This is a genomic window from Streptomyces sp. NPDC001848 (genome assembly GCF_042891915.1).
GTDB lineage: Bacteria > Actinomycetota > Actinomycetes > Streptomycetales > Streptomycetaceae > Streptomyces.
On the sequence record NZ_JBIATP010000012.1, the window covers coordinates 55282 to 170624 of the forward strand.

The window sequence follows — 115343 nt, forward strand, 5'->3', positions numbered from 1 at the left end:
GAGCGTCTGCAGTCGGCCGAGGACCGGGCGCGCTTCGACGACACGACGAAGTGCATCCTGTGCGCCGCCTGCACGACCTCCTGCCCGGTGTTCTGGAACGACGGCCAGTACTTCGGCCCCGCGGCCATCGTCAACGCGCACCGCTTCATCTTCGACTCGCGTGACGAGGCCGGCGAGCAGCGGCTGGAGATCCTGAACGACAAGGACGGCGTGTGGCGCTGCCGCACGACGTTCAACTGCACGGACGCGTGCCCGCGCGGCATCGAGGTCACGAAGGCGATCCAGGAGGTGAAGCGGGCACTGATCACCCGCCGCCTCTGACGTCCGTCCTTCGCCGCACGTCACCGAGGGCCCCGTTTCCGCTGGATACGGGGCCCTCGGGCATATGCCACACCATCGGGTGAACGTGGCTGCGAAGGACGCATGAGCGTCGCCAGGCCTACGATGATGCTCTCGACACCAGCCCACGGGAGGCACCTGATGTCCGCAGCATCCGTCGAGCAGCCCTTCGACCACGAAGAGCCGGTCAGCCTCACGACCATCGCCGACGAGATCATGGAGCGCCATCCGGGCTACCGCGTCGAGATCATCGGAGGCCATCTCCTCGTGACCCCGTCCCCGGATGCTCCCCACGCTCGAGCCCTGACCAAACTCATGCGCCCGTTCATCGCAGCCGGCCTGGACGACGGCGAAACCGAGGTCCTCCAGAACGTCGGTCTGTGGCTGCCCACCGACACCGAGGACTACGCCATCCCCGACCTCGTGGTGGTCGACGCGGACATCGACGACCACTTCGTCGAGAACAACTGCTACGACCCGGTCTGCTTCCGCCTCGTCCTCGAGGTCACGTCCAGCAACTGGAAGAACGACCTCAAGACCAAGGTCGCCGCCTACGCCGAGGCCAAGGTGCCCGTCTACGTCGTCGTGGACCGCAAGCACCAGCGCCTCCACGTCCTCACGGACCCGGCCGGGAACGGGTACGAGAACCACCGTCCGTACGCCCCCGGCGAGACCGTCACCCTCCCCGACTCCATCGGCGCCAAAGTCACGCTGGACGTGGCCGAGATCCTCAAGGCCGGTCAGCAGAAGGCCCAGTAGGGCCCCCGCCCCCTCAGCCCCGCAGTACGCGCCCCTGCTTGTCCGTGCGGTCGTTGCTCGTCAGGAGCAGGATGCGGTCGATCAGCGCCCAGATGCCGAGGCCGCCGCAGGTGAACAGCGTAAAGAAAGCGGAAGGGTGGGAGAGCGTGTGAATGATTGTTCCTGTTCCGGGATCAAATCCGGACAGACAGCGGTCACAGCAAGCCGATGTCGCTCAACTCCCGCCCGCTAGAAGACGTTACGAACCACCGTCCACGCCACCGCCAGCCCCAGGACCAGCACCTGCGCCCGCGTGCTCAGTTGTGGCTGCCAACGACGGCCTCGCAGCCCTTCGACCGCCCAACGGCCCAGCAGGGCGAGGGCGTACGGCGAGGCGAGCAGCAGCGCCCTGTTGTCCAGCCACGCCTCGGTGAAGTGACCGTGCATCAGGTCGTACACCATGCGGGTGCCGCCGCAGGCGGGGCAGAGCAGGCCCGTCAGGAGCCGGAACGGGCACTGGGGCAGGAGGTGCCCGGGCTCGTGCGGATCGGTGACGTACAGATAGCCGGCCCCTGCCGCCCCGGCGGCGAGTACCGCCAGGGGGGCCGCCGCCGGGTGGCGCAGCGCGGAGAGCAGGGACATCGAGGCCTCAGCCGCGCAGGACGCGGCCCTGGGAGTCGGTCTCGTTGCTGCCCGTCAGCAGGATGATGCCGTCGATCAGCGCCCAGATCCCGAAGCCGCCGCAGGTGAAGAGCTGGGCGAGGCCCAGCCCGACGTTGCCGATGTAGAAGCGCCCGACGCCGAAGGTACCGAGGACGAACTGCAGCACGCCTGCGACGATCTTCGACTTGTCGGAGTACGGGCGGCCGTAGGGGTCGTAGCCGTACGGGGCGTTGGGGTCGCCGGTGTACATCCCGGGCGGCACGGCGCCAGGCGCATACCCGTACTGCGGATACCCGGGCGGCGGGCCCGGGGGCTGGTTCGGGTACCCGTAACCGTAGGGACCGGGCTGCTGCGGCTGTTGGCTCAAGGACTGCTCCTGGGACCGGTTGCGGGGAAGCCAGGGAACCCCGCGAAGATGCGACGAGACGAAAATGAGCCCGGCCATCATGCCCGAGGCGGCCCCGACCACAGAAGCCGGGGCGCCTCGCACCTCACATGGGCGTCGGTCAGATCCAGTTCAGCCGCCAGAGGCGGAAGACGCCCGTGCCGTCCGAGAGGTACTGGCCTCCGCCGACGTCCGCGCTGCCGACGACGTACTCCTTGCGCTGCCACAGCGGGATCAGCGGGACGTCCTGCGCCACGATCTGCTGGATGTGCTGGAAGTCGTCGGCGGTCCGGCTACGGTCGGAGTAGCGTCGGCTGTCCAGGATCAGGCTGTCGACCTGCTTGTTGCTGTAGCCGTTCTTCATGCTGTTGCCGGTACCGATGAGCGGGGCCGTGAAGGTGTCCGGGTCGGGGAAGTCGGCGACCCAGCCGATGGCGTACGCGTCGAGCTTGCCGCTCGCGTACCGCTTCTGGAAGTCGGTCCACTCGTAGCCCTTGACGTCGACCTTGAACAACCCGGTCGCCTCCAGTTGTCGCTTGAGGTCGGCGGCCTCCTCGGCGGCGGCGCCACGGCCCTGCCCATAGCCGTAGGTGAAGTGGACGGGCACGCCCACTCCGGCGGCGGCGAGCAGGGCGCGGGCCCTCTTGGCGTTGGGCTTGGGGTAGTCGTCGAAGAACGAGGTGGTGTGGCCCGTGATGCCCGCCGGGATCAGCGAGTACAGCGGGTCCGTCGTCCCCTCGTACACCTTGTCGACCAGCTCGTCGCGGTCGATGACCGTGGCGATCGCCTGGCGGACACGGCGGTCGTGCAGCGGTGAGCCGACGGAGGTGTTGAGGACCAGGTTGCGGATCTCCGCGCTGTCGACCTCGCTGACGCGCTGGTTCGGGTCGCTCGGTGAGAGGCCGGCCAGCACGGGCGGGGGCAGCTGTCGGGTGGCGACGTCGACGTCCCTGGCCTTCCATGCCTTCTCCAGCGCGCCCGGGTCGGCGTAGTACCGCAGTTCTATCGGGCGGCCGGTGTCCTTGACGTCGCCCTTGTAGTGCTTGTTGGGGGCGAGGTGGGCCTTGTCGTCCTTCGTGTACGACGTCAGGGTGTACGGGCCGGTCCCGTCGACGCCCTCGCCGTCGGGACGCAGCTTGTTCTGCGGGTACTTGGTGCGGTCGACGATGGAACCGGCACCGGTGGCCACCTTGAACGGGAAGGTCGCGTCAGGGGTCGACAGATGGAAGGTGACGGTCAGCCCGCCGGCGTCGACCGAGCCGAGGGTGTCGAGCAGGGTCGCCGGGCCGACGTCGGAGTTGATGCGCTTGACCCGGTCGAAGGAGTACTTGACGTCCTCGGCGGTCAGGGCGCGCCCGCTGGGGAACGTGATGCCCCTGCGCAGCGTGCAGCGGTACGTCTTCAGGTCCGTCCCCACGAAGTCACAGCTCTGGGCGGCGTCCGGCACCGGTTCCACCCCGTTGGGCTCGAAGGTCAGCAGCGACTGGAAAACGCTGCTGAACAAAGCCCAGGACCCGGCGTCATAGGCCCCCGCCGGATCGAGCGACGTGACGGCGTCCGTCGTTCCGACCGTGATGGTCCTGTTGGTGTTCTCCTTGGCCGGCAGCAACTGCCACCCGCCCACTCCCACGCCCGCCACCACCAGCACAGCCGCGAGAATCCGCATGCGAACCGATCGCATCGGCGCCCCTCCCCAGGCCCTCGGCGCATACCACTCCCCTGTGGCGAGGCTCACCCAATCACAGTGTTTCACCTGGGGGAAGAGTGGTTTGTTGAAATGAGAAGGAACTTACCCAGGAGTTGTTTCCGAAAAGTCTCAGCCATGGTCCGCGCGACATATCGCCCCCCGGTCGGCGGCACCTGTTAAGCCGATGAGCTGATACTTCATCGGACTCCGTGAAGGCGTTACCTCTCTTCGGCCGGTCGACCAGGCAAGCTCCTCTCAGGTACGGGAAAACTCCCGAACCGATGGAAACAAGGAGCAACTACGTGAGTTGTGAGCACAGGATCAGAAGGGTCGGCGTGATCGCCTCCCTCGCGCTGGTCATGGCCGCCGGAGCCGCCGCTCCCGCCATGGCGGCGGGGCAGACCGCTACCCATGGGCAGCGGGCGCGCCTGTCGGGGGGTTGCGACGGCGGCCACAGGGACGTGATGGACGGCCTGTCCTCAGGAGGCGGCGAGAAGGACTGCAAGATCAAGGTCCACGAAGTGTCGCGCACCGTCCAGGTGCCTCCGCAGGGCAACACCACGGTACTGACGAACGTCGACGTCACGTGCCCGGCCGGCGAACAGGCGATTTCCGGCGGCTCCGACGCGTCACAGGCATTCGATATCGGCACGCTCGTCTTCAGGCAGGTGACCACCACGACTCCGGGTGACACGTGGCGGGTCGGCTACCACAACTTCAGCACCACGACAACCGAAACGGCCACCGCCTTCGCGTACTGCGCGTCGTGATGGCCCGGCGGGACACAGTCTGAGTGTCCCCTGCGTGAGGTGCCGGCTCCGGGCGGGAGCCGGCACCTCCGTTTCATGCCTGCTTCGACGCCAGTTCCACCACCGTGATGTCGCTCGGGGCGCCCACCCGGGTCGGCGGCCCCCAGGCCCCCGCTCCCCTCGACACATACAACTGCGTGTCGCCGTAGCGGTCCAGGCCTGCGACCGTCGGGTTGGCGGCGGCCGCGATGAAGTTGCCCGGCCAGAGCTGGCCGCCGTGGGTGTGGCCGGAGAGCTGGAGGTCCACGTGGTGCCTGACCGCCTCGTGGATCTGCAGCGGCTGGTGCGCCAGGAGGACCACCGCGCGTGAGGTGTCACGGTCTGCGAGCGCCTTGGTGAAGTCGGGGCCCTCCCCCTCGCTCTCGCCCGCCAGGTCGTCGACCCCGGCCAGGTCGAACGCGGGCAGTTCCGTGCGTGCGTTCCGAAGCGGGTGCAGACCCAGTCGGCGTACCTCCTCCACCCACTCGTCCGCGCCCGAGAAGTACTCGTGGTTGCCCGTGACGAAGTAGCTGCCGTGACGGGCCTTCAGCTGGGACAGCGGGGCCGCCGCCGGGCCGAGGTCCTGGACGCTGCCGTCGACCAGGTCACCGACGACCGCGATCAGGTCGGGCTGTGTGGAGTTGATCGTGTCCACGACCTTCTGCGCGAAGCCCCTGCCCAGCACCGGGCCCAGATGGATGTCGCTCACCACGGCGATACGGAAACCGTGGGCCGCGCGGGGCAGTTTGGCCAGCGGTACGGTCACCCGCTTCACGGCGGGGCCGCGCAGGACGCCGTAGGTGCCGTAGCCCACCGTGCCGACGGCGGCCGTGGCCACCGCACCACCGACGACCCGGGAGACGAACAGGCGCCGGGACGGGGCGGACTGATGCTGTGGCGGCTCCTGCGGCGGCGCGGGCTCCGGGTCCACGGGCGCCGGTCCCGCCGGCACCGGTTCCGCGTCCGGTACGGGTGCCGGCGCCGTCTGCTCCGCTCGCGCCCCGCGCTCCGCCAGGCGCCGCACCAGCGGTCGTACCAACTCCCCTGCCAACAGCGCCAGCAGCAGGTACAGCGTCAGCGCCATCCACAGGAAGCCGGGCCAGCCGAGGACGCGCTGGAGCCAGAACGGGGCGCCGGCGCGCTCGGCGACCAGGGCCGCGACCATCAGCACCGGTCCGGCGACGAGCACCGCCGTGCCGGTGCGGCGGGCGAGGCCAGGGCCGCGGGTCGTGTCGCGGACCAACCGGCGCCACGCGTACCAGTGCAGGGCCACGAGCGCGGCGAGGACGGCGAGGACGACCAGCGCGAAGACGACGACCACCGTTTCTCCCCGTGCCCGCTATGACGTTCGCCGCAGCGCGCGCAGTCCGCGCAACCCAATGACCCCGATGGCAGTCCCAAGGACAAAGGAGACGACGGCGAGCGTCAGGTGCACCCAGAAGTACGCCGTCGGATTCCCCGCGTCGTCGAACGCGAGTCCGCTGCCGTCCTTCCAGAGGTTCTTGACGAAAGTGATCCAGATGACCCAGCTCCACACCCCGAAGGCGAGCAGGAACCAGGAGATGGGGCGGCTGAGCTTCATACCGCCAGTATCGCGGGTCGCGGGCGGCGGCCTGCCCGGGGGTGCGCGGCAACGGCCGGGATGGGGCGGGACTTCCCGGTCCACGGCCGGTACCTTCGCGGTCGTGTCCGCCTTGAAGAAGATCGTCGGGCGCCGCCTGCCGGTCGCCTCCGCCGCCGTGTTGTCCCTTTCGCTCGCCGTGCCCGCGACCGCGTTCGCGGAGCCGAAGACCCCTGCCACGTCGCCCTCGGCCACCCCTCCGGCCGCGATGTCGACCGTCGGCGGCGAGCGGCTCGGCAGGCCCGGCACCCAGGTGAACCTCGGCAGCGGTGCCCCGGTGCTGCCCAAGGACGTCACCGCGCGCTCCTGGATCGTCGCCGACGCCGAGTCCGGTGACGTCCTCGCCGCCCACAACGCGCACTGGCGGCTGCCCCCGGCGAGCACCCTGAAGATGCTGTTCGCGGACACCGTGCTGCCGAAGTTCCCGGCGAGCCAGACGCACAAGGTGCTCCCCTCCGATCTGGCCGGCATGGGCGCCGGATCCAGCCTGGTCGGGATAAAGGAGGGCGAGACCTACACCGTCCACGACCTGTGGCTCGGCGTGTTCCTGCGCTCCGGCAACGACGCCGTGCACGCGCTGTCGGCGATGAACGGCGGTGTCCCGCAGACCGTGCAGGACATGCAGGCGCACGCCGAGGAACTGCAGGCGCTCGACACGCACGTGGTCAGCCCGGACGGCTACGATGCCCCGGGGCAGGTGTCGTCGGCGTACGACCTCACCTTGATCGCCCGCTCCGGACTGCAGAAGAAGGACTTCCGGGAGTACTGCTCGACGGTGCGGGCCACGTTCCCGGGTGAGACCACTCAGAAGGGCGGCAAGAAGTCCCGCGGGTCGTTCGAGATCCAGAACACCAACCGGCTGCTGGCCGGTGACTACGACATGACTCCGTACCGGGGCATCGCCGGCGTGAAGAACGGCAACACCACCAATGCGGGCGCGACCTTCACGGGGGTCGCGGAGCGCAACGGCAAGGTGCTGCTCGTCACGGTCATGAACCCGGAGAAGCACGAGCACAACGAGGTCTACAAGGAGGCCGCCCGGCTGCTCGACTGGGGCTTCGGCGCGGCCGGCAAGGTGACGCCGGTCGGTGAGCTGGTCGCGCCGAAGAGCGCGGCCACGGGCACGGGCCCCAGCGGAACGCCGTCTCCCGCCGCGGCCGGACGGCCCGGCAAGCCGGTGGCCGCCTCGGTACGGCAGGGCGGCACCGGCGGGATCGGCGTGGCGCTCGCCCTCACGGCCGGCCTTCTGGTGCTGCTGGGTGCGGGGGCGTTCCTGGTGAACCGCCGCTGGCCGCTGCCCGACCTGGTACGTCGTCGGACGCGTCCCTGACCTGTTCCGCATCCGCCTCCTTGCTCGGCGTCGCCGTCCAGGCGGCGCAGAACAGCACGAGCTTGGAGGTGAAGTTGATCCACAGCAGGAGCGCGACCGGCACCCCGAAGGCGCCGTACATGCTCTTTCCGGCGACGCCCTGGATGTAGCCGCTGAGCAGCAGCTTGAGCAGTTCGAAGCCGACCGCGCCGATCAGGGCGGCGACGAGCAGCCGGCGCCGCCCCGGCTCCACGCCGGGCAACAGCGTGAGGACGTAGAGCAGGACCAGGAAGTCGGCGAGGACGGAGACGGCGAAGGCGGCGATCCGCAGCAGGAGACTGCCCCAGCCGTTCCGGTCGAGGCCGAGCTCGCCGGCCATCCAGTCGACGAGGGCGGTGGCGACGGTGGACGTGCCGAGGGTGACGACGACCGCGCCGCCGAGGCCGACCAGCACCAGGCCGTCCTTGAGCGTGCGCACCACGGGGTTCGCGGTGTCGTCCGGCAGCTCCCACACCGCGCGCAGGCAGTCCCGCATCTGGCCCACCCAGCCGATGCCGGTGAACAGCAGCACGGCCCCGGCGATCACGCCGACGGTACCGGCGTTCTGCACCAGGCCGTGGATGTCGAGCTGGCCGGAGATGCCCGGGAACTGCGCGGCGACCTTCTTCTGCAGGGTGTTCTGCTGCGCCTGGCTGAGCGTCCCGGCGCCGATCGCGGCGGCGACGGTGAGCAGCGGGAAGAGCGCCACGAAGCTGACGAACGTCATCGCGGCGGCGAGCCGGGTCCACTTCACGCGGTCCAGGCGTTCGTACGAGCGCCAGGCGTGCGTGGTCATCAGGCGCGTGACCAGTGGCCCGATGCCGGGGAGTCTCTTCAGCCAGTCCATGATCCGACCCTCCCCTCGTAACCCGCTCCCTACCCCGGTACCCCGGTAATCCGGTTACCCCGGTAGTGCGGTCTGTTTCCGGTTTCCCCGCATTGCCCGCTTCAGTGAGGGGCCGCGCGGAGAAAGAAGCACAGAGAAGAAGCAGAGAGAGGAGAAGCACAGAGGAGAGACATCGAGGTTATGCCCGTTTCCTCACGGACCGGCGCCCTAGAGGGTCGGCAGGGCGTTCTCAGCCGGGGCGGCCGCCTGCGGCGGTACCACCGCGCTGCCGAAGGGGAACTCCCGCAGCTTGCGCCAGACGCCGTCCGGGCCCTGCTCGTACAGCGCGAAGCCCGTGCAGGGCCACTCGGCCCCGTAGTCCGCCAGTTCCTCGTACGCCCGGTCCATCGCCGCGTCGTCGATGCCGTGCGCCACCGTGACATGCGGGTGGTACGGGAACTGCAGTTCGCGCGCGACCGGCCCGGAGGGGTCCCGGACCTGCCGCTGCAGCCTGGCGCACTCCTCGGCGCCCTCGACGACCTTCACGTACACCACCGGCGACAGGGGCCGGAACGTGCCCGTGCCGGCCAGCCGCATCGGGAAGGGGCGCCCGGCCGCCGCGACGGCGACGAGGTGCGCCTCGATCGCGGGCAGCTCCGCGGAGTCCACCTCCGTCGGCGGCAACAGGGTGACGTGCGTGGGAATGCAACGCGCCGCGGCGTCGCCGAAGCCCGCGCGCAGCTCCTGGAGCTCGCTGCCGTGAGGCTCCGGGACCGCGATCGACACACCGATCGTTACGGTCCCCACGTCGTCTCCCTGTCGTCGTGTCGGTCGTCGTGTCGGATTCGTGCACAGCCGTCCGGCTATCGACTGTACGGCCACGACCGCCCTGTGGGCAGGCGCAACCGCAGTGATGTACAGCGCTCTTGGCCGTGGCGCGCCCCTGCGCCGGTACGCGCCGGTGCCGGCCGTCAGTGCTTGGCGGGCAGGAAGCCCACCTTGTCGTAGGCCTGCGCCAGCGTCTCCGCGGCGACCGCTCGGGCCTTCTCCGCACCCTTGGCCAGGATCGAGTCGAGGGACTCGGGGTCGTCCAGGTACTGCTGGGTGCGCTCCCGGAAGGGCGTCACGAACTCGACCATGACCTCGGCGAGGTCCGTCTTGAGCGCGCCGTAGCCCTTGCCCTCGTACTTCTGCTCGAGGTCCGCGATCGAGGTCCCGGTGAGGGTGGAGTAGATCGTCAGCAGATTGCTGACGCCCGGCTTGTGCTCCGCGTCGTAGCGGATCACGGTGTCCGTGTCCGTGACCGCGCTCTTGACCTTCTTCGCGGTGGTCTTCGGCTCGTCCAGCAGGTTGATCAGGCCCTTCGGCGTGGACGCCGACTTGCTCATCTTGATCGACGGGTCCTGCAGGTCGTAGATTTTCGCCGTCTCCTTGAGGATGTACGGCTTCGGGATCGTGAAGGTCTCGCCGAAGCGGCCGTTGAAGCGCGTGGCGAGGTCGCGGGTCAGCTCGACGTGCTGGCGCTGGTCCTCGCCGACCGGGACCTCGTTCGCCTGGTAGAGCAGGATGTCGGCGACCTGGAGGATCGGGTACGTGAACAGGCCGACGCTCGCGCGGTCGGCGCCCTGCTTGGCGGACTTGTCCTTGAACTGGGTCATGCGGCTCGCCTCGCCGAAGCCGGTGAGGCAGTTCATGATCCAGGCGAGCTGGGCGTGCTCGGGGACATGGCTCTGGACGAAGAGCGTGCACCGCTCCGGGTCGAGCCCGGCCGCGAGCAGCTGGGCGGCGGCCAGGCGGGTGTTGGCGCGCAGGTCCTTCGGGTCCTGCGGGACGGTGATCGCGTGCAGGTCGACGACCATGTAGAACGCGTCGTGGGTCTCCTGCAGGGCCACCCACTGGCGCACGGCGCCGAGGTAGTTGCCGAGGTGGAACGAGCCCGCGGTGGGCTGGATACCGGAGAGCACGCGAGGACTGTCAGAGGCCATGTCCACCATTCTCTCAGGTTCGGGGGGCCGGGCCGGAACCGGCCGGGAACAGGTGTGATCCGATCTTTCTGCGACGGTGTAACAAAGGACGTGACAACTCAGGGGGGTCGCATGCGCGGGCTCGGCGGGCTGGTGGCGGCGCTGGTGACAACGGTCGTGGCCGCGATGACGGTGCTGGGCGCGGCGGTGCCGGCACGGGCCATGAGCAGGGACATACCCGATCTGGCGCTGGTCGTGGCGGGCGATTCGGGCCGTACCACGACGTTACGGTCGGGCGAGCGGCGGTTCGCGCTGCTGTGGCAGTTGCTGGCGCCGACGGAGACGCGGACCGATCGGGTCCCGCAGGCGTGGCAGCGGGGGCGGTATCCGCGGGCACGGGCCACGGTGGTGTGGGCGCTGACCGGCATCGGGGGCTGGCCGTACACGCGGCGGGCACCCGGGGGCGACGTGGCCATCGAGCGGCAGGACCAGGTGTTCCTGGCCGAGGACGGGGTGGCCTGGGTGCGGTCGGATCCGGCGCCGGACGTGACCGACGACGACGTCCGGTGGCGGCGGGTGCCGAAGGACGTCTTCGAGCAGCTGGAGCGGGACGGGCTCTTCGGGGCTGCGCCCGCCGCGCCCGGTGGCGGTCTCCCGGACGACCTGCGCTGGGCGGCCGTCGGGCTCGGGGCGGGGCTGGCGCTCGGTGCCGGTGGCACGTTGGCCGTACGGCGGCGCGCGGCGGCTCGGGGGGTGGCCGAGCCGCCGCGGCAGGAGCTCATCGATCTCGGCGAGCTCGGGTGACCGGCGGCGGTCAGCCCAGGTCGATCTCCGGGTACAGCGGGAAGCCCGCCACCAGGTCCGTCGCCCGCTGGGCGATCTCCTGAGCGACCTTCTCGTCCAGGACGTGGGCCGCCTTGGACGGGGCGCCGGACTTGGTGGTGCCCGGCTCGGTGGTGGTGAGGACCCGGTCGATCAGGCCCGCGACCTCGTCCATCTCCGCGGTGCCGAGGCCACGGGTGGTGAGCGCGGGGGTGCCGATGCGGATGCCGGAGGTGTACCAGGCGCCGTTCGGGTCGGCCGGGATGGCGTTGCGGTTGGTGACGATGCCCGACTCCAGCAGTGCGGCCTCGGCCTGGCGGCCGGTGAGGCCGTAGGAGGTGGCCACGTCGATCAGGTTCAGGTGGTTGTCGGTGCCGCCGGTCACCAGCGTGGCACCGCGACGCATCAGGCCCTCGGCCAGCGCCCGGGAGTTGTCCACGATCCGCTGGGCGTAGTCCTGGAAGGCGGGCTGCCGGGCCTCGGCGAGCGCCACCGCCTTCGCGGCCATCACATGCGGCAGTGGTCCGCCGAGGACCATCGGGCAGCCGCGGTCGACCTGGTCCTTGAGGGAGTCGTCGCACAGGACCATGCCGCCGCGCGGGCCGCGCAGCGACTTGTGGGTGGTGGTGGTCACGATCTGGGCGTGCGGGATTGGGTCGAAGTCGCCGGTGAGGACCTTGCCCGCGACCAGACCCGCGAAGTGCGCCATGTCGACCATGAGCGTGGCGCCGACCTCGTCGGCGATCTCCCGCATGATCCGGAAGTTGACCAGGCGCGGGTAGGCGGAGTAGCCGGCGACGATGATCAGCGGCTTGAACTCGCGGGCCTGGGCGCGCAGGGCGTCGTAGTCGATGAGGCCGGTGGCCGGGTCGGTGCCGTAGGAGCGCTGGTCGAACATCTTGCCGGAGATGTTCGGGCGGAAGCCGTGGGTGAGGTGGCCGCCCGCGTCCAGGGACATGCCGAGCATGCGCTGGTTGCCGAAGGCGCGGCGCAGCTCGGCCCAGTCCTCCTCGGAGAGCTCGTTGACCTGGCGGACGCCCGCCTTCTCCAGGGCCGGGGTCTCGACGCGCTGGGCGAGGACGGCCCAGAAGGCGACCAGGTTGGCGTCGATGCCGGAGTGCGGCTGGACGTAGGCGTGGCGGGCGCCGAAGAGCTCGCGCGCGTGCTCGGCGGCCAGCGACTCGACGGTGTCCACGTTGCGGCAGCCGGCGTAGAAGCGGCGGCCGACCGTGCCCTCGGCGTACTTGTCGCTGAACCAGTTGCCCATCGCCAGCAGGGTGGCCGGGGAGGCGTAGTTCTCGGAGGCGATCAGCTTGAGCATCTCGCGCTGGTCGGCGACCTCCTGGCCGATGGCGTCGGCGACCCGGGGCTCGACCGCGCGGATCACGTCGAGGGCGGCGCGGAAGGCGGTGGACTCGGTGGAGAGAGGCGCAGGGTTCTCGGACATCAGGACCTCCGGACGGGCGGCGTTCGGCGTTCACGGTACGGCCCAGGCGCACGGCACTCTTTCCCGCTGGGGCCGCTCCCCGATGGTCGGTCCCATCCCAGCGCGCCAGTCACGGCCCGCCGTCAGCCTACCGGGCGTCTCGGCGCGGTCTGTTCCCGTGTCCATCATGCGAGCGACGATGGGCAGGGGGCACACGTCCGCCCGCGGCCGGAAGGGGGAGCCCTCGTGAGCACCACCGACGCCCTCGTCGCGGCGGCCGAGGCGCACGGAGCGCCCACCTACCACCCGCTCCCGGTCGTGGTGGCCACAGCGGACGGGGCCTGGATGACCGACGTCGAGGGACGCCGGTACCTGGACCTGCTGGCCGGCTACTCGGCGCTCAACTTCGGGCACCGCAACCGGCGGCTGATCGACGCGGCCAGGGCGCAGCTGGAACGGGTGACGCTGACGTCGCGGGCCTTCCACCACGACCGGTTCGCCGCGTTCTGCACACAGTTGGCCGAGCTGTGCGGCATGGAGATGGTGCTGCCGATGAACACCGGCGCCGAGGCGGTGGAGAGCGCGGTGAAGACGGCCCGCAAGTGGGGGTACCGGGTCAAGGGCGTGCCCGCGGAGATGGCGAAGATCGTGGTCGCGGGGGGCAACTTCCACGGCCGTACGACGACGATCATCAGCTTCTCGACGGATCCGCAGGCGCGGGCGGACTTCGGACCGTACACACCCGGGTTCGAGATCGTGCCGTACGGCGACCTGAGCGCGATGCGTGCGGCGCTGACCGAGAACACGGTGGCGGTGCTGCTGGAGCCGATCCAGGGCGAGGCGGGGGTGGTGGTACCGCCGGCCGGTTACCTGCCGGGGGTGCGGGCGCTGACCCGTGAGCGGAACGTGCTCTTCCTCGCCGACGAGATCCAGTCGGGGCTCGGCCGCACCGGGCGCACCTTCGCCTGCGAGCACGAGGGTGTCGTACCGGACGCGTATCTCCTCGGCAAGGCGCTCGGCGGCGGCATCCTGCCGGTGTCGGCGGTGGTGTCGAGCGCCGAGGTGCTCGGGGTGTTCCGGCCGGGCGAGCACGGGTCGACGTTCGGTGGGAACCCGCTGGCGTGTGCGGTGGCGCTGGAGGTGATCGCGATCCTCAGGTCCGGGGAGTACCAGGCGCGGTCCGCGGAACTGGGCGGGCATCTGCACCGGCAGCTGGGCGCGCTGGCCGGCACGGGGCGGGTGACGGGAGTGCGGGGGCGGGGGCTGTGGGCGGGCGTGGACATCCACCCGCGGTACGGGACCGGGCGGGAGATCTCGGAGAAGCTCATGGACCGGGGTGTGCTGGTGAAGGACACCCACGGGTCCACCATCCGTATCGCTCCGCCGCTCGTGATCGGCGAGGAGGACCTGGACTGGGGGCTGGCCCAGCTGCGAGCGGTGCTCGGCGTCTGAGCCCCTGGCGGGATGTCCGATGCCCTGCTCATGCCCGGCTCACAGGTGCCCCGCCTGACTCCGTGCCGTGAGGCGGCGGCCTCGGCATCCGTAGTAGGCGCTCTCGTCCCAGTGGGGGCGCAGGGAGTCGTCCGGGATGGGGGTCCCCCCGGTCGAGCGGAGCCGAGACTGGGGGAGGGTGAGGGGTGGATCAGGCCCTGCGCCTCCACGGTCTGCTGCCGGCCGGGGCGGGGGCCGGTCGTCCGGCGTTGCACGGCGGCTCAGCCGCCGGACTTGCCGTGACCGCTGCCGAACCGCCGAGGACGATGGTGCCCGAGCGCAGGTGTCGGCGAGTGTCCGCCATGTTCGTTGATCCCCCGTCGGGTGAGAATTCGTTGAGCTGTCGGTGAGACTGTGCGTCGATCAGACAAGAGGGCGCCGCTGCCGCGGCCGCGCCTGCCCCTGGCCTTCGGATGTCCCCTACAGTCGCTTCGTGCTCTTTGGAATGGTGTGCGCGCTGGGTGCGGCGGTCTGTTTCGGTACGGCGACGGTGTTGCAGGCGGTCGCGGCGCGTGAGGCGGGCACGGGCGGGGGCGGGGACGCGGCGCTGCTGTTGCGCGCGCTGCGGCAGTGGCGGTATCTGGCGGGGCTGGGGCTGGACGGGCTGGGATTCCTGTTCCAGATCGCGGCCCTGCGGTCGATCCCGATCTACGCGGTGGGGGCGGCGCTCGCGTCCAGCCTCGCGGTGACGGCGGTGGTCGCGGCACGGCTGCTGCGGGTGCGGCTGACCGGGAGCGAGTGGGGCGCGGTGGCGGTGGTGTGCGCCGGGCTCGCCATGCTGGGGCTGGCGTCCGGGGCGGAGGGTGACCGGGGCGGGTCCGCGGCGCTGAGGTACGCGATGCTGGCGGCGGCGGTGTGCGTGCTGCTGCTCGGGCTGGCCGGGGGGCGGCTGCCGGGGCGGGGGCGTTCGCTGGTGCTGGGGCTGGGCGCCGGGTTCGGGTTCGGGGTGGTCGAGGTGGCGGTGCGGTTGATCGACTCGCTGACGCCGTGGGCGTTGCTCACCAATCCGGCGACGTATGCGCTCGTGGTGGGCGGCGGGGCGGCGTTCCTGCTGCTGACGACGGCGCTGGAGCGGGGGTCGGTGACGGTGGCGACGGCGGGCATGGTCGTCGGTGAGACGGTGGGCCCGGCGGCGGTGGGCGTGGTGTGGCTGGGCGACCGTACGCGGGAGGGGCTGAGCTGGCTGGCGGTCCTGGGGTTCGCGGTGGCGGTGGCGGGGGCGCTGGCACTGGCGCGGTTCGGGGAGGCGCCGGTTCGCGAGGCGTGACGACGCCACCGACGGTCACGGCAGTACCCGGCACAGCGCCTCCAGCGCCCCCGACCACCCGTGGTCCGGCGGTGTTCCGTAGCCGACGACCAGGGCGTCCAGTGGCGGTGTGGCGGCGGACGGGTGACGGAAGGCCGACAGGCCCTGCACCGACAGGCCCTGCCAGGCGGCCGCCCTGACCACCGACGCCTCCGTGCCCGGGGGCAGTTCCAGCACCGCGTGCAGGCCGGCCGCGATACCGCGGACCCGTACCGCGGGCGCCCGGGACGCCAGTGCGGTGACCAGGGCGTCGCGGCGGCGGCGGTAGCGCAGCCGGGCGGCGCGGACGTGCCGGTCGTAGGCGCCCGAGGTGAGGAACTCCGCGAGGGTCAGCTGCTCCAGCACACCGGTGGCCCAGCCGCCGGCCCGCTGCGCGGCCAGCACCTCCGGGAGCAGGGACGCGGGCAGGACCATCCAGCCCAGGCGCAGTCCGGGGGCGAGGGACTTGCTGGCCGTGCCCAGGTAGACCACGTGGTCCGGGTCGAGGTCCTGCAGCGCGCCCACGGGCTGGCGGTCGTAGCGGAACTCGCCGTCGTAGTCGTCCTCCAGGACGAGGCCACCGGTGCGGCGGGCCCAGTCGACCACCGCGGCCCGGCGCTGCGGGCGCAGGGCGCCGCCGAGGGGGAACTGGTGCGCGGGGTTCAGCAGCACCGCCGGTACGCCGGTCAGGTCCTCCGTCCGCGTGCCCAGGCCGTCGAACGGCAGCGGTACCGTGCGCAGCCCGGCCCGCCGAAGGATGTTCCAGTGCACGAACAGGCCGTACGACTCCACGGCCACCGAGCCCGCCCCGCGGTCCCGCAGCACCTCGCCGAGGAGCTTCAGGCCGTGTGCGAAGCCGGAGCAGACCACGATCCGCTCCGGGTCCGCCCGCACGCCCCGGACCCGGGAGAGATAGCCGGCGAGCGCGGTGCGCAGCTCCACCCGGCCCTGGGGGTCGCCGTAGCCGAGGGCGTCGTTCGGCGCGGCGGCGAGGGCGCGGCGGGCGGCCTTGAGCCATGCGGTGCGCGGGAACGAGGCGAGGTCGGGGGTGCCCGGCGTCAGGTCGTGGGCGAGGCGGGCGCGCTCCGGCGGGGGGTGCGGGACGGGCCGTTCGGGCGGCCCGGTCACCGCCGCACGCTCCGCCACCCGGGTGCCCGAGCCCTGGCGTGCGGTGAGCCAGCCCTCGGCGACGAGGTCGGCGTAGGCGTCGGCGACGGTGTTGCGGGCGATGCCCAGGTCGGCGGCGAGCGTGCGGGAGGACGGCAGCCGGGTGCCGGGCGCCAGGCGGCCGGTGCGGACCGCTTCGCGCAGGGCGTCGGTCAGGCCCCGGCGCAGGCCCGGGCCGGTCGGTTCCAGATGCAGGTCGATGCCCAGAGTGGCCCACGTTTTCGCCATGGAAATGGACCATACCCCTGGGCTGCTTCGTGCGTAGGGTCGACGGTGTGACGACGAGCGAGAACACCACGACGACGGTCCGGTACGCCCCTGAGCACAGCCCGCGCATGGACTGGGCCAAGCACGCCCCCGAGGTCTTCAAGGCGATGGTCCGGCTCGACGGGGCGGCCGGGCAGGGTCTGGACGCCAAGCTGCGTGAGTTGGTGAAGATCCGCGCCTCGCAGCTCAACCACTGCGCGTTCTGCCTCGACATGCACACCAAGGACGCGCTCGCGGCGGGCGAGAGCGTGGAACGGATCGTCCAGCTCAGCGCGTGGCAGGAGGCGCGGCACTTCTACACCGAGCAGGAGCTGGCGGCCCTGGAGCTGACCGAGGCGGTCACGGTCCTGACCGACGGCTTCGTACCGGACGAGGTCTACGAGAAGGCCGCCGAGCACTTCGAGGAGGCAGAGCTGGCGCAGCTGATCGCCGCGATCGCGGTGATCAACGCGTGGAACCGTTTCGGCGTGACGACGCGGGCCGTGCCGGGGCACTACCAGCCGGGCCAGTACAAGTGACGGCTCGCACGACGTATCTGGACGGCCGGGTCCGCGCCTCGCTGCAGGCGCTGGGCGCCGCCGCGAAGAAGGGTCTCGGCGACCCCGCCCTCGCCGAACTGGTCCAGATCCGCGCCTCGCAGCTCAACCACTGCGCGTTCTGCCTGGACATGCATCTGGCGATCGCCCGGAAGCACGGAGTCGACGAGTCGCGGCTGGACCTGCTGAACGCCTGGGAGGAGGCCGAGGAGGTCTTCGACGAGCGGGAGCGGGCCGCGCTGGCGCTGACGGAGGCGGTCACGGTCCTGACGGACGGCTTCGTGCCGGACGAGGTGTGGGAGCGGGCCGCCCGGCACTTCGACGAGGCCCGGCTCGCCCACCTGCTCGCCCTCATCACCGTCATCAACAGCTGGAACCGGCTGATGGTGTCCCGGCGCATTCCGGCGGGGAGCACGGAGTGGTGAGCAAAGTCGACACCTTCCGCGCCCTGCACCACGGACGCCTCGCCGGCGATCCCCTCGTCCTGCCCGGGCCCTGGGACGCGGCGAGCGCGCGGGCCCTCGTGGACGCCGGGTTCCCCGCGCTCGCCACGCCCAGCGCCGGGATCGCCGCCTCCCTGGGGTACGCGGACGGGGCGACGCCCGCCGACGAGATGTTCGCGGCGGTCGCGCGGATCACCCGGGCCGTGGACGTGCCGGTGTCGGCCGACGTGGAGGACGGGTACGGCCTGGCGCCGAAGGAGCTGGTGGAGCGGCTCCTTGAGGCGGGTGCCGTCGGGTGCAACCTGGAGGACTCCCGCGGGGGTGTCCTCAAGGACCCGCGGCAGCACGCCGACTGGCTCGCCGAGGTGCGGGCCGCGGCCGGCGACCGGCTGTTCCTCAACGCGCGCGTCGACACGTTCTCGTGCGGCGACGGGGACCCGGAACGGGCCGTCGAACGGGCCGCGTCGTACGTCGCCGCGGGCGCCGACTGCGTCTACCCGATCGGCGCCCCGGCGGACGTACTGCCCCTGCTGCGGGCCGGGACCCAAGGACCGCTGAACGCCTACGCGAAGCTCGACGGCGACGGTCCCTCGCCCGCCGAGCTGGGGGAACTCGGGGCCACCCGGGTCACCTTCGGGCCCTGGCTGCAGCGGCGGGCGACAGCGGCGCTGGGCGAGATCGCCGCGCGGCTGTAGCCGGGATCTGCGAGACCGGCGGGATCAGGACAGCCACGCCTTCCACGTGGACGCGTGGCTGTCCACCCACTTCTTCGCCGCCTCGTCCGGGGTCAGCTTCTGGTCGGCGATCATCAGGGCGACCTCGTTCTGGTCCTCCGTCGTCCAGCTGAACTTCTTCAGGAACCGCGCCGCCCTGCCGCCGTTCTTCGCGAACTTTGCGTTGAGGTACTTCTGCAGCGGCGTGTGCGGGTACGCGCAGGCGACCTTCGCCGGGTCCGCGTCGCAGCCCTCCTTGTACGGCGGCAGCTTCACCTCCGTCATAGGGACCTTCTTGAACAGCCACTGGGGTTCGTACCAGTACGTCAGGAAGGGCTTCTTCTCCTTCGCGAACTGCCTCATCTGCGTGATCTGCGCCGCCTCCGAACCCGCGAAGACCACCTGGTAGTTCAGCTTCAGGTTCTTCACCAGCGCCTTGTCGTTGGTGACGTAGGACGGGGAGCCGTCCATCAGCTGGCCCTTGCCGCCGCTCTCCGCCGTGTGGAACAGGGAGGCGTACTTGTTGAGGTTCCTCCAGTCGGTGATGTCCGGGTGCTGCTCGGCCAGGTACGTCGGCACGAACCAGCCGATGTGGCCGGTCACCCCGAGGCCGCCGGCGCGTGTGATCGTCTTCTTGTCCTCGACGTACCGCTTCTCCTGGTCCGGGTGGCCCCAGTCCTCCAGGATGGCGTCGACCCGGCCCTGGCTGAGCGCGTCCCAGGCGGGCACCTCGTCGACCTGGACGGTGTCGACCCGGTAGCCGAGCTTGTGCTCCAGGACGTACTGCGCCACGGCCACGTTGGCCTGGGCGCCCACCCAGGACTGCACGGACAGGGTCACGGACTTCGAGCCCCCCGCGTTCGCGAAGGGCGAGGCCTGCTTGGTCATGTCGGCGGCGCCGCAGCCGGTGAGCAGCGAGCACAGGGCCGCTCCGGCGGCGATCAGCGCCGTCCTGCGGGTCGGTGTCATCTCACGCTCCCTTCGTCGCGCGTCGCTCGGTCGGCTGGGTCACCCGGTCGAGCATCAGACCGAGGCAGACGATCGCGACCCCGGCCACCAGGCCGGTCGCCAGGTCGCCCTGGGCGAGGCCGAAGACGACGTTGTAGCCGAGCGCGCCGCCGCCGACCAGGCCGCCGATGATGACGACGGCGAGGACCAGGACGACGCCCTGGTTGACGGCGAGCAGCAGGGCCGGGCGGGCGAGCGGCAGCTGCACCTGGCGCAGCTGCTGCCCGCTGGTCGCGCCGAGCGAGCGGGCCGACTCCAGCGCCGCCGGGTCGACCTGGCGCAGGCCCTGCGCGGTGATCCGGACGACCGCCGGAAGGGCGTACACGATGGCGGCGGCGACGGCGGGGGCACGGCCGACGCCGAACAGCGCGACGACCGGGATCAGGTACACGAACTGCGGCATCGTCTGGAAGACGTCCAGGACCGGGCGCAGCAGCCGCTCGAAGCGGTCGCTGCGGGCCGCCGCGACACCGGTCGCGAAGCCGACGACAAGGGTGACGGCGACGGCCGCCAGCACCTGCGACAGCGTGTCCAGGGACGGCTTCCACACGCCGAGCACGCCGATCGCGGCCATCGCCAGGACGGCGGTCAGCGCGGTGCGCCAGGTGCCGATCAGCCAGGCCAACGCGGCGACGATCAGCAGCACCGACCACCAGGGCAGCCACTGCAGACCGGAGCGGACGGGGTCCAGGACCCAGGTGGTGAAGCGGCCCGCCCAGTCGGCGGTGCCGCCGACGACCGGGACGCCCGAGTACAGGTGGGCGGTCATCCAGTCGACGGCGCGGTTGACGGGCTCGGCGATGTTCACCGTCCAGCCCGCGGGCCAGTCGAGGCGGCCCGTCAGGCGCGCGGCCAGGGCCACGGCGACGGCGGCGAGGGCCGCGTAGGCCCAGGGGCGGGCGCTGCGCTGCTCCTGCCCGATCCGGGCGCCCGCCGCCGCGGTCACCCGGTCCAGGACGACGGCCAGCAGCACGATGGGGATGCCCGCCGCCAGCGCGGCGCCCACGTCGACCGACGCCAGCGCCTGGTAGACGCGGTCACCGAGGCCGCCGGCGCCGATCACCGAGGCGATGACCGCCATGGACAGCGCCATCATGATCGTCTGGTTGAGGCCGAGCAGGAGCTCCTTGCGGGCGAGCGGGATCCGGGCGGTCAGCAGGCGCTGCCGCGCGGTGGCGCCCAGGGAGTCGACCGCCTCCAGCACCTCCTTGTCGGCGCCGCGCAGACCGAGGGCGGTCAGGCGGGCCATCGGCGGGGCGGCGTAGACGACCGTGGCGAGGACGGCGGCGGGGACACCGATGCCGAAGACCAGGACCACGGGGAGCAGGTAGGCGAACGCCGGCAGCACCTGCATGGTGTCCAGGACCGGACGCAGGGCGCGGTCCACGCGGTCGGACAGACCTGCGCCCAGGCCGAGCAGCGCCCCGACGACGGCCGAGGCGAGGACCGCGACCACCATGAGGGCGAGGGTCTGCATGGTTGCCACCCACATGCCGAGCAGACCGCAGACGAGGAACGCCACGGCCGTGCCGAGGGCGAGGCGCACGCCGGCCGCCCGCCAGGCGACCAGGGCGGCCGCGATCGTCACGCCCGGCCAGCCCGCGGCGAGCAGGACGAGATAGACGGCGCGCACGGAGAGGACGACGGCGTTGCTGATGTAGCCGAAGAAGTAGAGGAACAGGGGGTGGCTGTCCCGGTTGTCGATGATCCAGTTGCTGGCCGTGGTGAGGGGTTTGGACAGGTCGACGGTGAGGGCGCCCGGCCAGCTGGCGTCGGGCCAGCGGGAGTTCGCCAACGGCACGAGGACCGCGGCGATGGCCGCCAGCACCAGGAGTTTGCGGGCGGCACGGGTTTTGAGGAAGCCGGGCAGCAGCGTGCGAGGGGCGCTCGCGGTGACCGTGGCCATCAAGCGTCCCCCTTGCCGGTGCCGAGCGGGGGACGGTGCGCCGGTTCCTGCTTGCCCGGGGCCTGAGTCACACCCGACTTGGCTCGCGCGGAGGTACCCGCCTCGCCCGCCTGTGCCGCAACGGCGGCGCGCTTGCCCGCGGCCACGGCGGCCATCCCGGCCGCGGACTTCCTGGCCCGAGCCGTCGCGGCCGACGTCTCCTCGGTCGTCGCGACCGGAGCCGGCGTCTCCGGGCCCGTCTCGACCCCGGCGACCACGCCGAGCAGCGCGTCGGAGTCCACCAGGCCCAGGCAGCGGCCCTGGTCGACGACGCGGGCCGGGGCGCCCGCCCGGGCCACGGCCTCGATCGCCTCGGACACCGTGGCGTCCGGCGGTACGGCCGGGCCGCTGCCCGCCTCCTCCAGGGACGCGGTGCGCATGGCGCTGCGGACCGTCATGACCTGTTCGCGGGGGACGTCGCGGACGAACTCGCGGACGTAGTCGTCGGCCGGGGAGCCCACGATCTCCTCGGGGCTGCCCAGTTGCACCACGCGGCCGTCGCGCATCAGGGCGATGCGGTCGCCCAGTTTGAGGGCCTCGTTGAGGTCGTGCGTGATGAAGACCATCGTGCGGCCCTCCTCGCGGTGCAGCCGGACGACCTCCTCCTGCATGTCGCGCCGGATCAGCGGGTCGAGCGCGCTGAACGGCTCGTCGAACAGCAGCACTTCCGGGTCGACGGCGAGCGCCCGGGCGAGCCCGACGCGCTGCCGCTGGCCGCCCGAGAGCTGGGCGGGGCGGCGGTGCTCCATGCCCTCCAGGCCGACCTTCGCGACGACCTCGGCGGCCTTCTCGCGCCGCTCCGACCTGCCGATTCCCTGGATCTCCAGGCCGTATGCCACGTTGTCGAGGACGGTGCGGTGCGGCAGCAGGCCGAAGTGCTGGAAGACCATCGCGGCCCGGTGGCGGCGCAGTTCGCGCAGCCGGGACCTGTCCATGGCGCGGACGTCCTCGCCGTCGATGACGATCGTGCCCGCGGTCGGTTCGATGAGCCGGGTCAGACAGCGCACCAGCGTCGACTTGCCGGAGCCGGACAGGCCCATCACGACGAAGACCTCGCCCTTGCGGACGTCGAAGCTCACATCGCGTACGGCGGCCGTGCAGCCGGTGCGTTCGCGCAGCTCGGCGGGGCTCAGCGCGCCGAGCTCCGGGTCGTTGGGGACGCGGTCCGCCTTGGGCCCGAAGACCTTCCACAGCCCGTCCACGGAGAAGACCGGTGTGTTCGAAACCGGGGTGCTCGAAACCGGGGTGCTCATCACGCACCACCTCCGATCAGGTCGGCGGCCTTCTCCCCGACCATCAGCACCCCGATCATCGGGTTGACGGCGGTCATGGTCGGGAAGACGGACGCGTCGGCGATGCGGATGCCGTCCAGGCCGCGGATGCGCAGCTCGGGGTCGACCACGGCGAGGTCGTCGGTCTCGGCACCCATGCGGCAGGTGCCCGCCGGGTGGTACACGGTGTGGGCGACCTTGCGGGCGTACTCGCTCAGCTCCTCGTCACCGGTGACGTCCGGACCGGGGCACACCTCCCGCTTCAGCCAGCCCGCCAGCGGCTCGGTGTTCGCGATCTCGCGGGCGATGCGGATGCCGTCGACGAGAGTGCGGCCGTCGTAGTCGTCCTCGTCGGTGAAGTAGCGGAAGTCCAGTGCCGGCTTGACGGACGGGTCGGGGCTGGTGAGGTACAGCCGGCCGCGGCTCTTCGGCTTGGGGATGTTCGGGGTCATCGAGACGCCGAACTCCGGCCGCTCGTAGCCGAGGCGCTCCGGGTTGTCCGTGAAGGGGATCTGGTAGAAGTGGAACATCAGGTCCGGGCCCGCGTGTTCGGGGTCGCGGCGCACGAACAGGCCGGCGTCGGAGTCCATCGCGGAGTTGTCCGGGATCGGGCCGTGCGTCTCCCACACGATGACCGACTCGGGGTGGTCGAGCAGGTTCTCGCCGACGCCCGGCAGGTCGTGCACCACCGGGATGCCCAGCTGCTCCAGGTCCGCCTTCGGGCCGATCCCGGAGTGCAGCAGCAGCCGCGGGGAGTCGACGGCGCCGGCGCACAGCACGACCTCGCGCCGGGACCGCACGAGGATCTCCTCGCCCTCCTTGGTGCGCGCGTGCACGCCCTCGGCGCGGGTACCGTCCAGCTCCAGTTTGTACGCCCAGGTCTCCAGCAGGATCGTCAGGTTGGGGCGTTCGTCCATCACCGGGTGCAGGTACGCCACCGACGCGCTGGAGCGCTTGTTGTCCTCCGGGTGGTAGGCGAGGTCGAAGAAGCCGACGCCCTCGGTGAACGGCTTCTTGTTGAAGCCCTCGACGCGGGGCACGCCGAGCGCGGCCCGGGCCGCGTCCACGAAGTCGCGGGCGATGGCGTTCCGGTCCTTCTCGTCGACCGGGACGACGTTGTTCTTCAGGCGGGCGTAGTACGCCTCCATGGGGACGGCGCCCCAGCCCTCGGCGCCGGCCGCCTCCCACTCGTCCCAGTCGGAGGGCAGCGGCTTGAAGGCGATGAGGGTGTTGTGCGAGGAGCAGCCGCCGAGGACGCGGGCGCGGCTGTGCCGGATGTGGGAGTTGCCGCGCGGCTGTTCGGTGGTCGGGTAGTCGTAGTCGAGTTCGCCGCCGAGCAGGCCCATCCAGCGGCGCAGGGTGAGGACGTCGTCGCGGCCCACGTCGCTCGGGCCGCCCTCGATGACGGCGACGGTGACGTCCGGGTTCTCGGTGAGGCGGGAGGCGATGACGGAGCCTGCGGTTCCGCCGCCGATGACGACGTAGTCGTACTCGCGGGTGGTCTCGGGCATGGGCGTCGTGCTCCAGGGATACGGGAGGTGGGGGGAGTGGGACATGTGGGGATCTGGAGGGATGTGGGGGCGGGTGCTGGTCGATCGCGGAGACCGGTCGTGCGGCGGGGCTCAGCCCGCGAACCACCGCACCGGCTCGGGGGCGAGGTTCTGGTAGACGTGCTTGGTCTCGCGGTACTCGGCGAGGCCTGCGGGGCCGAGTTCGCGGCCGATGCCGCTCTTGCCGAAGCCGCCCCACTCCGCCTGCGGGAGGTAGGGGTGGAAGTCGTTGATCCAGACGGTGCCGTGGCGCAGCCGGCCCGCGACGCGGCGGGCACAGCCGGCGTCGGCGGTCCACACGGCGCCGGCGAGGCCGTACTCGGTGTCGTTGGCGAGCGCGACCGCCTCCTCCTCGGTGCGGAAGGTCTCGACGGTGAGGACGGGCCCGAAGACCTCCTCCCGTACGACTTTCATCTCCCGGTGGCAGTGGTCGAGGACGGTCGGCTCGTAGAAGTAGCCGGTGGCGGGCCGGATCTCGCTGGGCTCGGGCCGCTTGCCGCCGCAGCGCAGCACCGCGCCCTCCGCCAGCGCGGAGGCGACGTACGCCTCGGTCTTCGCGCGCTGCTGCTCGGAGACGAGCGGGCCGCACTCGACGCCCTTCTCGGTGCCGCGGCCCAGCCTGATCCGCTCGGCGCGGCGGGCGAGTTCGGCGACGAAGCGGTCGCGGACGGACTCCTCCACGATGAGGCGGGCGCCCGCCGAGCAGACCTGGCCGCTGTGGATGAACGCGGCGTTGAGGGCCTGGTCGACGGCGGTGTCGAAACCCTCCTCGGTGGCGCAGGCGTCGGCGAAGACCACGTTGGGGTTCTTGCCGCCGAGCTCCAGGGCGATCTTCTTGACACCCGCGGCGGCGGCCTGCGCGACCTTCGTGCCGCTGACCAGGCCGCCGGTGAAGGAGACGAGGTCGACGCCGGGGTGCTCGGCGAGCCGGGCGCCGACGGAGTGCCCGGGGCCGGTGACGATGTTCGCGACACCGTCGGGCAGCCCGGCCTCGGCCAGCAGCTCGATCAGCGCGATCGTCGTCATCGGGGTGATCTCGCTCGGCTTGACCACGAAGGTGTTGCCGGCCGCGAGAGCCGGGGCGATCTTCCAGCTGGCCTGGAGCAGCGGGTAGTTCCAGGGGGTGATCAACGTGCAGACGCCGACGGGTTCGTGTACGACCACGCTGTGGATGTCGGGCGATCCGGCGTCGACCACCCGACCGGCCCCCTCGGCGGCGACGAGGTCCGCGAAGTAGCGGAAGGCGTCGGCGACGCAGTCGATGTCGATCCGGCCCTCCGCTACGGTCTTGCCGGCGTCCCGGCTCTCCAGCAGGCCCAGCTCTTCGCGATCGCGTACGAGAAGATCGGCGACGCGGTGCAGCAGCGCGGCGCGCTCCGTGACGGGTGTGCGCGGCCAGGGCCCGTCGTCGAAGGCCCGGCGCGCGGCCTCCACCGCCGCGTCGGCGTCCCGTTCGTCACCCTCCGCGACCAGCGCGAACGGCGTGGCATCCGCCGGGTCGAGGACCTCTCGCACGGCGCCGGAGAGGGCCGTGCGCCACTCCCCTGCCACGTGGATCGTCTGCGCTGCCTGCCGTGCCTGCTGTCCGGCCATGATCGGTACTGCCTTCCGTTCCTGTGCGGTACCCCTGTGTCACACCGGTGTCACTCGGGGCCGGAGGCGCTCATGCCCCCGACTCGTCGATGCATGCGGGCCCCGCGGCGGGAAGTGCGGAGCGTCACTAAAAATGCGGTCGAAAAGGGTGAAAAGTACGCTGAGCCACTGGAGGTGACGTGATGTCCCGAACCCATGGCTTCGCGATCGCTACGAGCGCCGTGTCGATGGCGCTGCTGTCCCCGATGTTGCTCTCTCCGATGGCGGGCGCCGCCGTCCCCGCCAGGACGGGAGGCAACCAGAGCCCACAGCAGCTGGCCGCGCAGGCGGAGCGGAGCCTGCGGAACGCCACATCCGTGCGGCTCCGCTACGAGGACCGCAGCGCGACGGCGACGTCGAGCAACCGTCTGCCGACGTCGATGGACCTCACCCTGGACCGGGCCGGCAACTGCGCCGGCACGATGACGCTGGGCGGACACGGCGGCACCGTGCAGATCGTCAAACGGGGCACCGACGTGTGGCTGAAGCCGGACGCGGCGTTCTGGAAGGCGGAGTACCCCGGACGGCGGGGCATCGACCTGGCCTCGACGTTCAGCAACCGGTACATCCACGGCACCACGACCAGCAACCTGCTGAATGGCATCGCGAGCAGCTGTGACCTGCGAGAACTCCAGCAGGTCGCGAAGGTCTCCGCGCCCACCTCCGTGAAGGAGGGCCTCGCGACGAGCCTGAACGGCACCCGGGTGGTCCCCCTGTCCTTCAAGGTGAACGGCTTCACCTCGACGCTGTACGTCACCACGGGCAAGGAGCACCGCCTCTACCGAGCGGCCCAGAAGGGCCCGGACACGGATCTGAGCCTGACCTTCACGGGCTACAACGTGCCGGTGCCGAAGACGACCCCGCCCGCGAGCCGGACGGTGGACATCTCACGGGTGCCGCAGCCGCCGCGGAGCTGACCGGGAAGCCACGGCGAAGCACCGTTCCTGCGACCACGGCCTTCGGCCGGGCAGGGTCTTGGCCCAAGGTCGGAGGAACGGTGCGGCCCCGCCCACGGGCGGGCGCGGCAACGAGCCGTCCGGCCGCCGGGTCGGCCGTCTCCCTGCCGCGGGAAACGGCGGACGGCGACGAGCTCCTGCCGCGGGAACGGCCGACGGCGACAAGCTCCCCTCGCTCGGGCGAGCACTCGCGAGCGTGAACTCTTTCACCCCAGAACCGAGTTGAGCTCACATACCGCTGTCACGCACCGTCCGCCTCCATCACCATGTCTCGGCTGCGGCCGGCGACCATCAGGGCCTTCCTGGAACTCGCGGAATCCGTGGTCGGCCCCAGAACGCACTGGTCCCCGGGCGGCGGCGACCACCCGGGGACCGAGGAGCGTGACCGGGAAGGCCGGTCGAAGGGGGGCGACGTCAGATGAGGCCGAGGCCGCGGACCGCCTCGCGCTCCTCCTCGAGCTCCTTGACGGAGGCGTCGATGCGGGCGCGCGAGAACTCGTTGATGTCCAGGCCCTGGACGATCTCGTACTTGCCGTCCTTGGTGGTGACCGGGAAGGAGGAGATCAGGCCCTCCGGGACGCCGTAGGAGCCGTCCGACGGGATGGCCATGGAGGTCCAGTCGCCCTCGGCGGTGCCGTTGACCCAGGTGTACACGTGGTCGATGGCGGCGTTGGCGGCGGAGGCGGCCGACGAGGCGCCGCGGGCCTCGATGATGGCGGCGCCGCGCTTGGCGACGGTCGGGATGAAGTCCTCGGCCAGCCACTTCTCGTCGTTCACGACCTCGGCGGCGTTCTTCCCGGCGACCGTGGCGTGGAAGATGTCCGGGTACTGGGTGGCGGAGTGGTTGCCCCAGATCGTCAGGCGCTTGATGTCGGCGACGGTGGTGCCGGTCTTCTTCGCGAGCTGGGTCAGCGCGCGGTTGTGGTCCAGGCGGGTCATCGCGGTGAAGCGCTCCGCCGGTACGTCCGGCGCGGCGGCCTGGGCGATCAGGGCGTTGGTGTTGGCCGGGTTGCCGACGACGAGGACCTTGACGTCGTCCGCGGCGTGGTCGTTGATGGCCTTGCCCTGCGGCTTGAAGATGCCGCCGTTGGCCTCGAGGAGGTCGCCGCGCTCCATGCCCTTGGTGCGCGGACGGGCGCCCACGAGGAGGGCGACGTTGGTGCCGTCGAAGGCCACGTTGGGGTCGTCCGTGATGTCGATGCCCTGCAGGAGCGGGAACGCGCAGTCGTCCAGCTCCATGGCCGTGCCCTCGGCGGCCTTCAGGGCCGGGGTGATCTCCAGGAGGCGCAGCTTGACCGGCACGTCCGCGCCGAGCAGCTGGCCGGAGGCGATGCGGAAGAGCAGTGCGTAGCCGATCTGGCCGGCCGCGCCGGTGACGGTGACGTTCACGGGAGTGCGGGTCATGGCGTTCTCCGTATGACAGCTGGCGGTGGGGCGTCGTCGCCCCGGGGTGGGGGATCCCCGTCACCGGCGCGGGGCCGGCGCCCGCCGCGATGATCGATCACGGGTAAGAATGATCGATCTCTTGGCGTCAAGAGAGATCCAGCCGTCAGGCTATCGCGCATCCGGGATCCCGGACGGCCGGGTCCGTGTGGCCCGGCCCACAACCCTCATGAGACGGCGGCCGCCTGCTCGATGAGGGGGGACTGAGCGGCGGCCGCCGTGGGGGGAGGTCCGACCGGAAGGGGGTGTCGGCCTTCCGGCGCTGCCGGACTCCCGTGGGGGTGTACGGTCCGCTTGCCCCACAACGGGACGCTCATGCGTGTCGTGGCGTGATTCTTTTCGGCGGGGGACGCACGGCACCCTTCCGCGCGCCCCTCACTGTCGCAGCCGTGCTACTTCGTGCACCCCTTCCGCCCCGACGCCAGCGTCACACAGGCCTTCGCCGCGGACCCGCCCTTCACGGCCACCATCGGGGTGTACGCGTCGGTGTCCCCCGCGGTGGTGACCGAGCCGGTCTGCTTCTTGGCCCCCGCCGCGGACACCTCGACCGTGTCGCCCTGCGTCGCCTGGGTGATCCGGGCCCATGCGGCGCCGCAGGTCCTGCTGTAGCGGACCTCGACGAGGGTGGTGCCGACGGTGACGCTGGTGCTGGTGCCGGCCTGCGTGCCGCCGCAGCCCATGGCCTCCGGGTCCTTGCCGGTACAGCTCGCGCCGGCGCACTTGACGCCGGGCGGCAGATCGGCGTCCGGGCTCGGCGAGGTCGCGGACGGCTTGGGGGCGGCGGCCTTCTTGTCGTTGCCGCCCGTGAGGTAGAAGGCCGCCGCGATCACCAGGAGCGCCCCGAGGAGGCCCGCCACGAACATGGTCAACTGCCGCTTCCGGCGCGCCCTGTCGGAACCGCCGCCGTCGTCCGGACGGGCGTCGGAGGGCGCCGGTCCGTGTGGTCCGGGCACGTCCGGTGCGGGCACCTGTGCGGGGGACGATGCGGTGCGCGGTGCCTGGGCGTCGGGCGCCACGGCCGGGCGTCGGCCGGCTCCCGACGGCCCCTTGAACCCGGCGAGTCCCCAGGAGTTGGCGCCCTTGGAGCCGCCCGTCGAGCCTGCGCCCGCCGAACCGCCGCGCGCCCCACCGGAGTCGCCCGCCGCGTCCGGGGTCTGTTCGGGCGTCGGCTGCGGCGGCACCGTCGGGGACACGCCCCCGGGACCCGCGATGCCCGGGGTCACCGTGGCGCTGGGGGCCGCTCTGCCGCCGCGGCCCCGGTTCTCGTCCGCCGCCCCGAACTCACCGAGCGCGGCGCGCGCCTGGGAGATCCGGATGGCCTCCATGGTTCTGTCGTGGCGCATCTCCGCCCGGCTCCACGCCCGTTCTGCCAGCTCCCACATGGTGGTCAGATGGACGGGATGGGTGCCGGTCACCTCGGCCAGCGCGACGATGGCGCCCTTCGGTGCGAGCAGCCGGCCGTTGAGATACCGCTCCCAGGACGTCTTGCTGTAGCCGGTACGGTCGGCCACGGCGGAGACGCTGAGACCACTGCGGTCGACGAGTCGCCGCAGCTGTGCGGTGAACTCCTTGACCTGCGGGTCGAGTTCATCGGGCAAGGCCTTCCAGCGAGGCATCGCTTCCCCCCTCTTCGCCCCGGTACTTGCTGTTGTTCCCCCGTGCGTGGTGCCCGCTGCCGGTCCCCGTTGTGGCTACCCAGGCCGGACGCGCGCGCCGGGCCTTCCGCTTCCCCAGTGGGGGCGCACGGAGGCAGTCGGGCGGGGGGCGGGCGCCGCCGCACGCCCCGTAGGTCTCCGGACCAGTGTCCACCCCCTGTTCGTACGGCCGAACAGAACGCGCCGTTCGCCGCGCCGGACGCCCCGGACCGTCCCGATTGGACACGTTAGCGGCCGTTGGACACGTTAGCGGCCGTGAGCGAACGGTTCGCGGTCCATGCGCGAACTTGTCAACACATCGACACAACGGGGACACAGCGGCGACCTCAGAGACCACATTCGGCGCAGTGGGCGCGTCGGTGCGGTGGACCCAGGGAACGCACAGGGACAGGGGCCTCGGCGGACTCCGCTCATCCGAAGGTCACGGCACCGACGACGGCGACGACGAGCAGCGCCAGCAGGCCTACCACCGCGGCGAGAAGGAGCCGCCGGCCGGCGGGCCGGGCCCCGGGCTCCTCCTCGAGCCGCTCCCACCACGGAATCGTCGGCACCTCTTCGTACTCTCCCGCGACGGGAGCGGACGCCGGACCTCCGGCGGGAACGGGAGGCGATGCCTGACCCCCCAGGGGGACGGAAGCAGCGACCGGGCCTCCGGCCGCCGCGGGCGTGGTGGCCGGCTGCCGGGGCCAGACGCGCACCGCCAGCTCCCAGCGCACACCGAAACGTTCGGTCTCCTCCGCCTCGAGCCCCGCGACCCGGCACAGCGCCGTGACCGCCTGGCGGGGCGGCGGCTGGGTGGCGTTGAGGTAGCGCTGCCAGGAGGACTTGCTGTACGCGGTGCGGGCACCGAGGGCGACGAGGCTGAGCCCGGTGCGGTCCTTCAGGAGCCGCAGTTGCTCCACGAAGTGCCGTACCTCCGGCGGCAGATCGTCCGGCAGCGGCTGCCAGGCGCCCATCGCTCACCCCTCCGCGTCACCCGGTCGAAAAGCGTGTTTCCGTTCGATTGACGACGTCAGGGGCGGAACCGGTTCCGTTGCGGAGCGCGGACACCGTAGCGGAACGGTCACTTCCGTGCCACAGCGAACTGCCAGGCGTTGTACAGCTCCGACAGGTACATGAAGGTGTTTTCCGGCGCCCGGTTCCGGACGGGGGTGGGAACCGGGCGCCGGGTACCGCGCAGGGCCGGACACGGACCGTTCAGGTACGGACCGTGAAGTGCAGCGTGTCGTCCAGGAACGGTATCTCCAGCCACGGGTGGGGCTGGGCCATCATCGCGAGCAGCACGATGACCACGCCCAGGACGCCGTACGTGATCATGTCCGTGAAGCGGGACCGGACCGCCAGCATGCCCACGTCGGGCAGCGCCCAGCGCATCACGGCACCGCCCAGCAGCGCGGCGCCGATCAGGATCGTGCCGAAGCGGAACGCGTCCAGCGCGGTCAGCAGCAGCCCGAGGCCGACGGTGGTCAGCACGGCGAGGATCGGCCACTGCCGGGCGGGCGCGGGAGCGTCCCGGGGCGCGGCCCTGCCGCCGCCCTCGGGCCGCGCGGTGTCCCGGGTGACCCGCGGAAACCGCCGGGTCGCGCGCCGCGGCACACCGTCCACGTCGGGGGCGCTGACCGCGTCCGTCACCACCGGCTCGGCGTCCGTTTCCCGCTCCCCCGCGGCCCCCTTCTCGGGGTCGCCCGCGGGCCTGGCCTCAGCCGACACCGCGCTCCGCCGCCTCGACCACGTTGACGAGCAGCTGCGCGCGGGTCATCGGGCCGACACCGCCCGGGTTCGGGGAGATCCAGCCGGCCACCTCGGCCACGTCCGGGTGGACATCGCCGACGATCTTGCCCTCGGCATTGCGCGAGACGCCGACGTCCAGGACGGCCGCGCCCGGCTTCACGTCCTCGGCGCGGACCAGGTGGGCCGAGCCGGCCGCGGCGATCACGATGTCGGCGCGCTTGAGGTGGGCGGAGAGGTCGCGGGTGCCCGTGTGGCACTGGGTGACCGTGGCGTTCTCGCTGCGCCGCGTCAGCAGCAGCGGCATCGGGCGCCCGATGGTCACGCCTCGGCCGACGACCACGACCTCGGCGCCCTTGATCTCGACGCCGTAGCGGCGCAGCAGGGTGAGGATGCCGTTGGGGGTGCAGGGCAGCGGGGCCGGCTCGTTGAGGACCAGGCGACCGAGGTTCATCGGGTGCAGGCCGTCCGCGTCCTTGGCCGGGTCCATCAGCTCCAGGATCCGGTTCTCGTCGATGCCCCTGGGCAGCGGCAGCTGCACGATGTAACCGGTGCAGGCCGGGTCCTCGTTCAGCTCGCGGACGACCGCCTCGATCTCCTCCTGGGTGGCCGTCGCGGGCAGCTCGCGCTGGATCGACGCGATGCCGACCTCGGCGCAGTCGCGGTGCTTGCCTGCGACGTACTTGCGGCTGCCGGGGTCGTCGCCGACGAGGATCGTGCCGAGGCCGGGCGTGACGCCCTTCTCCCTCAGCGCCGCCACGCGGGCGGTCAGATCGGACTTGATCGCGGCTGCGGTGGCCTTGCCATCGAGAATCTGGGCGGTCATGGTCCCATCCTCGCGGATGACCCGGCCCCGGTTCCAATCCGGGTGGGAACCGGTTCGCAGGCTCGCCGGCGGGAGCCACCCGACCGGGAGGATCACGCACATTGCGACTGCACAACACATGTTTCCGGCGACTGGACAGATCACCGCCACTACTAGAACGATGAGCTGCACAGTTCTGCGGTTCGTGTTCGGGGGGCAAACCGCTCGGTTCGTGACGTTCCTCCGGCAATCCGCATCGTCCCCGCATGCATGCGTCAACGGAGGAAACCGGCCATGAGTTTCGGCTCGCCCAACAACCCCTACGGACAGCCGCAGGACCCCCAGCAGGGGTACGGCTACCCCCAGCAGGGCCAGCAGTACCCCCAGCAGGGCCAGCAGCCCGGCTACGGCTACCCCCAGCAGGGCCAGCAGCCCGGCTACGGCTACCCGCAGGCACCGGGCGTGCCGCCGCAGGCCGCCTACGGCTACCCGCAGCAGCCGGGATACGGGGTCCAGCCCCCGTACGCCAACTGGGGTCAGCGGTTCCTGGGCACATTGGTGGACGGACTCGTGTTCGCCGTCCCGTACCTCCTGATCATCCTCGGACGCAACACGCCCGCACTGATGGTGATCGGCTTCCTCGCCATCATCGGCGTCGGCATCTGGCAGCTGATCATGGAAGGCCGCACCGGCCAGACCCTCGGCAAGAAGGCGCTCGGCATCCGCCTGGTGCGGGAGATCGACGGCCAGCCGCTCGGCGTCGGCATGGCCTTCGTCCGCCGCCTCGCCCACTTCCTGGACAGCCTGGCCTGCTACCTGGGCTGGCTGTGGCCGGCCTGGGACGCCAAGCGCCAGACGTTCGCCGACAAGGTCTGCTCGTCGATCGTCATCCGTTCGAACTGACCCCGGGCCGACGTCGCACGTCCTCTGCACCAGGGCCGTGTCCCCTCCCCGTGAGAGGCGGACGCGGCCCTGGTGCGTACGACCGCCTTCCCGACCCGAGCGGCTCGGCAAGCGATGGGGCCCGTTGGTCGTTGATCTACGTCCAACGGGCCCCTCGCGGTCGGCCACGGCTCAGTGGAAGAAGTGCCGCGTCCCCGTGAAGTACATCGTCACGCCGGCCTTCTGTGCGGCCTCCACGACCAGCTCGTCGCGGATCGAACCGCCGGGCTGCACGATCGCCTTGACGCCCGCGGCGATGAGGATCTCCGGGCCGTCGGGGAACGGGAAGAAGGCGTCCGAGGCGGCGTAGGAGCCGCGCGCCCGCTCCTCGCCCGCCCGCTCGACGGCGAGCTTGCAGGAGTCCACCCGGTTGACCTGGCCCATGCCCACGCCGACGGAGGCGCCGTCCTTGGCGAGCAGGATGGCGTTGGACTTGACGGCACGACAGGCCTTCCAGGCGAAGGCGAGCTCCTTCAGTTCCTCCGGGCTCAGCGCCTCACCCGTCGCCAGGGTCCAGTTCGCCGGGTCGTCGCCGTCGGCCTGGAGGCGGTCGGTGACCTGGAGCAGGGCACCGCCGTCGATCTGCTTGATCTCGGCGGGGTTCTCCGGGGCGTTCGGGGCCTTCAGCACGCGGATGTTCTTCTTCTTGGTGAGCGCCTCGAGCGCGCCCTCCTCGTAGTCCGGCGCGACGATGACCTCGGTGAAGATGTCCGCGACCTGCTCGGCCATCTCCCGGCTCACCGGCCGGTTCACGGCGATGACACCGCCGTACGCCGAGACCGGGTCGCAGGCGTGCGCCTTGCGGTGCGCCTCGGCGACGTCCGCGCCGATCGCGATGCCGCAGGGGTTGGCGTGCTTGATGATGGCGACGCACGGCTCGTCGTGGTCGTACGCGGCACGGCGCGCGGCGTCCGTGTCCGTGTAGTTGTTGTACGACATCTCCTTGCCGTGCAGCTGCTCCGCCTCGGCCAGGCCACCGGTGCCGTCCACGTACAGGGCGGCGGGCTGGTGCGGGTTCTCGCCGTAGCGCAGGGTGTTGCGGCGCTCGTAGGTGGCGCCGACGAAGTCGGGGAAGACCGAGTCGTCGACGGGCGCGTAGGAGGAGGCGAACCAGGACGCCACGGCGACGTCGTAGGCGGCGGTGTGCTGGAAGGCTTCGGCGGCGAGCCGCTTGCGGGCGGTGAGGTCGAAGCCGCCGTCGCGGACCGCGGCGAGGACGTCGGCGTACCGGTCGGGGCTGGTCACCACGGCAACCGACGGGTGGTTCTTGGCTGCGGCGCGGACCATCGAGGGTCCGCCGATGTCGATCTGCTCGACGCACTCGTCGGGGGAGGCACCGGAGGCGACGGTCTCGCGGAACGGGTAGAGGTTGACGACGACGAGGTCGAACGGCTCGACGCCCAGCTCGGTGAGCTGCTGCCGGTGGGTCTCGAGGCGCAGATCGGCGAGGATGCCCGCGTGGACCTTGGGGTGCAGGGTCTTGACCCGGCCGTCCAGGCACTCGGGGAAGCCGGTCAGCTCCTCGACCTTGGTGACGGGGACGCCGGCGGCGGCGATACGGCCGGCGGTGGAACCGGTCGAGACGAGCTCCACGCCCGCCTCGTGCAGGCCACGGGCGAGCTCTTCGAGCCCGGTCTTGTCGTAGACGCTGACGAGCGCGCGCCGGATGGGCCGCTTGGTGCTCTCGGCGGTCACTGGATAACTACCTTTCGTCCCTCAATGCGATAGCCGTTGCGGGCGATCCGCCCCACGACCTCGACGAGCAGTCTTCGCTCGACTTCCTTGATGCGCTCGTGCAGAGCGCTCTCGTCGTCCTCGTCCCGGACCTCCACCACGCCCTGCGCGATGATCGGCCCGGTGTCGACGCCGTCGTCGACGAAGTGGACGGTGCAACCGGTGACCTTGGCGCCGTACGCGAGCGCGTCGCGCACACCGTGGGCTCCGGGAAAGCTGGGCAGAAGAGCGGGGTGGGTGTTGACGAACCGCCCACCGAACCGGGCGAGGAACTCCTTGCCCACGATCTTCATGAACCCGGCGGAGACGACGAGGTCGGGTTCGTGAGCGGCGACGGCCTCGGTGAGGGCGGCGTCCCACGCGTCCCGGCTCTCGTAGTCCTTCACCCGGCAGACGAAGGTGGGCAGCCCGGCGCGCTCGGCGCGGTCGAGGCCCTCGATGCCGGTGCGGTCGGCGCCGACGGCCACGACCTCGGCCCCGTAGGCGGCGGGGCCGGCCTCGGCGATGGCGTCGAGGAGCGCCTGCAGGTTGGTGCCGGAACCGGAGACCAGGACGACCAGGCGCTTGGCCGTCGACTCGGTGACGGTCTCGGCCACGGACTCGGGCACGGCGGGGCCCTTTCTCGGGGAAGTGTGCGTGCGGTCGCTCGGGAGAGCGTTTGTACGGTCGTACGAATGCTTCGCGCCCCGGGATACGGGGAAGTCTACGAAGCAGCCGACCGTCAGCAACGATACCGGCACACCGGGAGGCCCCCGGGCGACGGGGGCGTGGCCGGGAGGTAGCGTCTGGGGAGGAGCCACCCGAAGAAGCAGCCCGGAAAGCGGTCACAGGCGGGGGAACGCCGCACCTGCGCGGGACGTTGACCGGGTGAGGGGGACGCCCGCGGCACCGCATGCGCGGGGCGCGCCCGCCGCACGGCGAGCTCCGTGGCCGAACCGCCCGCCCGTACCACCAAGGGGAAGACGCACACCTGATGCCGGACCGCAGTCTCCGACTCCCTCCGCTGCTGCTGCGCGAGCGGCGCCCTTCGCCTGTGCCGCCGCGGGAGAGCGACGGAGCACCGTCCGCGGGCGGCGCATCCGTCGGGGACGGCCGGCGGCCCGAGGAGGCACCGGCGGACGACAACCCGTTCGCGCCACCGCCGGAGGGGGCACCGGACCGGCCCTGGCAGCCGCGCCGCCCCGGACCGGGGCAGGGCGGCTCCGGCGAAGGCGGACGCTCGCCCTGGGGCAGCCAGTGGAGCGACCGGCAGCCGGGCCCTGCGGCGGGCGGCCGCTTCGGCGAGCGCCCGGGCGGCCCCGGCGGCTCAGGCGGACAGGGCGGACCGGAGGGTCCGGGCGGCCCCGGCGGCCCCGGTGCGGGACTGCGCTGGGACCCCACGGATCCGGCCCAGCGCCGTGCCCGGTACGCACTGCTGGGCGGTATGTGGGCGTTCTTCTTCGCGCTGTTCAGCTGGCAGTACGTGGCGCTGCTGCTGGGCGCGCTGTCGCTGTACTGGGGCGTGAGCGCACTGCGCTCCAAGCCCCGCACCCCCGACTCGAACGCTCCTGTGCCGCCGGGCCGCCCCCAGACGACGGCAGCGATCAGCGGCCTGGTCACGGCGTCCCTGGCGCTGGCACTGGTGGCCACCACGTTCGCGGCGCAGCTGGTCTACCGGGACTACTACACGTGCGTCAACGACGCCCTGACGGCAACGGCGAAGCAGTCCTGCAACGACCTTCTGCCGAAGGATCTGCGCGGGGTGCTGGGGACGAACGGCTGACCTTCCCGGCCGTATCTCCTCCCGTCCGGTGGCGGGGCCGCGCGGTCACGAACCCTCCGGCGGGCTGGGCGTCGGTTCCGGACCGTCCGGCAGAAACGGGTCGACCTCCGCCGCCAGCACCTCGTACGGGATCAGGTCCGGGTCGTCCCAGGCCCCGTCCGCCCTTCCCTCCACCGGTTCCGACGCCACCGGCGCCGGTACCGACGTCACCGCCGAGGCGACCGGGACCTCGCCCCACCGCTCCTCCGCCCGTCGGCCCCCGACCCGCCGCTCCTCCGCCCCTCGGTCCTCCACCCACCGCTTCCTCATCCCCCGTAGGGACCGCCACCGCACCACCACCCCGACCGGCACCCCCACCCCGGCGACCCATCCCGCGGCCGCTGCCCCCACGTGCCATCCCACCGGCCCGAACCGCGCCAACGCCGCCACCCCGAGCGGCCCCCCGGACACCTCCGCGAGCCCTCCGAGCAGCAGGCCGCACACCACCGCGGCCCCCACGACACCGGTCACCGTCCTGGTGACGGACCACACCGCGTCCCACCCGCGCTCCCGCTCGGCACAGGCGCCGCGCGCCAGGCACCACCCCACCACCACCCCCGCCGCCGCCGGCACCGCCTGCACCGCCCAGCCCAGCGGCCCGCCGCCGCTCCCGGGCAGAGCCGCCAGCAGCGGAAACGGCGGCAGCGGCGACGGTGCCGTCGTCGGCGACCACGCCCCCATCCCATGCCCCGCCCCCAGCAGGAACCCGGGCCCCAGTGCGTACGACGCCGCCCAGACCGCCGCGTTCGGCACCAGCGCGACCGCCAGCAGCAGCACCGCTCCTCGTCCTGCCCACCCCTGCGTGACCTGGAGGAAGGACTCCCGTACCGCCTCGCCGTGCCACACCAGCGACAGCCCCACGAGCAGTCCGCCCCCGCCGACCAGCACGGCCGTCCCGGCCAGACCCGCCCGTCCGGCGCTCCGGAACAACTTGTGTTCCTCACGGCTGAGCACGCGCAGCGCCCCGTACGGCCACCGACGCGTCGTCCACACCCCCACACCCGCCGACACCACGGTCACCAGCGGCAGGCACACCAGGGTCCACGCCCACGACGGCCGCAGCGCCCCCGCGGAGGCGTACAGGGTCGCCACCAGGCCCACCCCGACATAGCCCGCCGCCACTCCGCACCACGCCGGCCCGGCGGCAACGCCCTCCGGTCCTTCCGGTCCTTCCGCTCCCTCCGGGCCCCCCACGGCCTTCGTGCCCTCCACGGCTTCGCCGTCCGTCACGTCCCGCGCCGCCCGGTACAGCAGCCACACCGGCACCACGGCCGACAGCAGCGGCGTGATGCCGACGGGTGCGGGCACCCCGGACAGCGTCTCGGTGCGGAAGAGCACCACGCCGTGCGCCAGCAGCCACGAGGCGGCCGCCACCCTCAGTGCGCCGTCGGGTCCGTCGTCCGGATACGGCGCACCGACCCACAGCGCGATCGCGAGCAGGGCGAACACACCGAGCCCCAGCACGGCGGCCACGGCCCCGCTGAGCAGGCTCACCCACAGCCCGGGCCACCGGTCGCGCGACCGGGCGAGCAGAGACGGCAACGGGGTGCGACGGTCGGTCCATGAAGTCACCCCGCCATGCTCCCAATGACACGCGTTTTCCCGACGTAACGCGCGAAGCATCGATGTGTCGCTAAAAATACGCTTATGTATTTTTCGGTACGGAAGGCCGCCTCGTGAGGCAGACCCTGACGCCTCATCAGTCCTTCGACGCGCTGTACGAGTACTGCGCCCCCGCGCTCGCTCGACAGGCGTACCTGCTCACCGGCCGGCGCGACCTGGCCCGTGCGGCGGTCGAGCGTGCCTTCGAGCTGGCCTGGCAGCGCTGGCCCGAGGTGGCCGTGGACCGTGATCCCCCGGGCTGGGTACGGGCAGCGGTACACGACCGGGCGCTCTCCCCCTGGCACCGCTTCCGCCTCCACCACCGACGCCCCGAGCCGCCGCCCCCGGGGCCCGCCGACCGCGCCCTGCTGCACGCGCTCCTGAAGCTGCCGCCGACCCAACGACGCGCCCTGCTGCTCTACGACGGCCTCGGCCTCGGCCTGCCGGACGTCGCGGCCGAGACGGAGGCGAGCACCCCGGCCACCGCGGGCCGGCTGCTCCGCGCCCACGCCACGCTGGCCAGGCTCGTACCGGACCAGGCGGCACCGGACGTCCTGCCCCGCCGGCTCGCCGAACTGGCCTCCTCGGAGCGCCTCCGCGCCGCCAAGGCCCCTTCGGTCCGCTCCCACGGCGAACGCCGCACCCGCCACTGCACCCATGCGGCGATCGCCCTGACGGTGGCGGTCATCGGCGCGACGACCCTGACCCTGCGCACGGCCGCGAACCACTACGAGCCCCCGGTGGGTCGGGGCACTCCCATTCACGACATTCCCCCGCCCCCGGCCCAGGGCCCCCTGTCCAGTCCGCAGACGGCCCTGCGCACCAAGCTGATGTCGGCCCCGCACCAGGGACCGGCCCGGCTGACACCGCAACCCCGCTGAGCGGCTGGGCCCGCTGCCACGGCGCCTGCGCCGGGAAAGGCCGGTGGGCCCGCACCCCAGGGGTGCGGGCCCACCACGCGTTCAGCCGGGCCGGGTTCAGCCGGCCAGGATCTCCCGCGCGAGCTTCGCGGTCTCCGTCGGCGTCTTGCCGACCTTGACGCCCGCGGCCTCCAGCGCCTCCTTCTTCGCCTGGGCGGTGCCCGACGAACCGGAGACGATGGCGCCCGCGTGACCCATGGTCTTGCCCTCGGGCGCGGTGAAGCCGGCGACGTAGCCGACGACCGGCTTGGTGACGTTCTCCTTGATGAAGGCCGCGGCCCGCTCCTCGGCGTCGCCGCCGATCTCACCGATCATCACGATCAGGTCGGTGTCCGGGTCGTCCTGGAACGCCTTCAGCGCGTCGATGTGGGTGGTGCCGATGATCGGGTCACCGCCGATGCCGACGCAGGTGGAGAAGCCGATGTCACGCAGCTCGTACATCATCTGGTACGTCAGCGTGCCGGACTTCGAGACCAGGCCGATGCGGCCCGGCTTGGTGATGTCGGCCGGGATGATGCCGGCGTTCGACTGGCCCGGGGTGATCAGGCCGGGGCAGTTCGGGCCGATGATGCGGGTCTTGTTGCCCTTCTTGCCGGCGTACGCCCAGAAGGACGCCGTGTCGTGCACCGCGACGCCCTCGGTGATGACGACCGCGAGCGGGATCTCGGCGTCGATGGCCTCGACGACCGCGTCCTTGGTGAACTTCTCCGGGACGAAGATGACCGTGACGTCGGCGCCGGTCTTCTCGATGGCCTCCTTGACGGAGCCGAAGACCGGTACCTCGGTGCCGTCGAAGTCGACCGTCTGGCCCGCCTTGCGCGGGTTCACGCCGCCGACGATGTTCGTGCCGGACGCCAGCATGCGGCGGGTGTGCTTCTGACCCTCCGAGCCGGTCATGCCCTGGACGATGACCTTGGATTCCTTGGTGAGGAAGATAGCCATGGTTGTGTGTGACCTCGTCCCTTACTTCGCGGCAGCAGCCAGCTCGGCGGCCTTGTCGGCCGCGCCGTCCATGGTGTCCACACGCTGCACCAGCGGGTGGTTGCGGTCGTCCAGGATCTGGCGACCCAGTTCGGCGTTGTTGCCGTCGAGACGCACGACCAGCGGCTTGGTGACCTCTTCGCCCTTGGACTCCAGGAGCTCCAGGGCCTGCACGATGCCGTTGGCGACCGCGTCACAGGCGGTGATGCCACCGAAGACGTTCACGAACACCGACTTGACGTCCGGGTCGCCGAGGATGATCTCCAGGCCGTTCGCCATGACCTCGGCGGAGGCGCCGCCGCCGATGTCGAGGAAGTTGGCGGGCTTGACACCCTTGTGCTTCTCACCGGCGTAGGCGACGACGTCGAGGGTGGACATGACCAGACCCGCGCCGTTGCCGATGATGCCGACCTCGCCGTCGAGCTTGACGTAGTTGAGGTTCTTCTCCTTGGCCGCGGCCTCGAGCGGGTTGGCCGCCGCCTTGTCGTGGAGCTCCTCGAACTCGGGGTGGCGGAACTCGGCGTTGTCGTCCAGCGACACCTTGCCGTCGAGGGCGATGACGTCACCGGAGGCGACCTTGGCCAGCGGGTTCACCTCGACGAGCAGGGCGTCTTCCTTGATGAAGACCTCCCACAGGCTGACCAGGACGTCAGCGACCTTGTCGGCGACCTCCGCCGGGAACTTCGCCGCGGCGACGATCTCCTCGGCCTTGGCCTTGTCCACGCCGTCGATCGCGTCGATCGCGATCTTGGCGACGGCGTCGGGACGGGTGGCCGCGACCTCCTCGATCTCCATGCCGCCCTCGACGGAGGCGATGGAGAGGAAGGTGCGGTTGGCGCGGTCGAGGAGGAAGGAGACGTAGTACTCCTCGACGATCTCCGGAGCGGTCTCGGCGATCATCACCTTGTGGACCGTGTGGCCCTTGATGTCCATGCCGAGGATGTCCGTCGCGCGGGCGACCGCCTCGTCCGGGGTGGCGGCCAGCTTCACACCGCCGGCCTTGCCGCGGCCACCGACCTTCACCTGCGCCTTGACGACCGACTTGCCGCCCAGCCGCTCGGTGATCTCGCGCGCCGCCTCAGGCGTGTCGATGACTTCACCGGCCAGCACCGGTACACCGTGCTTGGCGAAGAGGTCCCTCGCCTGGTACTCGAACAGGTCCACGCGCTTCCGTCCCTATCAGTGATCTCGCGGTTCGTTGGATGCGTGGGCGTGCCGCGAAGGGCAACGTGACGTCCGCTCTGTCACAAGGGAGGCGCACACGGTGTCCGAGCGCGCGGCATGTCCGTCTCGCAGGTTATCGCCGCTCGCGGGGCGTCCATAAATCGAGGGTCACACCTGAGCGGTGATACCTGTCACATGATGCCGGACCCTCTGACACTGCGTGCCAATGGTGAAGGGCCTCACCGGGCTGGGGTCGACCCGGTGAGGCCCCTTGAACAACCCCGAAGGGGCGCAGGCCGACTGATCCCCACCCCAATGGGGACCGGTCGACCCTTTCCACGGGGTTCCGGGCGGACGTACCGACGGCTTTCGGTCGTCCGCTCCGTCAGCCCGCGGAGTCGTTCGGCCGCCGTGCGACGGCGCCGCTTCGGGCCGGCGTCGTACGGCGGCGGGTCAGACGGAGTACGACGGAGTACGGGGGTACTGGCCCTGCGCCAGGTGGTCGGGCGTGACGGACCGGGCGATGCCCTGGGTGCCGGTCGCGGCGTGGCCGATCGGTGCGCCGCCGGACGTCGGGACGGTCCCGGTACCGGTTCCGCCCAGGGATCGTCAGGAGGTCCCGGGCGGCGGGCAGACCTGCCCTAACCGTGCCCTAACCGGGGAACTCGGGAATGTCCCGGGGCCGGCCCCGGGTCCCGTCCGCGGTGACGGCCGCGGTGCCGCCGGGCACGAGCCCTACCGGCGCCGGATGGCCCGACACGACGGCGTGGCCGTCACCATGGCGCGGCGTGCCCGCGTCGGCGGCGGGCAGACCTGCCCTAACCGTCCCCTAACCGGGGAACTCGGGAATGTCCCGGGGCCGGCCCCGGGTCCCGTCCGCGGTGACGGCCGCGGTGCCGCCGGGCACGAGCCCTACCGGCGCCGGATGGCCCGACACGACGGCGTGGCCGTCACCATGGCGCGGCGTGCCCGCGTCGGCGGCGGGCTGGTCGCCGCACACCCGGCTCGGGTCGCCGTAGGGCATCCGGTGCGGGTGCGTGTGCTCGGTCCGTACGTCGTGGGGCGCGGGACGCGTGTACGGCACCGGCGTCACTCCCGGGCTCCCGGCGGTCCGGGGCCCGTACGCACCGGTCTCCCGCTGCTCCGCCACCCCCTGGGGCGCGGGCAGGGTGTGCACCGCGGGTGTCGGCAGGCCCGGAGCCACCGGGACGCCGGGGAGACCAGGGGGGCGGCCGGGGAGGCTTGGGGGGCTGTCGAGCAGGGACGGCAGCGGCGGCCACTGCCGGGACGCGTCCGCCCTCCCCTCGGTCACCGCCTGCACGAGGACGCCGACAGGCCGTACGACCGTGCCGCCCACCGGTCGCACGAGGCCCTCGACGACCGGCCGCACGGGACCCTCGACGACCGGCCGCACGGGACCGTCGACGACCGGCCGCACGACCTCGGTCGTGGGAGGGGCGAGGGACGTCGGCGCGCCGCCTGTGCCGCCCGCGTCGGCCTGCGGCCCCGAGGGCGGTACGGGGAACCCGACGCGGGACACGCGCCCGGCCGACGCCGCCCGGCGTCCCTGGTGGGCCGTGGCCTTGGGCGAACCGCGCCCGGCTGACGGTGAGTCGGCCGTCGCCGTGCCGGCCTGGGTCCAGGCCGCGGGCGGAGCCGCCGAGGCGATCGGTGTTCCGTCCGCCGCGTGCGCCTGTCCCTCGCACAGGAGTCCCAGCGCGAACAACCCGCCCAACACCAGCGTCACCTGCAGCGCACGCCGCCCGGCCGCCGTACGCATCACGCGCAGTGCGGCACCGGCGAAGGGCAGTGCGGCTGGCAGGACCAAGACGGAAAGAGCCTCCGTGCGGCGGAAACAGGCGGTACGAAGCGAACACCACGCACCGGTTACGGCCCGGGTGCCGACGATCCTCGCACGGGACGCCCGCGGTCACGCAAGCCCGCTGTTACCGATGGGCCGTCATATCCCGTTTTCGCTCCTGGTGTTCCGCTGTGGGATTCCTCGGTCGTCGCCGTCAGGCCGTCTCCGGTATGGGCAGGGGCCGCTTCTCGATCGCCGCCGCCATCACTTCCGGGAAGAGGTCGGGCGTGCATGCGAACGCCGGTGCTCCGAGCGCAGCGAGCGCCGCCGCGTGCTCCCGGTCGTAGGCGGGTGCGCCTTCGTCGGAGAGCGCGAGCAGTGCCACGAACTGGACCCCCGACGCCTTCATCGCCGCCACCCGCTTGAGCATCTCGTCGCGGATGCCTCCCTCGTACAGGTCGCTGATGAGGACCACCACCGTCTCCGTGGGCCGGGTGATCTGCGACTGGCAGTACGCCAGCGCCCTGTTGATGTCCGTGCCGCCGCCGAGCTGGGTGCCGAAGAGGACGTCGACCGGGTCGTCGAGCTGGTCCGTGAGGTCCACGACGGCCGTGTCGAACACGACGAGCCGCGTGGCGATGGACCGCATCGACGCCAGCACCGCCCCGAACACGGACGCGTACACCACCGAGGCCGCCATCGATCCCGACTGGTCGATGCAGAGGACGACTTCCTTCTTCACCGACCGGGACGCCCGCCCGTACCCGATCATCCGCTCCGGCACCACCGTGCGGTACTCCGGCAGATAGTGCTTGAGGTTGGCGGCGATCGTGCGGTTCCAGTCGATGTCCCGGTGGCGGGGGCGGGCGATACGGGCGCTGCGGTCGAGGGCGCCGGTGAGCGTGGCCCTGGTGCGGGTGGCGAGCCGCTTCTCCAGGTCCTCGACGACCTTGCGCACCACCGCCCGTGCCGTCTCCTTGGTGGTCTCCGGCATCGCCTTGTTCAGTGAGAGCAGCGTGCCGACCAGGTGCACGTCGGCCTCGACCGCCTCGAGCATCTCCGGTTCGAGCAGGAGCGTGGACAGTCCGAGCCGGTCGATGGCGTCCCGCTGCATGACCTGGACGACGGAGGAGGGGAAGTAGGTGCGGATGTCGCCGAGCCAGCGCGCCACGGACGGCGCGGACGCCCCGAGCCCCGCCGAACGGTCCCTCCCCTGCTGCGGCCTCTCCCCCTTCCCGTACAGCGCGGTCAGCGCCCCGTCCATCGCCGCGTCCCGCCCGGTCAGCCCGTACCCGGTGCCGTCCGCCGCGTCTCCCCCGAGCACCAGCCGCCAGCGCCGCAGCCGCTCGTCGGCCCCGGTGGCGTTCACCCCGGTCGTGTGCGTGTTCATCCGGCCACCTCCACCAGGTCGTCGACATCACTGCCCTCGGATTCGTCCAGGCCGAGCAGCAGGCGCAGCACCGGGACCACGGCGTCCGCCCGCCGGGCGTCGAGGTCGGCGCCGAACCCGGGGACACCCGTGCCGGTGACCGCGGCGCTTCCCCCCGCACCCGGCCCGCGCCGCACCAACTCGCCGAGCGTGCGCCGCACTCCGGGCTCGTACGCCGAGAACGTCCGCCGCAGCAGCGGCAGTACGTCGGTGAACGCCTCCGTCGGCACCCCGGTGAGCCATGCGTCCACCAGCGCGAGCAGCCGCTCGTCGTGCACGAGCAGCATCCCGCCGCCGGAGCCGCCCCCGACGAATCCCTCGATCCAGGCGGCGGCGTCCGCCGGTGGCGTCCCCGGCGACAGCACGAGCCCCATCAGCCGCGCGGCCTCGTCCTGCGCCAGCTCCCCCTCGTCCAGGAGCAGCCGCACGGCCCGCCCGCGGATCACCCCGGGAACGGTGTCCCGTCCGCCGAGCACCCGCAGGACGGCACGCCATCGCTCCCGGATGTTCCCGTGGTCCGCCGCGATGCCGTCCCCGAGCAGCCCCACCGCCCCGTGCACGGCGTCCACATGACGCCGCATCTCCGCGGCCGCCTCGGCGTCCAGCGCGGCGCACGCCGGTGGCAGCCCGACGAACACGCGCTCGGCGAGACCGGCCGCGACGTCCGCCAGCGCCCGGGTGTCCGTACCGCGCACGTCCCCGTAGCGCAGGGAGCGGACCAGGGCGGGCAGGGCCTGGGCGAGGTGGCCGACGTCGGCGTCGAGGGCGGCTCGGTCGGCGAGGACGCGCATCACCACGGGCAGTGCGTCCGGCAGTTCGGCCAGCAGGCACCGCTCGGCGAGCGCGGTGACGTCGGCGAGGGCCTGTGCGGCGGTCGCGTCCGCCTCGGCCCTGGCGGTCGCGGCGGCGAGCACGGTGGTCCCCCACACCCCGGCCTCGGCGACCCGCACCGCGAGTTCCGGTTCCCAGCACAGTCGCCAGGTCTCCCGGAACGTCCCCGTGCTGCCGCGCGAGGCCGCGGGCTCACCCCAGCCGATCCCGAGGAGCCGCAGCCGGTGCAGCAGCCGGCTGCGCTCGGCGTCGGTCTCCTTGCGCAGGTCCAGCTCCACCTCCCGCTCCAGCGGCTCGGGTTTGATCCGGAGCCGCTTCTGCAGCCGGGCGAGGTCCCGCTGCAACGGCACCGCGGGGGCGGAGTCCGGCACCTCCCCCATGTCGTCGCCGACCACCACCCGGTCGCGCACCAGCGCCAGCGGCACGTCGGAGCCCTCGCACATCACCGCCCGCACCGCGTCGGTCGTCTCCGACAGGCCCGGAAGCGGACGCCCGCGCAGGACGGCGAGTGTTTCGGCCAGCCGCACCGCCTCGATGACATGCGCGGACGACACGATCCGGTCCTCCTCGCGGAGCAGCCCCGCGACCTTGGTCAGCCACCGCTCGACGGGCCGGTCCGGAGCGCGGAACAGATGCCCGTACCAGCCGGGCGAGTCGATGCCCGCCCCGTAGCCGCCGGCCCGGGCGAGCCTCCGGTGGGTCCAGGGCACCCAGGTCATGTCCGTCTTCACCTTGGGCAGGCCCTTCAGCAGCGCGCGGTCGGCGGTGACGGAGGCCCTCTCCCGCAGCGCCGGCACGTGCCAGGCCCCGCACACCACCGCCACGTCGGCCCCGAACTCGCGTTGTGCCGCGCGCACCTGGAGCCGCATGTACGCCTCCCGCACGACGTCCCGTTCGTGTCCGCCGGCGCCGTACTCCTCCCGCAGGGCGGCCATGGCCTCCCCGAGCACGGTGAACGGCGCGAACGGGTCCCCCGCCCCCGCGCCCCGGTGCTCGACGACGTCCTCCCACCACCGCTCGGGGTCGTCGTGTCCGGCGGCCTCGGCCAGCACGGCGAGGGGGTCGACTCGGACGGTGTCGTCGGAGTCGCCGACCGCGCCGGGGTCCTCGGTCTCGGTCCCCGTCGCTCCCTCCTTGCCCCACGCCAGCGTGTGCGTGGCCGGCAGGTCGATGAACCGGGCCGGAACCCCCTGCCGCAGGGCCCAGCGGATCGCCACCCACTCCGGTGAGAACTCGGCCAGCGGCCAGAACGCCGACCGTCCGGGCTCGTCCACGGCGTGGGCGAGCAGGGCGACCGGCGGCCGCATGTCCGGGTGGTCCGCGAGCGGGATCAGGGCGTCCGCCTCCGGTGGCCCCTCGATCAGCACGGCCTCGGGTCGCGCCGCCTCCAGCGCGGCCCGCACCGCCCGCGCGGATCCCGGCCCGTGATGCCGCACCCCGAGCAGCAGCGGCCCCGTCCACGGGGAGTCGGAGTCCTTCACGCGGTCACCTCCCGGCACGCGCGGTAGAAGTCGGTCCAGCCGTCGCGCTCGCGGACGACCGCTTCCAGGTACTCCTGCCAGATGACGCGGTCGGCCGCCGGGTCGCGGACGACCGCGCCGAGGATGCCCGCGGCGACATCGCTCGGCCGTAGCACGCCGTCGCCGAAGTGGGCGGCCAGCGCCAGTCCGTTGGTGACGACGGAGATGGCCTCCGCGGTGGACAGGGTGCCGCTGGGCGACTTCAGCTTGGTCCGGCCGTCCGTCGTGACCCCACCTCGCAGTTCGCGGAAGACCGTCACCACGCGGCGGATCTCGTCGACACCGTCGGGCGCGGCCGGCAGGTCGAGCGAGCGGCCGATCTGGTGCACCCGGCGGGAGACGATGTCGACCTCGGCCTCCACGCTGTCCGGTAGCGGCAGCACCACCGTGTTGAAGCGGCGGCGCAGCGCGCTCGACAGGTCGTTGACCCCGCGGTCGCGGTCGTTGGCCGTGGCGATCAGGTTGAAGCCGCGCACGGCCTGCACCTCTTCGCCCAGCTCCGGTATCGGCAGCGTCTTCTCCGACAGGATCGTGATCAGCGTGTCCTGGACGTCGGCCGGGATGCGGGTCAGTTCCTCGACGCGGGCGGTCATCCCCTCGGCCATGGCCCGCATGACCGGACTCGGCACCAGGGCGTCGCGGCTGGGGCCGTGCGCGAGCAGCCGCGCGTAGTTCCACCCGTAGCGGATCGCCTCCTCCGGGGTCCCGGCGGTGCCCTGCACCAGCAGGGTCGAGTCGCCGCTGATGGCCGCCGCCAGGTGCTCGGACACCCAGGTCTTCGCCGTACCGGGCACGCCGAGCAGGAGCAGGGCGCGATCGGTGGCGAGTGTGGTGACGGCGACCTCGACGATGCGGCGCGGGCCCACGTACTTGGGTGTGATCACCGTGCCGTCCGGGAGGGTGCCGCCCAGCAGATAGGTGGCGACGGCCCACGGCGACAGCTTCCAGCGGGCCGGGCGCGGACGGTCGTCCTGGGCGGCCAGCGCAGCGAGTTCGTGGGCGAAGGCGTCCTCGGCGTGCGGGCGGAGCGCTTCCGTGGGCGCCGCCCCCTTGTCCTGTGCGGGAGCGGACTTCGGCCCGCCGGTGCTGGTGTCCCCGCTTCCGTTCGCGGGCGCGGACGGGCTCTCGTTCGCTTCGACGGACTTCTGGTCAACGGACGCACGCATGGCCGTATCCCCCTCCAGCTCGGCCGGTTCGGATCTGTCACCCACCGTGCACCACACCACTGACAACGCGTCGTGACCTGCGCAGACGCCGTCGCGGGGGTCGATTGTCAGTGCCGGGACCTACCGTCGACGACATGACTTGGCAGGGGGAGCGCTGGACGGCGGACCAGGTGCTGGCACTGGCACCTGATGTGGCGTCACGCAAAGCGGGAAGCAAACTCGGCACGGCCGGGCCGTGGTCGGGGACGGGCAGTTCCGGCGAGGGGACGGTGTGGGGGCTGTGCGAGGGCAGTGGCAGCAAGCCGTATCAAACGGTCGTCGACCTCTCGGACGCGGCCGGGCCGGCGTACAAGTGCAGTTGCCCGAGCCGGAAGTTCCCGTGCAAGCACGCGCTGGGGCTGCTGCTGCTCTGGGCGGGTGGCGACGGCGCGGTCCCGCGGGCACGGCAGCCGGACTGGGCGGAGCAGTGGATCAAGGGACGCCGTCAGCGTGCGCAGGAGAAGCGGACGGCCGGCGTCTCCCCGTCGGCCGCGTCCGCCGACCCGGAGGCGGCCCGGCGCAGGGCGGAGCGACGGGCCGAGCGGATCACGGCGGGGGCGACGGAGCTGGAGCAGCGCCTGGCCGATCTGCTGCGCGGCGGCCTGGCCGCGGTCGAGCAGGCGGGGTACGGGCTGTGGGAGGAGACGGCGGCCCGCATGGTCGACGCGCAGGCTCCGGGACTGGCCGGGCGGGTACGGGAGTTGGGCGCGCTGCCGGCGTCGGGGCCGGGTTGGCCGGTGCGGCTGTTGGAGGAGTGCGCGCTGCTGCACCTGCTGGACCGGGCCTGGCTGAGGCGTGAGCGGCTGCCGGAGGGGCTGGCGGCGACGGTCCGCTCGCGCGTCGGCCTGGCGGGTTCGCCCGACGGTCCGCCCGTCCGTGACCGCTGGCTGGTGCTGGCGCAGTACGACACCTCGGACGCCCGGCTGACCACACGCCGGATCTGGCTGTACGGGGAGAAGTCCGACCGCACGGTGCTCCTCCTTTCCTATGGAGCGGCAGGACGCGCGCCCGAGCTGGCTCTGCCGGTGGGACGGGCCTTCGAGGCCGACGTGTCGTCCTACCCGGGCGCGGGGCAGCTGCGGGCGGCGCTGGGCGAGCAGTTCACGCCCCCGGCCCCGGCAGCGACGAGACCGCCGGGCATGACGACGCAGGACGCGGCGGCGCGCTATGGGGAAGCCCTCCAGGCCGACCCGTGGCTGGACTCGTACCCCGTGACGCTGGGCCAGGTCATACCGACTCCGCTCGACGGCTCCTGGCAGTTGGCGGACGCGGACCGCGGCACCGCGCTGCCCCTGACGCCGTCGGCGGGCGGCCGGCCGGGGCTGTGGCGATTGGTCGCGCTGTCGGGCGGCGCCCCGGTCACGGTCTTCGGCGAGTGCGGCCACCGCGGCTTCACTCCGCTCACCGCCTGGCCGGAGGGTGCCGGAGAGGCGGTCCCGCTGTGCTGACGACACCCCCTACCGACGACTCCGTACCGACCCCGCACCCACCCGCACCCACCCCGTACCACCCGTACCGGCCCGGAAGGGACTGACATGAGTGCGACTCCCGCTCCCGCGGACACGTCCTCCGCCGTGCCCTGGGAGGAGCTTGTCACGGTGGCCCTGCTGGGCACCGACCGGCGCACCCCGCCCTGGCTGCCGTCCGGCGCCCAGGCTCCGACGGCACTGCTGGACCTGGCCGCCGTGGAGACCGTCCGCCGCAGGGCCGGGCTGCGCCCCGCACCGGCCGCACCGCGCCCGGAGCCCGCGGCGGCGGACCCCCGCCCACCGCTGCCGCCCGCGGCAGCCCGCAGACTGGCCCTGCTGCTGTCCGACCGCCCCGGCACGGGCGGTGGCGGCCGCCGGGGGACGGCCCCCGACCTCATGGAGCTGCTGCCGCAGTGGCTGGCGCTGGCCAACGAACGCGGCTACGCGCCACCCCCGCAGACGCTCCCGGCGCTGCTGGACGCGGCCCGCGCCCGCACGGACCTGCGGTCGGCGGCGCTGGCCTTCGCCGGCCCGCGCGCCCTGTGGCTGGCCCGGATGAACCCGGAGTGGCGCTTCGCGCTGCGCTCCGTGCCCGGCGGCGGCTCCGATCTGCCGCCGCCTCAGGAGCCGGACCGCGTCCGACGACTGTGGCGGGAGGGCCTGTTCGCCGAGCGGGTGGCCCTGCTCACCGCGCTCCGCGCACGGCACCCCGCCCTCGCTCGGGACCTGCTCGCCGGTACGTGGACGACGGAGCGGGCCGAGGACCGCCTGATGTTCCTCGACTCGTTGCGCACGGGACTGGAGCCCGCGGACGAGACCTTCCTGGAGCAGGCGCTCTCCGACCGCAGCCGCAATGTGCGGGCGACGGCGGCGGAGTTGCTGTCCGCGCTGCCGGATTCGGCCCTGGCCGGGCGGATGGCGACGCGGGCGGCGGCCTGCGTCGCGGTCGACCCGACCCAGGGGGAGCCGACGATCGTGGTCGAGGCGCCGCACGAGTGCGATCCCGGTATGGAGCGCGACGGGGTGGTGCCGAAACCACCGGCGGGGCGAGGCGAACGGTCGTGGTGGCTCGGCCAGTTGGTGGAGGCGGCGCCGCTCGGCACATGGCCGGTCCGGCTCGGGGGGCTTACGCCGGAGGAGATCGTGGCGCTGCCGGTGGCGGACGACTGGCGGAGCGAACTGCACGGGGCCTGGTGCCGGGCGGCGGTACGGCAGCGGGATGCCGCCTGGTCGCGGGCCCTGCTCGGTCCGCCGTCCGCACCGGAGGCCGCGGGCCCCGGGGCGGTGTCCCTGGCTGAGCGGGCGAAGCTGCTGTCGACGCTGACCCCCGGGGAACGGGCCGACTGGGTCGCCGGGTTCATCGCCACCCACGGCCTGTCGGAGGCGTTCCAGCTCCTCGGGGTGTGCGCGGTGCCCTGGGCCGCTCCCTTGGGCCGTGCCGTCGTCGACGCCCTCAACATCGCACGCGACGCCGGAAGTTACCCGTGGAGCTTCAGCGGGGTGATGGGACTGGCGGAGCGGTGCCTCGACCCGGCGGAGGCGAGCCACCTGGATGCGCTGACGGCGATACCGGACGAGCCGGAGGACGCCTCTCCGGGTGCGGGCGGCTACTGGGCGGAGGCGTTCCAGCGCCTGACGACGACGCTGCGGCTACGGGCAGCGATGGTGGAGGAACTGCGGGATGCGTGAGCCCGGGGCTCCACCCAGCCGTCGGTCCTTCCATCCAGCCATCGGCCCTTCCATCCAGCCGTCGGTCCTTCCGCCCGGCGCCCGTCCCTCCGCGCCGGACTTCGACCAGCCCGCCGCAGCGGGCGTGTCCGGTCTCCGCAGGTCGCGCCTGAGACGGCGTCGTACCTGCGGAGGCGCGAACGGCACCGCCCGGGTATCACGCCTCGGCCGGCTGCCGCACGTTCGCCCGTACCCAGTCGACGATCGACGCGGTCGTAGCCCCCGGCGTGAAGATCTCCGCGACGCCCTTCTCCTTCAGCGGGGGGATGTCCGCCTCGGGGATGATGCCGCCGCCGAAGACCAGGATGTCCTCCGCGTCACGCTCCTTCAGCAGGGCGATCACCGCGGCGAACAGCGTGTTGTGCGCCCCGGAGAGGATCGACAGTCCGATCGCGTCGGCGTCCTCCTGGATCGCCGTGTCGACGATCTGCTCGGGCGTCTGGTGGAGACCGGTGTAGATGACCTCCATTCCCGCATCGCGCAGCGCCCGCGCGATCACCTTGGCCCCGCGATCGTGGCCGTCGAGCCCCGGCTTGGCCACCACCACGCGGATCGGACCGGCTGCCACACCCATCACTGCCTCCATGAAGCGACTACACACACCCTGTACCGATGGACCGCCTGCCGCCACATCACCGCACCGGCGGACACACGGACCGCACGGTCGGCACGCCTCGCACCGTCGGATCAGGCCCCGCCGGCACCGGCGCCCCGTGTCGTACCGACCCGGGAAGTGAACGAACGTTATCGCCAGCATCCCGCAACCGGCAGTTTCACGGTGGTGACCGAGGGGGAAATCACACAATGGGACACGTTCGCCGCGCAGGGTCCCCCCTCCCCGCGGCACACGCGCCGCAGCAGCGGCTCGAGCGCCGTGGTCCGAGGGGATCGTGCGCAAGGAGAGCCGCACCAAGGCGGCCGCACCACCGCCCCACCAGCGGGGCGCCGTGGTGGTGGGGTACCGCCGGCGAAAGGAATGCAAGGGCACGAAAGCGGGGAGCATCACCCGTACGAGGAGGACGGGACACCACGCCACGAGGCGGGCGGGTTCACGTCACCACGACGAAAACGGCGCCCGTCGCGCACCGGCGCCGCACGCGCCGCACCCGCGGCACGGCCGTACCCGCGGCACCTGCCCCGCAGGCCACTGCCACGGCTTTCCATGAGGGCACCCGGGGGACATGGAAGTCCTCGCGCGTGCCGACGGGAGGTCGGCCAATGAAGGTCACCGGGGTAGTAGAGCCTCTGGTTCCACTGTGCCAGCGCCTGTTCCCCAGCAGACTGGCCGGACTCTCCATCGCGCTGCTGAAGGCGACCGCCCTGGAGCTGGCGATTCTCGCCGGACATCTGCTCCTGTATCCGTCGGGAATCATCCAGGAGCGCCGCTGCGCCCCGCTCCCGCCCCCTCCGGACACCGCCAAGCTGCCCACCGAGGCCAAACCCCCGGTGATCCTTCTGCACGGTTTCATCGACAACCGCTCGGTCTTCGTCCTGCTGCGGCGGAACCTCGCCCAGCACGGCCGTCAGCACATCGAGTCGCTCAATTACTCTCCGTTGACATGCGACATCCGCACGGCCGCGGAGCTGCTCGGTCGGCATGTGGAGGAGATCTGCGAGCGCACCGGCCAGCGGCAGGTGGACATCGTCGGGCACAGCCTGGGCGGCCTGATCGCGCGGTACTACGTGCAGCGGCTCGGCGGCGACCTCCGCGTCCGCAGGCTCGTCACGCTCGGTACACCCCACTCCGGCACCCGCGTCGCCCCACTCGCGAACGCCCACCCCATCGTGCGCCAGATGCGTCCGGGGTCGGAGCTGATCGAGGAGCTGCATGAGCCGGCCCCCGGCTGCCGTACGCACTTCGTGAGCTTCTGGAGCGACCTGGACCCGCTGATGGATCCGCTCGAGGCGGCATGTGTCGACCATCCGGACCTGGTGGCGCAGAACATCCGGGTGAGCGGCATCGGCCATCTGGCCCTGCCGGTGCACCCCGCGGTCGCGGCGGGGATACGGCAGGCGCTGGACCTCGAGGAGCCGGCGGCGACCGTGGCCCACACCGGCGGCCTCACGGTGGCGTGACGCCCCGCCGCGCGCCACGCCTGACACACACACCACCCGGCATCCGCACCCGGCATCCGCGCTCGACACAGCACCGGCACAGCCGCCCGACAGCTCCCAGTCACCCACGCGCCTTCGAACGTTCATCGAACGCAGCGCCAAAGCCTCGTGCGGTGACCGCCGAAACACGGCCGAATGCCCGTTTCCTGCCTGCCGGAAACCTGCGGAAGATTGTCGCGCCCGCGTACCGCCGGGTACAGTCGCCGCACTGCTCTGGCAGCCCCTGTTGTCGAGGCGAAAGAGAAGTCGGTGAACGACCGTCACCCGTCGGGGATCGCAACACCCCCGGCCCCGGCCCCCGATGCCGCCTCGGCGCAGTACGCGTCGTACGGCCCCCAGGGTGGCCAGTACGGTGAGTTCACGACCTACGCCGACTCCACCGCGGCCTTCACGGCCGATCCCCTCTTCGGCAACCTCCCGGACGATGCCGGGACCGGCTCGTACCACACGGGCCAGTGGTCCACCGGAAGCCACGACACGTTCGGCACCGGCACGCACCAGACGCCGCACTACGACCCGTACGCCGCCCAGCACCACGCCGCGTTCGACACCGGCGCCCATGACACGGCGGAGTGGGCGGCCGGCTACCAGCAGCTGGCCGCGATTCCCGCACAGGCCCCGGCCCCCGACGCCACCGGCCAGTGGGACGCCCAGGCCTGGCTGGAGGCGGAGCAGTCGACGGTCCTCACCCAGCAGTGGGAGTGGGGCACGCAGAACTTCGACACGGGTGCCTACGACGCCACGCAGTGGAACTCTGCGGGCAGCCCGGAACACGAAACGGAACAAGCGGCCACCGGCAGCTTCGAACACGTCGTCCCGGAGCCCTTCACCGACGCCGATCCCTTCGCCGACGCCGAGCGTTTCGCCGACGCCGAGCCCTTCGGTCACCGGGCAGCCACCGCCACCTTCGATCAGCTCCCGTCCGAGCGACCCACCGACGACGACGTCCCGTCAGGAACGGTCGGCGACGTCTCGTTGGTCGACGACCAGGAGGAGCGCACGCCCGTCCCGTCCTCACGTGCCGCATCCCGTGCCGCGAGCCGTTCCCGGCGTCGCACCCCGGCGAGGCGGTCCGCGCTGCTCACGGTCGCGGTGCCGTCGGTGTGTGTGATGGGGGTCGCCGGGATCGCCGCGGCGACCGTCGGCGTGGGCGGGGACGACGGCAAGGACACCACGGCGAGCGCCGCTGACACACCGGTGAAGCCGTCCGCCGCCAACAACAAGCTGGACTCCCAGCTCGCGAACCTCTCCGCGGGCGCGAACGACTTCGCGGACCGGGCGAGTCGCACCCAGGAACGTATCGACCTCAAGGCCCAGCAAGTGGCCGAGCAGAAGAAGGCGGCGGCCGAGGCGGCGCTCAAGGAGCGGCTGCGCCCCAAGTTCGCGCTGCCGGTCCTGCAGAAAGGCCTCAGCGCCTACTTCGGCCAGGCGGGCGTCAACTGGATGTCCGTGCACACCGGCATCGACTTCCCGGTGTCGTACGGGACGACGGTGATGGCCGCGACCGACGGCACCGTGCAGACCAAGTGGAACAGCGCGTACGGCAACATGCTGATCGTGACGGCCAAGGACGGCACGCAGACCTGGTACTGCCACCTCTCCAGCTACCGGGTCCCCTCCGGCGCGACGGTGAAGGCCGGTCAGCCGATCGCGTACTCCGGCAACTCGGGCAACTCCACCGGACCGCACCTCCACTTCGAGGTGCGACCCAGCGGCGGCGCCGCGATAGACCCGCTGCCGTGGCTGCGGAGCCACGGGCTCGACCCGACCTGACCGACCGGCTCCTCGGCCGACCGGCTGCCTGACCGACCGGCTCCGCGGCGAGCCCCCGCCGTCCAGCGAGGGCCCGGACGCGCGGCTACAACTTCTCCACCGGCGCGTACCGCAGCAGCAGTCGCTTCGGCTTCTCGTCCCCGAAGTCGATCGTCGCCTCCGCGTTCGACCCCGTGCCCTTCACAGCCACGACCGTCCCCAGCCCGAACTGGTCATGGGTGACACGGTCGCCCACCGCCACCGAGACCACCGGCCGCTCCGTCGCACCGCCCCGGCGCGTGGCGAACCCGCTCGCGCCCGCCGCCGACGAGCGGGAGCGGGAGGACGACAACGAGGCCGCCACCCCCGAAAGCGGTCCGGACGACCCCGCTGCGGAGACACCGCCCTTCCGCTTCCACTCCACGTGCTGCTCCGGGATCTCCTCCAGGAACCGCGAGGGCGGGTTGTACGACGGCTGGCCCCAGGCGCTGCGCATCGCCGACCGCGTCAGGTACAGCCGCTCCCGCGCACGGGTGATGCCGACGTACGCCAGGCGCCGCTCCTCCTCCAGTTCCTTCGTCTGACCGAGCGCACGCATGTGCGGGAAGACGCCGTCCTCCATGCCCGTCAGGAACACCACCGGGAACTCGAGGCCCTTCGCGGTGTGCAGGGTCATCAGCGTGATGACGCCGTCGCCCCCTTCGTCGTCGGGGATCTGGTCGGAGTCGGCGACGAGTGCGACCTGCTCCAGGAAGTCGGCCAGGGTGCCAGGGGCGGCGGTCCCTGCGGTCTCCGCACCCTCGCCGCGCTCCTGTTCGAACTCCAGGGCCACAGCGGCGAGTTCCTGAAGGTTCTCGATCCGGGTCTCGTCCTGGGGGTCGGTCGAGGACTGCAACTCGGCCAGGTAGCCGGTGCGTTCGAGGACGGCCTCGAGGACCGTGGCCGGTCCGGCGCCCGACTCCACGATCGTGCGCAGCTCCTCCATGAGCACGTTGAACCGTTTGACCGCGTTGGTGGAGCGGGCCGCCATGCCGTACGCCTCGTCCACGCGGCGCAGCGCCTGCGCGAAGCTGATCTTCTCGCGCTGGGCGAGGGCGTCGATCATCGCCTCGGCGCGCTCGCCGATGCCCCGCTTGGGCACGTTCAGGATGCGCCGCAGCGGCACGGAGTCCTCCGGGTTCGCCAGCACCCGCAGGTAGGCGAGGACGTCCCGGACCTCCTTGCGCTCGTAGAAGCGGACGCCGCCGACGACCTTGTAGGGCAGGCCGACGCGGATGAAGACCTCTTCGAAGACACGGGACTGGGCGTTGGTGCGGTAGAAGACGGCGACGTCGCCCGCCTTCGCCTCGCCCGCGTCCGTGAGCCGGTCTATCTCGTCGGCGACGAACTGCGCCTCGTCGTGCTCGGTGTCGGCGACATAGCCGGTGATCCGGGCGCCGGCGCCCGCATTGGTCCACAGGTTCTTGGGGCGGCGGGACTCGTTGCGTTCGATGACCGCGTTGGCTGCGCTCAGGATGGTCTGCGTGGAGCGGTAGTTCTGCTCCAGCAGGATCGTCGTGGCGTCCGGGTAGTCCTCCTCGAACTGGAGGATGTTGCGGATGGTCGCGCCGCGGAAGGCGTAGATCGACTGGTCGGCGTCGCCGACGACGCACAGTTCGGCGGGCGGGACGTCGTGCTCGCCGGGCGGGACGTCCGCCGGGTGCTCAGAGGTGCCGACGAGCTCGCGCACCAGGGCGTACTGGGCGTGGTTGGTGTCCTGGTACTCGTCGACGAGCACATGGCGGAAGCGGCGGCGGTAGTGCTCGGCGACGTCCGGGAAGGCGCGCAGCAGGTTGACCGTCGTCATGATCAGGTCGTCGAAGTCGAGCGCGTTCGCCTCGCGAAGGCGGGACTGGTAGAGCGCGTACGCCTGGGCGAGGGTCTTCTCGAAGCCGTCGGACGCCTGGGCGGCGAAGTCCTCCTCGTCGATCAGCTCGTTCTTCAGGTTGGAGATCTTGGCGCTGAAGGACTTGGGCGGGAAGCGCTTGGGGTCCAGGTCCAGGTCGCGGCAGACGAGGGCCATCAGGCGCTTGCTGTCGGCGGCGTCGTAGATGGAGAAGGAGGAGGTGAAGCCGAGCTTCTTGCTCTCCCGGCGCAGGATGCGGACGCAGGCGCTGTGGAACGTCATCACCCACATCGCGTTCGCGCGCGGGCCGACGAGCTGCTCGACGCGCTCCTTCATCTCGCCCGCGGCCTTGTTGGTGAAGGTGATCGCGAGGATCTGCCCGGGGTGGATGCCCCGCTCGGCCAGCAGGTACGCGATGCGGTGGGTGAGCACACGGGTCTTGCCGGAGCCGGCGCCGGCCACGATGAGCAGCGGGGAGCCGGCGTGCACGACGGCCGCGCGCTGGTTCTCGTTCAACCCCTCCAGCAGCGCCTCCATGTCGACGGCAGGGCGGTGCGCGCCGTTGCGGTAATAGGCGTCCCTGTCCGGTGGCAGGTCGAACTTCCCGCCGAACAGATCGTCCGGAACCGGCTCCGGAGCGTGATCGTCATCGGGCGGCGGGGGCTCCTCCTCATGGGCCGGAGTGGCCTTGAGGTCCGCCAGGAAGCTGTCGTCAAAGAGGCTGCTCATCGCTCTCCGAGTCTAGGCCGCCCCACCGACAACCCGCCGCCGCCCTGGAAACTCCCCTCGAAAGGCGACCGCCCGAGCCACCGCGACCTACCGGAATCAACCGTTCACCCTGCGCTCCCAGAGAGCGCCGCCACGAGGAAGGTCACGAAAACGCATCGGGCATATCACGCATCAACCTTCACAGCAGCCACAGCAGTTGGCTACCGTGCCGGTCAGGCCGCACGACCCCCACCGGCGAAGGTCGCCGGGCCGCGCGGCCTCCGCCGAGTCCGGTGCCCCGTGGCCACCGGAGCCGGGGCCCCCCGACCTGGGGTGAATCGGCCAACCGCCCTGCGGGGCACGGCCGTAGGGCACACCTTCCGCAACCCCCCCACCGAGCCCGAACCCGACAGCTAACCCGGTAGGCGGACTACGGAAGGAGACGCCCTTCATGGCGCCGCACCGCAAGGCGCGCCCCTCGGGCACGCGCTTCGCCGGCATACGCACCCCCGTCCTCGCGACGGCGGCCCTCACCTCCGTGGCGCTGCTCCCGCAGAGCGCCGACGCCGCGCCCTCCGCCGACGGCAGGCCGAGCGTCGAGGACGTCGAGAAGAAGGTCGACGAGCTCTACCGCCGCGCCGAATCGGCCTCCGAACGGTACAACGGGGCCAAGGAGAAGGCGGACCGGCAGCGGGGACGCGTCGCCGCGCTCCTCGACGACGTCGCAAGACGCGCCCAGAAGCTGGGCGAGACACGGGACCGGCTGGGTTCCTTCGCCGCGGCCCAGTACCGCGCCGGGGAGGCGGCCCCCGACACGGCCACCTTCCTCCTGGCCGACACGCCGCAGGACTACTTCGACCAGACCCAGCTGATGAGCCGGCTCACCAGCCGTCAGAAGGAAGCGGTCGACGAGTACGCCACCGCGCAGGCCGCGACGATGAGGAAGCGGCAGGAGGCCACCGAGAACCTGCGGTCGCTCACCGACTCGCAGCAGACGCTGCGTTCGGCCAAGGCGGACGTCCAGAAGAAGCTCGCCACCGCGCGTGCCCTGCTGTCGGAGCTGACCGCGCAGGAGAAGGCACGGCTCGCTGCGCTGGAGAAGGAGAAGCAGGAGGTGGCGCGGCGGCAGGCCGAGGAGCTGGCACGCCAGCAGGCGGCACAGCGCCAGTCGTCGTCCACCACCACGCCCGGCTCGCCGGGCTCCGCCACGGACTCCACGGACTCCGCGTACGCGACGAAGGCCGCCGAGGCGCTGGCGTTCGCCCGTGCGCAGGTCGGCAAGCCGTACGTGTGGGGCGCCACCGGGCCCGGCTCGTACGACTGCTCGGGCCTGACCCAGGCCGCGTGGAGGGCCGCCGGGGTGTCACTGCCGCGCACCACCTACGACCAGGTGAACGTGGGCACGACGGTCCCGCTCACCGACGCGCGACCCGGTGATCTGATCTTCTTCTACGACGACATCAGCCATGTCGGCCTCTACATCGGCAACGGCATGATGATCCACGCGCCGAAGCCGGGGGCGTACGTCCGCGAGGAGTCGATCTACTCCGGGGGCACGTCGATCATCCGCAGTGCGGTGCGACCGGCATGACCAACGCCTGCCGGGCACGCGCGCGTGGGGTTGTTTTCCGCCTTCGACGCGCGTGCCCCCGTACGAGCGCCTGTCCGCGTACCTAGCATCGGGCGCATGTCAGGGACCTCCGCGCTGCGCGCCTGGTGGGCGCCGCGTCCGCCCGCCACCGGGGCCGCCGTGATGGCGACCGGCGTCCTGTCGGTCGGGCTGCACCTGACCGGCGCCCAGGTTCTCTCCCGCATCGCCCTGATCCTGGCGGGCGCCGCCTGGCTGGCGCTCGCCGCCGACATCGCCCTGCAACTGCTGTGGGACCGGGCGCAGTGGCGGGCCCGGGCGGGTTCACCGACGGCGCTCACCGTGGTGCCGGCGACCACCGTGCTGGGCTCGGGAGTGTCCGCTCTGGACGGGCAAGCGCTCGCCGAGGCGCTGCTCGCACTGGCCGTGGTGCTCTGGGCCTGCCTGGTCCCGTTGACCGTGCCGAACTGGGAGCGCCGGATGCCCGGTGCGGTGTTCCTCGGGTGCGTGGCGGCGGAGGGCATCGCGGTGCTGGGAGCGCTGCTCGCGGCGGCCGTGGGGGTGGCGTGGCTCGCCCACGCGGCGCTGGTGTTCTTCTGGCTCGGGCTGGTGTTCTACCTGATCGGGCTGGGCTGCTTCGACTTTCGGCAGGTGGTGAACGGGCCGGGCGACCACTGGATCATGGCCGGAGGGCTCGCCATCTCGGCGCTGGCCGGTTCGCAGCTCATGAGCGCCGCACACAAAGGGCTCTACCTGTGGAACAACGACGACAGCGGTGTCCTGCGCGGCGTCACCGTCGCCCTCCTCGTCCTCGCCCTGGCCTGCTACGCCGCCCTGGCGGTGGGCGAGGTGCTGCGGCCTCGGCTCCACTACGACGTCCGGCGCTGGTCGACCGCGTTCCCGATGGGGATGACGGCGCTGGCGGCGCTGTCCGTCGCCTCCTCGGTCGGCGTGCCGTGGCTGCGCGGCCTCGGCCGGGTACTGCTGTGGATCGCGGTGGCCGCCTGGTTCCTGGTCCTCGCCGGAGCCGTCGACTCCGCCGTGGACGGCGTCAGGTCCAGAGCACGGCGATGAAGATGTTCGCCAGCGTCGCGGCGCCGACGAGGCCGAAGAGGGGCTTCTCGACGGTCTCCTCGTCCCGCTTCACATAGACCAGGCCGAGGATGACGATCAGCAGGGCCAGCTTGATCCCGATCTTGATCGTGTTGACCGAGTGGTGGTCCGCCTGGTTGAGACCGACCAGCACCACCCCCGTGACCAGCATGGTCAGCGCGCCGTGCAGCATCCCGGGCACGAAGCGTGCTGTTCCCTGACCCATCGCCTTCATCTGGGTGAGGAAGCCGCCGAGGAGCGCGGCGATGCCGACGATGTGCAGGCCGACGAAGAGGTGGATGAGTACGTCCATGGGGCCGGAGCCTAATCAGCCCGCTTGTGTCCGCTGACACCACCCCTGCGGATGTGACGCCGCTCGCTCGACCCTCCCGCCCGACTGCATATATGCGCCCTATAGCACTCGGCGACGGCCCGATGCGCGGGATCCGCCGCATCGGTCATCGCTGAGCGTGAAGACGGCGACCCCGCACGGGGATCACGGCTACATACGGTCACCGTCAGTCCGGTCACGCCACTTCCGCACATCCGGTCACCATCGCATCACGGACGGGTTTAGCGTCCTCCCCCAGGTGCCCGGCTCCCCATCGCCGCCCGGGCCAGGGGCGGCCGTCGGGTACCACCGCCGAGAAGTCCGGCGGCGGCCCGTTCCCCCTGTGCGGTCCGCCGCCGGACACGTGACACCGCCCATGGCCCCGGCGGTCGTACGAAAGGACGTGACGTCCAGGTGGCAGCGCACCGCAAGCCCAGACAGCGTTCGCTCGGCGGCGGCACAGCCCGCACCGCCGCCACGATCGCCCTCGCGGGAGCGGCGACCGCGACCGGCTTCGACGGCACGGGCCATGCAGCGCCGCCGCTCTCGCCGGCCCAGGTCAAGGCCAAGGTCGACACGTTGTACCAGGAGGCGGAGGCCGCCACCGAGAAGTACGACGGCGCCAAGGAGCAGGCGGATGAGGCGCAGAAACGGCTGAACGCCCTGCGGGACGAGGCGGCCCGCCGGACGGACCGGCTGAACTCCGCGCGGGAGGCACTGGGCTCCGCGGCGGCGGCACAGTACCGCGACGGCGGCCTCGACCCGGCAGTGCGACTCCTGCTGTCCTCGGATCCCGGGCAGTACCTCGACAACGCCGCGTTCGCCGAGCGGGTGGACAATCGGCAGGCGGCAGCCGTGACGCGGGTACGCGACCAGCTGCGCGAGATCGAACGGCTGCGCGGTGCGGCACGCGTCGAGCTGGCCTCACTGACGTCCCGGCAGGCGGAGCTACGGCGACAGAAGCGGACGATCAACGAAAAGCTGGGCGCAGCACGACAGCTGCTGTCCCAGCTCACGCAGGGACAGCGGGCGCAGCTTGCGGCGGACGGGGGCGCGGGGCGGGCGTCGCGGTCCGAAGGGCGCGATCCGCTGGGCGCGGTATCGGGTGCGGTCTCGGCCGCGACGGCGACGGCTCAGGCCCCGGACGCCCGGGCGGCGGCCGCGGTGGCGTACGCGTACGCCAAGCTCGGCAGCCCCTACGTCTGGGGCGCGACCGGCCCGGACGCCTTCGACTGCTCGGGCCTGGTGCAGGCCGCGTACCGCTCGGCGGGCATCTCCCTGCCGCGGACGACCTACTCCCAGATCGACGCGGGCCGCCGCGTCTCGCGCTCCGAACTCCTCCCCGGAGACCTGGTGTTCTTCTACTCCGGGGTCAGCCATGTGGGGATCTACATCGGCCACGGTCAGATGATCCACGCCCCGAACCCGTCGGCACCGGTCCGCCTGGCACCGATCGACGAGATGCCGTTCGCGGGGGCCACGCGGGTGGTGTGATCCGGACGGGCCCGCGCTCACACCAGCCGGCGTGCCGTCGCCCAGCGGGTCAGTTCGTGGCGGTTCGACAACTGGAGCTTGCGCAGGACCGCCGAGACATGGGACTCCACCGTCTTCACCGAGATGAACAGTTGCTTGGCGATCTCCTTGTACGCATAGCCGCGGGCGATCAGGCGCAGGACCTCGCGTTCGCGCTGGGTGAGGCGGTCCAGGTCCTCGTCGACGGGCGGGGCGTCGGTCGAGGCGAACGCGTCCAGGACGAAGCCGGCCAGGCGCGGGGAGAAGACGGCGTCCCCCTCCTGCACGCGGAAGATGGAGTCGACGAGGTCCGAGCCGGTGATCGTCTTCGTCACATAGCCGCGGGCCCCGCCCCGGATCACACCGATCACATCCTCGGCGGCGTCCGACACCGACAGCGCCAGGAAGCGCACCGGCCGCTCGGGGTCGGCCGTCAGCGAGGCGCAGCGGCGCAGCACCTCCACCCCGCCGCCACCCGGCAGGTGGACGTCGAGGAGGACGACCTCGGGGCGGGTGGCGGTGATGACCGCGACCGCCTGGTCGACGTCGGCCGCCTCACCGACGACCTCGACGCCGGTCAGTTCCGTCTGTCCGATCTCCGCCTGCACTCCCGTGCGGAACATCCGGTGGTCGTCGACGAGTACGACCCGCACCCGCCGGTCCGCGTTTCCGCCGGACACCGCGGCCTCCCCGTTCGTGTCGCTCATGACGTCGTCTCCGCCCTCTCCATCTCCAGCTCGACCTCGGTGCCGCCGTCCGGCACCGCGCGCAGCCGTGCCGTGCCGCCGTTGCGCTCCATTCGGCCGATGATCGATTCTCTGACACCCATGCGGTCGGCGGGTATCGCGTCGAGGTCGAAGCCGGGGCCGCGGTCGCGGACGGACACGAACACCGTCTTGCCCTCGACCTCGGCGTAGACCTGGACGGCGCCGCCCTCGCCACCGTACTTGGCGGCGTTCACCATCGCTTCGCGCGCGGCCTGCATCTGTGCGCCTATCCGTTCGTCGAGGGGGCAGTCGCCGACGATGACGACCTCTATGGGTACCCCGTGCTTGTCCTCCACCTCCGCCGCGTTGCGCCGGACCGCCTCCGCGAGGGAGTCGGGCTCTTCCGCCTCGTCCTTGCCGGTCCCTTCCGGTTTGTAGAGCCAGGCGCGCAGGTCGCGCTCCTGGGCGCGGGCGAGGCGGCGCACCTCGCCCGCGTTCTCCGCGTTGCGCTGGATCAGGGTCAGGGTGTGCAGCACCGAGTCGTGGACGTGGGCCGCGACCTCGGCGCGCTCCTGGGCGCGGATGCGCATCAGGCGCTCTTCGGACAGGTCCTGGGTCATCCGCACCAGGTACGGCCCGGCGAGCAGCGTGATGCCGACGAGGACCGCGAGCGCTGCCTGCAGGACCGAGCCGAGGTGGGCGGCGGAGCCCTGCAGCACGAACACGCCGGAGACACCGGCGGTGACCAGCAGGACACCGGCCGCGGCACGCAGCAGGGTGAGGGTGCGGCGGCGGCTGCCGACCTCCATCCAGCGGGCCCGCCGGGCGTTGTCCGCCTGGCGCCAGACCAGGGCGACGCCGGCGGCGACGAGAACGGCCGGTATGAGGTACACCTTGGCGACGCCGTCGAGCTTCATGCTGCCCACGAAGGTCAGCGCGATGACGACCATGAGGAGCAGGGCGACGATCTGACCCCGGTCGGGCTTGCGGGCGACGAGTCGGCGGCGGCCGTGGGGTGAGGTCTCGGTCGCGACCATGGAAGGGGAGCGCCGGTCATCGACGCCGCCGACGCCGAGCGGGACGAAGAACCAGAACGCGGCGTACAGCAGCGCGCCGAAGCCGTGTGCCAGGAACAGGCCGACGAAGACGAGGCGCACCCAGATCACGGGCAGCCCGAGATGCCCGGCGAGCCCCCGCGCCACGCCCCCGAGCCAGCGTCCGTCGCTGCTGCGGTAGAGCTTGCGCGGCGGCCGCGGATCGGTGAGGGGCAGCGTTGCGGCGTCCGGCATGCCAACGATGGTCACACGACGGGACCGGCCGGGCATCAGGGTCGGTCCCTTAGACGCCCCTGATCTTCGAATCCGGGTGATCGAACACCTCCCCCCGGCGGCGTCAGGGCAGATTTCAGGGTTGGGCCAGGGTCGTCCCGACTGCCGCAGGGCGCCCGCGGCGGCGACCATGGACGCATGACAGATCAGCAGCACGCGGCGGGGCACGGCCCTGGCGTCGGGCACGCCTCCACGGCGGGGCGCGGACCCGATGGGGAGCGGGGTGCCCGGCCGCCGGGAGACCGGGCGGGGGACGCAGCCGCGCGGCAGGCCATGCCCGCGTCCGGCCCTGCCGCGCCCGCTGCGGATGACGAGCCGCGCACGCAGGCGGGCCCGGGCGTGCGGCAGGATGCGGCCGTGCGCGAGAACGGAGGAGAGGACGCCGGCACGGGTGAGGGCGGGGCCGGACCCCCGGGGCCGGGTGCCCGCGCGGGTGCGGCGGCGCGCGAGCAGGCCGGCGCCCGGAAGGACGAGGCCGGACGCGGGGGAACCCCCACACCCGGCGACGCGGCGGTGGCCGAGGAGCCCGGCCGGTTCCGGCGTGACCGGCGGCACAAGATGCTGGCGGGGGTCTGTTCGGGCCTGGCCCGGCAGTGCGACATGGATCCGGTGATCTTCCGGATCGTGCTCGCGGTGCTCTCGGCGGCAGGCGGCCTCGGCCTCATCTTCTACGGCTTCGTCTGGCTCCTCGTGCCCTACGAGGACGAGGAGGAGAACGAGATCCGCAAGCTGCTGACCGGTCGCGTCGACGGTCAGGCCCTGGCCGCGGTGCTCTTCGCCCTGGTGGGCTGCGGAATCTTCCTGTCGATGCTCAGGAACGGCAGCGTGCTGACCTTCGCAGCCGTCCTCTCCCTGCTCCTCGCCGGCGCGGGGTACTGGTCGCGGCAGCGCGGCGTTCCCGGCCCCGACCCTTCCCCAAGCTCTCGGCTGCGCTCGAGCAGGGGAAACCCCATTGCGGCGCAGGCGGTGGCCGACGCCCCGCCGGAGGCCACGGCACCCCCCGTCCCCGCCGCCTACCCCTCCTGGTGGCGCGACCCCATCGTCAAGGACGGCACCCACGTGGGCGGCACGGGCTATCTGTGGGGCCCGAGCGACACCGCCGGCCGTGATGTGGCGGCGGCGGTCGCCATCGCCCGCGGCTCCTCGTACGCGGAGCGCATACGGACCGAGCAGCGGCCGCGACCGCGGGGGCCGCGCTGGATAGGCGGCTGGGTCTTTCTCCTCGCCCTGCTCGCGGGCGGTCTCGGCACCCTTGTGACCTGGGACGACCGGTCGCTCGGCACGAGTCTGCAGACTGGCCTGGCGTGCGCGCTGTTGGCGTTCGGCCTGGGCATCGCGGTCAGCTCGTTCCTCGGCCGTACGGGAGCGGGCTCGGTTTTCCTCGCGGTGCTCACGGCGGCCCTGCTCGCCGGCTCGGCCGCCCTGCCGAGGGACATCGGCACCCGGTGGAGACACACCACTTGGGCGCCGACGTCGGTGGCCGCCGTGCGGGAGAGGTACGACCTGGGCAACGGCGTCGGCACTCTGGATCTCAGCCGTCTCAGGCCGGCCGGGAACCAGACGGTGACGACCCGGGCCGAGGTGGGCGTGGGTCGGCTGAAGGTGGTGGTCCCTCGGGATGCGACGGTGAAACTGAACATCGACACCGGTGTGGGCGACATCCGGTTGCCGGGTGACTCCCCCAAGGACGTGGACGTGGAGCCGGGCAAGCATCGGCAGGTGACGCTCACCCCCGAGGCCGGGACGAAGAAGACGGCCACGCTGCGCCTCGACCTGGAGGTCGGCGTGGGCCAGGTGGAGGTGGACCGTGCTGCGTCATGAGTTCCAGCCGGGCCGGCTGGTGGCCGGGATCTTCCTGGCCGGTGAGGGCGTCGCTTACGTGGGTGATGCCGAGGGGGCGTGGAAGACACCCTGGTTCGCGATCTTCCCGATCGTGATCGGCGGTCTCTGCCTCGCGGCCGTGACCGGCCTGCTCACCCGCGCGATACGCAGGCACCGAGCGCCCCGCGCCGGCCGTCAGGCCGAACCGGAGGAGACGAGCGTGGGCTAGCTAGAGCGTGTTGCAAGCTCAGCGGTAGCCGCCCGTGCGTTGCCGTCGTCGGGCGCGCAGGGCGGCGTCGAGGGACAGGACCGGGGTGCCCGCGAGGACCAGCGGGATCCAGGCCATCAGGTAGGCGAGGTCGTTGCCGTAGTAGTAGGGGGTCGATGCCCAGCTGACGGTCAGCCACAGGCTCAGCGAGATCAGCGCGCCGCCGAGTGCGGCGAGGCGGCCCAGCAGCCCGAGGAGCGTGCCGATGCCGACGGCGAGTTCGCCGAAGGCGATGGCGTAGCCGAAGCCGACGGGGTTCTTCAGCGCCAGGTCGACCAGGGCCGGGATCGCGGACGTGCCGCGCACGGAGTGCATCAGCTCGCCGATGGACCCGGAGCCGGAGGCGTGCATGAAGGCGCTGTTGGTGAGTTTGTCCAGGCCCGCGTAGATGAAGGTGACGCCGAGGAAGACGCGCAGTGGAAGCAGGGCGTACCGGGTGGCGGTGTCCCGCCAGGTGCTGCCCTCGTCGACGTAGGAGGTGTGGGAGTCCGTGCGAATGCCATGAACCATCGTGCCGCCGCCTCTCGCCCGCCGTGCCCAGCCCTTGCCCCTCAACAGACCATACGTACGAAAGGGGGCAACCGCTCAACCGCTGCGCACACAGTTTTCCCGCCCTTGCCCCAGGAGTTCGGGCATCAACCCGGCAGCGACGGGATGACGCCCGGCTCGGCGCGGCGGACCCGGGGGCACCGCGGCTGGGCCGAACGGGGCACAGCACCCGGCGGTCGCGGCGCCAGGCACCGGAGCCTGCTCGCCCGGTCCGTGGCACCGTGGCCGGTCACTCCGTGACGTCGATGGTCACCCGGTTGGTCTCCACGCCGGCCGCCGTCACCACCTGCACCTCGACCCTGCCCGGTTCCACATCCGCCGGCACCGGCACCGTGAGCAGGGTGTCCGTCGGGTTGCTGAAGCCGCCGGTGACCGGCACCAGCGGGACATGGACATGCACGGCGCCGATGCGGACCACCATCCGGGACAGCCGGTCCGCCTTGTGGGCGCCGGGGGGCACGAAACCGGCGCCGCGGATCTCGATGTCGTCGCCCGTGCGGATCGGCGCGTCCAGGTCCCCCGCCTCCCGCGCCCGGACCACCGAGAGGATCACCGGACGTCCGCCCTCCGCGTACTTCCCGGCGAGGTAGGTCGCCGCCGAGACCAGGACCAGCAGCGCGAGCCCCCACGGCAGATCGGGCAACTGGTCGGGGCGGCGGGCCAGCCGTACCACCGCGAAGGCCAGGGCGACCGCACTGACGATCACATACTGCGTGTCCGGGAAGCTGCCCCGCCCCGAATCGTCCGTGAGCAGGTCCGCCGCCCGCGGCCGGTCGGCACGTACCTTCTGCAGCCGCTGGCCGAGCACCCGCAGCCCCACCACCCGCCGCACCAGAACCGCGATCCCGCAGACCACGGCGACCACGGTCACCACGCCCACCCCGCGCGCGAGGCCGAGCCCGGCGATCAGCGCATCACGCCGGCCCTCGGCCGAGGCCGCCGTCAGCTCACCGACCAGCACCAGCACCGCGTACACGACGAACAGCACCCAGCCGGCGGCCACCGCGCGGGAGGTCGACAGCCGGTTGTCCTCCCCGATGACGGGCGCGAGCGCCCCGCCGCGCGCCCGGTGCAGATACCCGGCGGCGGTCAGCGCCGCTCCCACCAGCACCGCCGCGACCAGCCCGGCCGTACGCGCCACGGTCCACCCGGCACCGATCGCGGTGAGCGCCTGCGCCAGCAACAGGGCGCCGACGGCGCCCCACACCGCGATCAACGTGCGCCGCCACAGCCGGCCCAGCCAGGCCTCGGCGTCCGCGCGACCGCGCTCGGCGACAACCGCGGCGGACTGGGTCAGCTCGTCGGACACCCACTGACGGGACGCGGACGCGGAGTGCGCGACCGCCGCGGGCAGCCCCCGCCCGGACGCGAACTCCTCTCGCATCGCCAGGAACTCGGCGACCGCGCGCCGGTGCCCCTCGCGCGCGCCGTGCGGGCAGTCCCCGCAGGTGCAGCCACCCTCGTGCGTACCCGGGCCGCTCCCGCGCCTCTCGCCCTGCCTCGCCTCCTGCACCGCCACGCCCGCTGCCGCCTTCCCGCGCCACAACATCACACCGCGCCAGGCCCCCGATCGGGCCGGACGTACGATCACCGGAGCCACCCGGCCCCGCCGTGCAACTGCCGTGTGACGACAGCGAATTGTGCCGTACGGAACACCTCCCGCGTCCGTCAGGTCCGGTCCGGGCGGGTGAAACCGCGAACCCCCGATTGACCCGGCCGCCGGCCGTCGGCGCCCCCGTCCGCCGTTTGCGGGCGGTGCGGCGTCGGCGGGTCAGCCGAGGAGGTCCGGTTCGCTGCGGGTGATGTGCTGCCACAGGGGCTGGTAGTTGATCCAGGCCACCAGGTCACCGCCGAGCTGCTCCCGGGTCGCCACCGCCTGCCGGTGGTCGATCAGGACGGGGCGTCCCGCGGCCTTCGCGGTCAGCTGCACCTGGCAGGAGCGTTCCATGGACAGGAACCACCAGGCCGCCGCGTCCACCGAGTCGCCGACGGTCAGCAGCCCGTGGTTGCGCAGGACGAGCGCCTTGCGGCTGCCGAGCGCGGTCGCGATCCGACGGCCCTCCTCGGCGTCGACGGCGACGCCGGTGTAGGCGTCGTACACGGCGTGATCCTCGTAGAAGGCGCAGGACTCCTGGGTGATGGGGTCCAGCAGATCGCCGAGCGCGGCGAGGGCCCTTCCGTGCACCGAGTGGCAGTGGGCGACGGCGACGACATCGGGGCGGGCGGCGTGGACCTGGGCGTGCACGGTGAAGGCGGCCTGGTTCACGTGGTAGCGGCCGTCGATCACCTGACCGTCCTGGTTGGCGAGCACCAGGTCGCTCACGGTGACGTGCCGGAACGGCATTCCGAAGGGGTTGACCCAGAAGCAGTCCGTGAACTCCGGGTCGCGTGCGGTGATGTGTCCCGACACCCCGTCCTCGAAACCGAGCCGCCCGAAGATCCGCAGCGCGCCCGCGAGCCGCTCCTTGCGGTGCCGGCGCTCGTCCTCGGCCGACTCGTGCATCGGCGGCATCGCGAACCGCAGCTGGTCGGTGGGCAGGGGCGGGGGCGGAGTGGGGCCGTGCATGGGTCCTCCGGCACTTGACTTCGTCAACGGGCCGGAAGGTACCGCCGACCAGGCGAGGATGACAGCGCTGGTTGGTAAAGATGCCGCGCGGGTGGTTCCGCGCGCGCCTTGTACTCAAGCCCAAGGCCGCCGGTACCAGACAGAAGATGTCGGGTATCGACGTCAGACTCACCGCATGGCAACGAGCGCGTCAACGAACTGGGCGGCTTTCGCCACGGCGGAACCGGCCCTCGCCCGGACCGTCGAGGAACGCTTCGGTTCCTTCACCCACCACGTCCTGGCGACGCTGCGGAGGGACGGCTCGCCCCGCACCACAGGTCTGGAGGTCCGCTTCCTGAACGGCGAGCTGTGGCTCGGCATGATGCCCGGCTCGCTGAAGGCGCTGGACCTGCGCCGCGACCCCCGCTTCGCGCTCCAGGCGAACCCGGGACCGGGCACCGGCATGGGCGGCGGGGACGTACGGATCAGCGGGCGGGCCGTCGAGGTCGAGGACGCGAAGACCAAGGACCCGTACGTGAAAGAGGTGGAACCGCCACAGCCGTTCCACCTCTTCCGCACCGAGCTGACGGAGGTCGTACGGACCTACGTCGAGGACGACACGTACCTGGTCGTCCAGGTCTGGCAGCCCGGGCATCCCCTGCGCACGCTCAAGCGCGCGTAGGGCTCACTCCCACTCGATGGTGCCCGGCGGCTTCGAGGTGACGTCCAGGACCACGCGGTTGACGTCGCGGACCTCGTTGGTGATCCGGGTGGAGATCTTCGCCAGGACGTCGTACGGGAGCCGGGACCAGTCGGCGGTCATGGCGTCCTCGGAGGACACCGGGCGCAGCACGATCGGGTGGCCGTACGTGCGGCCGTCGCCCTGGACGCCGACGCTGCGGACGTCCGCGAGCAGGACCACCGGGCACTGCCAGATGTCCCGGTCCAGGCTGGCCGCCGTCAGTTCCTCGCGGGCGATGGCGTCGGCCTCGCGGAGGAGGTCGAGACGCTCCTTCGTCACCTCGCCGACGATCCGGATGCCGAGCCCCGGGCCGGGGAACGGCTGGCGCTGGACGATCTCCTCCGGCAGGCCGAGCTCCTGGCCGACCATGCGAACCTCGTCCTTGAAGAGCTTGCGCAGCGGCTCGATCAGCTTGAACTCGAGGTCCTCGGGGAGGCCGCCGACGTTGTGGTGCGACTTGATGTTGGCGGTGCCGGTGCCGCCACCGGACTCGACCACGTCCGGGTAGAGGGTGCCCTGGACGAGGAACTCGACCGCAGGACCCTCGTCCGCGATGATCTCCGCCTGGGCCTGCTCGAAGACCCGGATGAACTCGCGGCCGATGATCTTCCGCTTCTCCTCGGGGTCGGAGACGCCCTTGAGCGCGGTGAGGAAACGCTCCTCCGCGTCGACGACCTTCAGCTGGACGCCGGTGGCCGCGACGAAGTCCTTCTCGACCTGCTCGGTCTCGCCCTTGCGCATCAGGCCGTGGTCGACGTACACGCAGGTCAGCTGGGAGCCGATGGCCTTCTGGACGAGGGCGGCGGCGACGGCGGAGTCCACCCCGCCGGACAGGCCGCAGATCGCCCGCTTGTCACCGACCAGCTCGCGGATCGCCTCGACCTGCTCCTCGATCACGTTGCCCGTGGTCCAGGTCGGCTGCAGGCCCGCGCCGCGGTAGAGGAAGTGCTCCAGCACCTGCTGGCCGTGCGTGGAGTGCATGACCTCCGGGTGGTACTGGACGCCGTACAGCTTCTTCTCGTCGTTCTCGAAGGCGGCCACCGGGACGACGTCCGTGGCGGCCGTGACGGTGAAGCCCTCCGGGGCGGCGGAGCAGGCGTCACCGTGGGACATCCACACGGACTGCTCGGCCGGGGTGCCCTCGAAGAGGGTGGAGGACGGCTTCGAGACGTGCAGCGGCGTACGGCCGTACTCGCGGGCGCCGGTGTTGTCCACCGTGCCGCCGAGCGTCTGCGCCATCAGCTGGAAGCCGTAGCACATGCCGAAGACGGGGACGCCGGACTCGAAGATCTCGCGGTCGAGACGGGGGGCGCCCTCCTCGTACACCGACGAGGGGCCGCCGGAGAGGATGATCGCCGCAGGGTTCTTGGCGAGCATCTCCTTCACCGGCATGGTGCTCGGCACGATCTCGCTGTAGACCCGGGCCTCGCGGACGCGACGGGCGATGAGCTGGGCGTACTGCGCACCGAAGTCGACGACCAGGACGGTGTCGGGAGCGGCGGCAGCGGGGGTCGCTGATGACACGGGGTGCCTTCCGGCGGTTGGGCGGGTCCTTGTGCCACCCGATTCTACCGAGGTGGCCACGGGTGCCGTCCCGCCGCTGCCAGGCCTGCCGCCCGTACCCCTCGTCTCACCATGCGGGCCCCTTTGGACACCGTCCTGCCCCACGGCATACTGGGCCCATGCTCAACCACACGACGATCTTCGTCTTTACCTATGGCAACCGGCCCGCCGGCTGCCATGGTCGTGCTGCTTGAGCTACTGACAAGCGACTTCCCAGGCGCCCCGGGCCGACAAGGCCCGGGGCGTCCGTCGTTTCCCGGACCTGTCGCTTCGGGGCACCGCCCACCCGTCCACGAGGAGCCCCCGCATGACCGCCACCGCCGCCACCCCAGCCACCGCCGCCACCCCAGCCACCCCAGCCACCACCGCCACCACAGCCACCCCAGCCACCCCAGCCACCCCAGCCACCCCAGCCACCGAGAAGACCGGTGCCCGGACCGCCGACGCCGCGAACCTCATCAGCGACGCCCGTGAACGCATCGACTCGCTCGACGACCGCATCATCGGTCTCATCCAGGAGCGGATGGCCGTCTCCGCCGTCATCCAGGAGGCCCGTATCGCCTCCGGCGGCCGACGCGTGAACCTCTCCCGCGAGATGGAGGTCCTCGGCCACTACCGGGACGCGCTGGGCAAGCCGGGCACCGCCCTCGCGATGACGCTGCTCGAGCTGTGCCGGGGCCGGATCTGAGGCCGGATGCCCGGACCCGCGTCCGGCAGACATACGTACGCGTTCCCCCTCACCCGTACGGCGCGTGACCGGGCCCGCGGCGACCTCGTTGAGCCCGGTGTCCGTGCCAGCCAGGGGCGGGCCCGAAAGAACCACGCGTGGCTCCGCTGGAGCGATGAGACGCACGGATCGTGCCGTGCGTCGTGGGACCTCGCTCCAGTGTGACCGGACGGCAGGGGACAGCAGCCCGGTCACCCAGTAAACGGTCGGCTCCGGGGACGCCCGGAGCCGACCGGCGGAATCTGTTCAGAAGTGGTCGAAACGGTTGCGGAGGCCGTGACCCATCCAGCACGATGCGAGGAACAGAGAGCCGACGCCCCCACACGGCTCCTGGCAGACACACGGCTCCTGGCAGACACACGGCTCCTGGCAGACACGACCCCTCGCAGACACACGGTCCCTCGAAGACAACAGCATCGCTCCTCCCACCGACTGCCAATGGTCGACACCACGTGCGCTCCTCACGCGCACCGGAGCGCAGCACCGGCGGTCACGCAGGCAAGCGGCGCAACCCCCCGGCGCCGCTCCCCGGGCACCGACGCTGCCCTGACGTCGGTGCTGACGGAGAAGGGCCCCGCGGATTCCCCACCCCTCGGCCATGCCGAGCCGGGGTCCCCCCGCCGCGGGGCCCTTCGCCATCCCGCCCCGCTCCCCCTCCGTACGCCCCTTCGCCTCAGGTGCGGGTGACCGTCCCACAGCTCTTGTGGCGGTCCAGGTCCTGGCTGCGGTCGTACGGGTCGGTGCTGGGACCGCTCGGCGGTGCACCCGTGGGCTGCTGCGAGGGGAACTCCGGGTGCAGGAAGCCGTCGTGGACGTCGCAGGCGGAGTTGCCGGCGTTCTCGTCGTAGCGCAGCACGGTGAGCTTCCCGGCGGTGACACGGAAACGCGCGGGGTTGGGCAGTTCCAGCTCCAGGACGCGGCGGACGATGGTGCGGGCCACCTCCTTGGTCCCCGGCCGCACCAGCGGATAGACGAAGGTGTAGTCGGCGTGCACGACCACGGATCCGTGGTCGGCTTCCTCGAAGCTCATCCGACCGCGCGTCTTGACCGCATCTCCGACGACCCGGACCTCCTTCGGGTCGAAGCGGCTGAACATCGACAGCGGGTCGTGCTTCTCGTCCGGTGCGCGCAACGAGGTGTTGAGCTGGTCGAGCACGTCCGGCTGGAGCGGGTCGACCACGGCGAGCGCGGCCGCGGGCCGCTCGCCGCGCAGCGTGCCGGGATCGAGGTTGGCGTCCACGAGCAGTGTCCTGCTCTGCTGCAACGCGTGGGCCACCTGCTGCCGGGAGAACACGCCGGCCGGCTCCGCCTTCGGCAGGACGATGCCGGCGGCTCCGTCGGCCCAGCGCTCGGCCGGGGAGCCGGCGAAGGGGCGTTCCAGGGTGGGGGCGTCCGAGGGCACGGCGGAGGGTGGCGCGGTGGGGGCCGCGGTCTCGGCGGGCAACTCGGCTGCGGTGTCCGCGTCCTTGCCGGAACGGGCGCCGAACGGGTCGCCGGGTATCAGCGAAGGCTTCATCGCCCCGACGGCGACGACGACCGCGAGCACCAGCCCCAGCGCCGTCCACGCTCCGCGCCGACGCTTCACCGCACCGCGTGGCGCCGACGCGGGAGCCGCACGCCAGCTCTCGGGGCGCACCCCGCGCGCCTCCTGCTCCCGGAGCCGGGCGGTCACCAGGCGGGCCCGCGCGGACGGCTCCTTCGGCGCGGAGGCACGGATGTCCCGCTCGGTGTCGCGGGCGAACCGCTCCCAGACGTCGTCGGGGACGGAGGGTTCCTCGGGGCGTTGATCAGACACGGAGTCAGTTCTACGGGCAGCGAAAGGAGCTTCACAAGCCGCACAAAGATGTGACGCAGCCCACATAAGAATCCTGTGAAGGGAAGCGCAACCATTCACAGGTTCCACAGGTCACACGTCGTGAATCATGGGCCACACCCGCGCCCCACACGCGGAGGCCTCCCCCCTAAAGATGCGTCGCGTCGTAGCGGCGCACCGGACTCTTCGAGGTCTTCATGAAGCTTCGCCGTGCCCTGGCCGCCGCGGCGGCGACGGCTGCCATAGCCCCGCTCGCGCTGCTGTCGGCGCCGGCCGCGTTCGCGTCGGACGACACGTCCTCCCCGTCGGTCAGCGCTTCCCCGTCCGACTCGTCGTCCGCCAGCGCGTCCGCGTCCGCGAGCCAGTCGGCGTCCCCGAGCGACTCCACCTCCGCGTCGGCGTCCGCGAGCCAGTCGTCCTCGCCCAGCAGCAGCGCCTCCAGCCCGGCGCCCGCCTCTTCCTCGCCCGAGGAGTCGCAGTCCCCGGAGCCCGAGCCGTCCGTCTGCGAGGACACCAAGGTCGACGTCACCATCAGCGGTCTGCCGGGCAAGATCGCGGCAGGCAGCGGCTGGCACAAGTTCTCGCTCGACGTGGCCAACAACTCGGACCACACGCTCAAGGACCTCGACTTCTTCGCCGGAGCCTCCTCCGACAAGGCCGGCGACAACTTGTTCACGAGCAAGCAGGTCCAGCTGCAGGCCTGGAACCCGGAGGGCAAGGTCTGGGAGGACCTGAACGAGGGCGGTTACGCCGTCGGTTACGTCGGCTACACCGACGAGCTGAAGCCCGACTACGAGATCAACGTCCCGCTCCGCATCAACGTGGCGTCGTCCGCCCCGGTCGGCGCCGGCTTCTCGCTGGGCGCGACGATCTACTCGGACAGCGACGCCAAGTGCACCGGCGCCGGTGACGTCTCCTACAAGTTCCAGATCGTCGCCGCCGGCACCGACACCGACGGCACCAAGCCGCAGGAGGGCGGCAAGGCCCCGGTCACGAACACGAAGCCGAGCAGCAGCACGCCGAAGGTCACCGGCACCCTCGCCTCCACCGGTTCCTCCTCCGCGCTGCCGACCATCGCGCTCGTCGGCGGTGTCGCCGTCGTCGCCGGTGGTGGCGTGATGTTCGCGGTGCGGCGCCGGAAGGCCGGGGGCCACGCCGCCGCGTAACCGTCGCAGGCGTGGGCGGACCGTGTGCGCCGTCCACGCCTCGTGATCGATGAGAAGGACCTGGGCTCGGAGGGGGGCCCAGGTCCTTCTTCACTTCTCCGGCGCTCCTGCTTCACTGCTTCGGCGGCACCGAGGGCACCCCGAGGAACGGCAGCCGCAGCGCCCCGAACGCCTCCGCCGGAACCGCCGGGTGACGGGGTTCCACCGGCTTGAGCCGTTCGTACGGCGCCCCCTGCGCCGGGCGCGGATCCGCCTCGCCCTTGTTCGGCCAGTACGACATCGCCCGCTCGGCCTGCGCGGTGATCGTCAGTGAGGGGTTGACGCCCAGGTTCGCCGACACCGCCGCTCCGTCGACCACCGAGATGCCGGGGTGGCCGTAGAGCCGGTGGTACGGGTCGATGACGCCCGTCTCACGGGAGGCGCCGATCGGGCAGCCGCCGAGGAAGTGCGCGGTCAGCGGGGTGCCCATCAGTTCGCCGACGTTGCTGCCCGCGAAACCGTTGATCTCGGCGGCGAGCACGGAGGCCGCCTCGGAAGCGGCCCTGATCTGCTTCGGGTTGGGCTCGCCGTGGCCCTGCCGCGCCGTCAGCAGCCCCTTGCCGACGCCCTTCGGCTTCAGATACGTCGTCAGGGAGTTGTCCAGCGACTGCATCACCAGGCCGATGATGGTCCGTTCCGACCAGCGTCGGTTGGACAGGGAGCGGACCATCAGCCAGGGGTGACGCGCCGCGTTCGCGAGCCAGGCCAGGGTGCGGGAGCGGCCCTGAGCGTAGGGGACCTGGAGGATCGACAGGCCGCCCATCGCGTTGGAGCCCTTGCCGTAGCGGACGGGCTCGATGTGCGTGTTCTCGTCCGGGTGGATCGAGGACGTGATCGCCACGCCCCGCGTGAAGTCGACCTTCGCCGCGCCGTGCACCGCGCGGTAGCGCCGGTCGTCGGTCTGCGCGCCCACCAGTGCCTCGGAGTTGGTGCGGGTCAGGTCGCCCAGCCGGTCGGAGAGGTACGGCAGCTGGCCGTTCGCCTTCATGCGGTGCAGCAGGGTCTGGGTTCCGTAGGTGCCCGCCGCGAGCACCACCTGCCGTGCCGTGAAGATCCGCCCCTTGCCCTTGCGCCGGTCGTCCGTCGGCAGGGTCGCCACGGCGTATCCGCCCCGCGAGTCGTCCGTGACCGACACGACCGTCGTCATCGGGTGCACCACCGCGCCCGCCTTCTCGGCGAGGTGGAGGTAGTTCTCGTTGAGGGTGTTCTTCGCGCCGTGCCGACAGCCCGTCATGCACTCGCCGCACTCGGTGCACGCGCGCCGGGCCGGGCCGGCGCCGCCGAAGTACGGGTCGGGGACCTCCTCGCCGGGCCGGGCCTTCACCGTTCCGTCGGCGTCCTCGCCGTCGCCGAAGAACACGCCCACCGGCGCCAGGTGGAAGGTGTCCCCGACCCCCATCCGCTCGGCGGCCGCCTTGAGGTGCACGTCGGAGGGGGTCATGGTCGGGTTGAGCCGTACGCCGAGCATGCGCCGGGCCTGGTCGTAGTACGGCTTCAGCTCCTCCTGCCAGTCGGTGATGTCCCGCCACTGCGGGTCGTCGAAGAAGGCCTTCGGCGGTACGTAGAGGGTGTTGGCGTAGTTGAGGGAGCCGCCGCCGACACCGGCACCCGCGAGGACCATGACGTTGCCCAGCAGGTGGATGCGCTGGATGCCGTACAGGCCCAGGGCGGGCGCCCACAGGTAGTTCTTCAGGTCCCAGGAGTTCTTCGGCAGTGTCTCGCGGGTGAAGCGGCGGCCCGCCTCCAGGACACCGACACGGTAGCCCTTCTCGGTCAGCCGGAGCGCGGAGACGGATCCGCCGAACCCCGAGCCCACGACGATGACGTCGTAGTCGTACCCGTCCTCGTCCCGGGCCTGGACAGACTTCTCCTGCGACACGTGCTCTCCTCGTCGAGAACGGGTGTGGTTGAGAACGGTGTTGGTCAGAACGGTGTTGGTCAGCGGAGGCGGAGCGCCTTCATCACCTTCAGGCTCCGGCTCATGAACGCCGCGTACTTCTCGTCGTCCATCCCGAGCGACGGAGCCATCGGCAGCAGCCGCTGCTGGGCGACCGTCTGGGCCTCCGTGTACTTGAGGATGCCCTCCGAGCCGTGGCGGCGGCCGAGGCCGGAGTCCTTCATGCCGCCCATCGGGGACTGGACGCTGCCGTACGCCGGCGCGTAGCCCTCGTTGACGTTGACCGTGCCCGTGCGCAGCCGGGCCGCGACCTCGCGCCCCCGCCGTCCGTCCTTCGTCCAGACCGACGAATTCAGGCCGTACGGCGTGGCGTTGGCGCGCTCGATCGCCTCGTCCTCGCTCTTGAAGCGGTAGATCGACACGACCGGGCCGAAGGTCTCCTCCGTGCACACCGCCATCGGGGCCTCGACTCCGTCGAGGATGGTCGGCTCGTAGAAGTACGGGCCGACGTCCGGGCGGGCCACCCCGCCGGCCAGCACCTTCGCCCCCTTGGCCACGGCCTCCTCGACATGCCGGGTCACGGTTTCCAGCTGCCGCTCGCCGACCAGCGATCCCATGTCGGCGCCGTAGGCGAGGGACGTGCCGAGCCGCAGGGCCTTGGTGCGGGCGACGAACCGCTCCAGGAAGGCGTCCGCGATCGACTCGTGGACGTACAACCGCTCTATGGAGATGCACAGTTGCCCGGCCGAGGAGAAGCAGGCCCGCACCGCGCCCGCGGCGGCCTTCTCGATGTCGGCGTCCTGAAGGACCAACATGGCGTTCTTGCCGCCGAGTTCGAGGGAGACGCCGACCAGCCGGGCGGCGGCGCCCTGGGCGACCTCACGGCCGGTGCGGGTGGAGCCGGTGAAGGAGACGTAGTCGGCGTGCTTGACGACCTCCGGGCCGACGACCGGGCCGTCGCCGATGACGACCTGGAAGACCTCGGCGGGCAGTCCGGCCTCGATCAGCAGGTCGCGCGCCCACAGTGCGGTCAGGCAGGTCTCCGTGTCCGGCTTCATCACCACGGCGTTGCCCGCGGCGAAGGCGGGGAGCGCGTCGCCGACCGACAGCTCCAGTGGGTAGTTCCAGGGGGCGATCTGGCCGACGACGCCGCGCGGGTGGCGCAGTTCGGTGACCTTGGTCAGCGTCGGTACGGCGCCGGTGTGCCGTTTCGGCCTCAGGTACGAGGGCGCCTTGCGGCCGTAGTGCCGGGCCGCGACGGCGACGGCCTGCACCTCCTCGTGCGCGTGCAGTCGGGCCTTGCCGGTCTCCAGCTGGATCAGGTCGAGGACCTCGGCCTGCCGCTCCAGCACCAGGTCGTGGAAGCGGAGCAGTACCGCGGCGCGCTGCCGTACCGGGGTCTGCGCCCAGACCGCCTGGGCGACGCGGGCCCGGTCGAAGGCGACGGCGACGTCCTCGGGGGTGGACTCGGGCAGGTCGGCCAGCTTCTCGCCGGTGAACGGCGTGTGGTTGGCGGTACGGCCCGAGCCGACCACGCCCTTGGTGAGCTGGGCGACCAGCTCCGGCGTCACCACGTCGACGGCGGTGCGGGCGCCGGCGGGGGCGGGAGCGAGGGGGTTGGTGCCGGCCGTGCCCGTACCGGTCTGTGCGGTGGCCTTGTCCGGGGCCTGCGAGTCCGTCATGAGGCGCAGGGTATGCCGGGGCGGAGCGTTTGGGTACCCGTCGGTAACGCGCTTTCACGGGCTGTCCACACCGCGCCAGTGACCGCTGGCAGGGAATGCGCTGATCAGGGCGTTGTCAGGACCCCACCATGCCCTTGCCCACTTTCAGCCGGTCCCGGGCGCCCCTGAAGAGGGTGGTGCCGCGCTTTTCGTCCGCGGTGCCCTTCGGCATGTCCACGCGCAGCACGTAGTACTCGCGGGCGGCCGTGACGATCAGCAGCTGCAGCACGCGGTACCGCTTGTCCCCCACCTTGTAGGTGGTGTCGGTGAGCATGGCGTCGTCGCCGTGGAAGCTCGTGGGGGTGTAGAGCGTGGTGGGGTCGTCGCCGGGCCAGGAGGCGGTGGCCTCCCGCGCCCAGGCCTTCAGCGGCGAGGGGGCGGACGTCTCGCGGGTGAGGGTGAGCCGGACGGTGTCGTCGCCGTAGGTCACGGTGTGGTCCGTGGCGGTGTCCCGGGCGGCGTCCGGCGGTACGGAGACGATCGCGTCGAGCTTCGCCTCGCGGTGGGGGATCCAGGGGCTGGGGGCGGCGACGGCCGGAGCCGAGCTGTAGGTGGCGGTGTGTTCGGTGACCCCGTCGCTGTCGGGGGCGCCGAAGTAGGCGGTGCCGAGCCAGGTCCCGCCCACGAGGAGAACGCCGAGCGCGGCGACGGGGACGGGGCGGAGAAGGGCGGGGCGCTTGGAATTCGCCACCGGCGCGGCCTCCGGTGCGGTGCCGGGGTCGCCGTCGACCATGGTGGCGGGGCCGCCGTCGTCCATGGTGCCGGAGCCGCCGTCGTCCGCGGTGCCGGAGCCGCCGTCGCTGTCAGGGCGGTCGTCGTCCACAGGCCCCGACGGCGCCTCCCCGAGACGTACCGTCCCGACGTCGTCGGCGAACTCCCTCAGAGCGCAGGCATCCTGAGCGGCTGTCGGCGCCTCCCCTCCCGCACCCGGCACCGGCCACCCCTCGGCCACCGTCTCCAGCACCGCGCCGACCTCCGGCGCGCCGGGCCGCCGCTCGGGTTCCTTGACCAGCAGCCGTGCGATGAGCGGCCCCAGCTTCCCGGCCCGCCGGGGTTCGGGAGGTTCGGCGGCGAGGATCGCGGCGAGCGTGGACTCCACCGTCGTACGGCGGAAGGGGGACGATCCTTCGACGGCGGCGTACAGCAGCACGCCCAGCGACCACAGGTCGGAGGCCGGGCCGGCGCTCCGACCGGACAGCCTTTCGGGTGCGATGAACTCGAGGGAGCCGACGAACTCCCCGGTGACGGTGAGGGATTCCTCGCCCTGGACGTGTGCGATGCCGAAGTCGGTGAGGACGACCCGGCCGCGCGGGCCGAGCAGGACGTTGGCCGGCTTCACGTCGCGGTGCACGATGCCGACCCGGTGCGCCGCGTCCAGCGCACCGACGACGGCGAGCCCGATGCGCGCCGCCTCCTCGGCCGGCAGCGGCCCGCGGCGCAGCGCGTCCGCCAGGGACTCGCCCCGGACCAGCTCCATGACGATCCAGGGGCATCCGTCCTCCACGACCACGTCGTGGATCGACACGGCCGCGGGATGGTCGACGCGGGCGGCGGCACGCGCCTCGCGGTAGAGCCGGTGGGCGGCGCGCTGGTACGCCTCGTCGTCCGGATCGCCAGGCAGATGGGGCTGCTTGACGGCGACGTCGCGCTCCACGAGCTCGTCCACGGCACGCCACACGGTGCCCATGCCGCCGGAGCCGAGGCGTTCGGTCAGCCGGTAGCGTCCGTCGATCAGACGTCCCGCGTCAGTACGCATGTCCCATGAGTACCGTGCGGGGTCGCGAGTTGTCGAAGGGGATCCCGGTCGTCAGGGCTTGACCCGGCGCGCGACCGCCCTGATGAGGTCGGTCCGGGAGACCCTCAGCAGGAAGCGGTCCCCCTTCCGCCGGACCGGCTTCGCGTACCAGGGCAGTCCGCGTCGGCGCCACTTGGCCGCGCCGAGGGTCTTGCGCAGCGCCGGCAGCGGCACGGACCACTCCGCCCGGTCCCCGATGCGGAGTTCACCGCGCCACAGGCCGGCCGTGAGGTTCCGCACGTCCACGCGTGCGGTGAAGCTCTCGGTCTGCGGGGTCCGCTGCACGGGGAGGACCGCGGTCCTCCCCTTGTCAGCGGTGAGGACGAGCGTCGTCGTCCCGCTCGGGAGCTCCCCGAGCGCGCTGGTCGCGCCGATCACCAGTTCCGTAGGGTCGCTGGCCGACCAGCGCACCGTGCCGAACGTGAAGCGGGAGGAGACGCGGTGCTTCTTCTCGCCGAGGTCGAGGGTGAAGTTCCCGTCGGCTTGGTGGTGTAGAGGGTGACGGCTCGCAGGCCCTCACCGGCGCCGGTGACCACGCGCGTGGTGGGCGCCCCGGAGACGTCCTCGGCGCGCTTGTTGCCGATCCGCACCTCGCGTGTGAGGCTCTGCGCCCCGATCGCGAGGGAGATGTCCCACAGTCCGTCGGCGAGCGGCTCACCGTCCGCGGCGGTGGCGATGTCGATGACGGCCTCGAACCCGGCCCTGTCGTAGACGTAGCGGCCCTCGTCCTCCTCCGCGCCGAGCCCCGGTGTCGCGACATGGGTGACGGGAAGCCGGTACTCCACCTTGCTCTCCCGCTCGCGCAGCACCAGCTCGGTGGTCACGTCCCGTGTCTCCACGCGGTGCAGGTAGCCGTGTCCCGCCAGGTGCAGGGCGGTGCCGCGCAGCTCGGCCCGGGTGACGCGGTGGCGCACCCCGAGCTGGGACGTGACGTCGTAGCAGGAGTCCGGGACGGCGACGGAGGGGTCACGGAAGAAGGGGTAGCGGGCGTAGGCGCGACCGCCCTCGGCGTGTACCGGGGTGGACACCTTGCTCTTGGCCAGCTGCCGTTCGAACCGGAGCAGTTCGAGCGTCTCGTCGAGCATCCGGTGCCGCACCAGGTGCAGCCGCAGCCGGGCCATCGCGGAGAGGTGCTCGTTCATGCCCTCGTGCCACAGCGGGGCGATGGTGTCGGCGAGCCGGGCGAGGCTCTTCTCCGCCTCCTCGCGCGGCTCGCGCGAGATGTTGGCGATGAGGTTCTGGACCTCGATGGTCAGATGGCGGTGGGCCAGGTGGTCACGGTTGCGGCCCGGCGGCACGTTCTCCAGGAGGAGGTCGATCATGTACGGGAGGAACCGCAGGCGGGGTTCCGACCCCTTGGTGCGCGAGGTGGTGTTCCCGCCGTCCTCACGCAGGGTGCAGAACAGGCAGTCGTAGTCGGCGATCACGGAGATGCCGCCCTTGGCCGCCAGGTACGCCAGGGCCGTGAACGGCTGGTCCTCGCCGATGGGCAGGCCGGTCGGGAAGCGCAGCCCGGTCCGCTCCAGCAGCTCGCGGCGGAACAGCTTCAGCGGGTTGAGGGCCCAGTAGACCCGGGAGTTGAAGACGTCGGTCTTGGGCTGGGTGCGCTTGAACATCGACGCGGGAAGACCACGTCCGTTCACACCGACCATCTTGCCGAGCACGATGTCGGTGCCGTTCTCCTCGGCCATCGCCACCATGCGTTCCAGGGTCTCCGGACCCAGCCAGTCGTCGGCGTCCAGGAAGAACACGAACCGTCCGCGCGCGTGGTCGAGGCCGACGTTGCGGGGCGCCGAGGGGCCTCCGGAGTTCTCCTGGTGGATGACCCGCAGCATTCCCGGATACAGGTCCGACAGACGCTCGAGCTCCTCTCCCGTCCCGTCGGTCGAGCCGTCGTTGACCGCGATGACTTCCAGGGTGTCGCGGCCGATGGTCTGTTCGGCCACGGAGGTGATGGAACGCGTCACATACGGCATCGCGTTGTACGCGGCGACGATCACCGAGACGGTGGGGCTGGCCATCCTCACGCTCTCCAGAAACTCGGGCACGCCCCACTGTTCGGTTGATTCCTGGCACGGCGTCGTCGGCGGCGCTCAGGGCGCGCCGGTTACGCACACTTGAGGGGCAGGCAAAATGCCGGTAAGAATCATGAAGATAACATGACCCGGCCATGGCTTCACCATGGAGATTGAGTGAAGCGGACACGTTCGACGTGACGCCGATCAGCCGGAAATACCCGACTTGTACGACACTCCCGGAGATGTGACGCCGATGGCGCGGGGTGGATGGGGTGGATGAGGGTCGGAGTGCGCCGATCTCCAGGGTCGTCGTGCGCCGATCTCCAGGGTCGTCCGTGCGCCGATCTCCAGGGTCGTCCGTGCGCCGATCTCCAGGAGCGTCCGTTCCGGTCACACACCCCGTGACGCACGGCGCCGCGGAAGGACGTCACCCCGCCGCGAACGTGTCCACCGCCACGTCGAAGTACTCCTTCGTCTCCCGGACCTTCCCGACCGGCGCCGACACCCATACGTCGTACATCCGGCCGCCCTCGTCCCAGCACAGGTCGTAGGTGTGCCGCGGGCCCTCGGCCGCCGTGAAGCCGTTCCAGGTGAACTCCCAGAGCGCCGCCGGGTTTCCGTGGTGCGACGTCGCGGTGACCCGGCCGTCGTGGTAGCCCGGGTTGGTGGACGGTCCCTCCGCGTCCGAGCGCCGCATCACCGCCAGGGGGCCGCCCGCCGCGGGGTCCGCCACCTTGATGCCGAGGCGGAAGATCCCTCCCGGCGACATGTAGAAGATCCGCTCGCCCTGCGGGCTGCGGGTGAACCCGTCCGGTACGGCGAGCGAGAAACCGTTCGGGTCCCGCACCAACCGGTACCCGGACGGTGCCTTGCGGGTGACCTCCGACGTCGCCGAGGCCGGCGTGCGGGTCACCGTCACCGTGGGCGCGGGCCGGGCCGTGGACGGGAGTGTCGGACCCGAGCTCACCGACGTGCGCGCCGGACCGGGGCCCGTCGGCGCCCGCCCGTCGTCGCCGCCGTCGCGCAGCAGCAGCGCCGCCGCCGAGACGCCCGCGCCCACCATGGCCGCGACCAGGGCGGCCGCCACGAACACGCCCCGCACGGACTGCCTGCCGGGGCCCGGCGCCGCGGGCACCTGCGGCGGGGGCGCCGTCGCGTTTCTGGGCACGTCCCGCTGCGTCGGCGTGTACGGCACCGGCGACCGCGGGGTGCGCCCGGTCTCCAGGAACTCCCGCAACAGCCGCTCCGCCTCCGCCGCGTCCAGACGCCTGCCCGGATCGCGTTCGAGCAGACCCCGGACGACGGGCAGGATCGGCCCGGCCTGTTCGGGCGGGCGGATCTCGCCCGCGACCACCGCGTGCAGGATGCCGCCCAACGAGTCGCGGCGGAACGGCGACTCGCCGCTCAGCGCCGTGCACAGCAGTGCGCCGAGGGACCACAGGTCGGACTCGGGCCCGGTCCGTTCGCCGGACATCCGCTCGGGCGCGGTGTACTCGGGGGAGCCGACGAAGGCGCCGGTCTCGGTGAGCGTGGTGGCGCCCGCGACCTGCGCGATGCCGAAGTCGGTGAGGACGACCCGGCCGGTGCCCGCCTCCATCAGGACGTTCGCGGGCTTCAGGTCGCGGTGCAGCACGCCCGCGTCGTGCGCCCGGCGCAGCGCGCCCAGCAGCGCGATGCCGATGCGGGCGGCCTCCCGTGCGTCGACCGGGCCGTGGGTGGCGATGCGCTGGGCGAGCGAGCCGCCGTCGATCAGCTCCATCACGATGTACGGGCGTTCGTCGTGTTCGACGACGTCGTGGACGACGATGATGTGCGGATGCCGCAACCGCGCGACGGCACTCGCCTCGCGCAGGGTGCGCTCCCGCTGGAGCCGGGCCTCCTCCGCGGACAGGGAGGGGTCGAGGACGAGCTCCTTGACGGCCACCTGCCGGCCGAGGAGCTCGTCGGACGCCCGCCAGACGACGCCCATGCCGCCACGGCCGATCCGCTCCTGAAGCCGGTAACGCCCCGCTATGACACGGCCGTTCTCCCCCTCGGTCCCCATGCGCCCCATCATGCCGCACCGGACGAGGACCCTCCGGGACGACGCCACGACGGTGGCCGACAACCGACCCGTCCGGGGCTTACGAGGTGGAGGAGGCGTAGGAGGCGTAGGAGGCGTACCGGGCTCACAACGCCTTGGGTGTACGAGCGGTGTACGACGGCCTGCCCCGGCCCGGTGCCGTCAGTCCGTGGACGGGCGCCACCCCCGCAGCACCGCCTGGAACTGCTGCCGCGTCGTCTTCCAGTCCGCCTCCGGGCCGGACAGGTAGATGGCGTACTCGACGCCGCCGCGGGAGAAGTACGTCTCCTCGATGGCGTGGCGCGGCCCGGGGGCGGTCGTCGAGTCCTTCGCCAGCGCGGTCCAGGTGTACTCCCACAGGGAGCCCGGGCGATCGCGGTAGATGTTCGCCTTCAGAGTTATCCGCTTGTAGTCGACCAGCCGATGGAGCTGCTGCTCCAGGTCGAGCTGGTGGTCGTACGCGGTCGCGAAGTCGGGTGAGCTGTCGACGGCGATGCGGATGAAGTGCTCGCCGCCGTCGGGGGTGTAGTCGACCTGGTGGGTGGCCTCGTCGAACAGCTTCCGCTTCCAGGCCTTGGAGGGCACGGCGAGGCTGAATCCGTAGGGGTCGCTGCGGCGCACCCAGCCGGCGGGAAGGTCGCCGGTTGCGTCGGCGCCCTGCGTCCCCGTGGCGCTGGGCGTCGGGGACGGCGAGGCGGAGGCCGAAGCGGACGCGCCGGCCTGCCGGTTCCCCCCGTCCCACTTCTGCCACGCCACCGCGCCCCCCGCGCCGAGCACCGCGGCCAGCGCGAGCACGAGCGCGGCCGTACGGGCGCGGTGCCGCCTGCGGGGCCGGGGCGCGGTCGCCATGGCGGCCTGGGGCATCGTGCCCCGGGCCGTCTCCGCCTCGCGCTCCCGCCGTGGGTGCGGCACGTTCGCGGTCGTGTCCCCGGGGCCGTTCAGGTCGACGTGCTCCGTCGCCACGTACTCCTGTGCGGCCCTCGGCCGCCGTCCCTCGGCCGCCTCGGCCAGCATCTGCTCCAGCCGGGAGCCGTCGGGCCGCTCGGCCGGATCCTTGCGCAGCAGGCCCGAGATCACCGGCTCCAGGGCGCCCGCGAACCGCGGCGGCTCCGGCTCCTCGTCGACGACGGCCTGCATGGTGGTCAGCGGCGAGGTCCGTCGGAAGGGTGACCTGCCCTCCACCGCCGTGTACAGCGTGGCGCCGAGCGCCCACAGATCGGAGGCCGGGCCCGGGTCGTGGCCGCGGACACGTTCGGGCGCGAGGTAGTCGACCGACCCGACGATCTCTCCGGTGCGGGTGATGGTGGTGTCGCCCTCGACCTGGGCGATCCCGAAGTCGGTGAGCAGCACCCGCCCGTCGGCGGCGAGCAGCACGTTGCCGGGCTTGACGTCGCGGTGCAGTACGCCCGCGGAGTGCGCGGCCCGCAGTGCGCGCAGCACCCACAGCCCGATCCGCGCGGCCTCGGCGGGCTCGACCCGGCCGCGTTCCTTGACCGCGTCGGCCAGCGAGCCGCCCTCGACCAGCTCCATGACGATCCACGGCCGGTTGTCGTGCTCCAGGACGTCGTGCACCGTGACGACGGCCGAGTGGTTGATGCGCGCGGCGGCCCGTGCCTCGGCGTGGGTACGGGCGAGCAGCACCGCTCGGTCACTTTCCGTGACGTACAGTGCGGCCGTCAGTTCCTTGATGGCGACCGCCCGGTGCAGCACCTCGTCGTGGGCGCGCCACACCCGGCCCATGCCGCCGCTGCCGATCGAGTCGACGAGCCGGTAGCGGCCCGCGAGGAGCAGGCCCTGCATCTGATTCACGTTTCCCCGCAATGCTCTTGACGAGGTCACATTAAAGAGCGGTCCCCGCGCAGGGAACCGGCGGGGCCGTACGGAGACCGCACTGTGACGGTTCTCCCTTCCCGGCGTGGGACCGAACCACCGCACACTCAGCGCAATCGGACCGCTGGACCACTGTGGGTGACCGAATCGGTCAGTTCGTCACCCGGTAGGTCTGCTCGGCCTGTTCGAACAGCCGGGTGACCTCGTCGCGTTCGGCGTCCGGGCCGCGGACCTGCACCACGTGGTACCGGCCGCCGCCGACGAGGATTGCCAGGTTGCGGACGAACAGCTCCTGGCCGTTGCCGTTCGTCCAGGTGAACTGCCCCTCGGCCAGGGTCCGTCCGCCGATGTCGATGCGCCGCATCCCGCTGGAGGTGGCCCATGTCGAGTCGCGGAACGGCTGCAGTTCGGGCTCCGACTCCCGCTGGTAGGTCAGCGGGTCGCTGCCGTACCTGCCGGCGGTGTCGCGTCCGGGCACGACGATCAGCTGGAAGTCGCCCTGGGAGTAGACGACCTGGCCCTGCGCGTTCTTCGGCGTGCGGGCCCAGCCGTCGGCCACGGCGACGCTGAAGCCCTCGGGGTCCCTGCGCAGGGTGAACCCCTGGGCGACCGGTGCACCGGTGGCCTGTGTCTGCGGTGTCTCGGCCGGTTGCGAGGGGCTGGTGGAGTCGCTCTGATCCGGCTGCCGCACGCCGCCGGCGTCCGACTCCCGCGGAGCGGGGCTCGCCTCCCCCGCGGCGCCGGTGCGTTCGCCCGCCGTGCCGCTGCCGCTGCCGGTTCCGGCCTTCGGCATGAACGCCATCGCGTACGCGATCGCCGCGGCCAGCGCGAGCAGGATGAGCAGAAGGAGGGTACGGCCGAGGCGGCGGGGCTGGGGGCGGCCGTCCCTGGCCCGTTTGTGGCGGGCGTGGGTGGTCGCGGGCAGCCCGGCGCGGCGCCTGCGGACCAGCTCACCGCGGCGCCGCACGATGGGCAGCCGGGCGGGGTCGACGGGCGGCGCCGCGATGACGTGCGCCCCCGCCTCCGGTTCGGGCGCGGACCGCACGAGGGAGCGCAGCCACCCGCTCAGCTCCTCGACATCGGGTCGCTCGGTCGGGTCCTGACGCAGCAACGACTCCACGACCGGACGCAGCGGGCCGCACTCCTCGGCGAAGGCGGGCGGCTCGGAGCAGACCAGCTGGACCAGCTCGGCGGTGCTCTCTTCGGGGTACGGCGCGTGCCCCTGGACGACCCGGAACAGCAGCGCACCCAGCGCCCACAGGTCGGTCGCGGGCCCGATGGGCGGTGCCAACTGCCAGTTCTCGTGCACGGGCCCGGCCTGTTCGGGCGACCATCGCTCGGTGACCGGTCCGACCACGGCCATCCGGGCCTGGCGCGCCCGCTCGGCGGCGAGAGGGGTGGCGGGGCCGCGATGGGGCCAGGGGGTGGCGGAAGGCGGGAGCGCGGCTTTTTCGTACGGGCCGCTGCCGTTGCCCTCAGACCCGGGTGCGGCGTCGGGGGTGGGGGCGACGGGTCGGGGGGCGGCGCCGTGCCAGGACGTCGTACGGCCGGTCCCGTACGGGTCCGAGATCCTGCCCGGGGGTGGGGTGCCGGGGCCGCCGTCCGGCCCTGACGACGGCTGCGGTGGGGTGTCGGGCCCGGTGCCGGCCGGGCGGGGCGCGGGCAACGCCGTGCGGCTGCCGCGCTGTTCCTCCTGGACCCGTGCCGCGGCCCGGGCCCCGGCGCGATAGGCCGCGATCGCCCCGGCCCGTGCCGCCCGCACGTCCTCCGCGGACTGCAGCGTGCGCGGCGCCACGGCGGGCACGGCGGCACGGGCGCCCGCGCCCGGACCGGCGCCGTTCGCCCTCGCCTCGATCGCGGCGCGCCGCGCGGCCTCGGCATCCGTGCCGCGCAACGTCCCGCCGGGCCCGGACGAGCCGCCTGAGCCGGATTCGCCGCCGGATCGGAATGTGCCGCTGCCGGAGCCGAATGAGCCACCACCGGATCCGCCGGGCCGGGGAGCGGGCACGGGGGCCGTGGGGCTCTCGTCCGTCGCGCCGGGGCCGGGCTCCGGCTCCCGTGCCGGCACGGGGTCATACCCGCACAGCGCCTCCTCGGCCGCCCCGGCCGCCAGGCCGGTCAGTATCACGCGGCCGTCGTCGCAGACGAGCACCGTGCGAGCGGTGATGTTGCGGTGCACCCAGCCGTGGCCGTGCAGGACGCGCAATGCCATGAGGACGTCGGAGGCGACCTCGGCCGCGCGGTACGGCGTCAGCGGCCGCTCCGCGAGCAGCGCGGCGAGTGGTGTCGCGGCCACGAGTTCGCTCACGATCCATAGCGAGCCGCCCTCGGCGAACACGTCGAAGACCTGGTCGAGCCGGGGGTGGTCGGGTATCTGCGCGGCGGCCTGCGCGGCCTCGACGGCGCGCCGCACGGCCGGGTCGGTGGGCCGGCGCGTGGCCGCCGTCCGGGCGGGGCCGCCGCTGCGGCCGTCGCGCGCCACGAAGCCGTCGGGCAGACCGTCCGCGTCGAGCACCTCCGCCTCGACGACCTCGGGCAACGGCACCTGCCGTATCAGGACCTCCTGCCCGCTGTAGGTGTCGAAGGCCCGGGTCTCGGCGAACTCGTACTCGTCGGCGGGCGGCAGCGGCAGGCGGTAGCGGTCGGCGAGTACCCGTCCCGCATAGTCGTCCACGATGCCTCCCCCGGCCGCCCGGTCGGTCAAGTCCGTTCGTCCCGCGTTCCGTTCCGGATGCGTACGGTTCGCGATCCGTCCCTCACGATACGTGCCGGAGGCAACCCGCAACCCGGGGATGTCATATCTGCCCACGACACGAGCCGACGGAACGTCAGCCGGACACGCGCTACGTCACGACTTCGGCTGGAACGTCTGGGTCAGCGTCTTCCAGGTGCCCTTGCGCAGGTCCCCGTCCCAGTCGTCTGCCTTCGCCGTGTACATCAGCCCGTAGCCCTGGTGCGAGTTGACGACGAATCCACGGTCGATCACCCGGTAGGTGGTGCCCGAGTCCACGTAGGTGAACTCCCAGTCGGCGGTGTTCCAGTCGCGGTAGTCCACCGCCTTGATACTGATCCGGTGGTACTGGGGGCGCACCATGGAGCGCTCCTGGCTGTTCCAGTCCGCCACCGGGTCGTCCTTGGGTGTGGAGGTCCAGGCGACCAGCAGCCTCTGCCCGTTCGGCCCGGTGAAACGGTCGCCCGCGTCGTCCGACGACACGTACTTCCAGCCGGCCGGCAGACCGATCGAGTACCCCTGACCGCCCTTGTACGTCTTCACCGCGGCGGCCCCGCCCGCCGCACCGGAGGTCGACGCACCGGCGCTCGCGGCGGGCGCGCTGTCAGCCGCGTTCTGCTGGTCCGATCCGTTCGTCGTGGTGGTGCCGGTGCTGCCGCCGTCCGAACGCGTCCCGCCGCCAGCGCCCTTGCCGCCACTGCCCTTGCCCCCACTGCCCGTGCCGCCGCTCCCGGCGGTAGCGGTGCGCCCGGTGGTGCCCTTCGAGCCGTTCTGCGAGCCGTCGTCCCCGCCCCACAGGGTGAGTGCGAGCACGGTCCCGAGCACCGCGAGCACCACGACGACGGCGAAGACCACCAGCGTCCGCTTCGGCACCACGTCGGTGAGCGGCGCCCGGGGCGGGGTCGCCGGCCGCGGCGGCCGGTCCGGGTCCGGGACGATGGGCCACCCCGAACTCGGCTTCGCCGCACCGGAGTTCGATCCCACGGCAGCCGTGCGATCCCGTACGTCCGCCGAGGCGGACCCCGAGCGTCCGGTGCCGGACGCCCCGGTCGCGGGGGCGTCCACACGCGCGTCCACCGCGCCCTCGGCGGGGGCGGATCCCTTGGTCCGCGCGGCCGTCGAGGCGCCGGCCGTCGCCGCGCCCGCCGATGCCGCCGCCTTGCGCACCGACCGCAGGGCGCCGCGCAGCCGGTCCGCGGCCTCCTCGCTCCGCTTGGTCCCGGACGCCGACGCCCCCTTCTGCTTGGGCGCCTTGGCCTCCTTCGACTCCGTGGATTCCTTGGGCACCGGGGGCAACGCCACGACGCGCGTCGCGTCCGCCGGCACCTTCTCCTCCGGGTCGGGCGCGTGGATGACCTCGTTGAGCATCGCCCGCGCGCCCGAGTCGTCCAGCCGCTGCCCCGGGTCCTTGGTGAGCAGCCCGTAGATGACGTCCTTCAGCGGTCCGGCGTTCTTCGGCTCCTCCAGCGGCTCGGTCATCACCGCGGTCAGCGTGGCGATCGCGGAGCCCTTGTCGTACGGCGGCACGCCCTCGACCGCCGCGTACAGCAGTCCGCCGAGCGACCACAGGTCCGCCGCGGGGCCGGGCTTGTGCCCGCGGGCACGCTCCGGCGAGATGTAGGAGGGGGCGCCGACGAGCATGCCCGTGGAGGTGATGGACGGGTCGCCCTCCACCTGGGCGATGCCGAAGTCGGTGAGCACGACCCGGCCGTCCTCGGCGATCAGCACGTTCGACGGCTTCACGTCGCGGTGCAGGATGCCCTCACGGTGCGCGGCCCGCAGCACGTCGAGGATCGCGAGCCCGACCTCGGCGGCACGCTTCGGCTCGAGCAGGCCGTCCTCGCGGATGACCTCGGCGAGCGACTTGCCCTCGATCAGCTCCATCACGATCCAGGGCCGGTCGTCCTCGTGGACCACGTCGAAGACGGTCACCGCGCTGTTGTTGCGGATCCGGGCGATGGCCTTGGCCTCCCGCAGCGTGCGCGTGATGAGCCGGCGCTTCTCCTCCTCGTCGATGTTCGACGGGAACCGGAGCTCCTTGACGGCGACCGTACGCCCCAGGGTCTCGTCCTCGGCCCGCCACACCGTGCCCATGCCGCCGCGGCCGAGTACGTCCCCCAGCCGGTACCGCCCGGCGAGGAGACGTTCGCTCTTGTCCTGACGGGTTGTCCCCGCCCGCTCCGCCTCCGACATGCGTCCCCTCATGCAACCCGCCCTGACAGAGCCTCCATTGTCCCCCACGCGCGGACCGCCCCACGCCCAGGGTGCCCCTGATTCGACGGCTCCCCCCGGTCGGAGCACGCGCGAAGGCGGCGGACGGGGGCGGTGCGGCGGCCCGGGCGTGCGCCGGGCGCCCGGATCGCAGCTTCCGGGGGCCCGGATCGCACCCTACGAGCGCTCGGATCGCACCTTGACGTCCCTTCAGACGGGCCGAACGGCCCGGTGAGGCCCCTGCCCGCACCCCTCCTACAAGGGCACTATGTCCGGCGCCCCCAGCCTCGCCGCGTCCGCCGTCAGGTCGTCGGGCTGGCGCTGGGACTCCCGCTCCGCCTGGACCCGCTTCTCGTAGTGCTCCACCTCGCGCTCGATCTGGTCGCCGTCCCAGCCGAGCACCGGCGCCATCAGTTCGGCCGCCTCCCGGGCGCTACGTGTGCCGCGGTCGAACGTCTCGATCGAGATGCGGGTCCGTCGGGTCAGCACGTCGTCCAGGTGGCGCGCGCCCTCGTGCGACGCGGCGTAAACGACCTCGGCGCGCAGGTAGTCGTCGGCCGCGTGCAGCGGTTCGCCCAGTGACGGGTCATCGGCGATCAGGTCGAGCACCTCCTCCGCCAGTGAGCCGTAGCGGTTCAGCAGGTGTTCCACCCGCACCACGTGCAGTCCCGTGCGGGCCGCGATGCGTGCCCGCGCGTTCCACAGCGCCCGGTAGCCCTCGGCGCCCAGCAGCGGGACGTCCTCGGTGACGCAGTCGGCGACCCGCCGGTCCAGGGCGTGGACCGCCTCGTCGACGGCGTCCTTGGCCATCACCCGGTACGTCGTGTACTTGCCGCCCGCCACGACCACCAGGCCGGGCACCGGGTGCGCCACGGTGTGCTCCCGGGAGAGCTTGCTGGTCGCGTCCGACTCCCCGGCGAGCAGGGGCCGCAGGCCCGCGTACACGCCCTCCACGTCGTCGCGGGTGAGCGGCACCGCCAGGACGGAGTTCACGTGCTCCAGCAGGTAGTCGATGTCGGCGCTGGAGGCCGCCGGGTGGGCCTTGTCGAGGTTCCAGTCGGTGTCGGTCGTCCCGATGATCCAGTGCCGGCCCCACGGTATGACGAACAGGACGGACTTCTCGGTCCGCAGGATCAGGCCGGTCGTCGAGTTCACCCGGTCCTTCGGCACCACCAGGTGGATGCCCTTGGAGGCCCGCACATGGAAGCGGCCCCGCTCGCCCACCATCGCCTGGGTGTCGTCGGTCCACACCCCTGTCGCGTTGACGACCTGCTGGGCGCGGATCTCGTACTCCCCGCCCGCCTCCACGTCCTGCACCCTGGCGCCGACGACCCGCTCCCCCTCGCGCAGGAACCCGGTCACCCGCGCCCGGTTGGCAACCTTCGCTCCGTACCACGCGGCCGTGCGCACCAGTGTGGCGACGAAACGGGCGTCGTCCATCTGCGCGTCGTAGTACTGCAACGCGCCGACCAGCGCCTCCCTTTTCAGGCAGGGGGCGACGGCCAGGGAGTGACGGCGGCTCAGGTGACGGTGCAACGGCAGCCCCCGGCCGTGGCCGCGCGCCATCGACATCGCGTCGTAGAGCGCGACACCCGAGCCCGCGTACAGCCGCTCCCAACCCCTGTGCTGCAGCGGATACAGGAACGGCACCGGCTTGACGAGATGGGGCGCCAGGCGCTCCAGGAGCAGCCCGCGCTCCTTCAGCGCCTCGCGCACGAGGGCGAAGTCCAGCATCTCCAGATAGCGCAGGCCGCCGTGTATCAGCTTGCTGGACCTGCTGGAGGTGCCCGACGCCCAGTCACGCGCCTCGACCAGGCCGGTGGACAGACCACGCGTGGCGGAGTCCAGCGCGACGCCCGCACCGACCACACCGCCGCCCACCACCAGCACGTCCAGCTCGCGCTCGGCCATTTCCGCCAGTGACTCGGCGCGCTGCGCCGGCCCCAGTGCCGCTGTCCTCACCGCTGCCTCCCGCGTCGTCGCGCCGGCCACACCCGTCAGTCGGGCGATGCCCTGCTCGTGTCCCCCATGCCCAAAGTCTGACCGTGATGCCCGACTTCGGCCACCACGCGCCCGCAGCCTGTGGACAACACTCACGGAAACGCCACCAGTCAATACCGCAAATCGGTCATATTTACTCCTAGTCTGACATTGCGCTCGCTCGTTCTGTCCACAGCGGTTGCGCACCTCTCCCACCTCGGCTATTGGGAAGGACGGCCCACGCCATGCCCGCAGATCTCGCCGTCATCGGACTCGGTCATCTCGGCCTGCCCCTGGCCCAGGCCGCCGTCACGGCCGGCATCCCCACGCTCGGGTACCAGACGGGACCGGAGGCCGGATCCCTCACCGCCGCCGAACTGCGCCGCATGCTCGCGCGCGGCTTCCGGCCGGCCACCAACCCCGCCGAGCTCGGCCGCGTCCGCACCGCCGTCATCTGCGCCCCCGTCCCGCGCGGCACCGGCGGCGGGCCGGACCTCACCCAGGTGGAGACGGCCGCCCGCACCCTCGCCGCCCGGCTGCGCCCGCACACCACCGTGATCCTGGAATCCCCCGTGCCGCCGGGCACCACGGAGGGGTTCCTGCGCCCGCTCCTCGAAAAGGCTTCCGGGCTGCGCGCCGGCCGCGACTTCCACCTCGCGTACTCGCCGAGCCGCGTCGACCCCGGCAACCGGGACTTCGGCGCGGCCAACACGCCCAAGGTCATCGGCGGCCTCACCCCCGCCTGCACCGAGTCCGCCGCCACCTTCTACGGGCGCCTCACCGACAAGGTGGTACGCGCACGTGGGCCACGCGAGGCGGAGACCGTGCAGGTGCTGGAGACGAACTACCGGCAGGTCAACATCGCCCTGGTCAACGAGATGGCGGTGCTCTGCCACGACCTGGGCGTCGACCTGTGGGACGTCATCCGCTGCGCGGAGACCAAGCCGTTCGGCTTCCAGGCCTTCCGCCCCGGCCCCGGCGTCGGCGGCCACGCCGTCCCCCAGGACCTGTCGGGCACGGCCGGGCGCACCCTGCGGATGGTGGAACTGGCCCAGCAGGTCAACGGCCGCATGCCCCAGTACGTCGTCCAGCGCGCCGCCACCCTCCTGAACGAGCACGGCAAGTCGGCCCGGGGCGCGCGCGTCCTGCTGCTCGGCGTGACGTACAAGCCGGACGTCGCCGACCTGCAGGGCACCCCCGCGCACGAGATCGCGCTACGGCTGATGGAACTGGGCGCGTCCGTCAGCTACCACGACCCGTACGTCCCCGCGTGGAGCGTCCTCGACCGGCCGATCCCGCGCGCGGACTCGCTCTACGAGGCGGTGGCCGGGGCGGATCTGACGCTGCTGTTGCAGCAGCACCGGACGTACGACCTGCAGGGGCTGTCGGTGAAGGCCCAGTTGCTGCTGGACACGCGGGGAGCCACGCCTACGGGGGTGGCGCATCGGTTGTGAAGGGGGCGCGTAGGGGCTTGAGCCTCTGGCGCTGGTGGTGCGGGACAGTCCGGCGTCGGTGGCGTACGAAGCGGAGTCCTCCGCCGAGGCCTGGCGGCAGCTCCATCCGGTGACAGGTGTCCGCCCCTGGTCCTCGCAGGGGCGGCCGCTCTTCCGGTGCCGTGCCGGTCGACGGACGGATCGGTACCGTACGGAAGGCGGAGCCCGCCGCAGCGGGTACTGCGGCAGGCTCCAAGATGGTTCACAAAGTGTCCACCCCTAGGTCTCATAGGCGGCCGCTCACCATCCAAAGGAAAACGCCCAGCGCGCACGAAAGGGCCCGGTGCACCCCCACGGATGCACCGGGCCCTCGACGCGCCGTACGCCTACCGCCGGTGCTGCGAGTCCGCCACCGTCACCTCGACCCGCTGGAACTCCTTCAGCTCGCTGTACCCGGTGGTCGCCATCGCCCGCCGCAGCGCCCCGAAGAAGTTCATCGAGCCGTCCGGCGTGTGCGACGGGCCCGTGAGGACCTCCTCGATCGTGCCGACCGTGCCGAGGTCGACCTTCTTGCCGCGCGGCAGTTCCTCGTTGACGGCCTCCATGCCCCAGTGGTGGCCCTTGCCCGGGGCGTCCGTGGCACGCGCCAGCGGGGAGCCCATCATCACCGCGTCGGCGCCGCAGGCGATGGCCTTCGGGAGGTCGCCGGACCAGCCGACGCCGCCGTCCGCGATCACGTGCACGTACCGGCCGCCGGACTCGTCCATGTAGTCCCGGCGGGCCGCCGCCACGTCCGCGACCGCCGTCGCCATGGGGACCTGGATGCCGAGCACGTTGCGCGTGGTGTGCGCGGCGCCGCCGCCGAAGCCGACCAGGACGCCGGCCGCGCCGGTGCGCATCAGGTGCAGGGCCGCCGTGTACGTGGCGCAGCCGCCGACGATCACCGGGACGTCGAGCTCGTAGATGAACTGCTTCAGGTTCAGCGGCTCGTGCGCGCCGGAGACGTGCTCCGCCGACACCGTCGTGCCGCGGATGACGAAGATGTCCACGCCCGCGTCCACCACCGCCTTGGAGAACTGCGCCGTGCGCTGCGGGGAGAGCGCGGCAGCGGTGACCACGCCCGAGTCGCGCACCTCCTTGATGCGCGCGCCGATCAGCTCCTCCTTGATCGGGGCCGCGTAGATCTCCTGCAGGCGGCGGGTCGCGGTCTCGGCCGGCAGTTCGGCGATCTCGTCGAGCAGCGGCTGCGGGTCCTCGTACCGCGTCCACAGGCCCTCGAGGTTCAGCACACCGAGGCCGCCGAGCTCGCCGATGCGGATCGCGGTGGCCGGGGAGACGACGGAGTCCATGGGGGCGGCCAGGAACGGCAGCTCGAAGCGGTAGGCGTCGATCTGCCAGGCGATCGAGACCTCCTTCGGGTCCCGCGTACGGCGGCTGGGGACGACGGCGATGTCGTCGAAGGCGTACGCCCGGCGGCCGCGCTTGCCGCGCCCGATCTCGATCTCAGTCACGTCTGTGGCCTTTCCCTGATGCGTTGCAGCGTCTTCCAGTATCGCCGACGGGTACGGCAAGGGCGGCCCCGGAGGTTCCGGGGCCGCCCTCGATCGAGCCTCACGCGCGCGTGGGCGTCACTTGCTGCTGTAGTTCGGCGCCTCGACCGTCATCTGGATGTCGTGCGGGTGGCTCTCCTTCAGGCCCGCGGAGGTGATGCGGACGAAGCGGCCCTTGGACTCCATCTCCTCGATGGTGGCGGCGCCGACGTAGCCCATGGTCTGGCGCAGACCGCCGACGAGCTGGTGCAGCACGTTGGCGAGCGGGCCGCGGTAGGGCACCTGGCCCTCGACGCCCTCGGGCACGAGCTTGTCGTCGGAGGCGACGTCCGCCTGGAAGTAGCGGTCCTTCGAGTACGACTTGCCCTGGCCGCGGGACTGCATCGCACCGAGCGAGCCCATGCCGCGGTAGGACTTGAACTGCTTGCCGTTGATGAAGAGCAGCTCGCCGGGCGACTCCTCGCAGCCCGCGAGGAGGCTGCCCAGCATCACCGTGTCGGCGCCGGCGGCGAGCGCCTTGCCGATGTCTCCGGAGTACTGCAGGCCGCCGTCGCCGATCAGCGGGATGCCGGCCGGGCGGGCGGCGAGGGAGGCCTCGTAGATGGCGGTGACCTGCGGGACGCCGATGCCGGCGACCACACGGGTCGTACAGATGGAGCCCGGGCCCACGCCCACCTTGATGCCGTCGACACCGGCGTCGATCAGCGCCTGCGCGCCGTCGCGGGTGGCGACGTTGCCGCCGATCACGTCGACGGACACGCTGGACTTGATCTTGGACATCCAGCTCAGGGCGTTGCTGTTGTGGCCGTGCGAGGTGTCGACGACCAGGAAGTCCACCCCGGCCTCGGCGAGCGCCTGGGCGCGCTCCAGGGCCTCGGGGCTGGCGCCCACGGCGGCGCCGACGAGCAGGCGGCCCTCGGCGTCCTTGGCGGCGTTGGGGTACTTCTCGGCCTTGACGAAGTCCTTGACGGTGATCAGGCCCTTGAGGACGCCGGCGTCGTCCACCAGCGGAAGCTTCTCGATCTTGTGCTTGCGCAGCAGCTCCATGGCCTCGACGCCGGAGATGCCGACCTTGCCGGTCACCAGCGGCATCGGCGTCATGACCTCGCGCACCTGACGGCTGCGGTCGGACTCGAAGGCCATGTCCCGGTTGGTGACGATGCCGAGCAGCTTGCCGGCCGGGTCGGTGACGGGGACACCGCTGATGCGGAACTTCGCGCACAGGGCGTCCGCCTCGGCGAGGGTCGCCTCCGGGTGCACCGTGATGGGGTCGGTGACCATGCCGGACTCGGACCGCTTGACCAGGTCCACCTGGTTGACCTGGTCCTCGATCGAGAGGTTGCGGTGCAGCACGCCGACGCCGCCGAGCCGGGCCATCGCGATCGCCATGCGGGACTCGGTCACCTTGTCCATCGCCGCCGACAGCAGCGGGATGTTGACCCGGACGTTGCGGGAGATGCGGGACGAGGTGTCGACCGCGTTGGGGAGCACCTCGGATGCGCCCGGCAGCAGCAGCACGTCGTCGTAGGTCAGCCCGAGTGTCGCGAATTTCTCGGGCACTCCGTCGACGTTGGCAGTCATGACACCTTCCCCAAATGGCCTTGAACGGTGCGGATGTCCATGCTAACGGGAAGCATGGGACTCTCATTCCACGGTCCGGGGCGGCCCCCGGCTTCGTATGTTCATACGGAGTCCGTGTTCAGCCTGTACATACGGGAGCCCTGGGGCGCTGTACCCACAGGCCGGGCCGGGCTCGACAGCCCCGAACTGCGCCGTCGTGGCTGGTCGAGTCCACCCCGTCACGGCGGAGAAGAACGTGCTACTGCTCGGCGAGCGCCCGCAACCTGCTCAGCGCCCGGTGCTGCGCCACCCTCACCGCTCCCGGTGACATTCCCAACATCTGACCCGTCTCCTCGGCCGTCAAGCCCACCGCGATGCGGAGCAGCAGCAGCTCGCGCTGGTTCTCGGGGAGGTTGGCGAGGAGTTTCTTGGCCCACTCGGCGTCGCTGCTGAGCAGGGCGCGCTCCTCGGGGCCCAGGGAGTCGTCCGGGCGTTCGGGCATCTCGTCCGAGGGGACCGCCGTCGAGCCGGGGTGGCGCATCGCCGCTCGCTGCAGGTCCGCGACCTTGTGCGCGGCGATCGCGAAGACGAACGCCTCGAACGGGCGCCCGGTGTCCTTGTAGCGCGGCAGGGCGAGGAGGACCGCGACGCAGACCTCCTGGGCCAGGTCCTCGACGAAGTGCCGGGCGTCGCCGGGCAGCCGGGACAGTCGTGTACGGCAGTAGCGCAGCGCCAGGGGGTGGACGCGGGCGAGCAGGTCGTGGGTCGCCTGCTCGTCGCCGTCGACGGCGCGATGGACGAGTGCACCGATCAGCGTTGTCTCGTCGTCGCGCATCGGTCCATGGTGCCTCGACGCCGTCCGGTCCGTGGCACCGCGTCCGTAGTTGTGCACCGAAGCGTTATGAGCAGGTGCGCCGGAACTCATCTCCTGCGCCCTCCCCTCCCGCTCGATCGACTCGTCCCCGAGGAACTCCACACCCTCAAGGATGCGGCATCCGCGGCGAAACGAGCAGCGGGCACCCGACGGGCCCCTTCACCAGGCGGCTCGAGGGAGGAGCTTCCCTGAGGTCGCCGTGCCCCGCCCGCCCTGCGGCAGGCGGGGATCTGCGCACCCCCGCGATGATCCACTTAGCGGACCAGGCCCCACCGGAAGCCGAGCGCCACCGCGTGTGCGCGGTCGGACGCGCCGAGCTTCTTGAACAGACGCCGGGCGTGTGTCTTCACGGTGTCCTCGGAGAGGAACAGCTCCCGGCCGATCTCCGCGTTGGAACGGCCGTGGCTCATGCCCTCGAGCACCTGGATCTCGCGCGCGGTGAGCGTGGGCGCGGCACCCATCTCGGCCGAGCGCAGCCGCCTGGGCGCGAGCCGCCAGGTCGGGTCGGCGAGGGCCTGCGTGACGGTCGCGCGCAGCTCCGCGCGCGAGGCGTCCTTGTGCAGATAGCCGCGCGCGCCGGCGGCGACCGCGAGCGCCACCCCGTCGAGGTCCTCCGCGACGGTGAGCATGATGATGCGCGCACCGGGGTCGGCGGACAGCAGCCGCCGCACGGTCTCGACGCCGCCCAGACCGGGCATGCGTACGTCCATCAGAATCAGGTCCGAGCGGTCGGCCCCCCAGCGGCGGAGGACTTCCTCGCCGTTGGCCGCCGTCGTCACGCGCTCGACACCGGGCACGGTCGCCACCGCGCGGCGGAGCGCCTCTCGGGCAAGCGGGGAGTCGTCGCAGACGAGGACGGATGTCATGACCGCCCTCCGCAGCTGATGCGCGTCACCTTGAGCCTCCAGGCTGGTACGAATCGTCACCTGTGCGGTCGACGCCCTCGGACGCCTGCCCGAGCGCTTGTTTTTTCAACCGCCTCCGCACTCTCAACGATGGTCACTCGAAAGAGTTACGGTGCAGCAAGCCATCTTCGGCACTGTACGTGAGGGCACGGACACGGTGCAGACACGCGCAGCGTAACCCCCAACTTTCATCACAACCTATGCCCCATTTAGCCGCTTTTCTTCCCGTTAGCTGGTGTCTGGCGCTAGATTCGCAATGAGTCATATTTTCATCTCATAAGATCGTCGTTGCACGGTCGAGAACACATATCCGCCCAGAACGGCAACAAGGGGACACGCAATGGCAGATTTCTCCCGCCTTCCCGGTCCGAACGCGGATCTGTGGGACTGGCAGCTCCATGCGGCCTGCCGTGGGGTCGACAGCTCGCTCTTCTTCCATCCGGAGGGTGAACGGGGGGCGGCCCGGAGCGCTCGCGAGAACTCGGCCAAAGAGGTCTGCATGAGGTGCCCCGTCCGCGCCGAGTGCGCGGCCCACGCCCTGGCGGTGCGCGAGCCGTACGGGGTCTGGGGAGGGCTGACCGAGGACGAGCGCGAGGAGCTCATGGGGCGGGCGCGGAACCGGCTCGTACCGGCCTCGACGACCGGTGGGGGCCACGGCCACGCCGCCTCGAACAACTGAAGGAACGTTTCTTCCGTCCCGGGCACACGCATGTGCCCGGCTTTGGGGCGTTACACCGCCCGAGGGGGCTGTTGAGGGGCTGTTTCAGGGGGCAGGCACCGCCCGCGAGGGGGCCATCGCACGGGATCGGGCCGTTCAGGGGGAAATACCGGGGGTTCTTCCACACCCCGAGCGCACCATCACCGCACTGCGAGAACCGCTGCCGGCCGGCGCGAACGCGCCGCCCCGCGAGAACCCGCCGCCATGGACCCCTACGGCACTGCGAGAACCGCTGCCGCCCCGCGAGAACCCGCCGCCACGGACCCCTACCGCACTGCGAGAACCGCTGCCGCCCCGCGAGAACCCGCCGCCACGGACCCCTACCGCACGGCCGCCCGCGCCAGCTCCCCCAGCGTCGCCGCCACCGCCGGCACCTGGGCCAGGTCCGGCAGCGTGAGGGCGACGATCTCCCGCCGTACCGCCGGTTCCAGCGCGACCGGGCGCACTCCCCTCGGACGTACGGACTCCACTGCGAGCTGGGGCAGGACGGCCACGCCGAGTCCGGCGCCGACCAGGCCGACCACCGCCGGGTAGTCGTCCGTCGCGAAGTCGATGCGTGGCGTGAAGCCGGCACTCTCACACACCTGCACGAGCTGTCCCCGACAGCGAGGGCAGCCCGCGATCCACGGTTCCCCCGCGAGTTCGTCGATGGCCACCGACTCCGCACGCGCCAGCCGGTGCGCTTCGGGGACGAGCCCGACGAGCCGGTCGGTGAGCAGGTGGCGTACGACCAGGTCGTCCCACTCCTCGACGCCCGCCTCCGCGCCCTCGTAGCGGAAGGCGAGCGCGATGTCGCAGTCACCGGCGCGCAGCTTCTCCACCGACTGCGGCGGCTCGGCCTCCTCCAGGGAGACGCGCGTGCCCGGGTGCGCGGCGCGCAGCGCGGCCAGCGCGGTGGGGACCAGCGTGGAGCTGCCGCTCGGGAAGGAGACGAGCCGGACGCGGCCTGCCCTCAGCCCCGCGATGGCGGCGACCTCCTCCTCGGCGGCGGTCAGCCCGGCCAGGATGCCCGCCGCGTGCCGCACCAGCGCCTCGCCCGCCTGCGTCAGGCGCATCTCGCGGCCGCTGCGGACCAGCAGCGGCGTGCCGACGGACGCCTCCAGGGCCTTCATCTGCTGGCTGACGGCGGGCTGGGTGCAGCCCAGCTCGCGCCCCGCCGCCGAGAAGGAGCCGGTGGCGGCCACGGCGCGGAGCACCCGGAGATGTCGAGCCTCGATCACGCTGCGAGCATAAGCGAACCTTGGACATCAAGGCGAATAATGCATCGCCGCTTTGACCGAGGTCCCGTACCGTACCGGCATGAAGCTTCTGTCTCTCAACGTGGGCCGGCCCGTGGCCGTCGAGTACACCGACCAGCCGGAGGGTCTGACAGGCATCGACAAGCGGCCGGTGGACGGGCCCGTGCGGGTGACCGCGCCCGGCCCGAAGGGGACCGGCGCGAGCGGGCTGGCCGGGGACGCGGTGTGCGACCTGCGGCACCACGGCGGTGACGACCAGGCGGTGTACGCGTTCGCCCGCGAGGACCTCGACGACTGGGAGCGCGAGCTGGGCCGGTCGCTGCCGAACGGCTCGTTCGGCGAGAACCTGACCACGTTGGGACTCGACGTGTCCGGCGCCCGGATCGGCGAGCGCTGGCGGATCGGGGCGGAGCTGGTGCTGGAGGTGACCTGCGGGCGGATTCCGTGCCGTACCTTCCAGGAGCACCTGGGCGAGCGCGGCTGGGTGAAGCGGTTCACGCAGAAGGGGGCGCCGGGCGCCTATCTGCGCGTGATCGAGCCGGGTGAGATTCGGGTCGGCGACCCCGTCTCGGTCGTGCACCGGCCCGACCACGACGTCACCGTCGCCCTGCAGTTCCGGGCGATGACCACGGAACGGCACCTGCTGCCGCGTCTGTTGGCGGCGGGTGACGCACTGCACCCGGAGAGCGCGACGGCGGCACGGGAGTACGCGACCAAGTACGCGACCCGTAACTAGCCGGGCGCATATGACCGTTGGCGGCGGAGCCGGTGAAATACCCGGTCCACCAGGCGGACTCGCCGACTCCGGGTCACTATCGTTGGCCCATGACAACGGCTCTGATTACGGGATCGACCGCGGGCATCGGCGCCGCGTTCGCACGGCGGCTGGCCGCCGACGGCCATGACCTCGTCCTGGTGGCACGCGACACCAAGCGGCTGCGGGAGCAGGCGACCGAGCTGCACGACCGGCACGGCATCGAGGCGGAGGTGCTGACGGCCGACCTGGCCACCGACGAGGGCATCGAGGCGGTGGCCACGCGCCTGTCCGACCTGAGGAACCCGGTCGACCTGCTCGTGAACAACGCGGGCTTCGGCAACAAGGGCCGTTACCTCGACGTGTCGATGGCCGACGAGCTGCGGATGCTCAAGGTGCACTGCGAGGCCGTGCTGCGGCTGACGAGCGCGGCGGCGGAGGCGATGCGAAAGCGCGGCCGGGGCGGGATCGTCAACGTGGCCTCGGTGGCGGCGTTCGTGCCGCGCGGTACGTACGGGGCGTCGAAGGCGTGGGTCGTGCAGTTCACGCAGGGCGCGGCGAAGGACCTGGCCGGGTCGGGCGTACGCCTGATGGCACTGTGCCCGGGCTTCGTGCGCACCGAGTTCCACCAGCGGGCCGGGATGGGCACGGACAACATCCCGAACTGGATGTGGCTGGACGCGGACAAGCTGGTCGCCGCCGCGCTCGCCGACCTGGCCCGCGGCAAGACGCTGTCGATCCCGGACCCGCGGTACAAGGTGCTGATGGGCGTGGTGAAGGTGACGCCGCGCGCGCTGCTGGGAGGGATCAGCTCGCGGACGGGTCGCAGGTACGGGCCGCAGTAGCACGGGTGACGCCGCCCCTCGGGTGGGAAAATGGGGCGTATCTGCCGGAGGACCCAGGGGGGCCGGAGGCGGCGTCATGACATTCGTGCAGCTCATCGACTGCAGGACCAGCCGGTTCGACGAGATGAACCGGATCATGGACAGATGGGTCGAGAAGACCAGGGGCAGGCGGACGGCGACCCACGACGTGATCGGCAGGGACCGGTCCGACACCTCGCACTTCATCGAGATCGTGGAGTTCCCCTCCTACGAGGAGGCGATGCGGAACTCCAACCTCCCGGAGACCGACCAGGTCTTCCGCGAGATGGTCGCCCTGTGCGACGAGATGCCCACCTTCGTCGATCTGGAGGTGGTGCGGGACGAGCAGTTGTACACGGATGCGGTACGACGACTGTTCGACACCCTGGCGACGGCGGGCGAACTGCCTCCGCTCAACGATCTGATCGCGGAGAGCTGCCACAGCCACGACCCCGTCAACCCGCAGGACACCATCGGCCTGGACGCCATCCGGCGCGAGTACCGGATGTGGCGGGACGCCTTCGACTTCACCTTCACCATCGATGACCTGATCGAGCAGGGCGACCGGGTGTGCGCGCGGTGGACCTGGAACGCGACGCACAAGGGCGAGTTCCTGGGGATCCCGTCCACCGGACGGAAGGTCACCATGACCGGGATGACCCTCTTCCGCTTCGGGGAGGACGCGAAGATCGCCGAGACCTGGTGGCAGCACGACCAGCTGGGGCTGATGGAGCAGCTGGGCGCGCTGGACGAGCTGGAGCGGTAGCCCGCCGGGGCAGCGGGAAGGCCCGGCACCCCTCGGGGCGCCGGGCCTTCCGCGACGTGCGACGTGCGTCAGTGGGCGTGACCGTGGCCGTGGCCGGCCGCGGCGGGCTCCTCCTCTTCCTTCTTCTCGACGACCAGGGTCTCGGTCGTCAGAAGCAGGGAGGCGATGGAGGCGGCGTTCTCCAGGGCGGAGCGGGTGACCTTGACCGGGTCGATGACGCCGGCCTTGATCAGGTCGCCGTACTCGCCGGTGGCGGCGTTGTAGCCGTTGCCCTTCTCCAGCTCGGCGACCTTGGAGGCGATGACGTAGCCCTCCAGGCCCGCGTTCTCGGCGATCCAGCGCAGCGGCTCGACGACCGCGCGGCGCACGATGGCGACACCGGTGGCCTCGTCGCCCTCCTTGCCGAGGCCGTCGGCCAGCACCTTGGAGGCGTGGACGAGGGCGGAGCCACCGCCGGAGACGATGCCCTCCTCGACCGCGGCGCGGGTCGCGGAGATGGCGTCCTCCAGGCGGTGCTTCTTCTCCTTCAGCTCCACCTCGGTCGCGGCGCCGACCTTGATCACGCACACACCGCCGGCCAGCTTCGCGAGGCGCTCCTGGAGCTTCTCGCGGTCCCAGTCGGAGTCCGTGGTCTCGATCTCCGCCTTGATCTGGGCGACGCGGCCCGCGACGTCCTCGGACTTGCCGGCGCCGTCGACGATCGTGGTGTCGTCCTTGGTGACGGTGACGCGGCGGGCGGAGCCCAGCACGTCCAGGCCGACCTGGTCGAGCTTGAGGCCGACCTCCTCGGAGACGACCGTGGCGCCGGTGAGGACCGCCATGTCCTGCAGCATCGCCTTGCGGCGGTCACCGAAGCCGGGGGCCTTGACGGCGACCGCGTTGAAGGTGCCGCGGATCTTGTTGACGACCAGGGTGGACAGGGCCTCGCCCTCGACGTCCTCGGCGATGATCAGCAGCGGCTTGGAGGAGCCGGCCTGGATGACCTTCTCCAGCAGCGGCAGCAGGTCCGCGATGGCGGAGATCTTGCCCTGGTTGATGAGGATGTACGGGTCGTCGAGGACGGCCTCCATGCGCTCCTGGTCCGTCACGAAGTACGGGGACAGGTAGCCCTTGTCGAAGGCCATGCCCTCGGTGAAGTCCAGCTCCAGACCGAAGGTGTTGGACTCCTCGACGGTGATGACACCGTCCTTGCCGACCTTGTCCATCGCCTCGGCGATCAGCTCGCCGACCTGCTGGTCCTGGGCGGACAGGGCGGCGACGGCGGCGATGTCGGACTTCTCGTCGATCGGGCGGGCGGTGGCCAGCAGGTCGTCGGAGACGGCCTTGACGGCGGCGTCGATGCCCTTCTTCAGGGCGGCCGGGGAGGCACCCGCGGCGACGTTCCTCAGGCCCTCGCGCACCAGCGCCTGGGCGAGCACGGTGGCGGTGGTGGTGCCGTCACCCGCGATGTCGTTGGTCTTGGTCGCCACCTCCTTGACCAGCTGGGCGCCGAGGTTCTCGTACGGGTCCTCGATCTCCACCTCACGGGCGATGGTGACGCCGTCGTTGGTGATGGTGGGGGCGCCGAACTTCTTGTCGATGACGACGTTGCGGCCCTTGGGACCGATCGTCACCTTGACCGTGTCGGCCAGCTTGTTGACGCCGCGCTCGAGGGCGCGACGGGCGTCCTCGTCGAACTTCAGGATCTTCGCCATGGCAGCGGGAGCCCTCTCGGAAATCTTGGTTAACGAAACCGCGCCCCGGGCGCCCGGCTTCTCTTATCGGTCGCGGGGGCCAGGGGCGCAGCTCACAGCAGGAATGCTGAGGTGACTTACTTCTCGATGATCGCGAGCACGTCGCGGGCCGAGAGAACGAGGTACTCCTCGTTGTTGTACTTCACCTCGGTGCCGCCGTACTTGCTGTAGAGCACGACGTCGCCGACCTTGACGTCGAGCGGAAGGCGGTTGCCGTCCTCGAAGCGGCCCGGGCCCACGGCCAGGACGACGCCCTCCTGGGGCTTCTCCTTGGCGGTGTCCGGAATGACCAGGCCAGAGGCCGTGGTCTGCTCGGCGTCCAGCGGCTGGACCACGATGCGGTCCTCGAGCGGCTTGATGGCAACCTTGGAGCTGGCGGTCGTCACGATCCGACCTCCCCCTTCGGAGATCTCACGGGGTTAACTGTCTGAGGTGGCGACCAGGTCGATCCGTCGTCGCGGGTGCCGGACCTGCCCGTCGCTTTGTTGGCACTCTCCGATGGCGAGTGCCAGAGCCGAGACTATGACCGCGATTAGCACTCGGTCAAGCGGAGTGCCAATGCGGGCGGCGCGCGCCGTGGAGTTCGGTTGCCCTCCGGTTGGTGTTCACCCGGGGTGGGGGTGACCGCCCCGGGGGGCTGCGCCCCCAGACCCCTTGTCGGCCTGACGGCCTCGTCCTCAAACTCCCCCAGGCTCTTCGAGCAGGGGGACCCCCGGACAGTCTGGTTTCGCCTCCCGGTGCCCCCGGTCAGAGGTAGTCCTCCAAGCGGGCCACCGTGAAGCCCCTCGACTGCAGGCGGCGCAGGACGCGGGTCGTTTCCGTGGTCAGGGAGGTCAGGGGGCGGCCCGGTTCGTGGGGGCGGAGGATGTCACCCGGGTGGAAGGGGGTGGACCTTCCGTAGGGGTGCGTCGGGCGCCACAGGATCAGGGCCTTGATCCCGCAGTCCGCCGCGGCGCGGAGGGTCGTCCGGTCGTAGCGGCCGTAGGGCGGGCGCAGCAGCGGCGGCCGTCGGCCCAGGCGGGAGCGCAGACGGTCCCGCCCGGCGCAGATCTGGGCCCGCTGCTCCGCGTAGGGCCGGCCGCGCAGTCCGGCGTGGTCCGGGGTGTGGTCCTGGATGGTCGCCCCTGCCGCCCGCAGTCGGGCGATGCGCGTGTACCCGGGTCCGACGGCGCTGTCCGTGAGGAACACACTGATGGGCAGCCGCAGGTCACGGACCATGTCGACGAACCGGGGGTCCCGCTCGGCGCCCTCGTCGTAGGTGAGGAAGACGACCCTGTCGTGGGTGGGGACGCGGTCGAGGACCTCCGGCAGCCCCTCGTCCTCCGGGTCCACGTGCCGCGGCAGGGGGCGGGCCGGCCGGGGCGCGGGCGCGAGCGGGTCCGTGAGCCCCCAGTGGCGATAGGCCCCGTCGTGCGGCCCGTGCGACCTGCGTACCCGCTGCGCCGCCTTCCTGCCCAGCCGCTCGATGGGGTCGACCGACTGGGCGCAGCCGGCCGCTCCGGCCAGGACCGCGGTGACCAGGATCGCCGCCAGCAGTGCGCGCAGCCGCCGTGCCCTCACAGGTAGTCCTCCAGGCGTGCCACCGCGTACCCCTCGTCGGTCACCTTCTTCAGGAACCTGCGGATCACGTCGGGCATCGTGCCGTTCCAGTCCGACCGGCCGCGGAAGTGCGTCAGCACGATGTCCCCGGGGTGCAGGCTGCGGTCCCACTCGCGGTACTCCCAGTGGTCGACGTAGACCTCCTCGTCCCAGATCGGCGCGTACCTGATGCCGCAGGACTTCGCGGCGCGCAGGGTGTCCCGGTTGTAGTTGCCGAACGGGGGCCGGAAGACCGTGGGGCGCCTGCCGAACTGTTCCTCCATCACGTCCTGCATGCCGCAGATCTCCTGCCGCTGCTCCTCGTACGACAGCCCCGGCAGGTAGGGGTGGTGCAGCGTGTGGTTGTTGAGCGTGACGCCCCGGTCGCGCATCTTCCGGAAGTACCCGTAGTCGTCCTTGATCAGGTAGTCGCTGAGGAACGCCGTGTAGGGGATCTTCAGGTCGCTCATCATCCGCAGGAACGCCGGGTCCTTCTCGTCGCCGTCGTCGATGGTGAGGAAGACGACCCTGTCCTTGGTGGGGATGGTCGTGAAGATCGGCGGCAGCTCGTCGCCGTCCTGCACCTCGAACCCCTTGCGGAAGGTGATCACCGGCTTCTTCTCCGGCGGCGGAGGCGCGACCAGTGGCACCTTCTCCAGCCCCCAGTGCTTTGCGGCAGCCACGCGCCGGGCGTACGCGGCGCTCAACTTGGTGGCGTACTCGTCGAGGGCGCGCGCTGCCGGCGGCTTGCGGGGCTCCTGCGGGCCGTGCGCGCCGCGCACCTCTTCGCTGCCGGTGCACCCGACGGCGAGGGCGGTGGCGACCAGGACAGCGAGAACCGCGCGAGCCGCGACCGTCGATCCAGGACCCGTCAAGCGCGGCGCACGCCCAGCTGCGCATTTTGCGCACTTTTTGTCATCTTGTCCTACGAGCCGCATGGTGCCGGATCCTTCCAGCCACCGGCGGTCACGGCGGGCCGACACCGCGACCCGGCGCACGCCATCCACCGACTGGCCGACAATGGCCGGGTGAACGACCTCTCCTTCGCCTCCCTGCTCACCCCCGAGGGCCGCGCCCTCCTGGACGAGGTGCGCGGCACCGACCCGGCGCGGGAGTTGGCCGTCGCCACCCGGCTGCGCCGCGAGCACCCCGCCGAGCTGGTCTCCGCCGCTCTCACGCAGGCACGGCTGCGCGAGCGGGCGGCGGCGAAGTTCGGCGCGGGCGACGCGCAGCGGATGTTCTTCACCCCGAACGGCGTCGAGCAGTCCACCAGGGCGACGGTCGCCACCCACCGCGCCGAGCGCTTCCGGGCCCTCGGAGTGACCTCCGTCGCCGACCTGTGCTGCGGCGTGGGCGGCGACGCGATCGCGCTCGCCCGGGCCGGCATCCGCGTCCTGGCCGTGGACCGCGACCCGCTGACGGCGGCCGTGGCGCGCGCGAACGCCGACGCGCTGGGCCTCGCCGCCCTGATCGAGGTGCGCGAGGCCGACGTCACCGAGGTGGAGGTGTCCTCCTACGACGCCGTCTTCGTCGACCCCGCGCGACGCGGCGGCAGGCCAGGAGGGGCCGCGCGAAGCGCGTCGGTGAGGGGTGGTGGCCGGGTGACGGGCGGGCGCATCTTCGACCCGGAGGCGTATTCACCGCCGCTGTCCTGGGCGGTGGCCACGGCTCTGAAGGCCCCGCACGCGGCCCTGAAGGTGGCGCCGGGCATCCCGCACGAGGCGGTGCCGGACGCGGCGGAGGCCGAGTGGATCTCGGACGGCGGGGACGTGAAGGAGGCGGTGCTGTGGTTCGGCACGCGCCCGGGCGAGGTACGGGCCACGCTGCTGCCCGGACCGCGCGTGCTGCGCGGTCGCGGCCTGCCGGACCCGCCTGTGCGCCCGCTCGGCCGCTACCTCTACGAACCCGACGGCGCCGTCATCCGCGCGCACCTGGTGGCGGAGGTGGCCGAGGACGTGGACGGCGGCCTGATCGACGGGACGATCGCCTATGTGACGGCGGACGACCGCCGCGACTCCCCGTACGCCACCGCGTACGAGATCACCGACCGGCTCCCCTTCAACGTGAAGAGGCTGAAGGCGCTGCTGCGGGAGCGGGAGGTCGGGATCCTGACCGTGAAGAAGCGCGGCTCGGCCGTCGAACCCGAGGAACTGCGCCGCAAGGTCCTGCCCAAGCCGCACGGCCCGAACGCGGTGACCGTGTTCCTGACCCGGGTCGCCGGGGCACCCACCATGCTGCTCGGGCACCCCGTCTAACGACGTCTAACGACAGTCCTCCGCGCGCGCCGTGAGCAGCTCACGCTCCCGTTCGTTGCGGGCGAGGCCCGCGGCCCGGACGAACTCCTCACGGGCCTCCTCCATGCGCCCGAGCCGGGCCAGCAGGTCGCCGCGGACGCTCGGCAGCAAGTGGTAGCCGTGCAGGGCGGGTTCGGCGGCCAGCCGGTCGACGATCTCCAGGGCCGGGCCCGGCCCCTCCGCCATGGAGACGGCGACCGCGCGGTTCAGTTCGACGACCGGTGACGGGGAGCGGGCGGCCAGCAGACCGTACAGGGTGGCGATACGCGCCCAGTCCGTCTCCTCGTAGGTGTGCGCGAGCGCGTGGCAGGCGGCGATCGCGGCCTGCAGGACGTACGGGCCGGGGACCCGCGATGGGGGTGCCCCCTGCTCGAGCGAAGCCGAGAGCTTGGGGGAGGCCGCGTCGGCGCGGCCCAGGGCGGTGACGCCGCGGGTGATGAGCAGGCGGTTCCAGCGCGCCCGGTTCTGGTCCTTCAGCAGGACGGGCCCGCCGTCCGGCCCGGTGCGGGCCGCCGTGCGGGAGGCCTGGAACTCCAGCAGCGCGGCCAGCCCGTGCACCTCGGGCTCCTTGGGCATCAGCTCGGCCAGCACCCGGGCCAGCCGCAGGGCGTCCTCGCACAGGGCGGGGCGCAGCAGGTCGTCGCCGGCCGTGGCCGCGTACCCCTCGTTGAAGACCAGGTAGATGACCTCGAGCACGGACCCGAGCCGGGCCTCCCGCTCGGGTCCGTACGGCACCTCGAAGGCGACGCCCTTCGTCGCGAGCGTCCGTTTCGCGCGGACGATGCGCTGCGCGACGGTGGCCTCCGGCACCAGGAACGCGCGAGCGATCTCGGCGGTGGTCAGTCCACCGAGCAGCCGCAGGGTGAGCGCGATGCGGGACTCGGCGGACAACACGGGGTGGCAGGCGGTGAACACGAGCCGCAGCAGGTCGTCGTCGATGTCGTCCGGGTCGGAGGGCACGTCCACGTGGTACGGCGCCGCCTCAAGGTCCCGCCCGACCTCCTCCAGCTTGCGCGCGTACCGCTCCCGGCGGCGTACGAGGTCGATCGCGCGTCGCCTGGCGGTGGCCATGAGCCAGGCACCGGGACTGTCCGGCACCCCCTCCCGTGGCCACTGCTCCAGGGCGGCGACCAGGGCGTCCTGCGCCAGCTCCTCGGCGATCCCGACGTCGCGCACGATCCGGGCGACACCGGCGATGAGACGCGGTGACTCCATCCGGAAGACGGTCTCGATGGCGCCGACCGGGCCGCCGGGGGCGGTGGGCTGCTGTTCCACAGCCCACCATGCAACACCCCCGGCCGGCGGACGCAAAACGGCACTCACGCCTCGGCGATCTCCCGGACCTCACAGGTGATCGTCCAGTACTCCTCGTGCACCTTCACGAACCGCTTGGCCCACTCGATCGCCTCGGCCCTGTCCTTGCACTGCATGAGCGCGTAGCCGCCGATGACCTCCTTGGACTCGGTGAACGGGCCGTCCGTGACGGAGAGCTGCCCGCCCTCCCAGCGCACCCGGGCGCCCTGGGCGGCCGGCGTGAGCCCGGCGGTGTCGAGCATGACCCCGGCCTTGGTGATCTCCTCGATCAGCTCGCCCATCCGCTGCATCAGTTCGGGGCTCGGGCCCTCCGCGGGCGCGGTGGTCTCGTCGACGCGCACGATCGACAGGTAACGCGGCATGGTGACTCCTCGGTACGACGGCCGGGCTGCTCCCGGCCTCTCACCCCTTACGTCGAACGAGCGCGCCGCGGATCGACACGGCCCACGGATTTTCTCGAGAAATTTTCGGGACCGTCCTCAGCGCAGGGAAGTCCACAACTCGCTCGCCGCCGGTTCCTTCGCCACCACCCGGTTGGCGTCCGAGGGGGCGGGCACCACCGGCATCATCACCGTTGTCACGTTCTTCGACGTCAGACCCTTCAGGCTCGCGCCCAGACGCGTCAGCTCCGGCAGCGAGTCCAGGCCCGTGTCCGTGGTCAGGCTGCCGGTGACCGCGTCCGCGACCCGGTACAGCTCCGCGGGGTCGGTGAGCAGGTTCGTCGAGGCCAGCTGGTCCAGCAGCGCCTTCACCAGTTTCTGCTGGAGCGCTATGCGGCCCAGGTCGCTGCCGTCGCCTATGCCGTACCGGGTGCGGGCCAGGCCCAGGGCCTGGGTGCCGTCGAGGTGGTGGGTGCCCGCTTTCAGCTGCAGGTGGCTCTTGTCGTCGTCGATGTCCTGGTCCGTCGTCACCGTGACCCCGCCGAGGGCGTCCACCAGCTTGGCGAACCCGGAGAAGTCGATCTCCAGAAAGTGGTCCATACGGATCCGTGTGATCGACTCGACCGTCTTGACCGCGCAGACCGGTCCGCCCAGTTCGTAGGCGGTGTTGAACATCGCCCCGTACGCCACCGCCGTCCTGCCCCCCGACGCCGAAGGGCACGACGGCCGGGTGACGAGGGTGTCGCGCGGGATGCTGACCACCGTGGCCTTCGTGCGGCCCGCGTCGATGTGCACCACCATCGCCGTGTCCGAACGGGCCCCCGAGACGTCGCCCCCACCGAGGGCGGCGTTCTGCCTGCCACTGCGCGAATCGGAGCCCAGGACAAGGATGTTCAGCGGGCCGCCCGGCAGCGGTGCGGCGGACGCGGAGGCCGAGGGTGTCGGGCGCGCCGGGCGGTCGGTGCCGAGCGCGCGGTCGATGTCGACGCTCTTGATGTTGTGGTTGAGGTGCCAGTACGCCCAGGCCGCCCCGGCGGCCGTGAGGACGATGCCGCAGGCTGCCACGGCACCGACGACCTTCATCAGACGTGGCCGTCGACGGCCACCCCCCTGCTCGTCAGCTGAAGTCACACAGAGGAACGTAAGTCCGAATTATGACGAGCAGAGGCACCGAGCCGTCATTCTTCGGAAAATCTCACTTTCATCCGGCGTCCTCAGCCCGACGTCACCGCGTCCTCAGCCGGCGTCACCGCGGACACCGACTCGAACCGCCACCGATGCACCGCCCGGGTGACCAACTCCCCGTCCGGTTCGGGCAGTTCCGGGAGGTCGGCGGCGTAGTCCGCGTCCCACCAGGTGATGACGAGGACGCGGTCCTGCGGGGCCCGGAAGGTCTCGCGGCGCAGGGGCGGGGGCGTCAGCTCCTGGACGCGGGCCCAGGCCAGCAGTTCCTCGCCCCGGCCGGCGGCCGCCCGGGCCTCCCACATCAGTGCGACCGTCACGAGTAGAGGTTCTCCTTGCTCACCTCGTGCACGTGGTCGTGGTCGTGCGGGTTGCCCGGCACATGCGGGTCCGTCACCGGAAGCGACGAGTCCGCCGACAGGTCCCAGGACGACGCCGCACGGCCCCGGGCGACCATCTCCGCGCCCAGCGCGGCGACCATCGCGCCGTTGTCCGTGCACAGCTTGGGGCGGGGGACGCGCAGGCGGATGCCGGCCGCCTCGCACCGCTCCTGGGCCAGGGCGCGCAGCCGGGAGTTGGCCGCGACGCCGCCGCCGATCATCAGATGGTCGACGCCCTGGTCCTTGCAGGCCCGCACCGCCTTGCGGGTCAGCACGTCCACCACCGCCTCCTGGAAGGACGCGGCCACGTCACGGACCGGGACCTCCTCCCCCGCCGCGCGCTTGGCCTCGATCCAGCGGGCCACCGCCGTCTTCAGACCGGAGAAGGAGAAGTCGTAGGCGGGGTCGCGCGGACCGGTCAGACCCCGCGGGAACGCGATCGCGTCCGGGTCGCCCTCCTTGGCGTACCGGTCGATGACCGGGCCGCCCGGGAAGCCGAGGTTCAGCACCCGAGCGATCTTGTCGAAGGCCTCGCCCGCCGCGTCGTCGATCGTCGACCCCATCGGCCGTACGTCCGAGGTGATGTCCGTGGACAGCAGCAGCGAGGAGTGGCCGCCGCTCACCAGCAGCGCCATCGTCGGCTCCGGCAGCGCGCCGTGCTCCAGCTGGTCCACGCAGATGTGCGAGGCCAGGTGGTTGACGCCGTACAGCGGCTTGCCCAGCGCGTACGCGTACGCCTTCGCCGCCGACACGCCGACCAGCAGGGCGCCGGCCAGTCCGGGCCCAGCGGTGACCGCGATGCCGTCGAGGTCCTTCGCGGAGACTCCCGCGTCCTTCAGCGCGCGCTCGATGGTCGGCACCATCGCTTCCAGATGGGCGCGCGACGCCACCTCGGGGACGACCCCGCCGTAGCGCGCGTGTTCGTCGACGCTGGAGGCGACGGCGTCCGCGAGGAGGGTGGTGCCGTGGACGATGCCGACGCCGGTCTCGTCGCAGGACGTCTCGATCCCCAGGACCAGGGGTTGGTCAGCCATTGATCTCGGTTCCTCGTACTGATGGGGAGCCCGGGGCGAAGTCGCCGTCGGGCGTGGTGGTCAGGCGCATCACCAGGGCGTCCACGTTCCCGGGCTGGTAGTAGCCGCGCCGGAACCCGATGGCCTCGAAGCCGAAGCGTTCGTACAGCTTCTGCGCGCGTACGTTGTCGACCCGGCACTCGAGCATCACCTCGGCGCACTCGAACGCCGTCGCGGCCCGCAGCAGCTCGGTCAGCAGCCGTCCGCCGAGGCCGGTGCCCCAGCGCTCACGGGCGACGGCGATGGTCTGGATGTCGCCCAGGTCGCCCTGGGCGGCCAGCCCCGCGTAGCCGACGATGCGGTCGCCCTCGACGGCCACGATGTACCGACGGGTCGCCTCCGGGCCCCGGGAGTGCGCGAGTTCGGACCAGAACATGCCCCGCGACCAGGCGTCCTCCGGGAAGAGGTCCTTCTCCAGCTCCAGCACGGGGTCGATGTCCCACCAGCGCATCTCGCGCAGCCGGGGCGTCTGCGGCCGTGTCACGGGCGTGGTCACTTGGGCGTGACCACCTTGTAGCTCTTGGGCACCTGTGCGTCGGGGCGGCGCAGGTACAGCGGACGCGGCGCGGGCAGTTCCTCGCCCTTGGCGAGCTTCTCGGCGGCCAGGGAGGCGAGGGCCGCGG

At 71.9% G+C, this 115343-nt stretch carries 98 protein-coding genes and 1 riboswitch (2 of these 99 only partly in view); of the genes, 32 read left to right on the forward strand and 66 right to left on the reverse strand.

Annotated features, from left to right (window positions below; translation table 11 throughout):
• On the forward strand, positions 1-321 hold the final stretch of the coding sequence (locus ACFYZJ_RS24585; RefSeq protein ID WP_388571327.1) for a succinate dehydrogenase iron-sulfur subunit. It extends 450 nt beyond the left edge of the window; the window shows 321 of its 771 coding nt (coding positions 451-771); the start codon falls outside the window, past its left edge; its stop codon occupies positions 319-321.
• 159 nt (positions 322-480) lie between these two features.
• Complete coding sequence (locus ACFYZJ_RS24590; RefSeq protein ID WP_388571328.1) at positions 481-1098, forward strand: Uma2 family endonuclease; 618 nt, start codon at positions 481-483, stop codon at positions 1096-1098.
• 228 nt (positions 1099-1326) lie between these two features.
• Here the strand turns inward: ACFYZJ_RS24590 and ACFYZJ_RS24595 are convergent, their stop codons facing one another.
• The 3 genes from ACFYZJ_RS24595 to ACFYZJ_RS24605 form a co-directional block, all read right to left on the reverse strand.
• Complete coding sequence (locus ACFYZJ_RS24595) at positions 1327-1719, reverse strand: DUF2752 domain-containing protein (protein ID WP_388571330.1); 393 nt, start codon at positions 1717-1719, stop codon at positions 1327-1329.
• Between the two features lie 7 nt (positions 1720-1726).
• Positions 1727-2107, reverse strand: coding sequence for a TM2 domain-containing protein (locus tag ACFYZJ_RS24600; RefSeq protein WP_388571331.1), 381 nt, complete (start codon positions 2105-2107; stop codon positions 1727-1729).
• Positions 2108-2246: 139 nt separating this feature from the next.
• Positions 2247-3806, reverse strand: coding sequence for an ABC transporter substrate-binding protein (locus ACFYZJ_RS24605; protein ID WP_388571332.1), 1560 nt, complete (start codon positions 3804-3806; stop codon positions 2247-2249).
• Between the two features lie 341 nt (positions 3807-4147).
• Between ACFYZJ_RS24605 and ACFYZJ_RS24610 the strand changes: the two genes are divergently transcribed.
• Positions 4148-4582, forward strand: coding sequence for a hypothetical protein (locus tag ACFYZJ_RS24610; protein ID WP_388571334.1), 435 nt, complete (start codon positions 4148-4150; stop codon positions 4580-4582).
• A 73-nt stretch (positions 4583-4655) separates the two neighbouring features.
• Here the strand turns inward: ACFYZJ_RS24610 and ACFYZJ_RS24615 are convergent, their stop codons facing one another.
• Complete coding sequence (locus tag ACFYZJ_RS24615) at positions 4656-5921, reverse strand: metallophosphoesterase (protein WP_388571335.1); 1266 nt, start codon at positions 5919-5921, stop codon at positions 4656-4658.
• Positions 5922-5939: 18 nt separating this feature from the next.
• A complete protein-coding gene (locus ACFYZJ_RS24620; protein ID WP_388571337.1) occupies positions 5940-6182 on the reverse strand; it encodes an SCO4848 family membrane protein in 243 nt (80 codons plus the stop codon).
• Positions 6183-6285: 103 nt separating this feature from the next.
• On the opposite strand from ACFYZJ_RS24620, the gene ACFYZJ_RS24625 reads away from it, so the two are divergent.
• Positions 6286-7551, forward strand: a complete 1266-nt coding sequence (locus ACFYZJ_RS24625) for a D-alanyl-D-alanine carboxypeptidase family protein (protein ID WP_388571338.1) — start codon at positions 6286-6288, stop codon at positions 7549-7551.
• Here the strand turns inward: ACFYZJ_RS24625 and ACFYZJ_RS24630 are convergent.
• The 3 genes from ACFYZJ_RS24630 to trpS form a co-directional block, all read right to left on the reverse strand.
• Positions 7454-8416, reverse strand: a complete 963-nt coding sequence (locus tag ACFYZJ_RS24630) for a YihY/virulence factor BrkB family protein (protein ID WP_388571339.1) — start codon at positions 8414-8416, stop codon at positions 7454-7456. The two genes, ACFYZJ_RS24625 and ACFYZJ_RS24630, sit on opposite strands and share 98 nt — an antisense overlap.
• Before the next feature lie 207 nt (positions 8417-8623).
• Positions 8624-9202: a 2'-5' RNA ligase family protein gene (locus ACFYZJ_RS24635; RefSeq protein WP_388571340.1), complete on the reverse strand. Its 579-nt coding sequence runs from the start codon at positions 9200-9202 to the stop codon at positions 8624-8626.
• 164 nt (positions 9203-9366) lie between these two features.
• Positions 9367-10380: a tryptophan--tRNA ligase gene (trpS, locus tag ACFYZJ_RS24640; protein ID WP_388571342.1), complete on the reverse strand. Its 1014-nt coding sequence runs from the start codon at positions 10378-10380 to the stop codon at positions 9367-9369.
• A 111-nt stretch (positions 10381-10491) separates the two neighbouring features.
• On the opposite strand from trpS, the gene ACFYZJ_RS24645 reads away from it, so the two are divergent.
• A complete protein-coding gene (locus ACFYZJ_RS24645) occupies positions 10492-11163 on the forward strand; it encodes a hypothetical protein (protein WP_388571344.1) in 672 nt (223 codons plus the stop codon).
• 10 nt (positions 11164-11173) lie between these two features.
• Here ACFYZJ_RS24645 and ACFYZJ_RS24650 read toward each other — a convergent pair whose 3' ends face one another.
• The gene (locus ACFYZJ_RS24650) at positions 11174-12628 is read right to left on the reverse strand and encodes a glycine hydroxymethyltransferase (RefSeq protein ID WP_388571346.1); all 1455 of its coding nucleotides are present in this window, start codon (positions 12626-12628) and stop codon (positions 11174-11176) included.
• Positions 12629-12853: 225 nt separating this feature from the next.
• On the opposite strand from ACFYZJ_RS24650, the gene rocD reads away from it, so the two are divergent.
• Complete coding sequence (rocD, locus tag ACFYZJ_RS24655) at positions 12854-14059, forward strand: ornithine--oxo-acid transaminase (RefSeq protein WP_388571347.1); 1206 nt, start codon at positions 12854-12856, stop codon at positions 14057-14059.
• Between the two features lie 484 nt (positions 14060-14543).
• Positions 14544-15365 (forward strand): hypothetical protein, encoded by an 822-nt coding sequence (locus ACFYZJ_RS24660; RefSeq protein ID WP_388571666.1) that lies wholly within the window; start codon positions 14544-14546, stop codon positions 15363-15365.
• Between the two features lie 15 nt (positions 15366-15380).
• On the opposite strand, the gene ACFYZJ_RS24665 is transcribed toward ACFYZJ_RS24660, so the two are convergent.
• Complete coding sequence (locus ACFYZJ_RS24665) at positions 15381-16778, reverse strand: PLP-dependent aminotransferase family protein (RefSeq protein WP_388571348.1); 1398 nt, start codon at positions 16776-16778, stop codon at positions 15381-15383.
• A gap of 107 nt (positions 16779-16885) precedes the next feature.
• Between ACFYZJ_RS24665 and ACFYZJ_RS24670 the strand changes: the two genes are divergently transcribed.
• The 3 genes from ACFYZJ_RS24670 to ACFYZJ_RS24680 are packed head-to-tail and all read left to right on the forward strand — an operon-like array spanning position 16886 to position 18491.
• On the forward strand, positions 16886-17335 hold the full coding sequence (locus ACFYZJ_RS24670; protein WP_388571668.1) for a carboxymuconolactone decarboxylase family protein: 450 nt from the start codon (positions 16886-16888) through the stop codon (positions 17333-17335).
• Positions 17332-17778 (forward strand): carboxymuconolactone decarboxylase family protein, encoded by a 447-nt coding sequence (locus ACFYZJ_RS24675; protein ID WP_388571350.1) that lies wholly within the window; start codon positions 17332-17334, stop codon positions 17776-17778. Before ACFYZJ_RS24670 ends, ACFYZJ_RS24675 begins: the two co-directional genes overlap by 4 nt.
• Positions 17775-18491, forward strand: a complete 717-nt coding sequence (locus ACFYZJ_RS24680) for an isocitrate lyase/phosphoenolpyruvate mutase family protein (protein WP_388571352.1) — start codon at positions 17775-17777, stop codon at positions 18489-18491. Before ACFYZJ_RS24675 ends, ACFYZJ_RS24680 begins: the two co-directional genes overlap by 4 nt.
• 24 nt (positions 18492-18515) lie before the next feature.
• On the opposite strand, the gene ACFYZJ_RS24685 is transcribed toward ACFYZJ_RS24680, so the two are convergent.
• From ACFYZJ_RS24685 to ACFYZJ_RS24705, 5 genes are all read right to left on the reverse strand, one after another.
• Positions 18516-19478 (reverse strand): ABC transporter substrate-binding protein, encoded by a 963-nt coding sequence (locus ACFYZJ_RS24685; RefSeq protein WP_388571354.1) that lies wholly within the window; start codon positions 19476-19478, stop codon positions 18516-18518.
• Between the two features lies 1 nt (position 19479).
• A complete protein-coding gene (locus ACFYZJ_RS24690) occupies positions 19480-21423 on the reverse strand; it encodes an ABC transporter permease (protein ID WP_388571356.1) in 1944 nt (647 codons plus the stop codon).
• A complete protein-coding gene (locus tag ACFYZJ_RS24695; protein ID WP_388571358.1) occupies positions 21423-22715 on the reverse strand; it encodes a glycine betaine/L-proline ABC transporter ATP-binding protein in 1293 nt (430 codons plus the stop codon). The genes ACFYZJ_RS24690 and ACFYZJ_RS24695 overlap by 1 nt, the downstream gene beginning before the upstream one ends.
• Positions 22715-24244 (reverse strand): GMC family oxidoreductase, encoded by a 1530-nt coding sequence (locus ACFYZJ_RS24700; RefSeq protein ID WP_388571360.1) that lies wholly within the window; start codon positions 24242-24244, stop codon positions 22715-22717. The genes ACFYZJ_RS24695 and ACFYZJ_RS24700 overlap by 1 nt, the downstream gene beginning before the upstream one ends.
• 111 nt (positions 24245-24355) lie before the next feature.
• On the reverse strand, positions 24356-25876 hold the full coding sequence (locus ACFYZJ_RS24705) for an aldehyde dehydrogenase family protein (protein ID WP_388571361.1): 1521 nt from the start codon (positions 25874-25876) through the stop codon (positions 24356-24358).
• A gap of 182 nt (positions 25877-26058) precedes the next feature.
• On the opposite strand from ACFYZJ_RS24705, the gene ACFYZJ_RS24710 reads away from it, so the two are divergent.
• Positions 26059-26832 carry a hypothetical protein gene (locus ACFYZJ_RS24710; protein WP_388571363.1) on the forward strand — a complete coding sequence of 258 codons (774 nt, stop codon included), beginning with the start codon at positions 26059-26061 and terminating at the stop codon, positions 26830-26832.
• Positions 26833-27285: 453 nt separating this feature from the next.
• Here ACFYZJ_RS24710 and ACFYZJ_RS24715 read toward each other — a convergent pair whose 3' ends face one another.
• The 5 genes from ACFYZJ_RS24715 to ACFYZJ_RS24735 form a co-directional block, all read right to left on the reverse strand.
• A complete protein-coding gene (locus tag ACFYZJ_RS24715) occupies positions 27286-28275 on the reverse strand; it encodes a malate dehydrogenase (protein WP_388571364.1) in 990 nt (329 codons plus the stop codon).
• A gap of 431 nt (positions 28276-28706) precedes the next feature.
• On the reverse strand, positions 28707-29930 hold the full coding sequence (locus ACFYZJ_RS24720; protein ID WP_388571365.1) for a DUF2690 domain-containing protein: 1224 nt from the start codon (positions 29928-29930) through the stop codon (positions 28707-28709).
• A 449-nt stretch (positions 29931-30379) separates the two neighbouring features.
• Complete coding sequence (locus ACFYZJ_RS24725) at positions 30380-30925, reverse strand: helix-turn-helix domain-containing protein (RefSeq protein ID WP_388571367.1); 546 nt, start codon at positions 30923-30925, stop codon at positions 30380-30382.
• A gap of 241 nt (positions 30926-31166) precedes the next feature.
• Entirely contained in the window at positions 31167-31679 is a 513-nt protein-coding gene (locus tag ACFYZJ_RS24730) for a DUF3017 domain-containing protein (RefSeq protein WP_388571369.1), read from the reverse strand.
• On the reverse strand, positions 31669-32523 hold the full coding sequence (locus tag ACFYZJ_RS24735) for a bifunctional methylenetetrahydrofolate dehydrogenase/methenyltetrahydrofolate cyclohydrolase (protein WP_388571370.1): 855 nt from the start codon (positions 32521-32523) through the stop codon (positions 31669-31671). The genes ACFYZJ_RS24730 and ACFYZJ_RS24735 overlap by 11 nt, the downstream gene beginning before the upstream one ends.
• A 273-nt stretch (positions 32524-32796) precedes the next feature.
• On the opposite strand from ACFYZJ_RS24735, the gene ACFYZJ_RS24740 reads away from it, so the two are divergent.
• Positions 32797-33405 (forward strand): RDD family protein, encoded by a 609-nt coding sequence (locus ACFYZJ_RS24740; protein WP_388571371.1) that lies wholly within the window; start codon positions 32797-32799, stop codon positions 33403-33405.
• A 171-nt stretch (positions 33406-33576) separates the two neighbouring features.
• Here ACFYZJ_RS24740 and purH read toward each other — a convergent pair whose 3' ends face one another.
• Together purH and purN are read right to left on the reverse strand one after the other, a co-directional pair.
• Entirely contained in the window at positions 33577-35139 is a 1563-nt protein-coding gene (gene purH, locus ACFYZJ_RS24745; protein ID WP_388571372.1) for a bifunctional phosphoribosylaminoimidazolecarboxamide formyltransferase/IMP cyclohydrolase, read from the reverse strand.
• Positions 35136-35918: a phosphoribosylglycinamide formyltransferase gene (purN, locus tag ACFYZJ_RS24750; protein ID WP_388571374.1), complete on the reverse strand. Its 783-nt coding sequence runs from the start codon at positions 35916-35918 to the stop codon at positions 35136-35138. Before purN ends, purH begins: the two co-directional genes overlap by 4 nt.
• 233 nt (positions 35919-36151) lie before the next feature.
• On the opposite strand from purN, the gene ACFYZJ_RS24755 reads away from it, so the two are divergent.
• On the forward strand, positions 36152-36940 hold the full coding sequence (locus tag ACFYZJ_RS24755) for a hypothetical protein (RefSeq protein ID WP_388571376.1): 789 nt from the start codon (positions 36152-36154) through the stop codon (positions 36938-36940).
• Between the two features lie 45 nt (positions 36941-36985).
• On the opposite strand, the gene ACFYZJ_RS24760 is transcribed toward ACFYZJ_RS24755, so the two are convergent.
• A complete protein-coding gene (locus ACFYZJ_RS24760; RefSeq protein ID WP_388571378.1) occupies positions 36986-38551 on the reverse strand; it encodes a DUF6350 family protein in 1566 nt (521 codons plus the stop codon).
• A gap of 104 nt (positions 38552-38655) precedes the next feature.
• On the opposite strand from ACFYZJ_RS24760, the gene ACFYZJ_RS24765 reads away from it, so the two are divergent.
• Positions 38656-39462: a sigma factor-like helix-turn-helix DNA-binding protein gene (locus ACFYZJ_RS24765; protein ID WP_388571380.1), complete on the forward strand. Its 807-nt coding sequence runs from the start codon at positions 38656-38658 to the stop codon at positions 39460-39462.
• A 96-nt stretch (positions 39463-39558) separates the two neighbouring features.
• Here the strand turns inward: ACFYZJ_RS24765 and sucD are convergent, their stop codons facing one another.
• The 6 genes from sucD to ACFYZJ_RS24795 form a co-directional block, all read right to left on the reverse strand.
• Entirely contained in the window at positions 39559-40443 is an 885-nt protein-coding gene (gene sucD / locus ACFYZJ_RS24770) for a succinate--CoA ligase subunit alpha (RefSeq protein WP_388571382.1), read from the reverse strand.
• Between the two features lie 21 nt (positions 40444-40464).
• Positions 40465-41646: an ADP-forming succinate--CoA ligase subunit beta gene (sucC, locus tag ACFYZJ_RS24775; RefSeq protein ID WP_388571384.1), complete on the reverse strand. Its 1182-nt coding sequence runs from the start codon at positions 41644-41646 to the stop codon at positions 40465-40467.
• 829 nt (positions 41647-42475) lie between these two features.
• Positions 42476-43474: a hypothetical protein gene (locus tag ACFYZJ_RS24780; protein WP_388571386.1), complete on the reverse strand. Its 999-nt coding sequence runs from the start codon at positions 43472-43474 to the stop codon at positions 42476-42478.
• A 187-nt stretch (positions 43475-43661) separates the two neighbouring features.
• On the reverse strand, positions 43662-44837 hold the full coding sequence (locus tag ACFYZJ_RS24785) for a VWA domain-containing protein (protein ID WP_388571388.1): 1176 nt from the start codon (positions 44835-44837) through the stop codon (positions 43662-43664).
• Positions 44834-47188: a DUF5682 family protein gene (locus tag ACFYZJ_RS24790; protein ID WP_388571389.1), complete on the reverse strand. Its 2355-nt coding sequence runs from the start codon at positions 47186-47188 to the stop codon at positions 44834-44836. The genes ACFYZJ_RS24785 and ACFYZJ_RS24790 overlap by 4 nt, the downstream gene beginning before the upstream one ends.
• On the reverse strand, positions 47185-48393 hold the full coding sequence (locus tag ACFYZJ_RS24795) for an AAA family ATPase (RefSeq protein WP_388571391.1): 1209 nt from the start codon (positions 48391-48393) through the stop codon (positions 47185-47187). The genes ACFYZJ_RS24790 and ACFYZJ_RS24795 overlap by 4 nt, the downstream gene beginning before the upstream one ends.
• Positions 48394-48527: 134 nt before the next feature.
• Between ACFYZJ_RS24795 and ACFYZJ_RS24800 the strand changes: the two genes are divergently transcribed.
• On the forward strand, positions 48528-49880 hold the full coding sequence (locus ACFYZJ_RS24800; RefSeq protein WP_388571393.1) for an SWIM zinc finger family protein: 1353 nt from the start codon (positions 48528-48530) through the stop codon (positions 49878-49880).
• An 87-nt stretch (positions 49881-49967) separates the two neighbouring features.
• Positions 49968-51590, forward strand: a complete 1623-nt coding sequence (locus ACFYZJ_RS24805) for a DUF5691 domain-containing protein (protein WP_388571395.1) — start codon at positions 49968-49970, stop codon at positions 51588-51590.
• A 196-nt stretch (positions 51591-51786) separates the two neighbouring features.
• Here ACFYZJ_RS24805 and ACFYZJ_RS24810 read toward each other — a convergent pair whose 3' ends face one another.
• Entirely contained in the window at positions 51787-52203 is a 417-nt protein-coding gene (locus ACFYZJ_RS24810) for a cobalamin B12-binding domain-containing protein (protein ID WP_388571396.1), read from the reverse strand.
• 644 nt (positions 52204-52847) lie between these two features.
• Here ACFYZJ_RS24810 and ACFYZJ_RS24815 point away from each other — a divergent pair.
• Complete coding sequence (locus ACFYZJ_RS24815; RefSeq protein ID WP_388571398.1) at positions 52848-53705, forward strand: lipase family alpha/beta hydrolase; 858 nt, start codon at positions 52848-52850, stop codon at positions 53703-53705.
• Positions 53706-53993: 288 nt separating this feature from the next.
• Positions 53994-55517: a M23 family metallopeptidase gene (locus ACFYZJ_RS24820; protein WP_388571400.1), complete on the forward strand. Its 1524-nt coding sequence runs from the start codon at positions 53994-53996 to the stop codon at positions 55515-55517.
• Between the two features lie 85 nt (positions 55518-55602).
• Here ACFYZJ_RS24820 and pcrA read toward each other — a convergent pair whose 3' ends face one another.
• Entirely contained in the window at positions 55603-58110 is a 2508-nt protein-coding gene (gene pcrA, locus ACFYZJ_RS24825; RefSeq protein WP_388571401.1) for a DNA helicase PcrA, read from the reverse strand.
• Positions 58111-58361: 251 nt separating this feature from the next.
• A riboswitch (cyclic di-AMP (ydaO/yuaA leader) is annotated at positions 58362-58533 on the forward strand.
• Between the two features lie 7 nt (positions 58534-58540).
• Between pcrA and ACFYZJ_RS24830 the strand changes: the two genes are divergently transcribed.
• Together ACFYZJ_RS24830 and ACFYZJ_RS24835 are read left to right on the forward strand one after the other, a co-directional pair.
• Positions 58541-59680 (forward strand): NlpC/P60 family protein, encoded by a 1140-nt coding sequence (locus ACFYZJ_RS24830; RefSeq protein ID WP_388571403.1) that lies wholly within the window; start codon positions 58541-58543, stop codon positions 59678-59680.
• Between the two features lie 96 nt (positions 59681-59776).
• Complete coding sequence (locus ACFYZJ_RS24835; protein WP_388571405.1) at positions 59777-60751, forward strand: tellurite resistance/C4-dicarboxylate transporter family protein; 975 nt, start codon at positions 59777-59779, stop codon at positions 60749-60751.
• On the opposite strand, the gene ACFYZJ_RS24840 is transcribed toward ACFYZJ_RS24835, so the two are convergent.
• On the reverse strand, positions 60729-61082 hold the full coding sequence (locus ACFYZJ_RS24840; RefSeq protein ID WP_388571407.1) for a hypothetical protein: 354 nt from the start codon (positions 61080-61082) through the stop codon (positions 60729-60731). The two genes, ACFYZJ_RS24835 and ACFYZJ_RS24840, sit on opposite strands and share 23 nt — an antisense overlap.
• Positions 61083-61514: 432 nt before the next feature.
• Between ACFYZJ_RS24840 and ACFYZJ_RS24845 the strand changes: the two genes are divergently transcribed.
• On the forward strand, positions 61515-62594 hold the full coding sequence (locus tag ACFYZJ_RS24845) for an NlpC/P60 family protein (RefSeq protein WP_388571409.1): 1080 nt from the start codon (positions 61515-61517) through the stop codon (positions 62592-62594).
• Positions 62595-62611: 17 nt separating this feature from the next.
• Here the strand turns inward: ACFYZJ_RS24845 and ACFYZJ_RS24850 are convergent, their stop codons facing one another.
• The gene (locus ACFYZJ_RS24850) at positions 62612-63319 is read right to left on the reverse strand and encodes a LuxR C-terminal-related transcriptional regulator (RefSeq protein WP_388571410.1); all 708 of its coding nucleotides are present in this window, start codon (positions 63317-63319) and stop codon (positions 62612-62614) included.
• On the reverse strand, positions 63316-64608 hold the full coding sequence (locus ACFYZJ_RS24855; protein ID WP_388571412.1) for a PspC domain-containing protein: 1293 nt from the start codon (positions 64606-64608) through the stop codon (positions 63316-63318). The genes ACFYZJ_RS24850 and ACFYZJ_RS24855 overlap by 4 nt, the downstream gene beginning before the upstream one ends.
• Before the next feature lie 177 nt (positions 64609-64785).
• On the opposite strand from ACFYZJ_RS24855, the gene ACFYZJ_RS24860 reads away from it, so the two are divergent.
• Complete coding sequence (locus tag ACFYZJ_RS24860) at positions 64786-66468, forward strand: PspC domain-containing protein (RefSeq protein ID WP_388571413.1); 1683 nt, start codon at positions 64786-64788, stop codon at positions 66466-66468.
• Complete coding sequence (locus tag ACFYZJ_RS24865) at positions 66455-66697, forward strand: hypothetical protein (protein ID WP_388571415.1); 243 nt, start codon at positions 66455-66457, stop codon at positions 66695-66697. The genes ACFYZJ_RS24860 and ACFYZJ_RS24865 overlap by 14 nt, the downstream gene beginning before the upstream one ends.
• Positions 66698-66715: 18 nt before the next feature.
• Here the strand turns inward: ACFYZJ_RS24865 and ACFYZJ_RS24870 are convergent, their stop codons facing one another.
• From ACFYZJ_RS24870 to ACFYZJ_RS24880, 3 genes are all read right to left on the reverse strand, one after another.
• Positions 66716-67246, reverse strand: coding sequence for a TQO small subunit DoxD (locus tag ACFYZJ_RS24870; protein ID WP_388571417.1), 531 nt, complete (start codon positions 67244-67246; stop codon positions 66716-66718).
• A gap of 268 nt (positions 67247-67514) precedes the next feature.
• Positions 67515-68804: a hypothetical protein gene (locus ACFYZJ_RS24875; RefSeq protein ID WP_388571418.1), complete on the reverse strand. Its 1290-nt coding sequence runs from the start codon at positions 68802-68804 to the stop codon at positions 67515-67517.
• Positions 68805-69056: 252 nt separating this feature from the next.
• Positions 69057-69851, reverse strand: coding sequence for a class II aldolase/adducin family protein (locus tag ACFYZJ_RS24880; RefSeq protein ID WP_388571420.1), 795 nt, complete (start codon positions 69849-69851; stop codon positions 69057-69059).
• 175 nt (positions 69852-70026) lie between these two features.
• On the opposite strand from ACFYZJ_RS24880, the gene ACFYZJ_RS24885 reads away from it, so the two are divergent.
• Entirely contained in the window at positions 70027-70512 is a 486-nt protein-coding gene (locus ACFYZJ_RS24885) for a pyridoxamine 5'-phosphate oxidase family protein (protein WP_388571422.1), read from the forward strand.
• Between the two features lie 3 nt (positions 70513-70515).
• Here ACFYZJ_RS24885 and guaA read toward each other — a convergent pair whose 3' ends face one another.
• Positions 70516-72096, reverse strand: coding sequence for a glutamine-hydrolyzing GMP synthase (guaA, locus tag ACFYZJ_RS24890; protein WP_388571424.1), 1581 nt, complete (start codon positions 72094-72096; stop codon positions 70516-70518).
• 346 nt (positions 72097-72442) lie between these two features.
• Here guaA and ACFYZJ_RS24895 point away from each other — a divergent pair, with 346 nt between their 5' ends.
• Complete coding sequence (locus ACFYZJ_RS24895) at positions 72443-72823, forward strand: chorismate mutase (RefSeq protein WP_388571425.1); 381 nt, start codon at positions 72443-72445, stop codon at positions 72821-72823.
• A 712-nt stretch (positions 72824-73535) separates the two neighbouring features.
• Here ACFYZJ_RS24895 and ACFYZJ_RS24900 read toward each other — a convergent pair.
• Complete coding sequence (locus tag ACFYZJ_RS24900) at positions 73536-74657, reverse strand: hypothetical protein (RefSeq protein WP_388571427.1); 1122 nt, start codon at positions 74655-74657, stop codon at positions 73536-73538.
• A gap of 166 nt (positions 74658-74823) precedes the next feature.
• Positions 74824-75189, reverse strand: a complete 366-nt coding sequence (locus ACFYZJ_RS24905) for a hypothetical protein (protein ID WP_388571429.1) — start codon at positions 75187-75189, stop codon at positions 74824-74826.
• Positions 75190-75265: 76 nt separating this feature from the next.
• Between ACFYZJ_RS24905 and ACFYZJ_RS24910 the strand changes: the two genes are divergently transcribed.
• Positions 75266-75841 (forward strand): LPXTG cell wall anchor domain-containing protein, encoded by a 576-nt coding sequence (locus ACFYZJ_RS24910; protein WP_388571431.1) that lies wholly within the window; start codon positions 75266-75268, stop codon positions 75839-75841.
• Between the two features lie 112 nt (positions 75842-75953).
• Here ACFYZJ_RS24910 and ACFYZJ_RS24915 read toward each other — a convergent pair whose 3' ends face one another.
• The 10 genes from ACFYZJ_RS24915 to ACFYZJ_RS24960 form a co-directional block, all read right to left on the reverse strand.
• Positions 75954-77759, reverse strand: coding sequence for a GMC family oxidoreductase N-terminal domain-containing protein (locus ACFYZJ_RS24915; RefSeq protein ID WP_388571433.1), 1806 nt, complete (start codon positions 77757-77759; stop codon positions 75954-75956).
• A gap of 59 nt (positions 77760-77818) precedes the next feature.
• Positions 77819-79459: a succinic semialdehyde dehydrogenase gene (locus ACFYZJ_RS24920; protein WP_388571435.1), complete on the reverse strand. Its 1641-nt coding sequence runs from the start codon at positions 79457-79459 to the stop codon at positions 77819-77821.
• A 115-nt stretch (positions 79460-79574) separates the two neighbouring features.
• A complete protein-coding gene (locus ACFYZJ_RS24925) occupies positions 79575-81254 on the reverse strand; it encodes a protein kinase (protein ID WP_388571437.1) in 1680 nt (559 codons plus the stop codon).
• A gap of 51 nt (positions 81255-81305) precedes the next feature.
• Entirely contained in the window at positions 81306-81704 is a 399-nt protein-coding gene (locus ACFYZJ_RS24930; RefSeq protein ID WP_388571439.1) for a hypothetical protein, read from the reverse strand.
• Positions 81668-83314 (reverse strand): glycosyltransferase family 2 protein, encoded by a 1647-nt coding sequence (locus ACFYZJ_RS24935; protein WP_388571441.1) that lies wholly within the window; start codon positions 83312-83314, stop codon positions 81668-81670. The genes ACFYZJ_RS24930 and ACFYZJ_RS24935 overlap by 37 nt, the downstream gene beginning before the upstream one ends.
• Positions 83315-83738: 424 nt before the next feature.
• On the reverse strand, positions 83739-85355 hold the full coding sequence (locus tag ACFYZJ_RS24940) for a serine/threonine-protein kinase (protein ID WP_388571443.1): 1617 nt from the start codon (positions 85353-85355) through the stop codon (positions 83739-83741).
• Positions 85356-85535: 180 nt separating this feature from the next.
• Positions 85536-87173: a serine/threonine-protein kinase gene (locus tag ACFYZJ_RS24945; RefSeq protein WP_388571669.1), complete on the reverse strand. Its 1638-nt coding sequence runs from the start codon at positions 87171-87173 to the stop codon at positions 85536-85538.
• A 181-nt stretch (positions 87174-87354) separates the two neighbouring features.
• Positions 87355-89877 (reverse strand): protein kinase, encoded by a 2523-nt coding sequence (locus ACFYZJ_RS24950; RefSeq protein WP_388571445.1) that lies wholly within the window; start codon positions 89875-89877, stop codon positions 87355-87357.
• A 174-nt stretch (positions 89878-90051) separates the two neighbouring features.
• On the reverse strand, positions 90052-92127 hold the full coding sequence (locus ACFYZJ_RS24955; protein ID WP_388571447.1) for a serine/threonine-protein kinase: 2076 nt from the start codon (positions 92125-92127) through the stop codon (positions 90052-90054).
• A 273-nt stretch (positions 92128-92400) separates the two neighbouring features.
• On the reverse strand, positions 92401-94107 hold the full coding sequence (locus ACFYZJ_RS24960; RefSeq protein ID WP_388571449.1) for a glycerol-3-phosphate dehydrogenase/oxidase: 1707 nt from the start codon (positions 94105-94107) through the stop codon (positions 92401-92403).
• A 263-nt stretch (positions 94108-94370) separates the two neighbouring features.
• Here ACFYZJ_RS24960 and ACFYZJ_RS24965 point away from each other — a divergent pair, with 263 nt between their 5' ends.
• A complete protein-coding gene (locus ACFYZJ_RS24965; protein WP_388571451.1) occupies positions 94371-95579 on the forward strand; it encodes a nucleotide sugar dehydrogenase in 1209 nt (402 codons plus the stop codon).
• Positions 95580-95944: 365 nt separating this feature from the next.
• Here the strand turns inward: ACFYZJ_RS24965 and ACFYZJ_RS24970 are convergent, their stop codons facing one another.
• From ACFYZJ_RS24970 to ACFYZJ_RS24985, 4 genes are all read right to left on the reverse strand, one after another.
• The gene (locus ACFYZJ_RS24970) at positions 95945-97069 is read right to left on the reverse strand and encodes a GuaB3 family IMP dehydrogenase-related protein (protein WP_388571453.1); all 1125 of its coding nucleotides are present in this window, start codon (positions 97067-97069) and stop codon (positions 95945-95947) included.
• A gap of 117 nt (positions 97070-97186) precedes the next feature.
• Positions 97187-98689, reverse strand: a complete 1503-nt coding sequence (gene guaB, locus ACFYZJ_RS24975) for an IMP dehydrogenase (protein WP_388571455.1) — start codon at positions 98687-98689, stop codon at positions 97187-97189.
• Between the two features lie 238 nt (positions 98690-98927).
• Positions 98928-99503, reverse strand: coding sequence for a sigma-70 family RNA polymerase sigma factor (locus ACFYZJ_RS24980; protein ID WP_055493219.1), 576 nt, complete (start codon positions 99501-99503; stop codon positions 98928-98930).
• 293 nt (positions 99504-99796) lie between these two features.
• Positions 99797-100408, reverse strand: coding sequence for a response regulator transcription factor (locus tag ACFYZJ_RS24985; protein WP_003948568.1), 612 nt, complete (start codon positions 100406-100408; stop codon positions 99797-99799).
• A gap of 379 nt (positions 100409-100787) precedes the next feature.
• On the opposite strand from ACFYZJ_RS24985, the gene ACFYZJ_RS24990 reads away from it, so the two are divergent.
• The gene (locus ACFYZJ_RS24990) at positions 100788-101126 is read left to right on the forward strand and encodes a WhiB family transcriptional regulator (protein ID WP_388571457.1); all 339 of its coding nucleotides are present in this window, start codon (positions 100788-100790) and stop codon (positions 101124-101126) included.
• A 359-nt stretch (positions 101127-101485) separates the two neighbouring features.
• Here the strand turns inward: ACFYZJ_RS24990 and ACFYZJ_RS24995 are convergent, their stop codons facing one another.
• Positions 101486-102385, reverse strand: coding sequence for a LysR family transcriptional regulator (locus ACFYZJ_RS24995; RefSeq protein WP_388571459.1), 900 nt, complete (start codon positions 102383-102385; stop codon positions 101486-101488).
• A gap of 79 nt (positions 102386-102464) precedes the next feature.
• On the opposite strand from ACFYZJ_RS24995, the gene ACFYZJ_RS25000 reads away from it, so the two are divergent.
• From ACFYZJ_RS25000 to ACFYZJ_RS25010, 3 genes are all read left to right on the forward strand, one after another.
• A complete protein-coding gene (locus ACFYZJ_RS25000; RefSeq protein WP_388571461.1) occupies positions 102465-103139 on the forward strand; it encodes an MOSC domain-containing protein in 675 nt (224 codons plus the stop codon).
• Between the two features lie 89 nt (positions 103140-103228).
• Positions 103229-104002, forward strand: coding sequence for an SDR family NAD(P)-dependent oxidoreductase (locus ACFYZJ_RS25005; RefSeq protein ID WP_388571463.1), 774 nt, complete (start codon positions 103229-103231; stop codon positions 104000-104002).
• Between the two features lie 76 nt (positions 104003-104078).
• Complete coding sequence (locus tag ACFYZJ_RS25010) at positions 104079-104786, forward strand: ester cyclase (RefSeq protein WP_388571465.1); 708 nt, start codon at positions 104079-104081, stop codon at positions 104784-104786.
• Between the two features lie 68 nt (positions 104787-104854).
• On the opposite strand, the gene groL is transcribed toward ACFYZJ_RS25010, so the two are convergent.
• The 4 genes from groL to ACFYZJ_RS25030 form a co-directional block, all read right to left on the reverse strand.
• Complete coding sequence (groL, locus tag ACFYZJ_RS25015) at positions 104855-106480, reverse strand: chaperonin GroEL (protein ID WP_388571467.1); 1626 nt, start codon at positions 106478-106480, stop codon at positions 104855-104857.
• A gap of 116 nt (positions 106481-106596) precedes the next feature.
• A complete protein-coding gene (gene groES, locus ACFYZJ_RS25020; RefSeq protein ID WP_009190181.1) occupies positions 106597-106905 on the reverse strand; it encodes a co-chaperone GroES in 309 nt (102 codons plus the stop codon).
• Positions 106906-107266: 361 nt separating this feature from the next.
• Entirely contained in the window at positions 107267-108079 is an 813-nt protein-coding gene (locus tag ACFYZJ_RS25025; protein WP_388571470.1) for a polysaccharide deacetylase family protein, read from the reverse strand.
• A complete protein-coding gene (locus ACFYZJ_RS25030; RefSeq protein ID WP_388571472.1) occupies positions 108076-109035 on the reverse strand; it encodes a polysaccharide deacetylase family protein in 960 nt (319 codons plus the stop codon). The genes ACFYZJ_RS25025 and ACFYZJ_RS25030 overlap by 4 nt, the downstream gene beginning before the upstream one ends.
• A 90-nt stretch (positions 109036-109125) precedes the next feature.
• Between ACFYZJ_RS25030 and ACFYZJ_RS25035 the strand changes: the two genes are divergently transcribed.
• Positions 109126-110352: a methyltransferase domain-containing protein gene (locus ACFYZJ_RS25035; protein WP_388571474.1), complete on the forward strand. Its 1227-nt coding sequence runs from the start codon at positions 109126-109128 to the stop codon at positions 110350-110352.
• 6 nt (positions 110353-110358) lie between these two features.
• Here the strand turns inward: ACFYZJ_RS25035 and ACFYZJ_RS25040 are convergent, their stop codons facing one another.
• The 7 genes from ACFYZJ_RS25040 to tsaB all read right to left on the reverse strand — a co-directional run.
• A complete protein-coding gene (locus tag ACFYZJ_RS25040) occupies positions 110359-111666 on the reverse strand; it encodes an RNA polymerase sigma factor (RefSeq protein WP_388571476.1) in 1308 nt (435 codons plus the stop codon).
• 44 nt (positions 111667-111710) lie between these two features.
• Positions 111711-112067, reverse strand: a complete 357-nt coding sequence (locus tag ACFYZJ_RS25045; RefSeq protein WP_388571478.1) for a YciI family protein — start codon at positions 112065-112067, stop codon at positions 111711-111713.
• 117 nt (positions 112068-112184) lie between these two features.
• Complete coding sequence (locus ACFYZJ_RS25050; RefSeq protein WP_388571670.1) at positions 112185-113168, reverse strand: LCP family protein; 984 nt, start codon at positions 113166-113168, stop codon at positions 112185-112187.
• Between the two features lie 131 nt (positions 113169-113299).
• Entirely contained in the window at positions 113300-113587 is a 288-nt protein-coding gene (locus ACFYZJ_RS25055) for a hypothetical protein (RefSeq protein ID WP_388571480.1), read from the reverse strand.
• Positions 113584-114681, reverse strand: coding sequence for a tRNA (adenosine(37)-N6)-threonylcarbamoyltransferase complex transferase subunit TsaD (gene tsaD / locus ACFYZJ_RS25060; protein ID WP_388571483.1), 1098 nt, complete (start codon positions 114679-114681; stop codon positions 113584-113586). The genes ACFYZJ_RS25055 and tsaD overlap by 4 nt, the downstream gene beginning before the upstream one ends.
• On the reverse strand, positions 114674-115204 hold the full coding sequence (gene rimI / locus ACFYZJ_RS25065; RefSeq protein WP_388571672.1) for a ribosomal protein S18-alanine N-acetyltransferase: 531 nt from the start codon (positions 115202-115204) through the stop codon (positions 114674-114676). The genes tsaD and rimI overlap by 8 nt, the downstream gene beginning before the upstream one ends.
• Before the next feature lie 8 nt (positions 115205-115212).
• Positions 115213-115343, reverse strand: partial view of a tRNA (adenosine(37)-N6)-threonylcarbamoyltransferase complex dimerization subunit type 1 TsaB gene (gene tsaB / locus ACFYZJ_RS25070; RefSeq protein ID WP_388571485.1) — the 3' end only. 523 nt of this gene lie beyond the right edge of the window; the window shows 131 of its 654 coding nt (coding positions 524-654); the start codon falls outside the window, past its right edge; its stop codon occupies positions 115213-115215.

What these genes read in the sequence shown, in the direction of transcription:
- ACFYZJ_RS24590 (WP_388571328.1), top strand. Translation starts at nt 481, where the DNA reads ATGTCCGCAGCATCCGTCGAGCAGCCCTTCGACCACGAAGAGCCGGTC.
- ACFYZJ_RS24595 (WP_388571330.1), bottom strand. Translation starts at nt 1,719, where the DNA reads ATGTCCCTGCTCTCCGCGCTGCGCCACCCGGCGGCGGCCCCCCTGGCG.
- ACFYZJ_RS24605 (WP_388571332.1), bottom strand. Translation starts at nt 3,806, where the DNA reads ATGCGATCGGTTCGCATGCGGATTCTCGCGGCTGTGCTGGTGGTGGCG.
- ACFYZJ_RS24620 (WP_388571337.1), bottom strand. Translation starts at nt 6,182, where the DNA reads ATGAAGCTCAGCCGCCCCATCTCCTGGTTCCTGCTCGCCTTCGGGGTG.
- ACFYZJ_RS24630 (WP_388571339.1), bottom strand. Translation starts at nt 8,416, where the DNA reads ATGGACTGGCTGAAGAGACTCCCCGGCATCGGGCCACTGGTCACGCGC.
- trpS (WP_388571342.1), bottom strand. Translation starts at nt 10,380, where the DNA reads ATGGCCTCTGACAGTCCTCGCGTGCTCTCCGGTATCCAGCCCACCGCG.
- ACFYZJ_RS24645 (WP_388571344.1), top strand. Translation starts at nt 10,492, where the DNA reads ATGCGCGGGCTCGGCGGGCTGGTGGCGGCGCTGGTGACAACGGTCGTG.
- ACFYZJ_RS24650 (WP_388571346.1), bottom strand. Translation starts at nt 12,628, where the DNA reads ATGTCCGAGAACCCTGCGCCTCTCTCCACCGAGTCCACCGCCTTCCGC.
- ACFYZJ_RS24660 (WP_388571666.1), top strand. Translation starts at nt 14,544, where the DNA reads ATGGTGTGCGCGCTGGGTGCGGCGGTCTGTTTCGGTACGGCGACGGTG.
- ACFYZJ_RS24665 (WP_388571348.1), bottom strand. Translation starts at nt 16,778, where the DNA reads ATGGCGAAAACGTGGGCCACTCTGGGCATCGACCTGCATCTGGAACCG.
- ACFYZJ_RS24670 (WP_388571668.1), top strand. Translation starts at nt 16,886, where the DNA reads ATGGACTGGGCCAAGCACGCCCCCGAGGTCTTCAAGGCGATGGTCCGG.
- ACFYZJ_RS24685 (WP_388571354.1), bottom strand. Translation starts at nt 19,478, where the DNA reads ATGACACCGACCCGCAGGACGGCGCTGATCGCCGCCGGAGCGGCCCTG.
- ACFYZJ_RS24690 (WP_388571356.1), bottom strand. Translation starts at nt 21,423, where the DNA reads ATGGCCACGGTCACCGCGAGCGCCCCTCGCACGCTGCTGCCCGGCTTC.
- ACFYZJ_RS24695 (WP_388571358.1), bottom strand. Translation starts at nt 22,715, where the DNA reads ATGAGCACCCCGGTTTCGAGCACCCCGGTTTCGAACACACCGGTCTTC.
- ACFYZJ_RS24700 (WP_388571360.1), bottom strand. Translation starts at nt 24,244, where the DNA reads ATGCCCGAGACCACCCGCGAGTACGACTACGTCGTCATCGGCGGCGGA.
- ACFYZJ_RS24705 (WP_388571361.1), bottom strand. Translation starts at nt 25,876, where the DNA reads ATGGCCGGACAGCAGGCACGGCAGGCAGCGCAGACGATCCACGTGGCA.
- ACFYZJ_RS24710 (WP_388571363.1), top strand. Translation starts at nt 26,059, where the DNA reads ATGTCCCGAACCCATGGCTTCGCGATCGCTACGAGCGCCGTGTCGATG.
- ACFYZJ_RS24715 (WP_388571364.1), bottom strand. Translation starts at nt 28,275, where the DNA reads ATGACCCGCACTCCCGTGAACGTCACCGTCACCGGCGCGGCCGGCCAG.
- ACFYZJ_RS24720 (WP_388571365.1), bottom strand. Translation starts at nt 29,930, where the DNA reads ATGCCTCGCTGGAAGGCCTTGCCCGATGAACTCGACCCGCAGGTCAAG.
- ACFYZJ_RS24725 (WP_388571367.1), bottom strand. Translation starts at nt 30,925, where the DNA reads ATGGGCGCCTGGCAGCCGCTGCCGGACGATCTGCCGCCGGAGGTACGG.
- ACFYZJ_RS24735 (WP_388571370.1), bottom strand. Translation starts at nt 32,523, where the DNA reads ATGACCGCCCAGATTCTCGATGGCAAGGCCACCGCAGCCGCGATCAAG.
- ACFYZJ_RS24740 (WP_388571371.1), top strand. Translation starts at nt 32,797, where the DNA reads ATGAGTTTCGGCTCGCCCAACAACCCCTACGGACAGCCGCAGGACCCC.
- ACFYZJ_RS24755 (WP_388571376.1), top strand. Translation starts at nt 36,152, where the DNA reads ATGCCGGACCGCAGTCTCCGACTCCCTCCGCTGCTGCTGCGCGAGCGG.
- sucD (WP_388571382.1), bottom strand. Translation starts at nt 40,443, where the DNA reads ATGGCTATCTTCCTCACCAAGGAATCCAAGGTCATCGTCCAGGGCATG.
- ACFYZJ_RS24785 (WP_388571388.1), bottom strand. Translation starts at nt 44,837, where the DNA reads ATGAACACGCACACGACCGGGGTGAACGCCACCGGGGCCGACGAGCGG.
- ACFYZJ_RS24795 (WP_388571391.1), bottom strand. Translation starts at nt 48,393, where the DNA reads ATGCGTGCGTCCGTTGACCAGAAGTCCGTCGAAGCGAACGAGAGCCCG.
- ACFYZJ_RS24800 (WP_388571393.1), top strand. Translation starts at nt 48,528, where the DNA reads ATGACTTGGCAGGGGGAGCGCTGGACGGCGGACCAGGTGCTGGCACTG.
- ACFYZJ_RS24805 (WP_388571395.1), top strand. Translation starts at nt 49,968, where the DNA reads ATGAGTGCGACTCCCGCTCCCGCGGACACGTCCTCCGCCGTGCCCTGG.
- ACFYZJ_RS24810 (WP_388571396.1), bottom strand. Translation starts at nt 52,203, where the DNA reads ATGGGTGTGGCAGCCGGTCCGATCCGCGTGGTGGTGGCCAAGCCGGGG.
- ACFYZJ_RS24815 (WP_388571398.1), top strand. Translation starts at nt 52,848, where the DNA reads ATGAAGGTCACCGGGGTAGTAGAGCCTCTGGTTCCACTGTGCCAGCGC.
- pcrA (WP_388571401.1), bottom strand. Translation starts at nt 58,110, where the DNA reads ATGAGCAGCCTCTTTGACGACAGCTTCCTGGCGGACCTCAAGGCCACT.
- ACFYZJ_RS24830 (WP_388571403.1), top strand. Translation starts at nt 58,541, where the DNA reads ATGGCGCCGCACCGCAAGGCGCGCCCCTCGGGCACGCGCTTCGCCGGC.
- ACFYZJ_RS24835 (WP_388571405.1), top strand. Translation starts at nt 59,777, where the DNA reads ATGTCAGGGACCTCCGCGCTGCGCGCCTGGTGGGCGCCGCGTCCGCCC.
- ACFYZJ_RS24840 (WP_388571407.1), bottom strand. Translation starts at nt 61,082, where the DNA reads ATGGACGTACTCATCCACCTCTTCGTCGGCCTGCACATCGTCGGCATC.
- ACFYZJ_RS24850 (WP_388571410.1), bottom strand. Translation starts at nt 63,319, where the DNA reads ATGAGCGACACGAACGGGGAGGCCGCGGTGTCCGGCGGAAACGCGGAC.
- ACFYZJ_RS24855 (WP_388571412.1), bottom strand. Translation starts at nt 64,608, where the DNA reads ATGCCGGACGCCGCAACGCTGCCCCTCACCGATCCGCGGCCGCCGCGC.
- ACFYZJ_RS24860 (WP_388571413.1), top strand. Translation starts at nt 64,786, where the DNA reads ATGACAGATCAGCAGCACGCGGCGGGGCACGGCCCTGGCGTCGGGCAC.
- ACFYZJ_RS24870 (WP_388571417.1), bottom strand. Translation starts at nt 67,246, where the DNA reads ATGGTTCATGGCATTCGCACGGACTCCCACACCTCCTACGTCGACGAG.
- ACFYZJ_RS24880 (WP_388571420.1), bottom strand. Translation starts at nt 69,851, where the DNA reads ATGCACGGCCCCACTCCGCCCCCGCCCCTGCCCACCGACCAGCTGCGG.
- ACFYZJ_RS24885 (WP_388571422.1), top strand. Translation starts at nt 70,027, where the DNA reads ATGGCAACGAGCGCGTCAACGAACTGGGCGGCTTTCGCCACGGCGGAA.
- ACFYZJ_RS24895 (WP_388571425.1), top strand. Translation starts at nt 72,443, where the DNA reads ATGACCGCCACCGCCGCCACCCCAGCCACCGCCGCCACCCCAGCCACC.
- ACFYZJ_RS24920 (WP_388571435.1), bottom strand. Translation starts at nt 79,459, where the DNA reads ATGACGGACTCGCAGGCCCCGGACAAGGCCACCGCACAGACCGGTACG.
- ACFYZJ_RS24925 (WP_388571437.1), bottom strand. Translation starts at nt 81,254, where the DNA reads ATGCGTACTGACGCGGGACGTCTGATCGACGGACGCTACCGGCTGACC.
- ACFYZJ_RS24935 (WP_388571441.1), bottom strand. Translation starts at nt 83,314, where the DNA reads ATGGCCAGCCCCACCGTCTCGGTGATCGTCGCCGCGTACAACGCGATG.
- ACFYZJ_RS24940 (WP_388571443.1), bottom strand. Translation starts at nt 85,355, where the DNA reads ATGGGGACCGAGGGGGAGAACGGCCGTGTCATAGCGGGGCGTTACCGG.
- ACFYZJ_RS24945 (WP_388571669.1), bottom strand. Translation starts at nt 87,173, where the DNA reads ATGCAGGGCCTGCTCCTCGCGGGCCGCTACCGGCTCGTCGACTCGATC.
- ACFYZJ_RS24955 (WP_388571447.1), bottom strand. Translation starts at nt 92,127, where the DNA reads ATGTCGGAGGCGGAGCGGGCGGGGACAACCCGTCAGGACAAGAGCGAA.
- ACFYZJ_RS24965 (WP_388571451.1), top strand. Translation starts at nt 94,371, where the DNA reads ATGCCCGCAGATCTCGCCGTCATCGGACTCGGTCATCTCGGCCTGCCC.
- guaB (WP_388571455.1), bottom strand. Translation starts at nt 98,689, where the DNA reads ATGACTGCCAACGTCGACGGAGTGCCCGAGAAATTCGCGACACTCGGG.
- ACFYZJ_RS24980 (WP_055493219.1), bottom strand. Translation starts at nt 99,503, where the DNA reads ATGCGCGACGACGAGACAACGCTGATCGGTGCACTCGTCCATCGCGCC.
- ACFYZJ_RS24985 (WP_003948568.1), bottom strand. Translation starts at nt 100,408, where the DNA reads ATGACATCCGTCCTCGTCTGCGACGACTCCCCGCTTGCCCGAGAGGCG.
- ACFYZJ_RS24990 (WP_388571457.1), top strand. Translation starts at nt 100,788, where the DNA reads ATGGCAGATTTCTCCCGCCTTCCCGGTCCGAACGCGGATCTGTGGGAC.
- ACFYZJ_RS25000 (WP_388571461.1), top strand. Translation starts at nt 102,465, where the DNA reads ATGAAGCTTCTGTCTCTCAACGTGGGCCGGCCCGTGGCCGTCGAGTAC.
- ACFYZJ_RS25005 (WP_388571463.1), top strand. Translation starts at nt 103,229, where the DNA reads ATGACAACGGCTCTGATTACGGGATCGACCGCGGGCATCGGCGCCGCG.
- ACFYZJ_RS25010 (WP_388571465.1), top strand. Translation starts at nt 104,079, where the DNA reads ATGACATTCGTGCAGCTCATCGACTGCAGGACCAGCCGGTTCGACGAG.
- groL (WP_388571467.1), bottom strand. Translation starts at nt 106,480, where the DNA reads ATGGCGAAGATCCTGAAGTTCGACGAGGACGCCCGTCGCGCCCTCGAG.
- ACFYZJ_RS25030 (WP_388571472.1), bottom strand. Translation starts at nt 109,035, where the DNA reads ATGCGGCTCGTAGGACAAGATGACAAAAAGTGCGCAAAATGCGCAGCT.
- ACFYZJ_RS25045 (WP_388571478.1), bottom strand. Translation starts at nt 112,067, where the DNA reads ATGCCGCGTTACCTGTCGATCGTGCGCGTCGACGAGACCACCGCGCCC.
- ACFYZJ_RS25050 (WP_388571670.1), bottom strand. Translation starts at nt 113,168, where the DNA reads ATGAAGGTCGTCGGTGCCGTGGCAGCCTGCGGCATCGTCCTCACGGCC.
- tsaD (WP_388571483.1), bottom strand. Translation starts at nt 114,681, where the DNA reads ATGGCTGACCAACCCCTGGTCCTGGGGATCGAGACGTCCTGCGACGAG.